The following is a 115,343-nucleotide window of genomic DNA, read 5'->3' as shown; positions in this document are numbered from 1 at the left end:
GGAGAAGATCACCCTGACGGCCACACCACCGACCGGGCACGCCAGCCGGGTGCGGGGCACCGTCGAGGAGGTGGTCTACCTCGGCACCTCCAGCAGCTACACGGTGCGTACCGCGGCCGGTGCGGAGATGACCGTGTTCCAGCCCAATGACGGCACCGCGACCGTCACACCAGGGCGGGGCGACACGGTGTGGCTCTCCTGGGCCACCGCCCACTCCTACCCGCTGGCCCCGGCCCCCTCGGCCGCCCCGCTCCCCGCACCCGGCCCGGACTCCGACGCCGCCCTCATCCCGCGCTGACGACAGGTCGACCGCCATGCCCCTGCCTCTCTCCCCCGGTGCCGGCACTCCCCCGCCGCGCGGCCCGGTCCTCCCCGACACTCCCCGGTGGCGCGGGCCGACCCCCGGCCGCCCTTCCCGGCGCGGGCTGTTGCGCGCCGCGGTCGGTGCCGCCGCGCTGGCCCCGCTCGCCGCCTGTTCCGTCCCCGGGGCCCGCAAGCACGTCCCCACCGGAGCTGCTGAAGTCGCCGCCGCCGTACGGGACTTCTGGGACGGCAAGCGGAAGACCGGGAAGCTCGACTTCGCCAACTACACCCAGTACATCGACGCCGATCCCGCCGACCAGAGCCGCCATCCCACCCTGGAGGCGTTCACCCGGTCCACCGGCATCCGGATCACCTACAACGAGCTGATCGACGACGACGCCTCCTGGTTCGGCAAGACCCAGCCGGAGTTCGCCTCCGGCCAGGGCATCGGCTACGACCTGATGGTCGTCGGCAGCGACAGCTATCTCACCAAGTACATCGAGCTGGGCTGTCTCGCGCCGCTGGACCACTCCCGGCTGCCGAACTTCGCCCGGTACGGCGGGGCCGCCTTCAAGAACAGTTCCTTCGACCGGGGCAATGTCCACACCGTGCCGTGGCAGTCCGGGATGACCGGGATCGGCTACGACCCGGCCAAGGTCGGGCGGAAGATCACCAGTTGGCAGGACCTGCTCGACCCCGGGCTGCGCGGCAAGGTCGGGATGTGGAACGACGCGGTACAGATGGGCAATGTCGCCCTGCTGGCCGTGGGCGCCGATCCGGAGACCTCCACGCCCGACGACTGGCGGCGGGCCGCCGGCTGGCTGCGCAAACAGCGCGACGCGGGCATGGTCCGCTCGTACTCCACCGCCACCTATCAGTCCGCGCTCCAGCGCGGTGACCTCTGGGCCTCGCTGGTCTACTCCGGCGATGTGTTCCAGGCCAACCAGAGCGGTTCGAAACTGGAGTTCGTCATCCCGGAGGAGGGCGGACTGCTCTGGACCGACAATCTCTGCATCCCGGCCACCGCCGCCCACCCCGTGGACGCCCTCGCCTATATGGACTACGCCTACCGGCCCGAGGTCGCCGCGAAGATCACCGAGACGGTGCAGTTCATCTGCCCCGTCCCCGCCGCCCGGGACGTCATCGCCCGGGACGCGGCCGCCGCCACCGGGGAGCGGCGGGCGGTGCTGAGGTCGCTGAGCACCAGCCCGCTGGTCTTCCCGAGCGAGGCCGACGAATCCAAGCTGCGCCGCCTGCGGGTGCTCGACCAAGCGGAGGAGAAGCAGTGGAACGCACTGTTCGAACCGATCTACCAGGCGTGAGGCGGCTGTCTCCCGTGAAGGACCCGGACCGGCCGGAGGGACCGCAGGGATCAGAGGGGCCGCGGGGAGTGAGGGGGGTGAAGGAAGCGAAGGGGGCGGGCGCGCCGGGGCGGCGGCGCCGTCCGGTGGCCGCACTCGCGCCGTATCTGATGGTGCTGCCGGGGTGGTTGTGGCTGGCCGCCTTCTTCATCACCCCGGTGCTGGTGATGCTGTCGCTCTCGCTCCAGACCGGTGACTTCATCGACGGCTTCCGGCAGACCTTCCACTTCCGTACCTACGCGGACGCGGTCGGGACCTACCATGTGCAGCTGCTCAGGTCGCTGCTGTACGGCGCCGCCGCCACCGTCTGCTGCCTGCTGATCGGCTATCCGGTAGCCTACTGGATCGCGTTCCGCGCCGGGCGGCACAAGTCGGTGTTCCTCTTTCTGCTTCTGCTGCCGTTCTTCGTCTCCTTCGTCATCCGCACCCAGTCCTGGAACGTGGTCCTCGCCGACAACGGCGTGGTGCTGGGGCCGCTGAAGCACCTGGGCCTGCTGCCGGACGACTTCCATGTGCTGGCCACGGCGTACGCGGTGATCGGCGGACTCACGTACAACTTCCTGCCGTTCATGGTGCTGCCCGTGTACGTGGCCCTGGAACGGGTGGACCCCAAGCTGATCGAGGCGGCCACCGATCTGTACGCCGGCCGGCTCGCGGCGTTCGTACGGGTGGTGCTGCCACTGTCGCTGCCCGGGGTCTTCGCCGGGGTGCTGCTCACCTTCGTTCCCGCCTCCGCCGACTATGTGAACGCGGGCATCCTGGGCGGCCCCTCCACCACCATGATCGGCAACATCATCCAGACCGAGTACTTCACCAATCTCGACTACCCGGGTGCCGCCGCGCTGTCGTTCGCGCTCATGGGCACCCTGCTGATCGCCGTCTTCGTCTACGCCCGGGCGCTCGGCACCGAGGACGTGCTGGAGGTGACCGCGCGATGACCACCCCCGCCACCCCGGCGACCGCCCCGCCGGTCCCGGTCGCCGGGCAGCGGCGCCGGAAAGCGCGCCGCCGGCCCGGACTGCGGCTCTACACCTGGCTGGTGATGGCCTGGCTGCTGCTGCCGATCGCGGTGATGATCCTGTTCGGCTTCAACGACATCAAGGGCAAGGTGAACTTTACCTGGCAGGGCTTCACCCTGACCTGGTACGAGCATCTCTTCGCCATCCCCAATCTCACCGACGCGCTGGTCAACAGCCTCACCATCGCGCTGGTGGTGGCGGTGGCGGCCACCCTGCTGGGCACCCCGATCGGTCTCGCCCTGGGGCGCTACCGGTTCCGGGGCCGGGGCTCGGTGGACCTGCTGCTCTTCGCGGCCATCGCGGCGCCGGAGATCGCCCTGGGCGCGGCGCTGCTGTCGCTCTTCATCGTCCTCGGCGTGCCGCGTGGTTACGGCACGGTGGTCGTCGCCCATGTGGCCTTCTGCGTCCCGTACGTCGCCATCACCGTACGGGCCCGGATGGCGGGGTACGACCCCACACTGGAGGAGGCGGCCCGGGATCTGGGCGCCGGGCCGTGGACGGCGTTCCGGCTGGTCACCCTGCCGATGCTGTTGCCCGGTGTGGCCTCGGGCGCCCTGCTCTGCTTCGCGCTCTCGGTGGACGACTACGTGATCACCAGCTTCAACGCGGGTCGCACCGTCACCTTTCCGCTCTGGGTCTACAGCGCCAGCCGTACCGGAGTGCCCCCTCAGGTCAATGTGATGGGCACGCTCATCTTCCTGGGCGGCCTGCTCATCGCCGGCGCCAATGTGCTGCTGGCCCGGCACCGTGCCGTGTGAACCCCCGCGCCGCTCACCGCCGGATCCATGACTTCGTGCGTTCCCGGAATCCCGGACGCCTGAACACCTCAACCACCGACCGCCGAACCGCCGAACCACCGAACCACCGACCGCTGAACCGCTGAACCGCTGAACCGCTGAAGGAAGACATCACTGTGCTCTCGTTCGATGAAACCGAGTTCGTCACCCAGACGGAAAGCCTGATCGCCCTGCGCCCCGGGATCGAGGAGCTGGTCGACCGCCTGGTGGACGAGGGGTACGACAACGTCCTGCTCGTCGGCGCCGGTGGGACGTACGCCCAGATGTGGCCGTACGAACACCTGGCCCGCCGCACCTCCCGGCTGCCCGTGCGGGCGGCCGTCGCCGCCGAACTGGTCGTCTCCGGCGACGCCCTGCTCGGGGAGCACACCGCCGCCGTCTTCACCTCCGTCTCCGGCACCACCGAGGACAGCCTCCGCGCCATCGAGTACTGCGCGTCCCGGGGTGCCCACACCGTCGGCTTCACCGGTCACCCGGACTCGCCGGTGGCGCGAGGGGTGGACACCGCGCTGATCTCGGCGCCCAAGGCCTGGCCGTTCGACGTCCAGTTGCTGCTGTTCCTGGGCCGGTGGCTGGCCCGGCGCGGTGAGTTCACCGGCTATGAGCGGCTGGCGGACGAACTGGCCGTGCTGCCCCGGGTGCTGGTGGAGGTGGCCCAGCAGGCCGAGCCGGTGGCGGCGGCCTTCGCGGAGGCGCACAAGGACACCGACTACCACTTCCTCATCGGCGGCGGGAACCTGTGGGGATTCACCTACCTCTACTCCATGTGCATCCTGGAGGAGATGCAGTGGCTGCGCACCACCCGGGTGCACAGCGCGGAGTTCTTCCACGGTTCGCTGGAGCTGGTGGAGGAGGGCACCAGTGTCATCGTCTTCCAGGGCGAGGACGAGACCCGGCCGCTCACGGACCGCGCCGAGGCGTTCGCCAAGCGGATCTCCAAGGACGTCTCGGTCTTCGACACCCGCGCCTACCCGCTGACCGGTATCAGCCCCGAGTTCCGGGGGCTGCTCTCGCCGCTGGTGCTCGACACCGTGATGGACCGGGTGAGCAAGCATCTGGAGCGCGTGCGGGACCACTCCCTCGACCTGCGCCGCTACTACCGCGTCATGGACTACTGACCCGGGCACGGCCCCCGTGCGGGCGCCTCGTGTGTTCCCGGCCCCCGAAGGGCCGGGGGCACGCGGGGCCATCGGCTCCCCACCCCCCCCTCCGTCCGCGCCGGTGCTCCCACCGGCACCGGCACGGACGCGCGCTCCCAGGAGATTCCCCGAAATGAGAGTCCTCGGCTTCGGTGACAATGTGGTCGACCGGTTCCTCGACCGCGGCACCGACTACCCCGGCGGCAACTGTGTCAATGTCGCCGTCCACGCCCGGCGCCTCGGCGCGGACGCCGCCTATCTGGGGGTGTTCGGCGACGACGGCCTCGGCTCCTTTCTGCGTTCGGCCGTGGCGGCCCAGGGCGTCGCCCTGGAACGCAGCGTGGTGCGGCACGGCGAGAGCGGGGTCTCCACCCTGGAGGTGCGGGACGGCGACCGGGTCTTCCTCGACTACAACGGCGGCGGGGTCACCGTACGCGAACCGCTGGAGCTGGACGCCGGGCTGCTGGCGTACGCGGCCTCCTTCTCGCTCGTCCACTCCAGCGTCTACTCCCGCACCGAGAGCCAGTTGCCCCGGCTCGCCGGGGCGGGGCCGCTGGTGAGCTTCGACCTCTCCGACGAGGACGAGTACCGGACCCCGGAGTACCTGGACCGGATCTGCCCGCACGCCGATCTGGTGCTGCTCTCCTGCTCCCGGCTGGACGAGCCCGCCACCCGGGCGCTGCTGGCGGAGGCCGTGCGCCGGGGCGCGGGCCTGGCGCTGGCCACCCGGGGACTCGCCGGGGCCGTGGCGTACGACGGGCTGAGCACCGTCGCCGCCCCGGCCCGCCCGGTGGTCGGTCCGCGAGCGGTGGCCGACACCATGGGCTGCGGCGACGCCTTCCTGGCCGGGTTCGTCGTCTCGCTGCTGCGGGACGGCTGGTCCCGGGCGGCCCCGCCGTCCCCGGAGGCGCTGGACCGCGCGCTGCGCCAGGGTGCGGAAGCGGCGTACCAGCAGTGTTTCGTGGAGGCGGCGTTCGGCGGCGGCCGTCCGGCCCCGGCCGGGGAGGGCGGCGGGCCCGGGCGCTCCGCCGGGTGACCGCCGAGGGGCCGCGGCGCGCCCTGCCGAGGGGGGATGCTCTCGTCCTATCGGTCCTTGGGATTATCCATGGCCGCGGCGAGCCCTCAACACTCTCCAACCGAACGGCCTTCCCCAGCCGTTCCGGATGAAGGAGATCCCCCCATGAAACACCCCAAGTCCGCCCTGGCCGCAGCTCTCGCCGCGGCCGCTCTGGTGGCCGTCCCCACCGCCACCGCGACCGCGACCACCGGTCCCGTCACCGCCCGGGCCGCGCACGCCGGTCACACCGGGTACGCCGGGTCCAGCGGGTACAGCGGGTACGCCGGTTCGCCGCAAGAGGCCAAGGACAGCAAGGCGTTCTTCGACGCGGTGATGAGGTCGGTCGCCGCGAAGCGCGCCGCCAACCCGGGCGCCGCCGCCGTCACCGTCACCTACTCGCTGACGAGCGCGCCCAACTTCCGCTCGCAGATCGCTCGTTCCACGCAGATCTGGAACAGCTCGGTGAGCAATGTGAAGCTCCAGGAGGGCCGCACGTCGGACTTCACCTACCGCCAGGGCAACGATTCGCGCGGTTCGTACGCCAGCACCGACGGCCACGGCCGCGGTTACATCTTCCTCGACCTCAAGCAGACCCAGGAGTACGACGCGACCCGGGTGGTCGCCCATGAGACCGGCCATGTCCTCGGGCTGCCGGACCACTACACGGGGCCGTGCAGTGAGCTGATGTCCGGCCACGGGCCGGGCACTTCGTGCACCAACGCCCAGCCCGACTCCCGGGAGCGGGCCAGGGTCGACCAGCTGTGGCGGAACGGTTTCGCCCCGGCGGCGGCCCGCGCCGCCTCCTGACACCCGGCCGACACCCCGCCCGTCCCAGGAACGCGCCCGGCCGCTCACCGGGCGCGTTCCGGCGTGTCCGGACACATGCCGGCGGCCCCCTCCGGCCGTACGGCCGGAGTACCGGGGCCGGTCCGCCGCCCCTCTTGCCCACGCCTCGGAAACGGCCGCCTCAGTCGGCGCCGGTTCGATTCCAGAGGTGGTGTGTGAGGCCGCTGGCCGAGGTCACCGACTCGATACTGAAGCCCTCTTGGACATCGGTGAGCCCCTCCCACATCGAGACCCCGGTGCCGAGGGTGATGGGCACGGTGACCAGGTGCATGAAGTCGATGAGGCCGGCTGCCAGAAACTGGCGGACGGTGGAGGGGCCGCCGCCGATCCGAATGTCCCCGCCATCGGTGAGGCCCCGGGCGTATGCGAGGGCGTCCTCGGGTGTGGCGTCGAGAAAGTGGAAGCTCGTCCCGTTGCCGAAGGAGATCGGGTCACGTGGGTGGTGGGTGAGCACCACCACGGGCGTACGGAAGGGGGGCGCGTCACCCCACCAGCCCCGCCAGTCGTCGTCGGCCCAGTCGCCGGTCTGCGGACCGAACTTGCCCCGGCCCATGATCTCGGCCCCGATGCCCTGGCCCCAGATGCTCGTGAGCGCGCGATCGAGGGTGATCGGGTCATCCACGGCGTCCACGCCGTGGATGACCCGTCCGTCGAAGCGCGCGAACAGCCTCTCGGCGCCCCCGATGGGTGCGTCGAGCGTGATCGTTTCTCCCGCGCCGTATCCGTCGAGGGAGATATTGAAGTTGTGCACGCGGACCCTGGTCATGCAATCCACCTCCGAAAGGTGCTTGCCACCTGCGATTGGCCGGCGGAAGCCTATGGCGCAGGAGTTGTATACCGCAATCACTCGGGAATCCCGTGTCGCGCGAGAGCCGCGTTCGGGTTGCGCGATCCCCACCGCGCCGGAGGTGCCGGGGACTCGTGAACACTGATCGTGCCGCGTACGGGGTTCCCGGCGCCCCACAGCCCCGGCCTCGGCTCACGGATCCGGTCTGATCCAAGAGCGCGAGAGGATGTTCAGCAGCCGTGCGGGCGAGCAGAAGCAGCTCTATGAGGAATCAAGAGAAAGCTTCTGAACTCATGACGCCGGTTGTTCCGGAGCCGCGCGCTCCGCGCCCCCGGCGGAACCGGCTGCCGCGCGCGGGGCTGGTCCCGGTCTGCGTCGGCGTGCTGGCGCTCACGGCGGCGGGCTGCGCTGATCCGGCCTCCGGCCAGGGCGCGCCGGCGGCAGCGGCCTCCTCTCCCGGCAGCCCCCACTCCCCCGGCCTGCCCGGGACGGACGCCGGGGCGCCCACCGCCGCGGCCCCGGACTCGTCGGCGACCGGTCCGGCGCCGGCTTCGAAGGGCGCGGGGGCGGGCCGGGGACCGGGCGGGACGGCGAGTGGCCTGTGCCGCGCCGCCGACCTGGGCATCTCCCTCAGCGACGCCGACCCGGGGGCCGGGCAGATCCACTACACGGTGCGACTCACCAACAAGGGTGCCTCCTCCTGCACGCTCGGCGGCTTCCCGGGCGTCTCGCTGCTGCGCAAGGACGGCAGCGTCATCGGCAAACCCGCCGACCGGGAGGGAGCCTCGCACGGCACACGGACCCTGGCGCCCGGCAAGAGCACCGGATTCACTCTGCACACCCACAACAAGGGGATGGACGACGGCGGTTGCTGGGAGAAGCCGGCGCTGCTCAAGGTCTACCCGCCCGGCCTGAAGGACGCTCTCACCCTGCGGACCGACGCCCCGGAGGTGTGCGGCGACACCTTCCGCACCAGCGCCGTGGGCGGCTGACCACCCGGCCCGGCCCGCCGGCGCCGTCCCCGGGTGCGCGGCACCCGGGGACGGCACGACCTTCCCGGGCATCCCGGCGCGCTCCAGGGTGGGGGACACGAACGCACAGGAGAACACCCGGGAACACATCCGCGAGACCCCCCGGGGCGACCCCGGATGAGCGCCTCACCGTCCGAAGCGGGGCCCGGCGGCGGCCGGAAGGTCGTACGGGGCACCGGGGCGAGCAGCGGAATCGGGGCGGCCGTCGCCACCCGGCCGGCCGGCGAGGGCCATCAGGTGGTCGCCGGGGCCCGGCGCACCGACCGGCTGCGGGAGCTGGCGGAACGCACCGCCGGGGCCGCCGGCCGCTCCGGCGGCGGTGTGGAGCCGGTGCGGCTGGACGTGATCGACCCCGCCGGCGTCCGGGCCTTCGTCGACGGCGCGCGGGAGCGGTACGGGCGGGTCGATGTGCTGGTCGCCAACGCCGGTGTCATGCCGCTCTCCCGGCTGGGCTCCCTGCTGGTGGACGAGTGGGACCTGATGATCGACGTCAATGTACGCGGACTGCTGTACGCCGTCGCCGCCGTCCTCCCCTACTTCCGGGCGCGGGGCTCCGGTCACTTCGTCACGGTCGCGAGCATCGGCGCGCATCAGGTGGTGCCCACCCGCGCCGTCTACCCGGGCACCAAGTACGCCGCCTGGGCCCGCCCGGAAGGCCTGCGGCAGGAGGCGGACCCGTCGGTCCGGGTGACCACCGTCTCCCCCGGCGTGGTCACCTCGGAGCCGGCCGACACCCTCACCGAGCCGGGCGCCCGTGCGGCCATGCGCGCCTACCGGGCCCACGCCATCGAGCCGGACGCCGTCGCCGCCGCGGCCTCCCACGCCCTGTCGCAGCCCGCCGACGTGGATGTCAACGAGATCGTCGTACGTTCCTCCCCGCAGCGCTGACCGCCGCCTCGGCCCCGGCGCACGGCCTGCCCGGTACGCGCCGCCCGGGCGCCGGGCGGTGCTCCCGTGCGCCCTCGGAGCCGTACGCCCGCCCCGGAGCCGTACGCGTGGCGCGGGAGGAGAATCCACCGGGTCGTGCCACCATCCTCATCCTCAACCACGGTTCCCCACTGGAGGGTTCGGGCGGATGGCAACAGACGCGCGCACGATCCGGCCGCTGCCGGAGTCGCTCCGGGAGCACGCCCGGACCCTCGGGGACAAGGTCGCCTTCCAGGACCACCGCACCCGGCTCACCTATCGGGAGCTGGAGTCGCGGACCCGGCGGCTGGCCGGTCAGCTGGTGGCGCGAGGTCTGGGGCGGGGCGACCGGGTGGCCCTGCTGCTGGGCAACCGGGTCGAGGCGGTCGAGAGCCTGCTCGCCGTCGTCCGGGCGAGCGGGGTGGGCGTACCGCTGGACGCCGGGAGTCCCGGGGCCGAGCTGTTCCGGCTGCTGGACGACTGCGGGGCGCGGGTGCTCGTCACCGACCGGGCCGGTCTGGCGCGGCTGAGTGCGCTGCCGGCCCGCCCGGGGCGTCTCACCGTACTGGTGGCGGACGAGACCGGGGGCGGGGCGGACACCACGGGGGCCGGCCGGACCGACGGGGGCGGGACAGACCCAGACCGGGACGGGACCGGCGGGGCCGACGGACCCGAGGGGGACGGGGCGGACGCCGACGGACCCGGGGGAGCCGACGGGCCCGAGGGAGCCGACGGACTCGGAGGGGCCGAGGAGCCCGACGGGGCCGACAGATGCCACGGGGCTCTGGCGTACGAGGAGTTGGTGGGTACGGAGCCGGGGGTGCCGGCGCGTGACGACCTCGGTCTGGACGAGGTGGCCTGGCTGCTCTACACCTCCGGGTCCTCCGGCGTCCCCAAGGGCGTACGGTCCACCCAGCGCAACCGGCTCTCGAACGTCGTGGCCGGGCTGGTCGGCGTGCTCGGCATGTCCGAACGGGACCGGCTGCTCTGGCCGTTGCCGCTCCACCACGCCATGAGCCAGGTGGTCTGCGTGCTCGGGGTGACCGTGACCGGGGCGAGCGCGCGGCTCCTGCCCCGGTTCTCGGTGGCCGGGACGCTGGCGGAACTCCGGCGCCCGGAGGACCCGTTCACCCTGCTGGGCGGGGTGCCGACCACCTGCTCCGCGCTGCTCGCGGCGGTCCGGGAGGAGCCGGGCGACCGGGGCCTGGGTACGGTCGCGCTGCGCGGGTGCGTCAGCGGTGGGGCCTCGGCGGGGCCCGGCTTCCGGGCGGCCTTCGAGGCGAGCTGCCGCGTCCCCTATCTGGAGCACTACGGCAGCACCGAGTTGGGCCCGGTCACCATGCCGGCGCCCGACAGCGGACCGTCGGCCGGTTCCTGCGGCCGGGTACTGCCCGGCACCCGGGTCCGGGTCGGCGGCGGCGCGGACGGACGGGCCACCGGCGAGGGCGAGTTGTGGGTCAGCGGGCCCGGGGTGACGCCCGGCTACCACGGCAGACCGGAGGCCACCGCCGAAGTGCTGCGCGACGGCTGGTTCCGGACCGGAGACCTGGCCAGGATCGACGCCTCCGGGGAGGTGACGATCACCGGTCGGGTGAGTGAACTGATCGTCCGGGGTGGGACGAACGTCCATCCCTCGGAGGTGGAGGAGGTACTGCGGCGGCTGCCCGGGGTGGCGGACGCCGCCGTGGCCGGACGGCCCCATCCCGTCTTCGGGGAGGTGCCGGTCGGCTATGTGGTGGCCGCGCCGGGCGAGGCGCTCGACCGGGGGCGGCTGCTCGCCGGCTGCCGGGCGGAGCTGTCCGCGTTCAAGGTGCCCGCCGAGCTGTACCGGGTGGCGGGCATCCCCCGTACCGCCTCCGGGAAGATCCGGCGGCCCGCGCTCGCCGGGCTGCCCGCGCACCCCCTGGCGGAGGCACACCCCCGGCGGGAGACATACCCCCGGCGGGAGGCGGGCACGGGCACGGGCACGGCCGGCGAACCACCGGGAGAACTGCTGGACCTGGTCCGGCGCGAGGCGGCGGCGGTGCTGGGCCGCGCGGCGGAAGAGGTGGAGCCCGGGACCGCGCTCCGGGACCTCGGGATGGACTCGCTGGCCGCCACCGCCCTGCGGGAGCGGCTGGCGGCGGCGACCGGGCTGCCGCTCTCCGAGGCCGTCGCCTTCGACTTCCCCACCGCCGCCGCGCTCGCCGCGCATCTGCGCTCACGGGGCGGCACCGACCCGGCCGGTGCCGGGCCCGCGCACCGGGACGCGGCCCGGCCCGGGGACGACCCGGTGGTGATCGTGGGGATGGCCTGCCGCTATCCCGGGGGCGTGACCTCGCCCGAGGAACTGTGGCGGCTGGTGGCGGACGGCACCGACGCCATCGGCCCGTTCCCCGCCGACCGGGGGTGGGACACCGAGGCGCTGTACGACCCGGACCCCGGGCGACCGGGCCGCACCTATGTCCGCGAGGGCGGCTTCCTCACCGGGGTGGACCGCTTCGACCCGGGCTTCTTCGGCATCTCGCACCGGGAGGCCCCGGCCATGGACCCGCAGCACCGGCTGCTGCTCGAAGTGGCCTGGGAGGCCGTGGAGCGCGCCGGTCTCGACCCCCGCGCCCTACGGGGCTCCGCGACCGGCGTGTACGCCGGGCTGATGTACAGCGACTACGCGAGCCGGCTGAAGGAGACGCCCGGCCATGTGGAGGGGTACCTCGGCATCGGCAACGCGGGCAGTGTCGCCTCGGGCCGCATCTCGTACACCTTCGGTCTTGAGGGCCCGGCGCTCACGGTGGACACGGCGTGTTCCTCCTCCCTGGTGGCATTGCATCTGGCGGTCCAGGCGCTGCGCCGGGGCGAGTGCTCCCTCGCGCTGGCCGGCGGGGTGACGGTGATGTCCGCGCCCGCGTCGTTCGTGGAGTTCAGCAGGCAGCGGGCGCTGGCCCCGGACGGCCGCTGCAAGGCGTTCGGCGCCGCCGCCGACGGTACGGGCTGGTCCGAGGGCGCCGGAATGCTGCTGCTGGGCCGGCTCTCGGAGGCGCGCCGGGCCGGGCTTCCGGTGCTGGCCGTGGTGCGCGGCTCGGCGGTGAACCAGGACGGCGCGAGCAATGGGCTGACCGCGCCGCACGGGCCGGCGCAGCGGCGGGTGATCCGGGCGGCGCTGGCCGACGCGGGGCTGGCGCCCGGGGACATCGACGCGGTGGAGGCACACGGTACCGGCACCCGGCTGGGCGATGTCATCGAGGCGGAGGCGTTTCTGGCGACCTATGGGCGGGAGGCGCGGGAGCGTCCGCTCTGGCTGGGCTCGGTCAAGTCGAACATCGGTCACACCCAGGCCGCCGCGGGAGTGGCGGGCGTGATCAAGACGGTGCAGGCGCTGGCCCACGGGATGCTGCCACGCACGCTGCACGCCGATGAGCCGACGCCCCGGGTCGACTGGTCGTCGGGCCGCGTGGCGCTGTTGCACCGGGCGGTGGAGTGGCCGGGGGCGGGGCGGACGGGCCGTCCGCGCCGGGCGGGAGTCTCCTCCTTCGGCATCAGCGGCACCAATGCCCATGTGGTGCTCGAAGAGGCCCCGGCGGAGGCGTCTCCGGCCCCCGGGGACGCACCGGGGGCGGGGGCGGAGCCGGTGGCCTCGGAGTCTCCGGGGCCGATGCCGGTGCCGGCGCCGGCGTCCGTGTCGACGTCGCAGCCCGCGCCCGTGGATTCTCCCGGGCCGGTGGCCTTTCCGGTGTCGGGGCGCACCGGGGCGGCGCTGCGGGCCCAGGCCCGGCGGCTGTACGACCAGGTGGCCGCCCGTCCGGACGTGGCACCGGTGGACATCGGCTGGTCCCTCGCCACCACCCGAGCGGCCTTCGAGCACCGGGCCGTGCTGGTGGCCCGGGACCGTACACGGCTGCTCGACTCGCTGCGGGCGGTGGCGGAGGGCGGGGAGGGGCCCGGTGTGGGGACGGGCACGACCCGCCGACGCGGGCCGCTGGCCCTCCTCTTCACCGGTCAGGGCAGCCAGTGTCCCGGCATGGGAAGCGAGTTGTACGAGTCACGGGCTCAGCACCCGGCGTTCGCCACGTCGTTGGACGAGACCTGCGCGCTGCTCGACCCGCTGCTGCCGGTGCCTCTGCGGGAGGTGATGTTCGCCCGCGGGGACGGGGCCGATGCGGTGGCGGGCGCGTCGCTGACCGCCACCCGGTACGCGCAGCCGGCGCTCTTCGCCCTGGAGACGGCTCTCTTCCGGCAGTTCGAAGCCTGGGGTCTGCGGCCGGAGCTGGTGGCGGGGAACTCGCTGGGCGAGGTGACCGCGGCGCATGCGGCCGGAGTGCTGACTCTCGCGGACGCCTGCACCCTGGTGGCCGCCCGGAGCCGGCTGATGGACGCGCTGCCGCCGGGCGGCGCCATGGCCGCCGTCGAGGCCACCGCGGAGGAGGTGTCCGCCCGGCTCGCCGCCGCGGAGGGGATGGACGGGATGGTGGAGATCGCCGCCGTCAACGGGCCGGCCGTGGTGGTGGTTTCGGGGGACGAGACGGCGGTGCGGCAGGTCGTCGCGCACTTCCGGGAGCAGGGTCGGTCCACGGTGCCGCTGCGGGTCAGCCATGCCTTCCACTCCGCCCGGATGGAACCCATGCTCTCCGCGTTCTCCGAGGTGGTGCGCGGGCTCTCCTTCTCCGCGCCCCGCGTCCCTCTGGTGTCCGCCGTGTCCGGCCGGGTGGCCACCGACGAGGAGCTGTGCGCACCGGGGTTCTGGGTGGACCAGGTACGCCGACCGGTGCGTTTCGCGGACACGGTCGCCCACCTCCGCGAGCGGGGCGCGGGACACTTCGTGGAGCTGGGTCCGGACGCGGTGCTCACCGGGCTCGCCCGGAGCTGTCTCGCCGCGCCCCGGCCGGCTCCCACGGCCCCTGACCCGGACGGGACTTCCGACGGCGCCCGGCCCGAACCGCTGGTCCTGCCGACCCTGCGCGGCAGCGGGCCGGAGCCGGAGGCCCTGCTCGGCACGGTGGCCGCGCTGTACGCGAACGGCGCGCCCGTCGACTGGCCGGCCGTCTTCGCCGGGCGCGGCGGCCGGCGTGTGCCGCTGCCCACGTACGCCTTCCAGCGCCGCCGGTACTGGCTGGACGCCCCCCAGGGGCCCCGGGTGGCGGCCCCGCCGGAGGCCCCGGGCCATCCGTTCCTGTGGTCCGCCACCCCGACGGCCGACGACGGGGGGCTGTTGCTGACCGGGCGGGTCTCGGTGCGCGAGCAACCCTGGCTGGCCGACCACGAGGTGGCGGGGGCGGTGCTGCTGCCCGCGACCGCGTTGGTCGAGATGGCCCTGTACGCCGGCGAGCGGGCGGGCAGCCCGGTACTGGACGAACTCACCCTCACCGCCCCGCTCGTGCTGCCGCCGGACGGCACGGTCGAGGTGCAGCTGAAGGTGGCGGGTCCGGACGACACGGGCCGGCGGGCCCTGCTCTGCCACGCCCGGCCGTACCCGCCGGAGGGGCAGGGGCCCTGGCGCCCGCACGCCTCCGGGACCCTCGCGCCGGAGGCGGCACCGGACCGGGGGGCGGCCGCGCTCGGCGGCGGGGGCGCGCCCTGGCCGCCGCCGGACGCGGTGCCGGTGGCCGCCGGGGAGCCCGGCGGCGGCCCGTACGAGCGGCTGGCCGGGGGCGGGTTGCGCTACGGCCCCGCCTTCCGGGGGTTGCGTGCCGCCTGGCGGCTCGGGGAGGAGCTGTACGCCGAGGTCGCGCTGCCGGAGGCCGCCGGGGCGCCGCTCGGCGGGACCGCGGGGGCGCCCGCCGGTCCGGGAGGGCCGGGGTTCGGTCTGCATCCCGCGCTGCTGGACGCGGCGTTGCAGGTGCTGGCGCTCGACGGGCTCAGCGCGGCGGGAGGGCGGGCGGGCGGCGGCGCGGCGGTGTCCCTGCCGTTCGCCTTCGGCGGGGTGCGCCGGCACGCCGTCGGCGCACGGCGGTTGCGGGTGCGGATCGCTCCCGGACCGGACGGGCGCGCCGGGGTGGAGCTGGCCGACGAGACGGGCGCGCCGGTGGCCACGGTCCGTTCGCTGGCGCTCCGGTCGCTGTCCCGTACCGCGTTCGGGTCCGGGTCCGGTACGGCGGACCCGGTCGCGGGGAGCCTGCACCGGGTGGAGTGGGTGGCGCTGCCGGCACCGCCCGCGCCCAGGGCCCCGACCGGCTGGGCGGTTGTGGGTGCCAGGGGTGGCCGACTGGTGGATGTGCTGGCGCCCGGGGGCTCCGGTGTCCCGGTCCACGCCGATCCGGCGGGCGCGGCCGGCGCGGCCACGGCGGGCGGCGGAGGGCCGGCCCTGGTGGTCGCCCCGCTTCCGGTCGCCCCGCGTTCGCCGTCGTCCGGCGCGGCCGGGGCCACCGAGGACGCCTCGGAGGTGCGGCGGGCGGCGGGCTGGGCGCTGGAGCTGGTGCGGGAGTGGCTCGACGAGCCGCGCCTCGCGGGCTCCCGGCTGGTCCTGGTCACCTCCGGCGCCGTTCCCCCGGACGACGACGGGGGCAGGGAGGGCGAGGTGAACGGCGTCGGTACGGGGCCGGGTCCGGTACCGGCTCATGCCCCGGTGTGGGGGCTGGTCCGGTCGGCGCTGCGGGAGAATCCGGGCCGTTTCGCCCTGATCGACCTGGACGACCACCCCGACTCCCTTCGGGCCCTGCCCGCGCTGCTGGCGGCGGACCCGGGGCCGGAGACGGCCGTACGGCGGGGGACGGCGTACGCACCGAGGCTGGTCCGGGTGGCCGGGGCACCGGCGGAGGCCCGGCCACGGCGGCGGCTCGACCCCGAAGGCACCGTCCTGGTCACCGGCGGCACCGGTTCGCTGGGCGCGCTGGTGGCGCGGCACCTGGTCACGGCCCACGGGGTACGGCACCTGCTGCTCGCCGGGCGGCGCGGGCCGGACGCCCCGGGCGCGGCCGGACTCGTCGCCGCACTGGAGGCGTCGGGCGCCGAGGTGACCGTACGTGCCTGTGACGTCGGGGACCCGGCGGCGCTCGGCGCGCTGCTCGACACGGTGCCGGCGGCCCATCCACTGACCGGAGTGGTGCACGCGGCGGGCGTGCTGGACGACGGGATCGTCCCGGCGCTCACCGCCGGCCGGCTGGACCGGGTGCTGCGGCCCAAGGCGGACGCCGCACTCGCCCTGCACCACCTCACCCAGGAGCGTGGCGAGCCGGCGATGTTCGTCCTGTTCTCCTCGGTGGCCGGGGTCCTCGGCTCCGCTGGCCAGGCGGGTTACGCGGCGGCCAACTGCGTGCTGGACGCCCTGGCCCGGCACCGGAGCCGTCTCGGACTGCCCGGTACGTCGATCGCCTGGGGCCCCTGGCGGCAGGAGGGCGGCATGACGGCGCACCTCGACCGGGCGGACCTGCGGCGGATGGCCCGCTCCGGGTTCGTCCCGCTCGGCGCGGACGAGGGCCTGGCCCTCTTCGACGCCGCCGTGGCCGCCGGCGATCCGGTGCTGGTGGCCGCCCGCTTCGACCCGGAGGCGTCGGCGAGTGCCGACCCGGCGACGGCACCGCCCCGGACTGCCGCCGCCGGCCGGGGCGATGGCGCCGCGCTCGGGAGCCGGCTGGCGGCCGCCTCCCCGGGCGAGCGCGACGGGTTGCTGCTCACCGAGGTCCGGGCGCTGGCGGCCCTGGTGCTCGGTCACCCGGAGGGGGCCGACGCGAGGGACACGATCGACGCCGACGATCCGCTGGCGGATCTGGGGCTCGACTCACTGGCCGCGGTCGAGCTGCGCAACCGGCTGTCGGCGGCGACCGGGCTGGCGCTGCCCGCCACGCTGCTGTTCGACTTCCCGACGCCCCGCGCGGTCGCCACCGAGCTGGCGGAGCGGTACACCCGGGAGGCGGCAGGGCCCCCCGCCCCCGGCCGGACGGGCCCCGGCGTCCCCGACCGGACGGATCCCGGCCCCGGCCCCGGTCCCGGCCGTACGGACACCGGCGACCGTACGGCTGCGGCCCCCGACCGGACGGGCACTCCCCCGGGCCCGCCGGTCGCCTCCCCGGCCGTTCCGGCGGCGGCCCCGGGCGGGCCGGGAGCGGGGAACGCCCAAGACGCCGGGGGCGCCGGAGCCGCCGGGGGTGCTCCGGACTCCCTGGGCGCCCTCTTCCGTACCGCCTGTGCCCGGGGAAGGATCTGGGACGGCATGGTGCTGCTCACCGTCGCCGCGCGCCTCCGGGCGGTCTTCGACGGTGCCGGACCGGTCGGCGGGACGCCCGCCCCGGTCGCCCTCGCGACGGGCGGCGCGGGGCCCCGGGTGATCTGCTTCCCCGCGCTCAGCGCGCTCTCCGGGCCCCAGGAGTACGCGCGTCTGGGCGCCGGGCTGCGCGGTCTTCGGCCGGTCCTGGCGGTACGGCACCCGGGGTTCGGGCCCGGTGAGGCGCTGCCGGCCACCCTGGACGCCCTGGTCACCGCGCAGGCGGCGGCCGTCCGGGCGATCGCGGACGGCGGGCCGCCGGTGCTGCTGGGGCGCTCGGCCGGTGGCTGGGTGGCGCAGGCGGTGGCCGAGCGGCTGGCGGCCGAGGGCCCGGCGCCGGTGGCGGTGGTGCTGGTGGACACCTATCCGAGCGACGACGGCGAGCGTGCCGGGGCGCTCTCCGCGATGACCTCGGACATGCTGCGCCGGGCGGCCGGACACGCCCCGGCGGACACCGGCCGGCTCACCGCCATGGCCGGGTACTTCCAGCTGTTCGCCGGCTGGACACCCGCGCGGCCCGGCTTCCCGACCCTGTTCGTGCGGGCCCGGGACCTGCTGCCCGGCACCGGACCGGCCCCGGCCTGGGCCCTGCCGCACGCCGAAGTCACCGTGCCCGGCGACCACTTCACCGTACTGGAGGAGCACGCCCGCACCACCGCGCTCGCCGTCCACGACTGGCTGACCGGCCTCGGCTGACCGACCGGGGCCGGTGGCAGGGCATCTATCGGACGCCGCTCCGGATGCCCGCGCCGAGCGGCCGTCCGGGCGCCGGGCAAGGCTCGGCCGCCGACAGCGTGCCGGTGGCTCCCGGGGGCGTACCGGTGACCACCGGAGGCGTACCCGTGGCCACGGGAGGCGTACCGGTACGTCCGAGCGGCGGCGGCTCGGTTCCGGTGTGCCCGGGCGGCGGCGCGGTGCCGTGCACCGGTCGCCGGGCCCGGACCGCCAGGGCGCGCCGGTCCGTACCGGTGGCGGGGAGCGGGGGGTGGACGGTCACCCGTACGGCCAGGCCCCGGGCACCGGCGATCCGGCGCAGACAGGCGGTGAAGTCCTCGTCGCCGAGGAAGGCGGCGACCGCGCTGGGCCGGCCGTCCTGGAGATGGTCCAGGGAGACCGGCCGGACCGGGGCCCCCGCGTCGATCGCCGCCTGGAAGGTGGCGGGCCGGAAGGCTCCCCCGGCCGGGGCGCACCAGGTGGTCGCCTGCGGGAACACCACCACGGACCGGCCGGAGCGCAGGGTCTCCGCCAGCGCGGCGACCGCGCCGGGCAACCGGTGGGGCCGGTCGCGGTCGATGAACGGGACGCCGAGGCGCCGGGCGAGCGCGCCGATCAGGGGCCAGCCGCCGACCTCGCGCTTGGCGAGCGGGGCCAGCCCCGGTTCCACCGCCAGCAGGGCGATCACGTCGAGCCAGGAGACATGGTTGGCCACCACCAGGGTGCCCACCGGTCCGGGCAGGCTCAGCCGGGCCCCGTCGGGCGACCGCCGGTGTGTCGCACGCGCCTGCGGGGGTGTCGCCGTCACCGGCATTTCCGGGTGTGTTCCCGGCACTTCCGGGGGTGTCGCCGGCTGTGTCTCCGTACGCGTCTCCAGCCGGACGCCGAGGCCGTCGAGAACCTCGCGGGCCAGCCGCCCCAGGACCGCCGGCTCGGCCAGCCGGTCCCCCGCCGCCAGCGCGCGCAGCAGGGTCTTGAGGAGGGCGGCGCGGCGGCGAGCGGCGAGGGTGCCCGGCACCCGAGCGCCGGTGTCCGTGGCGCAGCGCGGGGTGCAGGGGCCCTCGACGGCCCAGAGGCTCACCGGGCCTCGCCCAGGAAGAAGCGGCGGTGGCGGTCGCTGAGCCGCTCCAGGTCGAGCAGGACGAAGAAGTCGGCCACATCGAACTCCGGGTCGTGCGCGGGCGCACCGCACATCCAGGCGCCCAGACGCAGATAGCCCCGGAGCAGCGGGGGCAGCAGCGCCTGGCTCGGTGGCCCGTCGCTCGGCCCGGACGGGTTCCAGGGTTGGCGCGGATGGACCCGGAAGCCCTCCGGGGCGGCGTGCTTGCCGGTGCCGAGCAGCCAGGCATGGGCGGCGGCGCGTCCCCCGTCGTCCAGCGGTACGGAGGCGCAACCGCCCAGGTAGCGGTGGCCGGAGAGCAGGGCGTACCGCGCCAGGCCGGACCACATCATGGCGATGACGGCGCCGTCCCGGTGGTCGGGGTGCACACAGGCGCGGCCCACCTCGATGAGGTCGGAGCGGATGCCCGCCAGCTCCTGGAGGTCGAACTCGCCTCCGGCGTAGGACGCCTCGGTCCGTCCGGGCGGCAACATCCGGTACGTGCCGACCACTTCGCCCGTCGCCTGCTCGGTGACGATCAGATGGTCGGCCAGGGCGTCGAAGGCGTCGATGTCGTGTCCGGCCAGCGGGGTGTCGATCCGCGCGCCCAGTTCCCGGGTGAACACCTGGTGGCGCAACCGCTGGGCAGCCCTGACCTGTTCCTCGCTCGCCGCGACGGACGTGGCATAGCCGGTGCCGGTGGCGGTTCCGGTCGCGATGGCGGGCTGAGTGGTGGTCGCGGGGCCGGCGGCAGGCGCGGTGCCGGTGGTGGTCGTCGTCAGCATGGGGCCGCTCTCTCTCGGTGAGGCGGGACGGGGCCGAGCCACAGGAGCGGGCGCGGGCGCCGTGCCCCCGCCGATCGGTGCTCCTCCCGCATGAAAGGGGAGCGACGAGAACGGGGCGTGAGGCGGCCGTGAACGGGGCGGTGGAGGGCGGTTGCCCGAGGGGGAACACCCCGGAGGCGAGAGAGAGTGGAGGGAGCGGGAAGGGAGACCGCCGGCCGGTCAGCCGGGAAGGTGGCTGGTGTCACCGAGGCGGACGACCTGGCGGTTGTGGAAGAAGTCGTCCTCGCGGAGGTGGGTGATGCTGCCCGAGGGGGCCCGCAGGTTGATGTAGCCGAGGTTCTCGACCGGCATCCTGATCCAGGCCGCCACCACGAAGGTGAGGGCGAAGCCATGGGTGACGATGATCTGGTGAGTACGGGGGCGGGCCAGGATCTCGTCCATCGCCAAGTAGACCCGTTCGGCGAAATCCGCCTTGGTCTCGGCGCCCTCCACCCCCTCGTGGTGGCCCATCCGGTCCCCGGTGGCCGGGGGCGGGACGAAGCGCTTGTCCAGCCACTCCTGCGGCCGGCCCTCCGCCTCCCCGTACGACTTCTCCCGCAGCCTCGGGTCGAGGAGCGGCCGTACGCCGAACGCCGCGCCCACCTCCTCGGCGGTGCGCCGGGTGCGCTGCAGGTCGGAGGAGATCAGCTCCACCTCGGCGTCCTCGGGGATCTCGGCGCGGAGCGCCCGGGCGATGGCCGCCGCGCCGAGCAGACCGGCCGGGGTCAACGGCGAGTCGTGCCAGCCGCCGACCAGGCCCTTGACATGGTGGCTGGCCTCGGGGTGGGCGACGACATGGATGCTGCGCACCGGTGAACGCCTTTCGTGTGGTGTCCCTGACGATCCGACGACTGACGGGACGACTGACCGGGTGATGACCTGACTACCCGGCTATCTGAGGACCTGGGGAGTCGACGAGCTGACGAGCCCGGCGAGGGGGAGGGCGCGCGGGCTCCGTTCCGGGGCCCGCCCGCTGCCGGACCGTACCGCAGAACGACTCAGGGGAGGGACAGTTCCAGGACCATCAGTCCCCAGAGCAGCCGGGCGTGGTCCCGGCCGTCCGCGTGTTCGGTGAGCACGGCCCGTACCGCCTCCGCGTCCAGGATCCCGGCGGCACAGAGGCGGGGGCGGGCCAGCACGTCCATGACGAAGTCCCAGAGCTTGCCGCCCGGCCGCAGAAAGGCGCCGACCGGGAAGGTGAAGGGCTGCTTCGGCCGGTCCCGTACGGCCCTCGGGATCAGCGGCGCCCCGGCGTCCCACAGGATCCCCTTGCGCCGGGAGCCGGCCACCTTGAGGGCGTCCGGGGTGCCCCGGGCGAACCGGGTGACGGACGGCTGGCAGTAGGGCACCCGGCCCTCGACCGCGTGGGCCATCGCCAGCTGGTCGAGCTTGCGGAGATTGAGTCCGGGCAGCTTGTACGAGCGGTCGAACTCCAGCAGCTGTTCGAGCCGGGACGGGGCGGGACGGGCCAGCAGCCGGCGGGCCCGCTCGCGGCTGTTGGCACCGGAGTCGGCCAGGGCACGGAAACCGGGCGTGCAGAGCCGCCGGTACGCGTCGTACGGGAGCAGGGAGAGCCGGTCGAGATAGCGGTCCGCCCACGCGGTCCACGCCCTCCGGTCCGTCCGGCCGGCCGGGTCGGCCCTGTCCGTCCGGTCGGTCGGGTCAGTCGGGTCGGTCCGGTCGGGGTCGGGTGCCGCGAGGGCCGTGCTGTAGCGGCGGTAGCCGCCGAACTGTTCGTCGGCGCCGTCTCCGGTGAAGCAGACCCGGAACCCGGACCGGTGGATCTCCCGGAACAGGACGTACGCGCTGAGCGCGTGCGGGGTGGCGTTCGGGGTGCCGAGGGCCGCGACCATGGCCGGGATCAGCTCGGGCAGCTCGGCCTCCCGGATCTCGACCACTTCGAGCGGGATACCGGCGTGTGCGGCGGCCTCGCGCGCGTAGCTCTCCTCGTCGGTGGCGTGGCTGCCCTCGTGGGTGACGTGGAAGCCGGTGACATCGGGGCGGCGCCGGGCAAGCAGGGTGGCGAGGACCGCCGAGTCGAGGCCGCCGGACACCTGGACGGCCACCGGGGCGGTCTGGAGGGACATCTGCTCCACCTCCCGGGTGAGCAGCGCCCGGAGCCCCTCCGGGGTGTGCTCGGCGTCCGGCGGTCCGCCCGGCACTCCGCCCACCGACCCGGCCGGCTCCGCTCGCGGTGCCACGGGCGGGAGCGGCACCGGGGGGCGCCGTACGGTGAGCCGTTCGCCGTCGTGGACCAGCCCCTCCCCCGGGCCGAGGGTGGAGACTCCGGCGAGCCAGGACGAACCGGGCGGCAGGCACTGCCAGTTCAGATAGTGGTCGACGGCGAGCGGGTCCAGAGCGGACGGGGTGGAGCGGAGGGCGGTGAGCCCGGCCGGCTCGGAGGCGAAGACGACACCGGGCCCGTCGGCCGCGTAGTACAGGCTCTTGACGGCGAGCGGGTCGCACCAGAGCTTCAGCCGGGGCGCGCCGCGCAGATCCACCAGGGCGATCGCGTACATGCCGTCGAGCCGGTCGGTGAACCGGTCGCCGTGGAGTTCGTAGTACGGCACCAGGACCGACCCGTCCGAGTCGCCCGCCACCCGCACGCCGTGGGCGGCGAGTTCCTCCCGGATCGCCCGGAAGTTGTAGATCTCGCCGTTGAAGACCGCGTGGACGGAGCCGTCGGTGTTGGTGAACGGCTGCCGGCCGTGGGCCGGGTCCTGGATCGCCAGCCGGTTGCAGCCCAGGCCCCACCGGTCGCCGCGGACGGAGTGCTGCTGGTCCGGGCCGCCGGCGAGCTGGGCGTCCCTGGCGGCGTCCAGGGCGGTGGGGGCGAGATCGGCGCCGAAGTAGCCGTGGATCCGGCACACGGGAGTCCCTTCCTGGCTCAGGCGGACTTGTTGTTCTCCCCGGCGGGCGCCTCCCGGCCGGCGGCCCACTCCCGGAGCGGCAGGCGGTGCGGGGCCGGGCGCCGGGCGGTCAGGGCGGCGAGCAGTTCCCGCAGCGCCGGGACGTCCTCCTCGGCCTCCCGGGCCCGGAAGCAGTACTCGTTGGAGATCTCGGCGTTCCAGCTCATGGACTCGTGCAGCTCGGCCCTGAGCAGGCCCAGGAACTCCTGGCGGCCGACGAACGCCTCGGCCTCGTCGCGCACCCGGCGGATCTCCGCGAAGGCGAGGTCGATGAGGTCCAGCCATTCGAGGACGGCGTCCGCCGCGTGTTCCGGGCCCGCCACCCCGTAGGCGTTCAACCGGCGGAACGAGCCGGTCAGTTCGGAGAGCGGTTCGGGGAGCCGGGCGAGGAACCGGGCCAGGTATTTGGGATTGCGGTTGGTGTTGCCATGGGCGTGGGTCAGTCCCCGGAAGGTGTCGACTCCGAGCTTGCGGGCGGCGATCAGCGCGGACTCGTGATCACCTTGGGCCCACATGCCCGCCAGATCACGGAAGTCGGGGTAGCTGCCGATGGCGGTGCGGAAGGCGGTGTAGGCGATCTCCCCGGGCCGGATGTCGCTCGCGAGCTTCTCGAATCCGGCGGCGTTGGCCAGCGGAACGCCGTAGGTGAGCCGGGACAGCAGCCGGAAGTCCACGGCGGAGGCGGCGAAGCTGGAGGACTTCCGCGCCCGGCTTCGCATATGGGCGTAGAGCCGGCCGTGGGCCGCGAGCATGTCGGAGATCTCCCGGACCGTCCAGTACTCGACATCCACGCCGAGCAGGCTGTCCGGCAGATAGTCGAAGCTCGCCCGCACCCGGTCGCCGCTGGTGTAGTACCGCATGTGGTCGGCGCGCGGGAAGGTGTCGCGGTGGAACCGCTCGTCCTTCTCCGGTGCGATGACGGCGAAGTCGAAGTCCGACGAGGGGGTGCCGGATCCGTCCACCAGCGAGCCGGAGAGCAGAAGGATGTCACCGTCGGCGAGATGGATCCTGGCGAGCACCTCCGCCTCGTCGAACTCGTCCAGGCCGTTGACCGCCGCGAGGTGTGCGCGGAAGGACTGCATGCCGGTTCCGGTCCTCTCTCTCATCGATCGTCACCGATCATCGACCATCGGTCTTGCGGGTCTTACGGGTGTGCCGAACGCGGGAGGTACGGGGGCGTTCCGGTGGGCCGGAGTTCGGTCACGCCGCCGGGTAGCGTGACCGGATGACCTCGCTGAGACTCCGGTATTCCGTACGCGCGCTCGTCCTGGACGGGGCGGACCACCGCCTGCTGCTCTGCCGCTTCGTACTGCGCCAGGAGACGGGGACACGGGCGCTGTGGGCCGCGCCGGGCGGTGGGGTGGAGCCGGGTGAGACCCCGCTCGCCGCGCTCCGGCGGGAGTTGCGCGAGGAGGTGGGGCTGACCGTCGCGGGCGAGCCGCCGCACGTCTGGCACCAGGAGGTGGCCGATGCCACCATCGCCCCGGGGCACGACGGGGTGGTCAACGACTACTACCTGGTCCGCACCGCCTCCTTCACCCCGTGCGCGGAGCTCTCGGCGGCGGAGCTGGCCGCCGAGAACATCGCCGGAACCCGCTGGTGGCCGGCCCGGGAGATCGCGGACTACCGGGGACCCGACCTCTTCTCGCCGCGTGACCTCGGTACGCCGCTGCTGGCGCTGCTCGCCGGGGGGACGCCGGACCGGCCGGTGACGCTCGGCCGGTGAGGCGGCGGCCCGGGGATCGGAGCCCGGTGCCACCGGGGCCGCCAGGGCCGGCGCTGCCGCCGGGACCGTCATGAAGCCGGGATCCCGGCCGCGCGGAGGTGGGCGGCGAGGCGGCCCGCCTGGCGGCGCGCGTCGTGGAACTCGTACCGGAAGCGGAAGGTGGGCAGCGCGGTCAGGGCGGCCCGGGTGCGCCGGAGGCCGGCGGGCTCGGGCCGGTGGCCGAAGATGTTGAGGTGCTTGTTGGGCAGGTCCAGCACATGCCGGTCGAGCAGCCCGGCCCGCTCGTCCGGTGGTACGGCGGCCACCCCGGCCTCCTCGGGGCGGTCCGCGAGGCTCAGGTGCACCAGGGCGTCGACCCCGGTGGCGCGGCCCACCTTGGTGTGCAGCAACTCGGCGTACTCCCAGGGATAGATGAGCGCCGTGCCGTGCTTCTCCACGCCCGACTCCCGGAGGCTGGGCAGCGTCTCGTTGGCCGGGTGGGACAGCGAGGCGAGCACCTCCCCGGCACGCTCCCGGCCGAACAGCAGGTCCAGGGTGTCGAGCCGTACCGAGATGGAGCGCGGCCAGCCGGTGCCCAGCACCCCGCTCCCGTCGGGCCCGGCCGTGAGACTCACATCGTCGTTGCACACCATGACGCCCGAACCGCTCAGCACTCCGGCCATGATGAGCGAGGTCTTGCCCGCCCGGCTGCCGCCGACCAGGGCCACTCCGAGGCCGTCGAGCTGGATCAGACCGGCGTGCAGGAACAGCACCCCCTGCCGGGCCGCCGCCGAGCGGTGCACCGCCCGGGTGGCCCGCAGCAGGGACTGGGCGGCCCACGCCTCGCCCTCGGGCGCGAGGTGGAAGAGGTGCCGGCGGGCGTGGTCGACCGCGTACTCCACCGCCGTCTCGCCCTGGGCGGTGACCGTCTCCGGTACGGTTCCGTCCGGCGGCGCGGTACCGGCGTAGACCTGCCAGTCCCCGGGGTCCGGGGGGCCGCCGGGAGCCACCGTGAGGTACGGGCTCGCGAGCCGTTCGATGTGCTCCGCCACGGACGGCGCGCACACCAGTCCGGTCTCCGCGAAGTGTGAGCGTACGGTGTACCGGCGCGTCGGGCCGCTCGGTGCCATGGCGGTCTCACCCCCGTGTCCAAGTCCGGTACGGAAAAGGGCCCCTGTACGGCTCCGCCGCAGGCGCCGCCCCCGGTCGAGCGGGGCCCCGGGTCCCGGGCCGGCCGGGCGGCGGCGCGGTGTGGAACGCGGGCTGCCGGGCCGCCCGGCTCAGCATGGCAAGGCGAACGTCCGCTGTCCGGGCCGATTCCGCACCACGGAACGGCGATCGGCGGTGGGACGTCCCCGAAGCCGACGCCTCTCCCCGGACGGCGGCCCCGGGACCTCCGTTCAGTGGTCGCCGGGCCGCGCGCGGCCGGCGGCGGGGGGCTCGTCGGTGACCAGTGGGCCCCGGGTGTCCCAGCCCAGTTCGGCGGTGCCCCGGAAGAACCTGCCGTTGGTCCGCGTGGCGGGCAGGGCGAGCAGCCGCACCAGGTCGTCGGCGGCGGGCCCCGGTGGATGCGGGGCGGCCCCGGTGCCCATGCCGGTCCTGATCCAGCCGGGGCAGTACGAGAAGGCGGACAGCTCGCCCGCTCCGGCGGCGAAGTGCCGGGAGACCGACAACACCAGGGAGTTGACCGCCAGCTTGGACGACCGGTAGGCGAACGAGGCCCCGTCGGCGTCCTGGAGCCGGCCCATCCCGGACGAGACGCAGACCACCCGGCCGGTGCCCCGCGCGAGCATGCGCGGCACCCACTCCAGCACCACCCGTGCGGTGCCGAAGAAGTTGACCTCGAAGGTCTGGCGCAGATCGTCCATGGTGAGGGCGAGCAGGTCGCCGTAACCGGCCCGGGGGTCGTCGAGATAGACCCCGGCGTTGGCGATCAGTACGTCGACTTCAGTGGACTCCCCGGGCTCCCCGGCGTCCCCGGACTCTCCGAGTTCCCCGGACTCTCCGGTCTTCCCGGCCTTCCCGGCGTCCCGGGCGGTGAACAGCCCGTCCGGGAGCGGCAGCCGCAGATCGGCCGTACGGTAGACGTCCACCGCGTCGTGTCCCGGCGCGGCGGCCAGTCCCACTCCCAGCACGCGATAGCCTGCGGCCTTGAGGGCGCGGCACAGCTCCGCGCCCAGACCACGGGAGACACCGGTCACCAGGGCGGTCGGCATGCCGGGAAGCGTATCCGGCCCCCAGGGATCTGTCTGCGGTGCGCGGCCGCGCCTGACCGTGGGTTCCTTGGAGCAACCCGGCCTCGTTGTAGGGTGATTGGCCACGGAACATCGATCGTCGGTCGGCCGGTCGTCGGTTCGCCGGTGGCCGGTCGTCGGTTCGTCGGTGGCCGGACGTCGGTCGTCGGTTCGTCGGTCGTCAGGAGAGGGAGGCTGTGGGATGCGCGGGCACCGGCTGCTGGTCACCGGGGCGAGCGGGGCGGGCAGTACGACGCTGGGGCGCGCCCTCGCCACTCTCCGCGCGGTGCCGCACGCGGACGTGGACGACTACCTCTGGCTGCCCACCTCGCCGCCGTACACCCACAAGCGCCCGGTACCGGACCGCCTGGCACTGATGCGCGCGCTGTTCGTGCCGCGCGACGCCTGGGTGCTCTCCGGCACGCTGCGCGGCTGGGGCGACAGTGTCATCGCGGAGACCGACGCGGTGGTCTTCCTCACCGTGGACACCACCACCCGGATGGAGCGGCTGCTGCGCCGGGAGGTGGTCCGGTACGGCGAGACCATCGAGCACGGCGGGAGCCACGCGGAAGCCCACCGGGACTTCATGGAGTGGGCACACGGCTACGAGGACACCGAGGTGCCGGGCCGCCGGGCCAAGGACGAACGCTGGCTCGCCGGGCTCGGCCACCCGGTGCTGCGGCTGGACAGCGGCCGGCCGCTGGAGGAGCTGGTCACCGAAGTGACCGGCTGGCTCGACGGGGTGGCGGCGCGGGGCGGCCGGCCGTCATGAGCGACGGCCCGCGGATATCCGTGCGGCAGGCGGTGGAGCCGGTCGCGGCGGGCGCGGCCGAGGAGTTGGCGGGCCGGGGGCTCAACTCCTCCTATCGGGTGGTCCGGGGCGGCCTGTCGTACGCCGTGAAGGTGCACTGCGCCGAACACTCCTCGGAGACCGAGGCCCGTCGCATCCGGTCGGTGGACGTGGCACTGCGCGGGGCGCCCTGGTATCCGCCGGTGCTGGATCTGGGGACGGTCCGGATGGCGGGGCGGCCCCGGCTGGTGGTGGTGCGGCCCTATGTCCCGGGCGTGCCCGCGCAGGACGCCCGGACCCATATACCGGAGGTCGTGGCGGTCCTCGGGGAGCTGGCGGCGCGGGCGGGCGGCCCGGCGGCCGGGGCGGTGGCGGAGGAGCTGGTCGGGGACTACGCCACACCGTGGACGGACGACGCGGGGCGGGAGCGCGCCGCCACCGCACGGCTGCTGACCGGCGAGTGGCGGGAGCTCGGCCGGACCGTGGACCGGCGCCTCGACGAGCTGTCGGCGAGCGCCGTGCGACTGACCCGGGCGGACGCCACGGTGCTCCACCACGGCGATCTGCACGGCCGGAACCTCATCGCGGACGGCCCCGGCCGGCTGACCGTCATCGACTGGGACGAGGCGGGCCTCTCGCGCCGGCCGGCCGACGCGGGGAAGGCGCTCTGGCTCTCCTGCCGCCTCGGCCGGGGCGACTTCGTCCTGGACCCCGGGGCGGTCCGGTCCTACCTCGGGCTGCTGCACTCGCGGCTGGGGATCCCGTACGCGACCGCCCCGGAGCTGGCCCGGCTCGGCGCCCTGTGGTTCCTGCCCCGGCACCGGCATGTGGAGCTGCTGGCCGGGCGCGACCCCGCCCTGGCCCCCTGGTATCTCGGCTGGGTCGGGCGGTTCTGGGCGCGGTTCGGGCGGAATCTGGAGCTGATCGCCGGGGTGGCGGCGGAGGGTCCGGAGCCGGGTTCGGGTTCCGCCGAGTATCCGGTGGCGGGCGGGCCGGAAAGCGGTTGACCGGACGGGCACCACCCGGGCACCGCTCGCCGGGAGGGACCGGCACCGCGGTCACCTCCGGACGGCGGCCCGGAAGTCGTCGGCCAGCGCGGTCACATCGGCCGCGCCGCCGAGGACACAGCGCAGCACCGGGAGCTTGGCCAGGTGCTCCAGGAAGCCGTCGACCGAGGGCGGCTCGGCCCGGTGACGGACCGGGACGTCCAGCCAGTCCTCGCCGTACAGGTTGTCGTCCAGCGAGAAACAGTTGCGCCGGATCACCTCGGCGGCGTGACCGGGGGTAGCGGGGCCGAAGGAGTACCCGGCCGTACGGTCCACCCGGGGCAGGATCACCCCGGCGAGCGGGGCACGCGGCACGACCCGCACCCCGAGATGGCGGCTGACCTCCTGGGAGCTGAGCTTCAGTTTGTCCTCGCCCTGGAACTGGTCCCAGTCCGAGCCCGGCGCCGGGAAGCCGGCCCGTACCGACCAGGAGGCGTAGTCCGTGACGCCCATGACGTCGAGCGAGCCCTTGTTGATGGCGAGCGGCAGCGGGCAGGCCGTCACCTCGTACCCTTCGGGCAGCGGATCGAGATGCATCCGGTCGTTGCCCATCCACCCGCCGCCGGACAGCAGCCGGGCCAGGGCGATGGCCGTGGTGGACTTGCCCGCCCCGGAGTCCCCGACGACCAGGTGGGCACCGCCGTCGTGGACGAACGCGGAGGAGTGCAGCACCAGGGAACCTGCCGCCTTGGCGACCCTGGTGGCCACGTCCCGGACGATCCGGGTCAGCCACCGGTCGCCCAGGCCCGTCGGGGGCCGGACCAGGGTGAGCCGGCCCTCGGTACGGACGGCGGCGGCGACCTCCTCGGAGTTCACGTCCCGCAGGACGAAGACGCTCCGGGCGCCGGTGTCGTAGCGGGGCAGCCGATAGCCCCGGGTCAGCTCGTAGTCACCCCGTTCGGCGCCGGTGGCGGCCTCCTGGAGCAGGGCCTCGACGGCGGCCGGCTCCTGGACCAGATCGACCACGGTGAGGGCCGGATCAGGCGCCGGGAGTGTCTCGGTCACGCCGAGCATGCCCGGCGGGCAGAAGGTCTCCCGCACCAGTTCGTCGGCACCGGCGGAGACGGTCACGGTGCGCACCCGCTGGTCCCGCACCCGGAGGTGCCGGATGTGGGCGCCGGCGGGGTCACCGGTGGTGAGATCGCTGACACGCATGAGGGCTCCAGGGTGGGAGGTCGTGAAGTCGCTTGCGGGGAGAAGGGGTTCGGGACTCGGCCTTCGAGGTGCGGGGTGCGCGGTTCCGGGCGGGTCAGGCGAACGGGACGGTCCTGGCCTCTCCCCGGCGGAACACCGTCCAGCCGCGGAAGCCGATCCCGTCGAGCACCTTGACCACCTCCGGGTACTGGTCGCAGACGCGCTCGGGGACATGGGCGTCGGAGGCGAAGGTGATCGGGACGCCGAAGTGGTGGGCACGTTCGAGGAGTTCGGGCTCCGGGTACCAGCCACCGCACATCTTGGTCGAGCCCGAGGTGTTGATCTCCAGGACGGCCCCGGAGTCCCGGATGGCCACCAGCATCTCGTCGGCGGCGGCCGGTGCGGGCACGGCGGCCAGCCGGGGGAAGTTGCCCTTGAGGGCGTCCACATGGCCCATGACATGGAAGAGCCCGGTCCGGGCGCACTCCGCGACCGACCGGAAGAACCGTGCCTTGACGGCCGGCAGTTCGTCCTCGGTGACGGCCTCCCAGCGGGTGACGTCGAAGATGTCCTTACCCTCGAACATATGGACGGAGCCGATCACATAGTCCAGCGGATAGCGGCTCAGCTCCCGGGCGTAGGGCTCCGTCCTGCCGGGGAGGAAGTCGGCCTCGGTGGAGACCAGGATCTCGATGGCCCCGGCGAACTCCTCCTTGAGCGCGAGCGCTTCGGAGATGTAGGCGGGGAACTCGGACTTGGGCATCGCCACCCGGGGCAGCGCGTGGTCCTCCTCGGCGGCGAACATCGGCGTGTGGTCGGAGAGCCCGAGCACCCGGACCCCCTTGTCCATCGCGGCCGTCACATAGTCGCGCAGCGAGCCGGTCGCGTGGCCGCAGCGTTCGTGCTGGGTATGCAGGTCGATCATAGGGTCACACCGCCAGATAGCCGCCGTCGATGGGAAGATCGGTGCCGGTGATGAAACTGGCCTCGGACGACAGCAGAAACGCGATCGGCGCCGCGATCTCGGCCGGGTCCGCGAACCGTTTGAGCAGGAACTTACCGCCGTGCTCGGGGGCGGCCTCGGCGGCTGCCCGGTCGAGGCCGAGGGCCTCCCGGTGGTACCGCTCGTTGTTGGCGTTCCACACCGTCCCGGGGCTCACCGAGTTCACCCGGACGCCCCGGGGGGCCAGTTCCTCGGCGGTGCAGCGGGTGAAGCCGAGGACGGCCGCCTTGCCGGTGTTGTAGGTCAGATAGCCGCGCTGGGCGATGTGCGCGGAGATCGAGGCCATGTTGACGATCGCCGCCCCGGCGCCGTCTTCCGGCAGACCGGCGGTGAACTCCCGGATGACCAGCGAGAGTCCGACGATGGTGGGGTCGAGCGCGGCGTGCCACTCCGCCGGGGTCGCCTCCAGCCCCCGGAAGACGAAACCGGCGGCCAGGTTCACCAGCAGGGTGGGCGCCGGCCAGTCGGCCGGAAGCTCCGCGAAGGCCGCCGCCACCGCCCGCTCGTCGGTCACATCGCCGAGCGCCAGCCGTACGTCGTGTCCCCGCCGCCGCCAGGCCGCGACGGCGGCCCGGCCGTGCTCGGCGCTGCGGTCGTAGACCAGCACCCGGCAGCCCTCGGCGCACAGCCGCTCGGTGACCGCCGCCCCGATGCCCTGGGCCCCGCCGGTGACCACGGCGGTCCGGCCGGCCAGTCCGCGCAGGCCGTACGGCCCGTGCGGCCACCGCGACGGGCGCACGTCATCTGTCTCCCGCGATCCCTGCGGCTCGGGCGAACCCTGCGGCAGTCCCAGCGCTTCCGGCACTTCGGTCACGAGCGGTACGTCCGGCTCCTCCGGGGCCCCGGTCATGCCGTCACCGTCCGCGCTCCGGTGGTCCACCGCACCACCCGCTCCAGCACCGCGTCCCGGGCCAGGTGCTCGGTGGCGCCGTGCGGGGAGACCGTCTCCCCCGGGTCCGCCGACTCCCCCGGATCGGCCGGCAGGCCGGGGTCGGTGGCCAGCGGGGCCGCCGTCGCCGGGGGTACCCCGCGCGCGGCCAGCGACCGGCCGAAGGGGGTGGCCCCGGTGTCCCGCCCGTCCTGGGCGGCGAAGTACCGCCACACCTGGAACATCGCCTCCAGATGGCCGGCCGACAGATGGACGCCGTTACGGCCCTCGGAGAGCGGGATGCCCTGGGCGCGGGCCAGGGTGCCGAGGGAGCCGCGCAGCGAGTCCGGGTGGGCGGAGTCCGGGTGCAGCGCGCCCAGGACCTCGGTGCGCAGCCCGGCGATCTCGCGGTCGGCGTGGCACTCCAGCAGCCCGACGAGGCCCTCCGGCGCGGTGTAGCCGGCGGCCAGGGCCGGCAGAAAGCCGTTCAGGACCACGACCGGCCGCCCGTTCACCTCGGTCGGGGAGGCGTACGACCCCGAGCCCAGCTTGTGGATGCCCGCCTCCCGGCAGCGCTCCTCCAGCGTCCGGGGCGTCAGCTCCGGCTCATGGGCCATCGCCTCGTACGCGCCGAGCACGCTGTCGCCGTACCCGCCGTACCCGCCGTACCCGCCGTATCCGCCGAACGGACCGTTGTCGCCGTACCCGCCGGACGGACCGTTGTCGCCGTACCCGCCGGACGGACCGTCGCCGTCGCCCGAACCGCCGGACGGGCGCGGGGCGCCGTCCCCCCAGGGGTGCGGCAGCCCGCGCAGGGACCGGCGGGCGCGGGTGTCCAGCGCCGGGACGCCGTCGGCCGCGACCCGGTGCAGCCGCGGGTAGTGCAGCAGCAGCCGGCCCCGCCCGGCGAACTCGGGCGCCGGCAGCACCGCGCCCCGCAGCACCCGCACCCCGTGCCGGCCGAGCGCCGTCACCACGGCCGCGAGCGCCTCGGCGGCGCCGGGTCCGGTCATCACCTCGGGCTTGACCAGGACGGCGACGTGGCTGCCGTGCTCCGGCACCGGCTCCGGCTCCGGCCCGCTGTCCTGCCGCCGGCCGGTGGCCCGGGCCCCGGTGACCAGGGACCGTACCCGCTCGGCGGTCACCCCGGAACCGGTCACCACAGCGTGATGCCCTGCTCGATCAGCTCCGCCGTCAGCTCGCCCGAGCCGGCGACGGCGGCCTCCACCAGCGCGCGTACCGCTGTCTCGTCGGCGTCCGGGGAGGTCACCACCACCTCGTCGGGGCGCTCCAGCGGCGCCTCCTTGGAGGTGAAGATGTGCACCTGGGCCGGTCCGCCGGAGGTCTCGTGCACCTGGCGGGCCAGCCGCATGGCCATGACGTTGTAGATCTTGCCGGTGTGGTCGAGCGGATTCTTGCCGGCCGGGGCCTCGATGCTCATCGGCCGCATGGGGGTGATGAGGCCGTTGACCCGGTTGCCCCGGCCTACCACCCCCACGTCCCCGGTGTCCGCCACCGAGCCGAGCGCGGTGAGATAGGGGCGGCCGTTGCGGTCGGTGGCGTTCATCAGCATCCGCAGATCCCGCAGCCCCGACGAGGCGGCGAACTCCTCCAGTTCCTTCTGGATCTCCGCCTTGCGGGAGAGATAGTGGTCCATGGAGTCGATGCGGGCGGCGAGGAAGGGCATGTTGACGACCAGGCTGAAGGCGTCGTCCCGCCGGCTGCCGAACACCTTGACGTCCCAGCCGGTGTCCGGGTGGCGCGCCTTGAAATCCGGGCCGTTGATCAGGTTCTCCAGGCCCAGTACGGCACTCTCCAGCCGGGACAGCGGGGCGTAACCGTGCAGCAGATTGGTGTCGTTGGAGACCAAGCCGCCCGAGCGTGGCGCGACCAGGTCGGCGGCGGACGCCGGCTGGTAGCGCGACACCCCGCGCCCGGAGCCCTGGTGGTCCACCACGGCCGGCTCCACCACCAGATGCCGGTCGGCGTCGAAGCCGGTGGTCACCTCCGCCAGCACATCGGCGGCGGCGCGGAACATCAGCTCGCGCACCGGGATCTCGGTGGCGCCCACCCGGAAGGCGGCCTTGCCGAACACCATCACCCGGTAGGGCGCGGTGAGTTCGCCGCGCCCGTAGTCGGTGTCCGCGCCCCCGCCGTACAGCGTCACCTTGTCGAACCAGTGGTGGGCCACCCCGCCGAACTCCCGGAGACAGTGCAGCGCGTAGTAGCGGGACATGCGCTCCGCGATGGCGTCGCACATGGTGTCCGGATGGCCCACCCCCTTGCGCTCGACCAGTTCGTAGGGCAGGTCCTCGACCGACCGGAACTCCCGTTGTATCGACAGCATCGACCGTCTCTCTCGTTGGTGGACCGGCTGGGTCAGGAGGCGAAGGCCAGGAAGGCGGCCCGCGCCTCGGACTCGGGCAGACCGCGCGGGGGGCTCTTGAAGAGCAGCGGCGAGGGGCCGTCCACCCGTCCCGCGAGCCCCCGGTCGGCGGCCGTCTTCGCTGCCCGGACGGCGTTGGCGATGACCCCGGCGGCGTTGGGGCTGTCCTCCACCGTGAGCTTGATGTCGATCTCCACCTCGGAGCCGAGGACCGAGGTGGCTCTGATGCTGGCGAAGCACAGCTTGGTGTCCCCGAGGTGCCCGATGAAGCCGGTGGGGCCGGCCACTCCCTCGACGTCGGTGGCACCCGCCGCGCGGAGCGCGTTGGCCTTGGAGGCGAACTTGGTGGCCGAGCGGGAGGCGTCCGCCAGATTGAGGAAGTCCGTGTTGCCGCCGACATTGAGCTGGTAGGTCCGGGAGAGCTCCAGACCCCGGCTGAGCAGCAGCTCGATCAGGGCGGTGTGCAGGGTGGTGGCACCGAGGTGGCTGCGCAGGTCGTCCCCGAGCAGCGGCACCCGGGCCTGGGTGAAGCGGCGGGCCAGCTCCTCGTCCCGGGCGATCTCCTCCGGGGTGCAGTTGACCACGGCGGTCCCGGCGGTGAGGGCCGCCTCCGCGAACATCCGGATGGCCCGGGAGGCTCCCGTGGGCAGCGCGATCACCAGCACGTCCGCGTCGTGCTCGACCAGCGCCTTGGCGACCTCCTCCGGGGTGGCCTCGCGCGCCGCCGCCGCGGGGGTCACCACCGAGCCCAGCGGCCCGGCGAGACCGTCGAGCAGCGGCGCCGGGAGGACCGGGGCGTCGCGGTCGGTGCCCAGTGCGGTGAAGCCGGTCGCGGCGATGGCGGGGGCGGTGAACGCCTCCGCGAGCGACCGCCCGACCTTGGCCTCGTCCACGTCGAACGCCGCCACCACCCGTACGTCCGCGAGCCGGTAGCCGCCGACCGTGTGGCACATCAGCCCCGGCAGCCGGGTGTCCGGTTCGGCCTGTGCCTGGGCGACGAACTGGCTGAAGCTCCAGGCGCAGTTCCCGGCGCCGGCGAGCGCCACTCGTATCGGCTTCATGAGGGTTGGTCCTTTCTCGGCGGACACTCGGCGGGCACTCGGTGGCCATGCGGCGGAGACGCGGCGGACGGACGGAGGGCGGATGTACGGGGCTGTGCGGACCGGGCGTACGGACTGTGGCGCGGGCGGATGCACGGGCTGCGCGAACGGGCGGACGGGCTGCGCGGGCGGGCTGTACGGGCTGTGGCGCGGGCGGACCAGGGACGTACACGCGGGCCGCACGGGCGGTGAAAGGGCGAACGGCCGGGCGGAGCCCTCCGGAAACCGGCGGCCGGGAATTTCCGGCGCCGCGACTCCGGCGAGGCGTCGGGGGCCGGGTCGCGCGGCGGCCGGTGCCCCCGCACCCCCCGCCCGGGGGGCGTACATGCCAGGGCACCCATCGGGGCGGCCGGCGGCCCCGGCGGCGTCCGGCCCGGCACTGCGCCGGCGCCCGATCGAGGCCCGCCCGGCACCGGCCCCACGCCCGACCGGCGCCCGCCGCACGGGCCGCGGTCCCGGCGGGCGCGGGTCAGGGCACCGCCGTGATCCGCCGCTCGATGGCGCCCAGCATGTGCTCGGAGTTCTCCCGGAGCGCCTTGGTGGCGACCGGGTTGAGCATGTCGGCCAGCAGCGGGATGCCGATCTCGAAGTCGACCGAGAAGGTGACCACCGAGCTTCCGTCCCCGGCGTCCTCGACCCGCCAGTAACCGGCGAACTCGTCCAGGTCGCCGGAGACCTGGGTGAAGGTCATGACCCGGTTCTCCTCGTCCAGCTCGTCCTCCTCCACCCACTCCAGCACCGAGCCCTTGAGCAGCACCGACCACTCGCTGGTGCGGACGCCGGTCGCGGACTCCCCGATCACGGTGACCGATTCGACGTTCTCCATGTAGGCGGCGTAGTCCTCAAGCCGGGTGACGGCCTGCCAGGCGTCCGCCGCCGGTGCCTTGATCGGCAGATTGACCTCGACATGGGGCATGGCTGGGTCTCTCCTTCGGAAGGGCGCGGGTGGCCGGGTTCAGCCGGCCGGGTCGAAGCTGATCTCGCGCCCCGTACAGAAGGCGCCGACCGCCTCGTCGCAGGTCAGCAGCGACGGCGGATGGTGATGGACAGCGGCCGAGTCCACCAGCAGGGCGGCGGCCCGCTGTCCGCGCCCGTACAGCCGGCTTCCGACGACCGGGGTGACGGCCGACAGCACCCGGTCGCGGGTGTCGCTGAGCGAGGCGCGCAGTCCCACCGAGGCGGCCAGCGCCGCCCGGCCGGCGAGCGCGCCGGACGCCACGTCGGCGCCGAGCTGGCGGCAGGCACCGCCGAGCGCCAGCAGTTCGCGGGTGGCCCGGCCGAGCAGCGCCGTCCTCGGACCGTACGCGCGCGCCGTGGCGACCTGGGCGTACGCCTCGTCCAGCAGCGCGCTGAGCACACCGTGGTACGTGGCGGTCAGCAGCACCGCGAACCACGCCATCCCGGAGATGACGTTCTCGTCGATGACATCGGCGGGGCCCCGGTGGAAGACCAGCCGGTCGTCCAGCTCCACATCGCGGAGGACCAGCCGGGCCGTGTCCGAGTCCGTCATGCCGAGGGAGGGCCACTCCCCCTCCACCGACAGTCCCGGGGAGGCGCGGGGGCAGAGCGCGAGTATGGTCTCGTCGGTGCCGGTGACCCGGGCCGTCAGACAGACCAGGGTCGCCGTGGTGGCGAGCGAGCAGGGGTACTTGACCCCGGTCACCCGGTAGCCCTTGGCCGTCTCCACGGCCTCGGACCGGCTGCTCATGAAGTTGGGGCTGCCGCCCGGTTCGGCGAACGCGGAGGCGACCAGCGCCCCGGAGCCGGCGATGCCCTCCAGCAGCATCCAGCTGGTGTCCCGGTGGCGCTGCCAGTAGTCGGCCATCAGGCCCACCGTGAAGGCGTGCATATTGAGGGCGACGGCCGCCGAGGGGTCGACCAGGCCGAGCGCGCGCTGGGCGCCCGCCATCTCGACCAGCCCCGCTCCGCCGCCGCCGAACTCCTCGGGGATGGGCAGCGCGGCGTAGCCGCCCGCCGCGAGGGACCGGATGCGTTCCGCCCCGGTGGCGCCCGCGCGGGGTGGCTCGGGGCGCAGGACCGTGCTCCACCCGGCGTCCAGCAGCTCCCGGTGGGGGCCGGGGCCCGGGCCGGGCTTGGGGCTCGGGCCGGGGCCGGGGCGCGGGGGCGGTTCGGGAGCGGGGTGTCCGGGGCCGCCCGGGACCGCCGGGGTCATGCCGCCGCCTGCCCGGCAAGGCGCCGGCCGGCCGGGCGGATGGCGGCGCGGAGGCCGTACGGGGATTCCGCCGCGACGGGACGGAGAGCGGGCGGCGGGGGGCCGGCGGCAGCGGAACGCACGTATCGACTCCTTCCGCACAGGGCGGAGCGGTGGCGGCCCTGCGATGGCGGTGGACCCGCGGTCCGTTCGGAACGGCGGGCGGTGCCGGGCAGAACCCTAGGCGAACGCACAGCCGGATTCAGGGCGCGTTTCTTTCTGCGGAACACCGGATGAAGTCCGTGGAACACCCGGATGAGGCGGCGGCTTTCGGAGCGCGGCATTCCCCTCGCGCGGCGGCCCGCCCGGGCCGGCGGCCCCGGTCCGCCGGCCGGCTGCCCAGGGCCGGACCCGTTCCCGCCGACCGGTCGGGGCCGGTGGGCCGCCAAGCCGAACTGCCGTCCTTGGCCCGCGAAGTGGAGCCGGAGCGGCCGTGCTCACCCGACCCGTCGGAGCAGTGTGTGGAGGGCGCTGAGATCGGGTGCGCCGGGATCCACCCGTACGGTGTCCCAGCCGAGCGCCGCGGCGGGCGCGAGGTCGAGTTCCCCGGAGTCGCCGACCATCACCCGCCGGGCGAAGTCGCCCTCCCCGATGAGCCGGAAGGCGCGCGGGTCGGGCTTCTTGGGGCCGCCGTCGGCGGTGAACAGGGCCCGGTCGTACACCTCGGGCACCCCCAGCCCGGCGAGCAGCCGGCGCATCAGCCGGCCCGGCAGGAAGCAGTTGGACATCAGCCGGACGGTGTGGCCGGCTTCGGCGGTACGGCGCATGGCCTCGGCCGCCGGCTCGCAGAGCGCGTACTGGCCCGGGTCCGCGCAGCCGAGCGCGTGCCAGAGCGCCCGCTCCAGATCGGCCCGCTGCCGGGAGAGCCCGCGTTCGCGGAGGGCCGCGTCCAGCAGTTCCAGGGTCGGCGGCTGGAGTGCCAACGGATCGGCCAGGGCGGTGAGTACGGCGGTGAACACCGCGCCCACGACCTCGTCCGCGCACCGCCGGTCCAGCTCCAGCGCTCCGGCCAGTGCCAGGGCGCACTCCCCGGGGCCCGGCAGGGGCCGGGCGGTGACGACCGTGTCGAAGCAGTCGAAGACCACGACGGCGGGCATGGCTGATCCTCTCCGGGCCCTTCCGGGCCTCTCCGGGCTCTCGGGGGCCTCCGGGGCCCTTCCCAGCCTCTCCGGGCCTCTCCGGGCCTCTCCGGTGGCACGTCCGTCGCGTCTCCGGCCGACCGCCCGACCGCCCGCTCCCGGGGCCGGCCGGGCCGCACGGCCCGGCCCCCGGGGCCCCGGGCCCGCCGGTGGTCGTCGCGGCCCGCCGGTGGTCAGTCGGCGCGGCGCTTCCAGGCGTCGGGCAGCAGGTCGGGGAGGCCGGCGCGGCGGAGCAACGGCTCCCAGGTGCGGGCGAATTTGAAGCCCTTCATCAGTCCGCTGCCGGAGCGCACATCGGGCAGCGGTTCGCCGTACCCCAACAGCGCCTCGGTGTCCCGCAGATGGCCGCGCAGCCGCTCCAGCCACTCCTCGCCGCGCTCCCCGGTGGCCTCGCGGCCGGCCGCGGCGAGCAGCATCCCCGCCTCGGTCTCCTCCGCCGGGACGCCCGCGAACGGGTCGAAGGCGGCCTCGTCACGGGCGTAGACGAGTTCGCCCTCGGAGCGCAAGCCGCGTACCGACAGGGAGAGTTGCACCAGGTCGTACGCCATGAGCACGGCGACCTCGGTCTGGCCGGCGGCGACGGCGCCCTCGATGTCCTCCAGGCGGGCCCGGCAGCCGAGCAGCAGCCGGGCCGCGCCATGGGCGCGGAAGACGAGCAGCCGGCGCAGGTCGGAGGGGGCGGGAGCGGCGGTGGTGGGGACTTCGGACGGGGTCACACGGTCACCTCGGGGTCGGGGTGGGCCAGCCCCAGCCACACCAGGTTGTGGGCGAACAGCCGCAGCGGCTCCGCCGGGGGCGGGGTGCCGGCCGGGCCGGACCAGACGATGCCGTCGCCGTCCCCGGGCGGCAGGTCGCGGCCCGGCACCTCCAGGGCGCGCAGCTGCCAGCGGTCCACCACCGTGCGGTCGTCCAGCGGAGCCGTACCCACCCCGGTGGACCAGCGCAGCACCGCGTGCAGCGGTGCGGGGTCACCGGCCAGCCTCTCCACCGCCGCGAGGCCGCGCCGGACGCTCCCGGCGGGGTCGGCCGGCGGGGCGAGTGCCGCGCGGAGCAGCGCCAACCCCTCGGTGTCTCCCAGGTTCTTGAGCTTCTCCCCCACCCACTTGGCCGCGAAGTAGAGTTCACCGCCCGCCGCCGCACGGGCGCTGAGCGCGGCGACCACCGCCTCCCGGGCCCGGACCGCCGCCGCCATGGGCCGGGTGGAGAGCAGCCAGCGGGCGGCCTCCGCCAGCCGGTGCGCCTCCACCGTCCACCACTCCTCCATCACGCCGGCGAGCCAGGGCCGGCGCAGCTCCTGGTGCCAGTCGTCCCAGGGCGGGGTGGCGATCAGCGGCAGCCCCAGTGCCAGTCGGTTGGCGGTGTTGAGGGCGCGGCGGCGGTGGTTCCAGGCGCTCTCGGTGACGGTGGCGAACCGGGGCCAGGGCTCGGCGGTCAGCCCGGCGGTGGCGTCCCGGACCGCGCCGGCCGAGCGGATGTTGACGTCGATGAGCGTGCCGTGCTCATGGGACTGGATGGGGAAGCGGGTGAGCCGGTCGTTCTCCACGAGCACCAGCAGATCGAGGTCGCTGCGGTCGTTGCCGAAGCCGGCGAGGACCGAGCCGGCGGCGACCGCGAGCGCCGGGGCGCCCACTCCCTGGTCGGCCTCGCCGCGTACCGCGTCCACGCTCATCCCGCGCCGGGCCAGGAAGGAGCCGAGACGCCTCTCCAGGAGGTCGGGGCCGGGGAACGCGACGGCACCGGCAGATGTGGTCTCCATGCGGTCGGTGCACCTTTCGGCTGCGGACGGCGGGCGTACCGGTGCCGGCGCGCCGGGGGCTGGCCCGGACCTCGCCGTGGCCATCGCGGTACCGGTGCCGGCGCGCCGGGGCCTGGCCCGGCGGCCGCGCCCTCGCACCCTCCCGCGCGTCAGGTCCCGGATCAACTGCCGTTCCGGCAGCCGGAACACCGCTTCTCAGCGGCGCGGAGGGAGCACTACAACAGCGGAGGAGCACCACGCGGGAGAGCACCGTGCGGGGTGAGCGCAGGGAGCACCGTGCGGGGTCGGCGCCGCGACGGCGTACGACGCCACGGTACGGACGCCCGCGTCCACCCGCCGCGCCGCCGGACCAGGAGAGGACGGCTCCGATGAGCAGGACCGCCGGCCACGGGGCCGCCCGGCGCACACTCGACGCGATCCGCCGGCATCTCTCGCCCCAACTGGCCCTGGTCTTCGGCATGAACGGCATCGGCGCGATCGAGGAGAGCGGCTCGGGGGCCCGGGTGCGGCTCTCCGACGGCCGCAGCGCCCTCGACTTCGGGAGCTATGCGGTGACCCTGCTCGGCCAGCGGCACCCGGCCGTCGTGGCGGCGGTGCGCCGGGAGCTGGACACGCTGCCGGTCTCCACCCGGGTGCTGGGCAATCGCTCGACCGCCGGTCTGGCGGCAGCGCTCGTGGGCTGGGCCGATCCGGAGCGGCTGACCAAGGTCTGGCTGGGGCTGAACGGCTCCGACGCCGTGGAGGCCGCGCTGAAACTGGCCCGCCTCGCCACCGGCCGCACCCGGGTCCTCGCGGTGGAGGGCGCCTATCACGGGAAGTCCCTCGGGGCTCTGGCCGCGACCTGGAACCCCCGCTACCGCCGCTCCCTCACCCCGTTGCTGGGCGGGGTGACCCATCTGCCGCCCGATCCCGCCGCGATCCCCGGGGCCTTCGCGGGCGAGGAGGTGGCCGCCGTCATCGTCGAACCCGTGCAGGGCGAGGGGGGCGTACGGCCGCTGCCGCCGGCCTTTCTGCGGGCCCTCGCCGACGCCGCGCACGCGCACGGGGCCTTTCTGATCGCCGACGAGGTGCAGACCGGGCTGCGCCGCTGCGGGCCCCGGCTGGTCAGCGTCGAGGCCGGGATCCGGCCCGACGCGGTCCTGCTCGGCAAGGCCCTGGGCGGCGGGGTGCAGCCGCTGTCCGCGGTGGTGGCCACTCCGGAGCTGTACGCTCCGGTGGCCGCCGATCCGTTCGTGCACACCACCACGTTCTCCGGACATCCGCTCAGCGCGGCGGCCGGGATCGCGGCGCTGGCGGCGGTGGAGGAACTCGCCCCGCGCGGTGAGCGTCTCGCCAAGCTGCTGGCGGCCGGTCTGGCGGACCTGGCCCGCCGTCATCCGGACCTGATCACGGAGGTGCGCGGACAAGGGCTGCTGTGGGGGCTGGAGTTCGCCGCCCCCGCCGTGGCCGGGCATGTGCTGATGGAGCTCGGCCGCAACGGACTGGTGGTCTCCCCCTGCCTGGGCCGGCCGGAGGCGCTCCGGCTGCTCCCGCCACTGGTGGCCGGCGACGAGGAGGCCGAGGAGGCGCTCGCCGTCCTGGACGCCGTCTGCGCCGCGATGCCCGACGAGTTCCGTCCGCAGGCTCCTCCGGCCTCTCCCGCACCGACTCCCCCGTCCGCTTCCCCCGCCCCTCCCGCACCGGCTCCCCCGCCCGCTTCCCCGCCGGCTCCCTGACCGGGGCCGGCCGGGGCCGTACCGAAACCCGTCCCTACCGATGCCGGGCCGGCCGGGCGCCTGCCGAGACCGGCCCGTACCGAACCCGGTCCGTACCGAAGCCGGGGCCGCGCTGGGCGGAGCCCGTACCGAAACCGGGGCCGCGCCGGGGCGGTCGCCGGAGCCCACTCGACCAGGAGCGTCGCCGTGCCCGCTGCCGACAGCCCCCGCCCTCCCGCACCGGAGGGCACCGAGCCGGAACCGGTGGCCTCCGGGCCCGAGGACCAGCCGGGCGCCCAGTACCGTTACCACCGGGAGTTGTTCCCCGCCCTGCACGACTGGGAGCGCACCGAGCGGTCCATCGTGGCGTTCACCGGTGAGCGGGGGCCCCGGGGGCTGCTCGGTCTCGATCAGATGGGCCATTTCGGGCCGCAGGGCTGCGATCTGGTGGCCGACGCCGTGGTGGCCTGGGCCTCCGGGAGGGACCGCGGTGCCGGGGGTGACGGCGGCGGGGACCCGGTCGACCTGTGCGAGCTGGGCAGTGGGTTCGGCGGTGCGCTGCGGTACACACTGGACCGGCTCACGGATCTCGCGGTGCGGGTACGTCGGGCCTACGGCGTCGAACTCGTCGCCGAGCACTGCGCGGTGAGCCGCCGGATCAGCCGGGCTCAGGGGCGTACCGGCACGCTGGCCGAAATCTGCGCCTCGGCCGCCGCCGTCCCGCTTCCGGACGCCTCCCTGGACGTGGTGGTGGTGACGGGCTCGATGCCGCACTTCCCGGAGCCGGGCGAGGTGCTGCGCGAGGCCGGGCGGCTGCTCCGGCCCGGGGGGCTGCTCGTCCTCACCGAGGAGGTGAGCATGACGCCCGACGGCCGGACCGCCTCCCCGTCCTTCCGCGCGACCCATCCGTACGGGGTCTTCTTCACCACACCGCTCACCGAACGCGAGCGGCAGCTCGCCCTGGCCGGCTTCCAGGACGTGGCCCGCCTCGATCTGACGGAGTGGGCCACCGCGTTGCTCGCGGAGCGCCTGAAGGTGGTGCGGATCTTCCACGGCAGTGTGGCCGGGATCTACGGGACGGCCTCGGCGGACCTCATCCGGGACACCCTCACCGCGGCTCGCGCGGAATACCTGGCCGGGCGGCTGCTGCCCGCCCTGTTCACCGCCCGGCGGAGCGATGGGCACGCGTGAGTCCTGGTGGCGGCTCGGAACACACGGTCCGGGACGGTACGGAACACACGGTCCGCCGGGGGCACCGGCCGGCGCTCAGCGCACGGACGCCAATTCGGGTGTCCGCTGGAGTGCCCGGGAGACGGCGGCGCAGGCGGCACGCAGATGTGAGGCGGCCTTGACCGCCTGAAGGCGCCCCTGCGGGCCGGCGACGGCGAGGGCCCCGGCCGCCGTGTGCGACGCGGTCAGCACGGGGGCCGCTATCCCGACCGTGCCGCCGGGGCTGCGGACGATCGCGAACCCCTGGTGCCGCACCCGGGCCGGGTCACCGGGCCCCGGGCGCCCGGTGGTCGCGGGGAGTACCGGCCGCCCGCTGTAGGCGTGCAGGATCCTGGTCGCGGCCTGGGCCGAGGCGAGGCCCTCCTCCCGGGCGCCCGGTTCGGTACCGGAGCCGTACACCCGGCGTACCGCGTCGACCAGGGCGGCGTCGGGGCCCAGGGCGTCGGAGATGTAGACGAACGCGCTGCCCCGGGTGAGATGGTGCAGTTGTTCCGCGTAGGGGAAGGCCAGGTCACGAAGTTTGAGCTGACGGGGAACACGGGCGCCGAGCATGAATAACGCGACGCCGAGCCGCAGCCCCTTCTCACCCCGTTCCAGGACGCCTTCGCGGACGAGTTCCGTGACGATCCGGTGGGCGGTCGCCTTCGGCATGTCGGCTCTGCGCGCCAATTCGGAGAGCGGCAGCTCCAGCTCGCCGGGACGGAAACAGCGCAGAATGCTGAGGCCACGGGCGAGCATGGAGCGAGAGCTTTTCTGGACGGACAAGCACATCACCTCCGAGGGGCTCGGGGCCCCAGGGGTCAGAGGAAGCGCGGACCGTGCGGTACCGGTCGTCAGCGGCCGGCCGTGCCGATGGCCGGGCCGTGCCGCGCCGGGCGTGCGGCGGTGCTCTCCCGGCACCCCCGTGGGACATCGCCCGCGCATGCGCCGACCCGCCGGGCGGGCCCGGACGTGAGTGCTGCCGTCCCCGTCGGGTCCCCCGTCCACCACCGGCACAGTCGGCACCGGACGACCCGTGGACAAATGAGTGAGTCGCGGCGGCAACTGGCAATGCAACAGAGGGAGAACTGTAACAGCAGAATTATTTGACCATGGAAGACGGCCACAGAAATCCGGCCATCCCCGACTCCCGGCCGGGTAAATGTTTGGAACGACGAGCGCCCTCTCCATCCGGTAATGAATGGAGAGGGCGCTCTCTGGTCGGATCCGGGGCGGGTCCTGTTCGGGTCCCGGGCGGGCCGGGGGCCGGCGGGGTCAGGGGATCATGAATAACCAGCCACATTCCGGAGGGGACGTCTCCGCCCCGTCCGCCGTCCGTCTCAGCACTCGCCGCGCCAGACCACCTTGGTGAAGGTGACCCCCGGGGCGAAGTCCAGCTTGTAGTCCCCGGGACCGGGGTTGTAGTGCAGGCACTGCTCCCAGGTTCCGCCGTTGTACGTCCAGGTGAGCTGGATGTGGTCCGCGTTCGGATACGGGATGCCGTTGTTGAAGACCGACTGGCCGGAAACGCCGCCGGTCCAGTTGTCGGTGACCTTGAGGACGACCGCGCCGGTCTGGCCCTCGCCCGCGTAGACGCAGAAGTTCTCCTTGGGGCAGCCGGAGGGGTCGGGCTCGGCTGAGGCGGTGGGGGCCAGGACGGTGCCGACCGCGACGAGGGCGGAGACGGTGGCGGCGGCAAGTGTGGTGGTGCGCACGGGGTGCTCCTTGAGGCGAGTGCGGGAAGGCGGCGGACGAACAGCGGCGCGGGGCACGCGGGACGGAAGGGACGCGGGAGAGGCAAGGCAACGGACGGCACGGACGGCACGGGCCGCGCGACCCGGGGCTGTCGGGGACCGTTCTACCGGCGGGTCTCGAACGGAGGCGAGACTTCCGGAGTGCGGATCTCGCCAAGTTGGCTCAGGACCGCCTGTCCTTCCGCCGCAGCCCGCCCCGGGAACCGGACCGCGGCGGCGGCCCAACCTCCCGTCGAGGGTTGGCCACTTCCCGCCCGCGTAAAAGCGCCACTTCGGGGCTCACCCCCCTCGGTGCGCATCGACACCACCGGCACCCGGCGCCACCAGTTCGACGCGCTGCGCCGGTCGCCGTCCTCGCCGGGGGGCGGCGACCGGCGGAGCCATGTCCGGGCACACGTGCGGGGGCACGCGGGCGGGGCCCGCGCACGCGCTCCGGGCGGGGGTTTGCGAGGCTGGGTCCGCACGGTGAACCGGTTCGGCGGAGCAGGAAGGTGCGGATGGTGGAGTCCGAGGTGGATGTACTGGTGGTCGGCGGCGCCCTGGGGGGCCTGTCCACCGCGATGTTTCTCGCCCAGCGGGGCGTACGGGTGCTGCTGGCCGAACGGCACGGGACGACCTCCCTTCACCGGAAGGCGGCCGGGCTGAACCCGCGCACCATGGAGCTGCTGCGGATCGGCGGCGTGCTCGGACGAATACGCGAGGCGGCCGACGACCGGGGTGACCGGGGCTCCCGGGGAGACTTCGGCATCAAGGTGGCGGAGACGGTCGGCGGCCCGGTCCTGCGCAGCGTCGCGGAGGGGCTCGACGACATCGTGCGGGAGACCGAGCAGTGCAGCCCCCAGCGCTGGACGCCGGCCGGCCAGGACCGGATCGAGCCCGTGCTGCGGAAACAGGCGGAGGCGTACGGCGCGACGATCCGGTTCGGGACCGAGCTGGTCTCCTTCGAACATTCGGACGACGCCGGCGTGACCGCCCGGCTGCGCGACCTCGAGGACGGCGCCGAGCACACCGTACGGGCCCGCTATCTGGTGGCCGCCGACGGGCCGCGCAGCACGATCCGGGAGAGCCTCGGTGTCACCCGGCACGGCCATGGCTCCCTGGCCCACTTCATGACGATCGTCTTCGACGCGGATCTGTCAACCGTGCTGCCGCCCGGGGCCGCGGGCTGGTACTACCTGCGGAACCCGGCCTTCAGCGGCACCTTCGGTCCGGCCGGCCGGCCCGGCAGGTACAGCCTCTACGTCCGGTACGCACCCGAACAGGGAGAGTCGGCCGAGGACTTCACCCCCCAGCGGTGCCTGGAGCTGATCCGGCTGGCGGTGAACGCGCCGGACCTCCGGGCCGAGTTGGTCGAGACCCAGCCGTGGGAGATGGCCGCGCGCATCGCGGACCGCTGGCGGGTGGGCCGGGTACTGCTGGTCGGCGACGCGGCCAAGGTGATGCCGCCGACCGGCGGGATGGGCGGCAACACCGCGATCGGGGACGGGTTCGACGTGGCCTGGAAGCTGGCCGCGGTGCTCAGGGGCGAGGCGGGCGAGGCCCTGCTGGACAGCTACGCCGAGGAACGGTCGGGGATCGCCCGTCTGGTCAGCGGCGAGGCGCTGAGCCTCTACGCCGACCGCATGGCCCCCCAACTGGCCGACAGCGTCCCGGAGAAGCTCGGCAACGCCCGGGTGCTCCTGGGCTTCCGCTACCGCTCCGGGGCCGTGGCCGAGCCGGACGACATCGCCGCCGCTTCCGATACGGGCTCCGGCGCCGGCGTGGGCTCCGGCGACGAGCTCACCGAGGACCCGCTGCGTCCCAGCGGTCGCGCCGGCTTCCGCGCGCCGCACGGCTGGGTGGAGCGGGACGGTGGTGAACGGCGGTCCGTGCTCGACCTGTTCGGCGACGGCTGGGTCCTTCTCGCCGCGCCCGGCGGCGCACGGTGGTCCGCCGCCGCGACCCGGGCGGCCCGGGAACTCGGCGTACCGCTCGACGCCCACACCCTCGGGGACGGCCTGGTGGACACCGACGCCGTCCTGGCCTCCCGCTACGGCATCGGCGCGGCGGGGGCGAGCCTGGTCCGCCCGGACGGAGTCGTGGCCTGGCGGACCGCCGACGCACCGTCCGACGGGGCCGCCGGCACCCTGCGTTCCGTGCTGACCCGGGTGCTCGCCCGCTGAACCACGGGCGGCCGGTGCGGACATTCCAAATCGCGGGCATTTCACCGGAACCGGCCACCCGGCTGACCAAAAAGGCGGGTTGACGACCCGAATGGAACAAGGCCACTCTTCCACCGGGAGTGGCCGTCCCGCGACTCCTGGATCACCCACATTCCATGACCCGGGAGGGCATATGTCCGAGGAATCTGCCAAGGTCGCGCTGAAACTGAGCGGGCACGTCACCGGAACGCGCGTACTGGAACAGCGCAACGGCCACGACATCGTTGAAATATCCTATGCCGCGGACGGCACGTTCGACGGGCACCAAGTCGAGGCCTTATTCACCTATGAGGCGGAAGCGATTTCCGCCGACTCCTTCGTCGGCACGGGGAAGGGCATCCTGCGGGCGACCGGGGGCGAGGGGACGGCCTCCGTCAAGGCCACCGGGGCCGCGCGGCGCGAGGCCGGCGCGACCAAGCTGGTGTGGCGCGTCCATGGCGCCGTCCAGAGCACCTCGCCCGCGTTCGCCGACTGGCACGGCCGCCTGATCGACCTGACCATCCAGGTCGACGACGATCAGAAGATCACCCTGCGCGGGGTGAAGTGGGCGTAGGGGGGCGGAAACCTCCCGGCCGGTGCGGGGGCCACAGGGGCCCGCACCGGCCGGGAGGCCCTCGCTCGCCCCGAGGGGCAGCGGAATTGCGGCAACGGCGCCGCGTCATGCCCGGGGCCCGGGAAACCCGGTGTGATTCAGGCACCCGAGGAGAGAGGATGCGGCACGACCGGGAGGCTCGTAAAACCATTGATGACCATGGAGGGAATCAATGGAGGTTCACTCTCCGGGTCGGCCAGTGTCATGTCGGGCAGGGCCGTCATAACGGCCCGCAATACCGTGACCGCCTCCAGCCGCCCGAGCGAGGAGCCGGGGCAGTGATGGACACCGTGACCGAATGCCACATGACTTTTGACCGGGCGACTCGGCTGGAATTCATTCGGGCCCTCCGCGTGTACGGCGGGGTCGCGGCCGGCCACGGCGTACATGAAACTGATGACTTCCCCCTTGCGGATGACCGCCCCGGTGTCCAGCCGGATGTCCTCCCGCGCGTACCGGAAGGGGAGCTGGGACAGCGGCCCCTGGAGGCGCAGGGTCTCCTCGACGACGTCCTCATAGTCGACGCGGCCGGCCAGCAGGTCCCGGACGGCCGCGCGGTCCCGCAGCAGATGGAAGAAGGCGGCCGTGATCAGATTGACCGTGGTCTCGTAGCCCGCGCCGATGACCCCGAAGAGGGTGTCCCGCTGGGCGTCTTCCGGAAGGGGCGGCCGGCCGTCGGGGGGCCGTACCACGGCCGTGGAGAGATCATCGGCCGGATTGGCCAGCTTGTAGGCGCGCAGCTCGTCCATGCGGACGCGCAACCGGGCGATGTCCTCGGCCACTTGGGCGGGCGGGCGCTCGGTGAGGTCGACCATGGCGTCGATGGCTTCGAGCAGCGGCCCCCGGAGATGATCCGGGACGCCCAGCAGGTCGCAGATCACCGCGGCGGGCAGCGGACGAGCGATCTTCTGCCGCAGATCGGCCACCTCCCCGGGGGCGGTGGCGGCCAGTTCCCCGGTGAGCCGGTCGGCCTCCCGCCGGACGGCGGACTCCATCGCCTGGACCCGGCGGTGGGTGAAGGGGCCGGAGAGCCGGGCTCGTTCGGCCCGGTGCTCCTCCCCGTACAGATTGCTCACATCGTTGATCCGGGCGAGCGCGACCATGGGGTTGGTGCTGGTGCGGAGTTCCTCGGGCCCGTGATTGCGCAAGTCGCGGGAGACCCGCGGATCGACGGCCAGCTCCTTGATCAGGTCATGGGAGAGGATCAGCCAGCCGAGCACACCGCCCGCCTCGGCCTTGACGACCGGGCTCTGCCTGCGGAGCCGGTCGATCTGGTCCCGGATCTCCTCCGCCGTCCCGGTCAGGACGGGGTGCCCATGTGCACCTGTTGTGATCATCTGTCGGTCCTCCTGGAGTGTGTCGGGCCGGTGGCCACGGCCCACGGCCCTCGCTCAGGGTGTTCCCTCCGGGCCCGGCTCGGCGGTGGCCGTGGCGGTGGCGGTGGCGGTGGCGGTGGCGGTGGCGGTGGCGGTGGCGGTGGGGATGACGGTGGGAGTGGCACCGGACGGGGACGGAGCGGTGGGGGGCGGGGCGGACGGCGACGGAGCACAGCAGCCCTCCACCGGTGCGACGGGGCACGGAGAGGCGGTGGCGGTGGCGGTGGGGAGTGTGGTCGGCGGCGGTGTGCCCGGCGGCGTACTGACCGGTGGAGTGGTGGCCGGGGGGACGATGGTCGGGAGGGGTGAGGGTGACGCCCCGGAGGGAGCCGTCTCCCGTCTCTCGCCCGGCGCCGGTGCGGGGCAGTCGGTGGGACGGGGGCGCGGGGTGGGGACGGGCGCGGAGGCCGGCGGTGTGGAAGGGGTGGCGGACACCGTGACGCGTACCACCGTGGTGGGGGTGGGCGGCGGCCCGGGCACGGCGGTGAGCGGCGGTGGCTGCGGAGTCGGCCCCGGGACGGTCACGGTGGTGAGCGGTGGCCCGGGTGGCAGGGTGATGGAGAGGGTCGTACCGGGGGCGGGGTGCTGAAGACGGAACGTCAGGGCCCCCAGCAGGCCGACCGCCGCGGTGGCCAGGGCGGCGAGGAGTTGACCGGGACTCATGGCTCCCCTTTCCGGGAGAGGGCGGCGCCCGGTGGGCGGCGATGGCCGGGCCGGGCGGTCGGCGTGGCACGGTGCCGGGGTGGGTTCCGGACCCGCCGGAACCCACCGCGGCGACCGGTCAGCGCCCGGGGCGCATGATCATCGGCAGCGACCGGTGGCCGTTGAAGATCAGTGACGGCAGCAGCGTCAGTTCCTCCACGGGGACCGCGAGCCGCGCGTCCGGGAAGGCCTCGAAGAACTGGGCGAGCGTACTGGCCGTCTGGAGGCGGCCGAGGGCGGAGCCGAGGCAGAAGTGGACGCCGTGTCCGAAGGCCACATGCTCCTTGACGGGCCGGGTGATGTCGAAGGTGTCGGCGTCCTGGTGCCACACCGGGTGGCGGTTGGCGGCGGCGTAGGAGGCGAGGATGGCCTCGCCCTGGGCGATCACCTGCCCGTCGGGCAGGGGGATGTCGTGGACGGCGTACCGCATCGGCATGTGCCGGAAGGGCGGCTCGCAGCGCAGTGCCTCCTCCACCAGGTCGCTGATGGTGGCGCGGCCGGACCTGAGGTGGTCGAGCTGTTCGGGGTGGGTGAGACAGAGGACGATGGTCTGCTCGATGAGGTTGACGGTGGTCTCGGTGCCCGCGGCGATCACCAGCATCAGGGTGTCCCGCAGTTCTGTCTCGGTGAGCGCGCTGCCGTCGCCCTCGGTGTCCCGGGCGGCGATGAGCTGGGAGGTGAGGTCGTCGCCGGGGGTGACGCGTTTGACCGCGATGAGCTCTTCGAGCATGGCGATGAGATGCGCGCCGTCGGCCATCACCTGCTCGAGGGTGTCGGTGCTGCCGAAGGCGCTGTAGATGGCCTGGCCGAAGGCGTGGCCCTGGTCGGGGGGAACGCCCATGAGGTGGCTGATCACGGAGACCGGCAGCGGGGAGGCCAGTTCGGTGCGCACATCGACCACTTCGCCGGCCGGCCTTTCGGCGAGGCGGGCGATGAGTCCGGCGGCGAGGCCGTCCACCGTGGGTTTGAGGGCCTGGATACGACGGGCCGTGAAGGCGGGGGCGACCAGGCGGCGCAGCCGGGCGCGGGTCTCGCCGTAGGTGGTGAACATGTTCTCCACCGCGACCCAGAGGATCAGCGGCCAGGTCTTGAGGGCCTCGTCGTACTCGGACCAGTGCAGCCGGGCGTCCCGGGACACATCCGGGTTGGCCAGTAACTCCTTGAGCAGATAGGGGTGGTTGACCGACCAGACGGTGACGCCGAGCATGTCCACCTTGACGGCGGGGCCGATGGCGCGCAGTTGCTTGTGCTCGGCGTCCGGGTCGGTGGCGTTCGGGTCCAGGACGAAAACGTCGGGGGCGGGCACGGGCGGACTCCTTCGGGCGGAGGGCGGAGGGCGGAGGGTGGAAAGCGGATACGGGAGAGAGAGCCGGGCACCGGGCTTCGCCGGGTCAGGCCGGCCGGTCGAGCAGCTCCCACCACCAGGCGAGCGGGGCGGGAAGGCCGGCGCCCGGGTGTCTCCGGTCCGGTGCGATGTCATGGAGGGCGTGGGCCGGGCGGCGGGCGGGGTCTGCCGGACGGAGGGCGGGGTCCTCGGCCCCTCCGTGCCGGGGGACGTCGAGAACCGTGGTGTAGCGGGGCAGGAAGCGCTGCCACTCGTAGGTGCCCCGGACGAGATGGGCCAGTTGGTCGGTGTAGCGGAGCATGCTCTCCGAGCCGTGCTCACGGAGGCGGTCGCGCATGGTGACGAAGAAGGTCATGACGCACTCCAGCAGGGCGCACGCCTGGTCCACGGCGTCCTGGGCCGGGCAGCCGCGCCGGGCGGCGACGAGATGGACGAGGTTGGACTCCAGACACCCCTGGTGGTGCTCATGGGCGTACGAGGCGAGATCGGTGGGGACGGTCAGCAGGATTCCGGCGGCCTGGGTGACGGCCCGGACCTCGGGCCGGATCCGGTCCCGGGCGGGAAGCACGGTCCCCTCCGCCACCTCGATCATATGGACGGAGAGGATGTCCGCTCCGTCCCCGGGGCGGATGAGCACATGATCCTCCACGCTCCGCAGCGAGCCGGCGGCCCGGTCGCTGACCCCGCACATGGCGCCGACCGCCCACTGGTAGTGGGCCAGCGCGCACAACTGGGCCAGCTGGGGGTCGGCCAGCGCGTCGATCCTGCGGATCATGTCGGCGAGCGCGGAGGCGAAGGCGTCGAACGCCGGGTCGCCGGTCCTGGCGGTGGCGGGGTAGAGGGCGCGGGCCATCATCCGGGCGGTCAGCGGGTTGAAGGTGCCGGGCCGGACGGAGTGCGGACCGGTGTCACAGTAGTAGTCGTCGAAGAGCAGCGCCCACACCAGCCAGTCGGCGAGCAGCTGGACGCCCTCCTCGGATCCGTCCGGCGCCCAGACGCACGCGAGGAAACCGGTGTCGGTGGCGGCGGCCCGCCGGAGGGACCGCTCGTCCAGGCCGTGGCGCTCCAGCCAGGCGCGCGAGCGTTCCTGGAAGACCTTCTCGCCCTCCCTGACCCGCAGTTCGAGGGGGCACCAGAGAGGCGGTAGGGCGATGTGGTCGTCGGTCTGCATGTGTGTGCTCCCGTCGCTTCGTCACTCGAACATCGCGAGTGCCTCGTCCAGCAGGGTCTCGACGATGCGGCTCTCCGGCACCGTGCGCAGCACCTCTCCCTTGCGGAAGATCTGCCCCTTGCCGTTGCCGCAGGAGACGCCCAGGTCGGCGTCCCGGGACTCCCCCGGGCCATTGACGACGCAGCCCATGACGGCGATGCGCAGCGGATGGGGGAACCCGTCGAAGGCGGCCTCGACCCGGGTGGCGAGGCGGTGGATGTCGACCTGGAGGCGACCGCAGCCGGGGCAGGAGACGATCTCCAGTTTGCGGGGGCGCAGACCGAGCGACTGGAGGATGTGGCACCCGGCCTTGACCTGTTCGGCGGGCGGACCGGAGAGCGAGACCCGGATGGTGTCGCCGATGCCCTCGGACAGCAGGATGCCGAAGGCGACGGCGGACTTGATGGAGCCCTGCAGCGGGGTGCCGGCCTCGGTGACGCCCAGATGGAGGGGGTAGTCGCACCGGGCGGCGAGCAGCCGGTAGGCGTCCACCACGGTACGCGGATCGTGGTGCTTCACGGCGATCTTGAGGTCGGTGAAACCGTGCTCCTCGAACAGGGAGCACTCCCACAGCGCGGATTCGACCAGGGCCTGGGCGGTGGCGGCACCGTGTTTCGCCATGAGCCGGGGGTCGAGGGAGCCCGCGTTGACGCCGATGCGGATGGGGACGTTCGCCGCCCGGGCGGCGCCGGCGATCTCCTTGACCTTGTCGTCGAACCGTCTGATGTTGCCAGGGTTGACCCGGACGGCCGCGCAGCCCGCGTCGATGGCCTGGAAGACGTAACGCGGCTGGAAGTGGACGTCCGCGACGACCGGGATGGGCGACTTGGCGGTGAGGACCGGCAGGGCGTCCGCGTCGTCCTGGGAGGGGACCGCGACCCGGATGATGTCACAGCCGGCGGCGGTCGCCTCCGCGATCTGGCGGAGGGTGGCGTCGGTGTCGGTGGTCGGTGTGGTGGTCATGGTCTGTACGGAGACGGGGGCGTCACCGCCCACGGGTACGGTGCCGACGTGGATCTGCCGGGAGCGGCGCCGGGGTGCGCGGCCGGGCGGCGCCGGCGCGGGTAAGTCGGAGACGGCCATGGATCACCTCGGGGCGCGGAGGGCGGGGTGGGCGAGGACGGAGCGGATGATGCCGCCGGTGTCGAGGCCGGCCTCCGCCAGGATGCCGGCCCGGGTGCCATGGGCCAGGAACCGTCCGGGCAGGGCGAGGGCGAGCGCGGGGGTGCGGCGGTGGGTGGCGGCGAGCCGCTGGGTGACGGCGGCGCCGAATCCCCCGCTGCGGGTGTTGTCCTCGATCGTGACGACCAGGCGGTGCCGGTCCGCCAGTTCGAGCAGCTCGTCCGGTACCGGCAGCAGCCAGCGGGGGTCGGCCACCGTCACACCGATGCCCCGGGCGGTCAGGGCGCGGGCGGCGCCGAGCGCCTGACGGGCCAGCGGTCCGGTGGGGACGAGCAGGACCCGGGGGGTGGCGGCGGTGTGCAGCAGGTCCAGCGTCCCGTGGCGCCGGCGACGGGGCAGCGGGGCGCCGGGGTTCCCCTTGGGGAAGCGGAGAACGGTGGGGCCGCTGTCGTCGGCGGTGGCCTCGGCCAGCAGCAGGCGCAGCTGCTCGGCGTCCCGGGGGGCGGCCAGCCGCAGGCCGGGTACGGCGCCCAGCAGGCTGAGGTCCCACATGCCGTGATGGGACGGTCCGTCCGGGCCGGTGACACCGGCGCGGTCCAGCACGAAGGTGACGGGCAGGCCGTGGAGCGCCACGTCCATCAGGAGCTGGTCGAAGGCGCGGCCGAGGAAGGTCGCGTACACGGCGACGACCGGATGGAGCCCGGCCAGGGCCAGCCCGGCGGCGGAGGCCACGGCATGCTGCTCGGCGATGCCCACGTCGAAGCAGCGCTGGGGGAAGCGGCGGGCGAAGGCGGTGAGACCGGTGGGTCCGGGCATGGCCGCCGTGATGGCGACGAGCCTTTCGCGCCGGGCGGCCAGCGCGCACAGGGCGGTGGAGAACTCCTCGGTCCACGTCGGTTCCGGCACGGCGGCGGGCGGCGCGTCGGGGTCCGGCAGCACCCCCACGGCGTGCATGCACTCGGCCAGATCCCGCTCGGCCGGCGGATACCCCTTTCCCTTCACGGTGACCACGTGCACCACCACCGGACGGCGGGTGGCGCGGGCGGCCCGCAGGGCGTCCTCGACGGCCAGGGTGTCGTGCCCGTCGACGGGGCCGAGATAGGTCAGCCCGAGCAGTTCGAACAGATTCCTCGGGGACGCGGGCGGAGACATGGCCGGACAAGGAGGGGGAGAGGGGGGCGGAGACGCGGCCGGAGAAGGAGGGGGAGAGGGGGGCGGTGAGGCGGACTGAGACGAAGAGGAGGGGGACTGCGGCGGAGACGGGGATGGAGAGGGAGGAGAGGCGGACGGGCCCGGAGCCAGGGACGGGTCCGGGGCCGGCTCCTGGTCCGGAGACGGGGCGGGCCACCGGGGGCCGTCGCGGCGCAGCCGGCTCAGATGACCGGCCAGCGCTCCGACGGTCGGCGCGTAGGAACGGGAGTTGTCGTTGAGCACGATGACGACCGGGCGCTCGGGGGCGGCGGCGATGTTGTTGAGAGCCTCGAACGCCAGGCCGCCGGTGAGCGCCCCGTCGCCGATGACGGCGACGACGGCCCGGTCGCCGTGGCCGGTGAGCCGGCGCGCCTTGGCGAGGCCGTCGGCGTAGGAGAGGGCGGTGGAGGCGTGCGAGTTCTCGATGACGTCATGGGCGGACTCCGCGCGCCGGGGGTATCCGGAGAGCCCGCCGGGCCGGCGAAGCCCGTCGAAGTCCCGGGCCCGGCCGGTGAGGATCTTGTGGACGTACGTTTGGTGGCCGGTGTCGAACAGCAGGGTGTCATGGGGGCCGGCGAAGACCCGGTGCAGGGCCAGGGTCAGTTCCACCATGCCCAGGTTGGGGCCCAGATGCCCACCGACCGCTCCCACCTTGTCGATCAGGAAGGCACGGATGCGGCCGGCGAGCCGCTCCAGTTCCGCGCTGTCCAGGTCCGCGAGGCCGCCGGTGCCCAAAGCGTCGAGAGTGTCGAGCAGCGGCTGATGGCAGTCGGCCCGCACGGGGGCACTCATAGGGACCCTCGCAGCGGCGGGCAGGGCGGAGAAGCCGTCCTCGGGGGCGGCGGGCGCGCCGGCGAGCCCCGGGGCGGCGGCTGTCGGAGGGGGCGGAGGGGGCAGCGGACGCGACGGGGGCAGCGGGGTACGGGCACACGGCCGGCGTACGGATGACATACCGGGCTCCGTTTCAGTGGGACCGGTCGGTCATCATCAGGGCCAGCCCGGCCAGGTCGCGGCGCGGCCCGGGCAGCGGTTCGGCCGCGTCCAGGTGGCCGAACGCCTGCTCCAGCGCGTCCCGGGCCGCCTCGCGGGCGAGGTCCCGGCCACCGGCGCGCTCCACCAGCCGGGCGCCATGGGCGACCTGGTCCCCGGTCAGCGGCTCCGGCCGGGCGTAGAGCTCCGCCAGCTCCGCCGCCGCCGGGCCACCGGCGGTGAGGGCGGCGAGCACGGGGTACGTCTTCTTCCGCCGGGCGAGGTCCGCGCCGACCGGCTTGCCGGTGACTCTGGCGTCGCCGAACAGCCCCAGCAGATCGTCGGTGATCTGGAAGGCCAGCCCCAGGGCCCGGCCGAACCGGTCCAGGTGGTCGGCGCGCGGCCGCTCGCTCCCGGCGGCCAGCGCGCCGAGGGCGCAGGCGGCGCCCATCAGTGACCCGGTCTTGCCGAGGGCCATCGCCGTGTACTCCTCCGGCGACACCTCGTCGCGCGCCTCGAAGGCGAGGTCCATGGCCTGTCCCTCGATCAGTTCCTGCACCGTTCCGCACAGCCGCCGCACCAGCGGCATCCCGCGTTCCGGCAGCGCCCGCGCGAGCACCGCGCAGGCGTGGACGAGCAGGGCGTCGCCGCCCAGCAGTGCCGCGGGGACACCGAAGATCGACCAGACGGTGGGCCGGTCGCGCCGGGTCCGGTCGCCGTCGATCACATCGTCGTGGATGAGGGAGAAGTTGTGCACCAGCTCCACGGCGGCCCCCACCGGCACGATGTCCGGGGCGGCGCCCCCGACCGACTCGCCGCAGCCCAGGGCGAGCGCCGGGCGCAGGGCCTTGCCCGGGCGGGCCGAGTCGGGCCGGCCCCGCTCGTCCCACCAGCCGAAGTGGAAGCCGCTCCACAGCTTGGCGCCGGGTGGCAGGTCCCCGGTGAACTCCCGTAACGCCTCGTCGACGCTTCTCCTGGCGCGGGACAGTAATCGCTCCCCGGGCCTTTGTACCCGGGGGTCCGTACCCCCGAGATCCAGTGTCTCCATCGGGCTTCCTCCCGACCTCGGTCGTGGCTCATGAGGTGGTCGCCGTGCGCGCGGTCGCACCGGCGGAGTACGGAGCGGCCGCAGTCCCCCGGCTGCCACAGCCGTGCCGCGCCGGCGCTCGTGTCCGGCGGGCCGTCGGCGTACGTGCCCAGCGGACCGTCGGCGTCGGCGTACGTGCCCAGCGGGCCGTCGGCGCGGCGTCCGGGGCCCGCGGGCCGTCGGCGCCGCCTTGTCGTGCTCCGGCAGGGCCGGCTTGTCGCGGGGTCGCCGCGCGCAGGACCCTCCCGGGATCCGTCTCCGTGGAAGAGCTGTCATGGGCGGCGCGTCCGGGCCGGGCCCGGGTACGCCGCTCCGGCAGAAGTGGTGGGCCCCGGCCGTGCGGCGGTCCGAAGGGTGAGGGCCGCGCGCGGAAGGTACCGGGGCTGGGGGTTCACCGAACTCGTGCCGCCGGCCCCGGAGCCATGCGTATGCACGGGGAACGGCCGATCAGACGTTCGACTTGTTCAGCATGACGCACTCTCGGCTGTGCGCAAGGGGGTGAGCCCCCCGGGCTCACAAGTGCCGGAACTGTACGCTCCGGGCGCCGGGGCACCTCGTCCCCCGACCGGGCGGGGCCGGTGCCGGCCCCCGGCGCACCTCCGACGCGCTGCCGTCACACCGGCGGCCCTCCGCCCTCCCGCATCACAGCACCTGCCACGCACTCATGGCGACCCGGATCCCCCTGCCACACCGGAGTCCCACCACCGGATTGACACCTACGCCGTGGACGACAAGCGATGTCACATCCCGGCCGCCCTGGCCGGGACAGTGGGTTGACGCGGAGCCGGTTCGGCGCTGCCATGGCAGAGTCGCGCCCGGCGAGCACACCGCGCACGGGGCGCCCCGCGCACGCGCCGACCCCCGGAGACGGTTTCCGGTCCGGACGCGCGCCGGCCCGCACCCCGCCTCGCGCTCCTCCCCTGGCGCGCCACCGGACCAGCGACCCGAAAGGGGGCGGCAACGTGAGCAGACGTCGGGATTCGGCGGGCGACCGGCTCGCCGACATGGTCGGAGGCTTCGACAAGGGCCTTCGGCGGGGACTCCGCGGCAAGAAGAGGAAGCGCAGCAAGACCAAGAAGCGCCAGCGGCGCAATGAGCGGCAGATCGCCGCGCTCAGTGACCAGGTCTCGGCACTGACCGGTGCGGTGGCCTCACTCACCAACCATGTCGGCGGCCGGCCCGCGGCACGCGCGGGCGACCACTAGGTGGCCGCGCTCCTGACCGTACGACCGGACCACGATGGCTGAGGGACGGGGGCGGCGAGCGGTACGCATCGCCGCCCGTGCGGCCTCCCAGGAGGCCGGGCGCTCCCTGTCCCGGGCGGTCCGGCGTACGTCCCCGGAGCCCGGGGCGGACCACGCGGCGGAACGTGCCCGTCAGTTCCGCCGCACCCTGGAGGAACTCGGCCCTTTCTACATCAAGATCGGCCAGATCCTCGCCACCCGTCCGGACTTCGTGCCCGACCATGTGCGGGAGGAGCTCAGCCTGCTCAACGACCAGGCGGTGGCACGGCCGTTCGCCGCCTTCGCTCCGGTGCTGGAACGGGAACTGGGGCCCGGCTGGCGGGACCGGTTCGCCTCCGTACGCACCGAAGAGCCGCTGGGTTCGGCCTCCCTGGCGCAGGTGTACCGGGCCACCCTCCGCGACGGCACCGACTGTGTGATCAAGGTGCAGCGCCCGGACGCGGACCGGGCCGTCCTCGGCGACATGCGTGCCCTGGGCAGGGTGGCCCGGCTGACGGCCCGGTTCACCCCGCGCTTCAACGCGGTCATCGACATGGGCGGCATGCTGGAGGTGCTGTTCGACGCCATGCGGGACGAACTGGACTTCACCCGCGAGGCGTCCCACATGAAGGCCGGCCGCAAACTGGCCCGCGACTACAAGTACATCAGTGTGCCCAAGGTGCTGCACGCCACCCCGAAGGTCCTCATCCAGTCCCTGGCCGACGGAGTGGCCATCAACCGGGTGAAGGAGGACGCCTTCACCGAGAAGCAGCGCAAGAAGACCGCCAATCAGCTCATCGAGTTCATGTTCCGCTCCTACTTCACCACCGGCCGGTTCCACGCCGATCCGCATCCCGGGAACGTTCTCATCGGCTCCGACGGCACCGCCCACATCATCGACTGGGGCATGGTCGGCCGGCTCGACCGCGGTGCCCGGCTCGCCGTGCTCGGTCTTTTCGTCGCACTGGCCCGCAACGACGGCGAGAGCTTCGCGCGCCAGTGGATCAGGCTGGGCTCGCTGACTCCCTGGAGTGATGTGCCCGGATTCATCCAGGACCTCTCCCGGAAGATCCCCCGGTGGTCCAATGCCACGCTGGCCGAACTCAACTACGGTGTGGCCCTGATGTCCGTGCTGCGGTACTCCACACACCGCGGCATCCATGTGGCTCCCATCGTCTCCGTCATCGGCAAGTCGGTGGCGAACATGGAGGGTTCCGTACGCTGCCTCTACTCGAAGGCCAAACTCCGGGACACCCTGCGCGGCACCCTCGACACCATCGTGCGCGATCAGCTGCGCAGCGAACTGGACGCCGAGCAGCTCGGCGCCCACTTGCTGAACCTGCTGACGCTGACCGACAAGTCGGCAGCCCAGGTGCACACGATCCTCAGCGAGCTCGCCTCCCGGCAGTTCACCATCCAGACCCGCACCAATCTCGGCGATCCGATCGCCTACGGGCGCAAGCACCGCCGGTGACCCGACGCCTCACCGGGACACCACCCCCGTCCCCTTTCCCTGTCCGCACCGGCTCACCCGCCGGCTGTGGCACCGGCCCGGGAGCGTGACCCATGTTCCTCCGCGGCAGAAGCCTGGCCTTCTGGGCCGTGCTCGTCATCGTGCTCTATCTGCTCGTCACCCGGCCGGTGGAGTTCGCGGACTTCCTCGCGAACGCCGTCATCGGCGCCGTCGGCGTACTGCGAGCCGTCGGCACCTTCTTCGACCGCCTCCTCCACTGATCCGCACCCGGCCCCTCCCCCCTCCTCGCGCCGGGCGGTCCGCCGCGTCCCCGGATGGTCTTCCGCGCCCCGAACGGGTTGGATGGCGCGGAACGGATCGGTGAGCGGGAGGTACGAGGGTGGCGGCTGGGGCGAAGAAGCGGCGCGGGCCGACAGTGGGAGTGGTGGCGGCACTCGTCCTCGCGGGGCTCGGTGGGCTGTTCTGGTTCCAGCCGTGGAAGTTGTGGCAGGACGACAGCGTCCACGAGGCGCTGCCCGCGGCGGCGCCGGCCGGTGGCGGCGACACCGGCCGGCCCAGGACCCTCAGCCGGGGCGAGTTCATCAGCCATGAGCACAGCACCACCGGCACGGCGCGGATCCTCCGCCTCGGGGACGGCTCGCACGTCCTGCGGCTGGAGGGCCTCGCCACCAGCAACGGTCCTGACCTGCGGGTGTGGCTCACGGACGCACCGGTCAAGGAAGGGGTGGGCGGCTGGCGGGTCTTCGACGACGGCAGGCATCTGAGCCTCGGCGAGCTCAAGGGGAACAAGGGCGACCAGAACTACGCCCTGCCGGCGGGGGTCGACCCGGCCGACTACACCAGCGTCGCCATCTGGTGCGACCGCTTCGACGTGTCCTTCGGCGCGGCGGAGCTGAGCCGCGCCGGCTGACTCCTGTCGGTTGCCGCCGCCGGCTGAGCACGGCGGCCCGTACGGCGCGCCCGGGGCGGGCGCCGGGACGGGGCGGCGGACCATGCGTGTACCGTGCAGCCGGTCGGGCGTACGCTGCCCGGCACCTCACCAGCACCCGCCGTCTCGCGGAGGTTTCCTTGCACACCGCTCCCTCGCGATCACCGCGCCGAGTCCTCGCGGCCCTGCTCGCCGCCGGTGCCGTCGCCGCCCTGGCCGCCACCCCCGCGGCCGCGGCGTCCGCCGAACCGCGTCCGGCGCCGCGCGCCTGCCCCCAGTTGTCGACCGAGCTGCCCTGGTACGGGGAGAACCGCGCCCGGCTCCAGCGCGTCATCGACGAGCGGGGCACCTGCTCCGGGGCAGCGGCGGCGCACCGTGGACAGCGGCCCGTCGCCGCCTTCGACTGGGACAACACCCTCACCAAGAACGATGTCACCGACGCCACCATCGCCTGGGCGCTGCGCCACGACAAGATACTGCGGCCCGCCAGCTGGAAGCACACCAGCGCCTGGATGACGGACGCCGCCGACCGGGCCCTCACCGCGGCGTGCGGCACCCGGGTACCCGTCGGGCGCCCACTGCCGACCGCCACCAACACCCGGTGTGCCGACGAGATCTACGAGATCCGCGAGGACGGCAGGACGATGAGCGGCGCCGCCGCCTTCGCGGGCCGCTGGGACCACCGGCGGACCGTCCCGCAGTACGCCTGGGTGCCGCAGCTGTTCGCCGGACACACCGTGCGGGAGCTGGAGTCGTACGCGACGAAGGCCCGCGCCGAGGCGCTCGCCGCACCGGTGGGCGCCACCCAGCGGGTCGGCACACACACCGTGCCCGGCTATGTCCGCTACTACGAGCAGCAGCGCGACCTCGTCCGCACCCTCCAGCGGGCCGGCTTCGACGTGTACGTGGTGTCCGCCGGGTCGGAGCCGGTGGCCGAGGTGTGGTCGCGCGGCCTGGGTATCGACCGGAAGCACACCGTCGCCATCCGTTCCGTCCTCGACCGCCACGGCCGCATCACCACCTGGACCCGGGGCTGCGGCGGCACCGGTGTGACCCGGGGCGGCGCCATCCCGTACATCGACGGCAAGCGCTGCTGGATCAACCAGGAGATCTACGGGATCAAGGGCCGCGCCGCCTGGCAGCGGCAGGACGCCGGGCACCGCATCGCCATCGGCGGTGGCGACGCCGACACCGATGTGACCTTCGTCGGCGACGCGACCGGCGCACACCTGGTGCTCAACCGGAACAAGAACGAGGTCACGTGCCGCGCCTACGAGAACGCGGACGGGCGCTGGCTGGTGAACCCGATGTTCATCGATCCGCTGCCGCGCAAGCAGACCCCGTACCCGTGCTCCACCGCCGCCTACAACAAGCCCGGCGGCGGCTTCGGCCCGCTGCACCGGCCCGACGGCAGTGTGGTGCCGGACCAGTCGGACCGGGCGGCCTGAGCCGCCGCCGCCGCGGCCCGGGGGCGTGCCCCTCGCCCCCGGGCCGCGGCGGCTCACGGCGGGGGCGAGGTCAGCGCCCGTGGCGTGCGGGCCGGCGGCGGCGCAGGACGAAGACCGTCACACCGCCCGCGACGACCAGGGCGAGACCGGCCAGGGCGGGCCCGGCGACCGCCGCCCCGGTGGAGGCCAGGTCGTCATCGGCGGCCGCCGTCCGGGCCGCCGTGGGGGCGGAACCGTCCGGGGCACCGCCCGGGCCGGGCGCGGTGGTGCCGATGGCGGCGTGCTCATCGGCGCCCGGGGCGCTCCCGGCCGAGGCCCGAGCCGTCGGGGCCGGGGACGGGGCCGCCGGGGCCGCGGCGGTGGGGCGTGCGGTGGTGGGCGCGGGACCGGCGGAGGACGTCGCCGGACCGGCGCCGGTGCCCGTCCCGACACGCACCTCGGCCCCTTCGGCGTCCGCCGTGACGACACTGAGGGAGAGTCCGGCGGAGGTGTCGGTGAAGGTGCCGCCGAACGAGCCGGTGGGGGTGTCGGCGTCGTGCCCGACGTTACTGATCAGGGTGGCCTTGTTGTACTGGCCGCCGGGGACCCGGTAGACATTCACACCCCGGGCGATGCCGGCGTCCGGGGTCGCCGGATCCGGGGTGCGGTACTCCACCACGACGCGGTCGCCGCCCGTGCCCAGCGGCAGGTCCAGCGCCCGGGTCCCGCCGTCGCCGGAGGCGTGCAGCGGGCGGAGGCGGACGGTGCCGGCCGAGTCCGGGGTGGCGGTCCGCCGCGCGGTCAGCCAGTGCCGGGAGAGCAGTTCGGGCGCGGAGAGCCCCTTCTTGTCACCGCCGGCGCCCATGGGCGTGCGCTTGCTGTAGTCGTCGTCCTCGCACGAGGTGTAACTGCCCGGTGCGCACTTCTGGCGCGGCTGGTGGGCGAAGCCGAGGTTGTGGCCGATCTCGTGGTAAATGGCGGCCTTGTCGTCGACGGCGCCCTCGTGGAACCAGCTCACCTTGCCGGGCTGGTGCGCCAGACCCCACCAGTTCCCGCAGTAACGCGACGTGAGGACGAGGGAGATGTGGTCGTACGCGACCCCGGCCATCGCCTCGCGCGCGAGCTCGGCCATCCTGCCGGTGTCGCAGGCGGCGGTGTCGTCCATGTCGAGTGTGAAGGGTCCGAAGACCCCGTCGCCCCGGGCGGGCACCACGGACATCCGGCCCCCCGAGTTCCGCGCGTAGTAGGAGGCGAGGGAGTCGGTCGCGCCGAAGAAGTTCCGCGCGGCCCGCTCATGGGCGAGTCCGGCATCGTCCAGCGAGAGATTGCGGAAGTTGACGAGGACGACGGCGTGCCGGTCGACCAGCGTCTCCGGCTGATCGGCCGGCCCCGGCGCCGTGGGGGCCGCCGACGCGGTGCCGGGCCAGACGGCCGAGAGCACCAGCGCCGCGACGGCGAGCAGCGATGCCGTGCCGCGGCGCCCGGCGCGCGGCCGGCGCACGGCCGTCGCCGGCCTGAACTCGCCGGACTCGCGGGAGACGGCGGGGAGACGGGGATGGTTCCGGGGGGTACGAGGCTTCATGGCGGTTCTTCCCTGCTCGGCCGGCGAGCGCGGACACCCGTCCCGGGGGCGAGGTGCGGTGGGGAGGCCACCGCACCCCGCGTGGGGGTCCCGGAGCGAGGTGTCCGGCGCTCTGCCGGGGGACGGCGTTCGCCCCTTGCCCTGGGAGACCGCCGGGCGCGACCCGGATAACGAAAACTTCCGGCCGGTACGCCACGGGCCCGGAGTCCCGGCCGGGCCGGCCCTCGCGCCCGGGCCGGGGACGCCGTCAGGACCGTCACCCAGGCGGCCACCGGCGGGGGACGCCCCGTCGTGGAGGCCGGCCTTCGCGGACACGGCTCCTGGCCCGCCCGGCGCGCTCAGAGGAGCCGGGCCGTACGGCAGTGCTCGCCGAGGCTCCGCCGGCCGCTCGCTGTTCCCGGAGCGCGCTCCGCGGCTCGCCCACGCGCCGAGCGCGGCACGGCGGCCGGGCGGCCGGTACACCCGGGCCCAGGAATCCCGGTCAGGCCGGCGCTCGCGCCCGGGGGCCGGGGCCCCGGCCTGGACCACGGAGGCACGCCAGCACGGCGGCACGGCGGACGGGTGGTTCTGCCGGGGGGTGGCCGGCGCCGCCCCGGATCGGCGCCGCCCCGGACCACGGCGACTCCCTGGCCCGGGGGGTCGTACGCCGCCGTGCGCGGCGCCTCGCGGCCCGGACGGGCCCGGCGAAGCCGTGCCGCCGGAGCACCGTGCCCGGGGGCTTGACGCGGTCCGTCGCGGCTGCCACCTTCTGACCCGTGTTGAGCGCGGAAAGCGCTTTTCCCACCGTGTCGCTCAGCCGTCCGCACACCTGAACCCGCTCTCCCCCATTCCGGCGGAAGGTGTTCGCCACCGGTTTCCGCCCGGTCGGCCCGCCGGCCACCCGGCGGGCTAATCGTTCGGCCCGCCCGCTCACGCCGGCCCGCCGCCCGGCCGGCCCGAACAGGAAGCGACCTCGCGATGGATGACTCGACCCACGGCCCGACGCCCCATCCGGCACCCCGCCCGGCGCAAGGGCCCGCGCACCACCCGGCGCCCGGCCCGGCGAGCGACTCGGCGCACGGCCCGGGGAAGGCCCGGGCCGGCGGACGGGGCAACCAGCTGGCACGCCGGGCGTTCCTGGCCTCCGCCACCGCCGTGGCGGCGGCCGCCGTGGTCGGACCCCGGACGGCCGGTCCTGAGGAGCACCCGCCGCTGGAGCCGCTGGCCGGGGAAGCCGCCCCGGATCCCCGGCTCGCCCCGGTCCGGCATGTGGTGATCCTGATGCAGGAGAACCGCAGTTTCGACCACTACTTCGGCGCGCTCAAGGGCGTGCGCGGCTTCGGTGACCACGCCGTCGTCGATGTGCCCGGGACTACCTCGGGGCTGTCCGGCCGGACGGTCTTCCAGCAGCCCAGGGGCAGCGGCTGGCTCTACCCCTGGCGGCTCAGCGCCGGCAGCGGCGGCTGGAAGAGCGCCCAGTGCAAGGTGGACGGGGGCGGGCACAGCTGGACCGACCAGCACAGCGCCTGGAACGGCGGTCGGATGGACAACTGGTACCGGGCCAAGGGCAGTACCGGTATGACCCTGGGCCATCTGACCCGGGCCGACATCCCCTACAACTACGCCCTCGCCGACGCCTACACCATCTGCGACGCCTACCACTGCTCGTCCCTGACCGGCACCGGCCCCAACCGCGACTACCTCTGGTCCGGCTCGATCGGCGCCGGCCTGCCCGGAGCCAACCGGGTCAGCCACAACGGCGGCGACTTCCGCCGCAAGGAACAGAACTGGGTGACGTACGCCGAGCAGCTCCGGTCCGCCGGGATCAGCTGGAAGGTCTACCAGGTCTACGACCGCGACGCGGACAAGAACTACGGCGACAACGCCCTGGAGTACTTCGCGCCCTTCATGACCGCCGACCCGGCCAAGGACGGCAAGGGCGATCCGGTGCTCTGGCGGCAGGGGGTGGCCGGGGTGCCCTACAGCGGCGGCGATGTCGCGGACGCGATCATCGCGGCCCTGCGCGCCGATGTGACCGGCGGGACGCTGCCCCGGGTCTCCTGGATCGTCACCGACTACGCCAACTCCGAGCATCCCAACGCCAGTCCCGGCGTCGGTGCCACGGTGACCAAGCGTGTTCTGGAGGCCCTCGCGGCCGATCAGGCCGTCCTGGACTCCACCGTCTTCATTCTCACCTACGACGAGAACGACGGCTTCTTCGACCATGTCCCGCCGCCCGTCCCCGCCGACACCGCCGATGCCACCGAGTACGTCTCCGGCGCGCCCATCGGGCTGGGCTTCCGGGTGCCGATGATCATCGCCTCGCCCTGGACCCGGGGCGGCCGGGTCAACTCCCAGGTCTTCGACCACACCTCGGTGCTGCGCTTCCTGGAGCAGTGGACCGGGGTGCGCTGCCCGAACATCAGCGCCTGGCGGCGCGCGGTCTGCGGCGACCTCACGTCCGCCTTCGACTTCGCCAACCCGGTGTACGGGCCGCTGCCCGCGCTGCCGGGCGCGGTCCCGGCGGGCCAGCCGGTGATGACCGGAGCGGCCTGTGACGCCACCGCCGCGCCCACCACCCCCGCCGGCAGCGGGTCGCGGCCCGCCCAGGAGCCCGGCAACAAGGCAGCCTGCGCCCTGCCGTACCAGGTCAACGCCTACCTCGACCGCTACGAGGGCAGCGATCCGAAGGGCACCCAGAAGGTCTGGATCGCCCTGGAGAACCGGGGCCCGCAGGCGACCGGCGCCGCCCATCTCGCCGCGTACGCCAACGCCTACCGGGGTGGCGGGCCCTGGCAGTACACGGTCGGCCCGGACGGCGCCACCAGCGACTTCTTCAACATCGGCGGCGGCTACGGGAACGGCCGTTACGACCTCACCGTGGTCGGCCCCAACCGCTTTCTGCGCCGCTTCACCGGAGACACCAGTGGCGGCACCGGCCGGTACGCCCGGGTCAGGAGCTACTTCGCGGACCGGGAGGGGGCGACCGCCCTGTGGTTCGGTCTCGCCAACGACCACCCCACCCAGACGGCCACCTTCACCGTGACATCCAACAACTACCGTTCAGGTACCTGGACTTACCAGGTGCCCGCCGGCCGCTCCACCGACGACTACTTCAACCAGCTCACCCACGCCTACGGCTGGTACGACTTCACCATCACCGTGAGCAACGACCCCGCCTGGTCCCAGCGTTTCATCGGCCACATCGAGAACGGCCGTACCAGCAGGACCGGTTCCGTGATCTGACCCGGGCGCGCCGTCCGCACGGGCACAGAGATTCGCCCCGCGCCCGGCCGCCGTTCCGGGTGCCCGGAAAACGAAGGTGTGGCAGCCTCGGTCCGGGGTCCGGGGTCCGGAGTCCGGTGCGGACGGCCGGTGCGGACGGCCGGTGCGAACGGCGGAAGTGGACGGCCGGGCGGCCGGCGGGCCGGGTACCGCCCCAAGTCAAGGCTTCAACCGCTCGCGACCTGGGTATCTACCGCCGTCCCCGGCTCCGCAATCGTGTCGATCGTCATGCTGTGGCGCATGTGCGCCTGGGCTATTTTGCCTGCGTGATGGACTCAGCCCTCCCCGGAACCGATCAACTGGCCGCGCTCACCGGCGTTCTCTTCGGCGCTCAGGCCGAGCGCGTCCACCGGCCGTGGCGAAGCCTCTTCAGCACCGCTCCCTTCGCCTTCCGGGAGGGGCTGACGCACCGGGAGCGGGCCGAACTCTCCTACCAACGGCTGCGGTTGCTCAATGAGAACATCGCCAGTCCCGGGGCCCTGGCGGTCGACGCCCCGGCCCTGACGGCCCTGCACGAGTGGGCGGGGGTCGCCGACCCCGGCGCGGCGACGATCGCCAGCATCCACTACAACCTCTTTCTCGGCAGCCTGCTTGACCACGACCACGCGGAACGTGACCTGTCCCCCTACTACCGGATGGAGCGGACAGGGACGTTTCTCTGCACCGAGCAGGCGCACGGAAACGACGCCGCGCAGCTGGAGACGACCGCCACCTTCGACCGGGCGACGGGCGGCTTCGTCCTGCACACCCCCACCGCCGGCGCCTGCAAGTTCATGCCCAACACCAGTTCGCTGGGCGGCGCCAAGGACGCCCTGGTCGCCGCCCGGCTGCTGGTCGACGGGGACGACAAGGGGGTCTTCCTCTTTCTGACCCCGCTCAGCGACGGGGCGGGGCGGCATCTGCCGGGCGTCGGGGTGCGGCCCCTGCCCCAGACCTCGGGTGCTCCCGTGGACCACTGCGCCACCCGGTTCCACCGGGTCGCCCTGCCCTACTCCGCGCTGCTCCAGGGGGAGCACGGCCGGCTCGCCCCGGACGGCCGGTTCACCAGCTCGCTGGGCAACAGCAGGAAACGCTTCCTCCGTTCCATCGGCCGGGTGACCATGGGCAAGCTCTGCATGAGCGCGTACAGCCTGGGGGGCATGCGCCAGGCGGTGTCCATCGCCGTGCGGCATGCGCACACCCGCCGGACCTCCGGGATGACCAAGGGCGCCCGGGTGCCCCTGATGGCTCACCGCAGCCATCACGCACCCCTGCTCGACGCGCTGGCCACGACCTACGCGGCCACGCTGGTCCACCGTTCCGCCGTGCGGCGGTGGGCCGGGGCCACGGAGGCCGACCGCGAGGACTGCGAGCGGCTGACGGCCGTGGTCAAGGGGTGGATCACCTGGCGGGCCCGGGCGGTCATGACCGAGTGCCGGGAGAGGTGCGGCGCCCAGGGGCTCGCCCTGGCCCACGGCATCACCGGCCAACTGGCCGCGAACGAGGGCACGATCACGGCCGAGGGTGACAACCTTGTCATCTGGGTCAAGGCGGCCGGCGAGATGCTCCTCGGGGGTCTCACCCCCGGGCAGGTCACCGGGACACCGCCGGCCGGCCGTTCGCTGCGGGATCCCCGGCACCTTCAGGATCTGCTGGCCGATGTGGAGCGGATCTGGCACCAGCGGGCCCGGAACCGGTTGCGCACCGGCCGGGCCGGCTCGCCCCTGAAGCGGTGGAACGCCGCCGTCGGGCCGGGCCTGGAGCTCGTCGACGCCCACGCCCACCGGCTGGCGGGCGACGCCCTGCTGGACGCGGCCGGGCAGGTGGCCTCCCCGGAGGCACGACAGCGGCTGCGGGACCTGCACGCGCTGTTCGCCCTGCGCCGGGTGGCCGCCCACAGCGGCGACCTGCTGGCGCTGGGCCGTCTCACCGCCGACCAGGTCCTGGGGCTCACCGATGTCGTCGAGGAGGTCATCGCGGACCTCGAACCGCACGCGCTCGAACTCTCCGAGGCCTTCTGGGTCCCCGGGGACGTCACCGTGCCCGCCGGCGGTTCCGGCCGGCGCGCCGAGAATCCCGCCCTGGTGGTACCGGTCTGACCCGGGACACCCGGCGGCCACTCCCCCGTCGCACGGCGGCCCCGGCCCCGCCGGGCCGCCGCCGGACGGCGACCCGGCGGCGGTCGCAGCCCTCGGCACCCGGCCGGCCACCGGGGACGGCCCAGTCTTAAGCTGGCCTCCCATGGAGTCGCGTTTTCACCAGGGGCAGGTCGTCGTCCGGCGGGAGATGCTGGACGGCCGGGAGTGGCTGGTATATCCGGTGCGGGTGGCCGGCGACGACGAGCGGGAGCTCGCCGTGTATCTGGCGCGGGGCACCCCGCTCACCTTCGGCGGGGGAGACTTCCGGTGGGGCCCGCACCCCTGGATCGGGTTCGCGCACACCTGGCAGTCCGGCGGCGTCCTCCAGTTGCAGCGGCCGGGCGAGAACTACGCGGTGTGGGGCCGGTGGGAGAACGGCACCCTGCGGGAGTGGTACGTGAACTTCCAGGCGCCGTTCAGCCGTACGGACCGCGGCTTCGACACCCTGGACCATGAACTCGATCTGGTCATTCCCGGCGACGGCGCCCCGTACCGGTGGAAGGACGTCGACCACTTCGAGGAGCGGGTGCGCGCGGGCGGCTTCACCCCCGGGGAGGAGCGCGGCGTACGGGAGGCCGCCGAGCGGGTCGTGGGGCTCCTGGAGCGCGGTGAGTGCTGGTGGGAGCGGTGGCGGGACTGGCGGGCGCCCGTCGGCTGGGACGTCCCCGGGCCCGTGCCGCTCCAGGCGGACGCCGCCCGGTAGCCACTGGTCTCCGTACCGGCCGGGGCGCGGCCGACGGGCCCCTGGAGCCGCCTTGCTGACAAATTTTCTACTGAGGGGTAGGCGCGGGCGGCGGCTTACTATACGGTGCGTCTAATAACGGTGGGGGTCCGCTCTCGGCCCGTTCGACGGCAGCGGCTCCCGCGGAACGGCACACCAGGGAAGGAGCCGCAGATGGCAGGCAGTACGACCCGGCCGGACACCCGCGCCGCCCGGGAGGACCAGGACCAGGGCATCACCCGCCGGTTGCTGGACTCGTCCGCGACGCTCTCGTACGACCCGGCCGTGGAGGTCGACTGGGACACCCCGCTCGACAAGGACTTCCACGGCGCCAGCCCGGAGTGGAGCACCCTCTACGGCACGGCGTACTGGCAGGAGCTGACGGAGGAGCAGCGCAAGGAGCTGACCCGGCACGAAGCCGCGTCCGTGGCGAGCACCGGCATCTGGTTCGAGATGATCCTCCAGCAGATGGTGCTCCGCGACATCTACGCCAAGGACCCGACCGGCCCGGACTTCCAGTGGGCGCTGACCGAGATAGCCGAGGAGTGCCGGCACTCCATCATGTTCGCGCGCGGCGCGAAGAAGCTCGGCGCCCCCGCGTACCGCCCGCGCCGGGTGGTGCTCGAACTGGGCCGCGCCTTCAAGACCCTGGCGGTCGGTGAGGCCGCGTACGCGGCGATCCTGGTCGCCGAGGAGGTCCTCGACGTCATGCAGCGCGACTGGATGCGCGACGAGCGGGTGGTGCCCTTCGTCCGCACCATCAACAACATCCATGTCGTGGAGGAGTCCCGGCACATGAAGTTCGCCCGGGACGAGACCCGCAAGCGGCTGGCGGGTGCCGGCTGGGCACGCCGCCAGCTCAACGCCTTCGTGGTCGCGGTGGCCTCGTACGTCATCGTCAGCAGCATGGTGAACCGGAACGTCTACGCCAACGCCGGGCTCGACGGCGAGCGCGCGCTCGCGGAGGCCCGCGCCAATGAGCACCACAAGGCGATGATGCGGTCCAGCTGCGCCGGGCTGATGAACTTCCTGGCCTCGGTGGGTCTGCTCACCCGCCCCGCGGTCGTGTTCTACCGGCGCGCCCATCTGATCTGAGCCGGCCCCCGGCCCGAACCGTCCCTTCCCAGCCACTGAACCGAACCGGGACCCGGTAGATGACCTTCGCGATCACCCAGACCTGCTGCAACGACGCCGCCTGTGTGGCGGTGTGCCCGGTCAACTGCATCCATCCCACGCCGGAGGAGCGGGCCTTCGGCTCCACCGAGATGCTGTACATCGACCCCCGGGCGTGCATCGACTGCGGTGCCTGCGCGGACGCCTGCCCGGTGGACGCGATCCACGCGGTGGACGATCTCGCGTCTCAGCGACCGGAGTTGCTGGAGTACGCGGAAATCAACGCCGCCTACTTCGCGGGCACTCCGGAGCCGGACCCGGCCGCCGGGCGGACCGGCCCCAACTTCCACACCTGGGGCGGTCCGGCGTTCGAGCGCACACTGCCGGCGGACTTCGCGCCGATCCGGGTGGCGGTCGTCGGCACCGGCCCGGCCGGGATGTACACGGTGGAGGACCTGCTGCTGCACACCAACGCCGAGGTGACGCTGATCGACCGGCTGCCGGCGGCCGGCGGGCTGCTGCGGTACGGGGTGGCCCCCGACCACCCGGCCACGAAGAAGGCGGGTGACACCTTCGCCCGCCTCCTCCACCACCCCCGGGTGCGGATGTACCTCGGCCTGGAGGTCGGGCGGGACGTGACGGCCGGGGAGCTGGCCGCCCACCACGACGCCGTGGTGTACGCGGTGGGGGCCTCCTCCGACCGGCGGCTCGGCGTCCCCGGCGAGGAGCTGCCCGGTGTGGTGTCCGCGACCTCGCTGGTCGCCTGGTACAACGCCCATCCGGAGGTCGCCCCGGACGCGGTGGACCTCTCGGCCGAGCGGGTGGTCGTGGTCGGCAACGGCAATGTCGCCCTCGACGTGGCCCGTGTCCTGGTCGCGGACCCGGCCGCGCTGGCCGCCACCGACATCGCCGACCATGCCCTCGCCCGGCTGCGGGCCGGTGCCGTCCGCGAGGTGGTGGTGCTCGGCCGGCGCGGCCCCGAGGACGCCGCCTACACCCGCCCGGAGGTGCTGGCCCTGCGTCATCTGACCGGTGTGGACCTGGTGGTGGACGACCACGACGAGCGGATCGGGGCCGCCGTCGACGGCGCGGCGCCCGGCTCGAAGGCGGCCGCCCTCCGGGATGTCGCCCGGGAGCGGGTGGACTGGTCGCGCCCGCCGGGCGAGGGACGGCGGATCGTCCTCCGCTTCCACTCGGCCCCGGTCCGGGTGCTGGGCGAGCGGGCCGTGCGGGCGGTGGTGGCCGGCGACGGCGACCACGCGGCCGGCGGCGTCCGCGACATCCCGGCCGGCCTGCTGATACGCGCCGCCGGTTACCGGGGCGAGCCGGTCGCCGGCCTGCCCTTCGACGAACGGCCCGGAACCGTACCGCACCTGGGCGGCCGGGTGGCCGGGATGCCGGGCACCTATGTCGTCGGCTGGATCAAGCGCGGCCCGTCCGGCGGCATCGGCGCCAATCGCACCTGCGCCGCCGAGACGGTCGGCACCCTGCTCGCCGACGCGGTGGCCGGTACGCTGCCACCACCCACCGGCACCGCGAAGCACTTCCACCGCCTGGTGCGCCGGCGCAACCGCCAGGTGGTGGACGCGCGGGGGATGGCGGCGATCGACCGCGCCGAGACCGACCGAGGCCGCCGCGACGGCCGCCCCCGGGTCAAGCTGGCCACCGTCGAAGAACTCCTCGCCACCGCCAGACGCCCCCTGCGCCTCCCCCGCTGACCGCCCCTCCCGGCCCGCGTTCGTACGGCACAGCCCGCACAGCACGCCCGCACGGCGCCGCGCGGGGGCGGTTTCCGCGGGCTTCACTCGATCGTGGCAGGCCGAACCCGCCCCGTGCGGTGTGGTGTTCGTCACTGCACCGTCACCCTTCGCCGCAGACATGACACGAAGAGTCAGCCGTACACCCCGGTCAGGCGGCGTTTCAGGGGCCACTCATTTTCACCCTTCGCAACGTCTTCACACCTGTGCGTGAGATCTGCCGGTGCGCGCATGCGTGTTCGGCGGGCTGGGCCGATTGAGTAGGGCGCGCCGGGAGCACCTCGCACCCGGCGCCACCGAGCCCGCAACGAAGAGGTCCGATGTTCGAAGAAGTCGTCGGCGGGGAGGACGGTCGCAGTCCCGTGACCGAGGCACCACTGCCGCTCCCGCTGGATTTCGAGGCGTACTACATCACCCACCAGGAGGCGTTCCACGAGTTCGCCCTGGCCGTCCTCGGCACGAACGACGCCGCGGAGGAAGCCGTGCACCGGGCGTTCCTGGAGATCCTGCGGCACTGGCCGACCCTGCTGGCGGAGAGCGATCTGGAACAGCAGGTGTGGATGATCGTACGCCGCACGGTGATCGCCCAGGCCCTGGTGGGCCTGCGCGAGCAGATGGCCGCCATGGACGACGGCCTCGGGCTCTACCAGGCCCTGGGGCGCCTGGCGCCCCGCCAGTTCGACGTCCTGGTCCTGCGGTACATCGGCAACTACGACGCCCAGCGCATCGGTTGGTACCTGGGGGTCACGGCCAGCACCGTGGACTACCACTGCCGCAGGGCGCGCGAGCGGCTGGAGCCCAGGCTCCGCCGGGCCATGCTGCTCAGGAAGGCGAAGAAGGAGAAGGGGACGGACCAGTGAGCATCTGGGAGAAACTGCTGGCCGAGGCGGCCGTGCGCGAGCCCCGGCGCCCCTTCGACGTGGCGGCCGGCCTGCGACGGCTGGCCGTGGACGCCGGGTACGTCCGGCCGGCGGGCGGCGAGTGCCGCACCGCCCCGGCCCGCCGCAAGCTGGAGGTGATGGCCGGCTGGGGGCTGAGCCAGGCGGGTGCGGCCGCGCATGTGATGGACCTGACCGAGACCCTCCAGGTTCCCGGTGAGTCCCCCGCCCGGTTCACCGGCTGGACCGACCCGCTCGACATCGACGGCTTCCATGTCTTCGCCTGCTCCCTGTATCTGGCGCACCACCCCGACAGCGCCAGATTCTGGTGGCAGCTGGCCGCCGGTGCCGGACATCTGGGCGCCGCCTACTGCCTGCACCTGCACCACCTCAGCTGCGGCGAGACCAGCGAGGCGGCGCTGTGGCGCGACCAGGTGGCCGGCCTCCTGGAGGAGGACCAGGACGACACCCTGCCGGAGGGCTTCATCGCGGTGCTGGAGAACTTCACCGCCTACCGGGCGCGCACCCGGACGCGTACCCCGGTGCCCACCGGCGGCCTGGAGGCGGAGTTCGCGCGGATGACCGAGGACGACCACGGCGGCATCGTCGGCCCTCCCGACCGCCGGCTCGCCCAGCGCCTCCAGGAGCTGGCCGGCCGCGGCTGAGGACCGGCCGGGGCGCAGCTCGGCCGCGCCGACCGGGGCTCCGCCGGCGCGGCCGGAGCCCGGGGCGCCCCCGGGTGCCCCGGGCGCGGGAGGAGCCGTGCCGCCGGTCTCGTGCCGGGCACGGCTCGTCCGGATGTCCTGTCAGGCGGCGGCCGCTCCCGGTGTCAACTCTGGTGACCGCTGGGACGGGGGTGGGGATGTGCCTGGCAGACGCCGCCCTCGACCATGTCCAGATGCATGGCCACGACGGGGCGGGCCGAGCGGGCGGCCGCCGTCGCGGCGCTGTTCTTCCCCTGCCGGAGTTCCTGGTCGATGAGGGCCAGCGTCTGGCGGTGCGCCTTCTCCTGGGCCTTCAGCCAGGCCGTGTCGTAGGCCGGGCCGCCGGCCTTGGCCCGTACCGCCTCCAGCTGTTTCCGCTGGGCCGCCGAGGGCGTGCCGGGCAGCCGGGTGCTCGTCTCCCGCGCCACCTTGCGGACGGCGGCGTCCAGCTTGGTGTGGTCGCGCACCAGGGTCCGCCCGACCTCCTTCACACAGGCCGTCGTGGCGTGCCGTCCGGCGTCCTTGCCGGCGGCGATCTCGGCCAGGTTGCCCTGATGGGACTGCGCCAGGAAGGTCCGGTCCTGTTGCGGGTCGGGGGTCGCCGCCGGGGCGGCGGGCGCGCAGAGGCCCAGCAGGACCGCTGCCGCGCCCAGCGGAGCGAGGGGGTACCGGCGCATGCGACATCAACTCCTTCGGTCTCGCCGGGTCGGGTCGGGGCCCGGCGGGTGGTCGCGTGAGGACGCCGCTCGGCGTCCCGGGGACGAGTGCCACATCCCGGGCATCTCTCACACCGGAGTCGTGGATTTCGGGTGCCCGGGTACCGCTGCCCCGGGATGGTGGTCCGGGCGGTCCCACGATGGCCCCGCGCGGCCCGGGCAGCCGATGCCCCGGGAGGCGTTTCCGGGAGCCGTGCGCGGTGACCCGGGGAGGGCCGTGCCGCGGACCGGCGGCGCGCGGCGCGGCCCGTACCGGCCACGGCATGGCCCGTACCGGCCCGTGCCGGTCCTGGGAGAAACGGAGTGGCGATGGCCAGCGAGAAGGTGTCGGACTACATCCTGCGGCGGCTGCGCGACTGGGGGATCGACCACGTCTTCGCCTACGCGGGCGACGGCATCAACGGTCTGCTCGCGGCCTGGGGGCGCGCCGGCGACAGCCCGAAGTTCGTCCAGGCCCGCCACGAGGAGATGGCCGCCTTCCAGGCCGTCGGGTACGCCAAGTTCTCCGGCAGGGTCGGGGTGTGCGCGGCCACGTCGGGGCCGGGTGCCATCCATCTGCTCAACGGCCTCTACGACGCCAAGCTCGACCACGTCCCGGTGGTCGCGATCGTCGGGCAGACCAACCGCAGCGCCATGGGCGGCTCCTATCAGCAGGAAGTCGACCTGGCCAGTCTGTACAAGGACGTGGCCTCCGACTTCTGCGAGGTGCTGAACGTCCCCGAGCAGTTGCCGAACCTGATCGACCGGGCCATCCGCACCGCCTACGCCCGGCGGAGCGTGACCGCGGTGATCGTCCCCGCCGACGTCCAGGAGCTGGACTACACGCCGCCGGAGCACGCCTTCAAGATGGTGCCCTCCAGCATCGGGGTGGGGCAGTACGCGCCGGTCCCGGCCGACGCCGACCTGGAGCGTGCCGCCGAGGTCCTCAACGCCGGTGAGAAGGTAGCCGTGCTGGTCGGGCAGGGGGCGCGGGGCGCCCGCGCCGAGGTGGAGCGGCTGGCCGACGTGCTCGGGGCGGGCGTCGCCAAGGCGCTGCTGGGCAAGGATGTCCTCCCCGACGACCTGCCCTGGGTCACCGGGGCGATCGGCCTGCTGGGCACCCGGCCGTCCTACGAACTGATGCGGGGGTGCGACACCCTTTTGATGATCGGCTCCAGCTTCCCGTACACCCAGTTCATGCCGGAGCTGGACCAGGCCCGCGCCGTCCAGATCGACATCGACCCGCACATGATCGGGCTTCGCTATCCCTTCGAGGTCAATCTGGTGGGCGACGCCCGGGAGACGCTCCAGCGGCTGCTGCCGCGGCTGCACCGCAAGGAGAGCCGCGGCTGGCGGGAGAAGGTGGAGAAGGACGTCGCCCGCTGGTGGGAGGTGATGCGGCGGCGGGCCGCCGTGGACGCCGATCCGCTCAACCCCGAGTACGTGGTGCACGCCCTGGACGGCAGGCTGCCCGAGAACGCGATCGTGACCGCCGACTCGGGCTCCGCTGCCAACTGGTATGCCCGCCACCTGCGGCTGCGGGGCCGGATGCGCGGCTCGTTGTCGGGCACCCTGGCGACGATGGGCCCCGGCGTCCCGTACGCCATCGGCGCGAAGTTCGCGCACCCGGACCGGCCGGCGATCGCCCTGGTCGGTGACGGCGCGATGCAGATGAACGGCATGATGGAGCTGGTCACCGCCGCCAAGTACCGGCACGAGTGGTCCGATCCCCGGCTCGTCGTGGCGGTGCTCAACAACGGCGACCTCAACCAGGTCACCTGGGAGATGCGGGCCATGTCCGGCGCGCCGCAGTTCGAGGAGTCGCAGGCCATCCCGGACCTGCCCTACGCCGACATCGCGCGGAACATCGGGCTCGACGGCGTCCGGGTGGAGAAGCCCGAGCACGTGGAGCAGGCGTGGGACCGGGCACTCGCCGCGGACGGCCCGTTCGTCATCGACTTCCGTACCGACCCGGCCGTCCCGCCGATCCCGCCGCACGCCGAGCTGGACCAGATCGAGGCCGCCGCGTCCGCCGTACTCCGGGGCGACAGCGACACCCCCGCCATCCTGAAGCAGGGCATCAAGGCCAAGGTGCAGGAGTTCCTGCCCGGCACCCGGCACCGCCGCGACCGCTCGGGCGCCGGACCGGACGACAGCGCGGGGCGCTGACCCCGGGTCACCGGACGGGGTGCCCCGCGACGACCGGCCCCGCGGTCCGGTGAACGGCTCCGGTCCGCCCGCCGGCCGGGTCGGACGCGGGCCTCCGGGGCCCGACCGGGTCGGACGCGGGCAGGGGCGCCGGGTGGCGGCCCGGAAAGCGGTGCCCGGCGGGCACGAGGCGCCCCCGGGCCCCGGCACACGCGCCGGGACCCGGGGGCGGGTGCGGGAGGGTCAGACGGCGAACCAGACGCGTTCGATGCGCTCCGGACCCACGTCGTACAGCGCGACCGCCGCGCGTTCCTCGCCGCCCTGGAAGCCGGTCACCCGCTCCTGGTCGATCACCAGCCGGCCGTGGACGACCCGCGAGACCAGCTCGGCGTGGAGGTCCGGGCTGGAGCGGAACAGGTTGTCGTACCGCTCCCGGAAGGCGGGGCCGGACCGGTCGGCGAGCTCCTCGCCGGACGGGAACGCGTACACCGGCACGTTCTCGGCGTAGAAGCTCAGGAAGGCCTCCAGGTCACGCGCGTTGTAGGCGGCCAGCTGGCCGTCGACGATCTCCTCCGGGGTCATGCCCGGACCTCCTTCTCCTGCCCGGCCGGTAGCCGCCGGGCTCGTTGGCGGATGACGAGCAGGGCGCCCGCCAGCAGGATGCCGCCGGCCACGTGCAGCAGGTCGAGCAGCAGCATGCCGGAGCCGGACTCCAGCAGCACGCCGACGGCCTGCTCACCGAGACCGAACACCACCCCGAGATAGAAGATCATGCTCGCCCGGATCTGGCCCAGCCGTTCGGCGGGGGCCGGTTCGAGGATCCGGGCGTTGGTGTAGTGGATCCAGTACGCGTTGACGAAGGTCAGCACCACATAGAGGGCCATGTGCACACCGAACGCGGTGCTGCCGGCCACCGCGCTGACGACGCCGCAGGCGGTCAGGACGCCCGCGAACACCAGCGCCCAGCGGTGGTCCCAGCCGGGCTTCCGCAGCAGCGGGGCCGTCAGCCAGAACGCCAGGCCGTAGAAGAACCAGGCGCTGGAGAAGGCGATCGGGACCGGCACCAGGTGCTGGCCCTCCGCGAGCACACTGGCGTACACCAGCATCCCGGACAGGCTGATCAGGAAGCCGATCTGGAGCAGGTTCCACGGCCGCAGCTGCGGCAGCCAGTAGCTCCGGACGGCCTCGGCGCCACGCCCGATCACGTTCCGCCAGCCGAAGGACATGTCGTCGGAGCCCGGTTCGGGCCGCTCCAGCCGGGAGGACAGCAGCCACAGCACCAGCAGCGAGGCGGCGATGTCGAAGGCGAGCGCCACCGCGAGGGTGTGCGCGGTCCAGGCGGGCACCACCGCGCAGATCACGGCGGCGAACACCATCGCGCCCTGCGGCGAGGTCACCATCTGGAGCACCGCGCCCTGGGAGCTCGACCCGGACGCGGCGGCGAGCAGCCGGTAGGCCAGCACCGAGCCGGCGCCCACCAGCGCGAACCGCAGCGCCGTCCACACCAGGATGAACCCGGGGCCTGCCACCCCCAGCCAGTCGCTCAGCAGGAACGCCGCAGCCAGCACCAGCTGCATCCCCTGGAGCAGCGCGAACTTCCGGTGGATCAGGCCCCGGTCGGCCCAGACGCCGACCAGCAGCGCGCCGACCACACCGAGCACCTGCCGCTCCATTCCGAGCAGGCCCACCAGGGTGCCGGAGTGGGTCTGCAGGGTGAAGTGGGGCACCAGCAGCAGCCACAGCACGGTCGAGCCGAGCGAGCTGAGCAGGATGGTGGAAAACGTCGAATGTACTGACCGTATGGCGCGCATGGTCCGCCTCACCGCCCCAGGACGGCCAGGCCGCCGGTCAGCAGCCGCGCCAGCGGGACGTGTACGCCGAAGGTGTCCCGGAGGGCGGCGGCGAGCCGCAGCGAGGTGAGCGAGTCCGGGTGCGGGTTCCCGGCCTCCTCCCCGCAGATCCGCTCGATGAGCCGGTCCAGCTCCGCCGGGTCCACACCGTCGAGGCCGGCGATCCGGCCCGGTGCCGGCGCGCCGGCGCGGTCGTAGTCGTCCGGCCGGCCGTCGGCGGGCCGGGGCAGCCGGGCCAGCAGCGGCGCGATCCGGTCGCCGGCCGCCGGGTCGCCCAGCAGCCCGTCGATCACGGCCTCGTAGACCTCGGCCACGGTGCGTACCGCCGTCTCCCCCAGCACCGACGCGGCGGCGTTGAAGTTGAGCCGCATCCGGCGGGTGAACAGATCGGCGTTGAAGGTCACCAGCAGGGCGAAGTCCGCGTGCTCGAACCACTTGAGCTCACCGATGACGCCCGCTCCGTCGGATCCCAACTGCTCCGCGTAGGCGCTGAAGTTGACGAAGTTGAACGCCGTCTCCACCAGGCGCCGGCCGCCGGTGGCCCGCTGGATGGAGGCGTAAGGGAAGCGCCGGTGCGGCAGGTGCTCGTGGCCGATCCGGTTGACCGAGGCCAGCAGCGCGGGCCAGTCGCCGCCGGAACGGACGCGCAGCGGCACGATGTTGAGGAACAGGCCCACCATCCGGTCGGCGTCCAGGTGTTCGGGGCGGCCGTGGCCGAAGACGCCGGTGGTGACGTCCTCCTCCCCGGTGATCAGCGACAGCGCCCGGAAGTGCGCCGCCAGGCAGACGTCCTTGACCGACACCCGGTGCCGCTCGGCCAGCCGGGCGAGGCCCGCGTAGCGCTCCTCGTCGAGCAGCAGCCCGGCCTCGGCCCAGCGGGCCCCGGCCTCGGGCGAGCGCGGGAGCTTGGTGTACGGGGCGCCGTCCAGCAGACCGGTCCAGTACGCCTCGGCCGCCGTGTCCTGCCGCGCCTGGAGCTCCAGGCGCACATAGTCGCGGTAGGCGAGCGGCGCCGGCGCGGCGGCGGTGCGCTCCTCCCCCGCCACCAGCCGCCGGTAGTCCTCCAGGAGCCGGGCCATCAGTCCGGAGAAGCTCCAGCCGTCGATGATCGCGTGGTGGAAGCTGACCGACAGATGGAACGAGTCCGCCGTGGCGCGGTGGACGAAGAACCGCATCTGGGTGGGCGCCTCCCAGAGGAAGCCGGTACTCTTCTCCGCCTCGAACCAGGCGTCGATCGCCGCCCGCCGCGCGGCCGGGGCGAGGTGCTCCAGGTCGTGCACGGTCAGATGCGTCTGCCCGTGGGCGTGCACCAGTTGGAGAGGCTCGCTGTATCCGGTGAGGGCGAAGGAGGTCCGCAGGATCTCGTGCGCGTCGACCAGGCCGGTCAGCAGGCCGGTGAGGATCTCGCGGTCGAAGGGGAGGTCGACGCGGTAGCGGATCAGGTCGTGGAAGACGCCCTGCGCCGGGTCCGTGTCGGTGTGCAGGATCATCCCCAGTTGCAGCAGGGTGGCCGGGTAGGCGTCCACCACCCCGGCCGGCAGCGCGGCCCGGTCCTCGGCCGGCAGCAGGTCGAACGGCCGGCTCGCGTCCGCCGGGTCCTGCTCCGCCGGGTCCCGTTCCACCGCGCGGACGAGCCCCTGGTCGGTCAGCTCCCGGATGCTCTGGACGCGGAACAGGTCGTGCAGCGCCACTTCCAGACCGGCCCGCCGCACCGCGCCGACCAGCCGGATGCCCTGGAGCGAATCGCCGCCGAGCCCGTGGTACGAGTCGTCGATGCCGACCCGGGGCGCGCCCAGCACCTGCTGCCAGACGGCGGCCAGCCGGGCCTCGGTGGCGTCGCGCGGGGCGGTGTACGGGGCCGCGGCGGCGGCCAGGTGGTCCTCCGGGTCGGGCAGCGCCCGCCGGTCGGTCTTGCCGTTGATGGTCAGCGGCCAGCGCTCCAGCCCGATCAGGAACCCGGGCACCATGTAGCCGGGCAGCAGCCCGCCGAGGTGCTCGCGCAGTTCCGCCGGGTCGACCACCCGGCCGGGCAGGGGCACGTGGTAGCCCGCCAGCGCCTTGCCCCCGGAGCGCCGGGAGAAGGCCACCACCAGGGAGGAGTCGATGTCCGGGTGGGCGGAGAGCGCCGCCTCGATGTCGCCGGTCTCGATCCGGTAGCCCTGGATCTTCACCTGGGCGTCGCCCCGGCCGAGATACTCCACCTCGCCGCCGGGCATCCGCCGGGCCAGGTCGCCCGACCGGTAGGCGCGGACGGGCCCGTGCCCGAGGTCCAGTTCGACGAAGCGGCGGGCGCTCTCCTCGGGCCGGCCGAGATAGCCCCGGGCGACCCCGGCGCCGGTGACGACGAGTTCACCGGTGGTGCCCACCGGCACCGGGTGGCCGGAGACGTCCAGCAGATGGAGACCCAGGTCGGGGATGGGCTCACCGATCAGGCTGCCGGGCGCCCGGGTGTCCGCCGCCGTCACCCGGCGGTAGGTGACATGCACGGTGGTCTCGGTGATGCCGTACATGTTGACCAGCCGCGGCCGTTCGTCGCCGAAGTGCGCGAACCAGTCCGCCAGGGAGGCGAAGTCCAGCGCCTCCCCGCCGAACACCACGTGGCGCAGCGGGATGTCGTCCCGTCCGGCCCGCGCCATCAGGGCCTGCTTGACCTGACCGAACGCGGACGGCGTCTGGCTGAGTACGGTCACCCCGGCGTCGATCAGCAGAGCGGCGAAGTCCTCCACCGAGCGGCTCACCCAGTACGGGACGACCACGAGCCGGCCGCCGTACAGCAGCGCGCCCCACAGCTCCCACACGGAGAAGTCGAAGGCGAACGAGTGGAACAGCGACCAGGTGTCGTCCGCGCCGAAGCCGAACCAGTGCTCGGTGGATCCGAAGAGGCGCAGGACGTTCCCGTGGGTGACCAGCACGCCCTTCGGCCGGCCCGTCGAGCCCGAGGTGTAGATGACGTACGCGGCGGACTCGGCGGTCAGTCCGTGGTCCGGGCCCCGGTCGGCGCCGTCCCCGAGCACGGCGTCCAGCGCCGCGGCCGTGCCGTCCATGGTGGCGCGGTCCGGGAAGAGCGCGCACACCTCCGGCGTGCCGACGACCAGGCGCACCCCGGCGTCCTCGACCGTGGTCCGGATGCGGTCCTCCGGATAGCCGGGGTCGATGGGGACGTAGACCGCGCCCGCCTTGAGGGTGGCCAGCACGGCGACCACCATCTCCAGGTCCCGGTCGAGGGCGAGGGCCACCAGGTCGCCGGTGGCCACGCCGCGTTCCGCGAACCGGTGGGCGAGCGCGTTGGCGCGCCGGTCCAGCTCCCGGTAGGTCAGGCTCCGGTCCCCGCAGTCGACGGCCGTGTTGTCCGCGTACCGGGCGGCCATCGCCTCGAAGCGGTCCACCAGCGTGGTGTGGCCGCCCAGTCGCGGGTCGGCCGGCCGGACGGGCGGGGCCAGCAGCTCGGCCCGCTCGGAGGCCGGCAGCGGTACGGACTCCGCCCAGCGGCTCTCGCCGCCGTCCGCCAGCGCGTGGAAGCAGCCCAGGTAGTAGCCGAGGTAGCGGTCGATCTGCTCGGCGGAGAACTGTCCGGGGTCGTAGCCGATCCGGTACTCCCAGCCGCCCTCGTAGGCGTTGGCGCCGACGTACACCACCAGTGGGGCGTTGGTCTGCTCGAAGTAGTCCACCGACACCACGGAGGGAGCCCCGGCGTCCGAGCCCTGGTGCACATGGAAGTTGGTGAAGTTGAACAGCACGTCGAAGACGGGTCCGCCGTGCAGCCGCTGGACGGACGGCAGCGGGAACCAGCGGTGCGGCTGGAGGCGCTGTTCCAGGCCGAAGCAGCGCTCGGCCAGCCGGCGCCAGCTCTCCTCCCGGTCCAGCGGCAGCCGGTAGGGCAGGGTGTTGAGGAACATGCCCAGGGCGTGTTCGGCGTTCTCCACCTCGGGCCGCCCGTTGGCCACCAGGCCGGTGGTCACGTCGTCCTGGCCGGTGATGAGGGCCTGGACGCGCAGATGCGCGGCGAGGAAGACGCTCTTGAGCGGCACCGACCAGGCGGTGGCGCGCTCGCGCAGGGTGGCCAGCAGCTCGTCCGGCAGCGGCCGGGCCGCGACGACCACCTCGGCCGCGCCCTGCCGGCCCCGGGCGCCGGGCGCCAGCCGGGGGACCTCGGCGAGCTGCGCCCCGTCGAGTTCGGCGGCCCAGAAGTCCCGCTCGGCCGGGTCCTGTTCGGCGGCCAGCTCCAGGGCCGCGTACCGGCTCTGCAGCGGCGGCGCGGAGACCCGGGCGGTCTCCCGGCCGGCGAGCCGGTCGCCGTAGCCGCGTACCCACTCCTCGACCAGCGAGGCGGCGCTCCAGCCGTCCAGCAGGGCGTGGTGGAAGCTCAGTCCGAGCACCACCCGGTCGTCCGAGAGCACGAAGAACCGCACCCGGTACGCCGGTTCCGGTCCCGCCGGGTCGACGGGACGGTGCTTCTCCGCCTCGGCCCAGGCGGCGACGGCCGCGCGCGGGTCGGGCTCGGTCCGCAGGTCCAGCACCTCGGCCGGCGGCTCGGGCACCTCCCGGACGACCATCCTCGGGCGGTCGGCCGCCTCCATGTCGAAGGAGGCCCGCAGCACCGGGTGGCGGCCGGTCATGTCGAGCCAGGCGGCGGTCAGTTCCGCCGTCACGACCCGGGGCACCTCGACGTGGTAGCGGAAGATGTCGTGGTAGACCGGGATGTCCGGGGTGAGGCTGGAGTGGTAGATCATGCCCTGCTGGAGGGCGGAGGCCGGCCACGATCCGGTGTCGTCCCCGGCGGGCTCGTCGGGACCGGCCGGTGCGGCGGCACGGACCACGGTGGCCAGATCGGCCAGCTCCTGGTGGGCGAAGACCTCGCCGACCGACACCTCGTATCCGCTCTGGCGCAGCGCCGCCACCACCCGGATGGCGAGGATGGAGTCGCCGCCGAGCGCGAAGAAGCTGTCCCGGGCGCCGACCCGGTCCACCCCGAGGGCGTCGGACCAGACCCGGGCGAGCAGCCGCTCGAGGTCCGTGGACGGCTCGGTGAACTCCCGCGCGGAGACCCCGGAACGGGGTGCCGGAAGGGCCGACAGGTCGCGCTTGCCGTTGTGGTTGGTGGGGATGGCGGGCACCGTGACGACGAACTGCGGGACCATGTACGAGGGGAGCTCGGCGGCGAGCGTGTCCCGCAGCACGGACTCCTCGAAGCCCTCCTTGGCGACCACATAGGCGCACAGCGCCTTCTCGGCCCCCTCACCGGCCACGGCCGCCACCGCGCACTCGGCCACGCCCGGCGCGCCGGCGGCCAGGTGCTCGATCTCCCCCAGCTCGATCCGGTAGCCGCGGATCTTCACCTGGGTGTCGAGCCGGCCCAGGTACTCCAGGACGCCGCCGGGCAGCCAGCGGGCCAGGTCGCCGGTGCGGTAGATCCGGCCGTAGCCCTCGGGTCCTTCGGTGAACCGCTGGGCGGTCAGCTCCGGGGCGTGCAGATAGCCGCGGGCCAGGCCGGTACCCGCGATGCACAGCTCGCCGGGCACCCCGGGCGGCGCGATCCGGCCGTCCCGGGTGCGGACCACCAGGCGGATGTTGTCGATGGGGCGGCCGATCGGCACCGAGCGGGTCGCGTCCAGGGTGTCGCAGTCGTACCAACTCACGTCCACGGCCGCCTCGGTGGGGCCGTAGAGGTTGGTCAGCGAGGTGTCCGGGAGGGTCTCGTGGAAGAGCTGGACCTGGGTGGCGGCCAGCGCCTCGCCGCTGGCGAAGACCCGGCGCAGCGAGCCGAGACGGCCGGTGGTGCCGGCGGCGCGGGTGTAGGTGAGGAAGGCGTGCAGCATGCTCGGCACGAAGTGCAGGGTGGTGGCGCGGCTCTCCGCGATCCGCTCCGCGATGCGCGCCGGGTCGCGCTCGTCGCCGTTGGGGAGGGTGGCGACCGCCGCTCCGGCCAGGGACCACCAGAAGATCTCCCACACCGACACGTCGAAGGTGAACGGTGTCTTGTGCAGGATGACGTCGTCGGCGCCGAGCGGATAGCCGCGCTGCATCCACCAGAGCCGGTTGACGATGGCGCGGTGCTCGACGACCACGCCCTTGGGCCGGCCGGTGGAGCCCGAGGTGTAGATGACGTAGCAGGGGTCGCCGGGCCCGGCGACCGGTTCGAGGTCGCCGCCGTCCGCCGCCGGGACCGCCGGGTCGGTGACGTCGAGCACCGGCCGGTCGCCCAGCACGGCCGCCGTCTCCGGGGTGGCGAGCACCAGGGTGGTGCCACTGTGCTCCAGCAGGTACTGGATGCGGTTGTCGGGCAGGGTGGGGTCGATCGGCAGATAGGCGCCGCCGGCCTTGAGGATCGCGTAGATCGCGGTGAGCATGGCGGCCGAGCGCGGCACGCAGACGCCGACGATGCTCCCCGGGGCCACCCCGCGCTCGCGCAGGGTCCGGGCCAGCCGGTTGGCGTCGGTGTTGAGCTGGGCGTAGGTGGTGCCGGAGCCGTCCGTGACGGCGATCCGGTCGCCGTGCTCCCGGGCCCCCTGCTCCAGGAAGGAGTGCAGCGGCCGGTCCCCGGGGAAGGGCGCGTCGGTCTCGTTGAAGCCGGCGATCGTGCCGCGTTCGTCCGGGGTGGCCGCCAGCAGGCCGGCGAGCGGGGTGCCGGGGGCGGTGGTGACCTCGTGGAGCAGCCGCCGGTAGGTCTCCAGGAGCCGTCCTGCGGTGTCCTCGGTGAAGAGCACCGGGTCGTAGCGCAGTTCCACGGCGGCGCCGGCCCCGGTGGTGAGGGTGAACAGCAGCGGGGTGCCGGCCTGTTCGGCGTCCCCGGGACCGAGGTCCCCGTCGACCGAGACCATGAAGTCGGTGGGGCGGCTGTCGGTCCGGCCGAGGAGCCGGGCGACCTCGATGTCGAGGTGTCCGGAGGCCTCCAGGTACGCGGCTCGTACGGTGCCCAGCAGGGCCTTCGCCGGGTCGTCCGGGCGCACCGGGAACGCCAGCGGCAGCGCCCGGTTGGGGCGGCCGAAGCGGTCCGGCGGCGCGGGGAGGAAGACCACCACGTCCTCGCGGTCGGTGGTGCGGGCGGCCAGCAGGGCGAGGACCGCGGCGGCGACGGTGCGCAGCAGCACCGGGTCGCCGGAGGTGATCCCGGCCAGGGCGCCGGCGGCCGCGGGGTCGAGCGGGGCGCCGGTCGAGCGGGGGTCGCCCGCGCCGGGCCGGAGGTGGTCGCGGATCACCTGGACGGGATCGGTCCAGGTCCCCCGGAGGGTCTCCCAGTACTCCCGCTGGGCGGGGTGGGCGAGCAGGGCCTGCTGTGCGTGAAGTGCGCTGGACATGCGGGTCCTTCGGGCCTTTCTAGAAGGTGAAGTCGGCGGCTTCGGCGGGGGTGACCGCGGACGGCCGTGCCACGGGACCGGACAGGGGGGTGTGCGGCGAGCGGTCGAGATCGTCGACCGCCGCGACCACACGGTCGAGCAGATAGCGGGCGGAGGCGGCGTCGAACAGGGCGGTGCTGTACTCCAGTTCCAGATCGATGCCGCCGGAGCGCTCGTACGCCTGGAGGTTGAGGTCGAACCGGCAGGTACCGGTGTGCAGCAGGTGCGCGTCGGCGGTGAGGTTCCCCGAGGCGACCTGGTGGAAGCCGGCGTTCTGCAGCGCGAAGAACGCGTCGATCAGGGGGAGCCGGGACGGATCCCGGGGCAGTCCCAGCCCGGCGACGACCCGGTCGTGCGGGAACGACTGGTGCTCCAGGGCCTCTTCCCGGCGGGCGCCGGCCACGGTCAGCAGCTCGGCCGGGGAGGCGTCGGCGTCCACGGTCAGCCGGAGCGCCGCGGTGCCGACGAACATCCCGACGACCTGGTCGAAGTCCGGGTGCACCCGCCCGCTCAGCGGGCTGCCCACGACGATGTCGCGCTGCCCCGACAGCCGCATGAGGGCGGCGGCGTAGGCGGTCAGCAGCACCGTGTAGGGCGTGGTGGCGGCGCCGGCGGCGATCCGGGCGACGGCCTCGGCGTGGCCGGCGGAGAGCGTCAGCCGCTCCACCGCGCCCGCCTCCGAGCGCACCGGCGGACGGGGCCGGTCGGTGGGCAGTTCCAGCCGGGGCGGGTTCGCCAGCAGCTCGCGCCAGTAGCGCTCGTGGGCGGCGTCGCCGCCGTCGGCCAGCCGGTCGCTGTACCAGCGGGAGGCGTCGGCGTACCCCCACTTGGCCTCCGGGACGGCGCCGCTGGCGAGCAGCTCCACGAGTTCCTCGGCGAGGATGCGCAGCGAGACGCCGTCGAAGACCAGGTGGTGCACATCGAGGTAGAGCCGGTGGATGTCCGCGCCGGCCGGGACCAGCAGGGCGCGCAGCAGCGGCGCGGTGCCGAGGTCGAAGGGGCGGAGCAGGGCGGCGAGGGCGGCGGTGTCGTCCGGGTGGGTCCGGAGGTCGGAGACGGTGAACTCCGGTGCCGCCGTGGGCGACACCTCCTGGCGGGGTCCTTCGCCGGTGGTGAGGAACCGGGTGCGCAGGGCGTCGTGGCGGCGTACCAGCTCGCCGAGCGCGGCCCGGATCCGGTCCGGGGTGAGATCCGGCCCGCGCAGTTCGAGCCGCAGCGGTATGTGGTAGGCGAGCGACTCCGGCGCGACCTCGGCATGGGTGCGCAGGCCGTGCTGCTGCGGGTGCAGCACGGTGGGTACGCCCTCCGGTACGGCGGTGACCGGCCCGTCCGGTACGGCGGCGGCGGCGGACGGATCGGCGGCGCGGCGGCGGACCGCGTGCGCCATGGCCCGCAGGGTGCGGTGCTCGAAGATGTCGCGGAAGGTGAGCCGGACGCGCTGCCGGGCGGCCAGCCGGCCGATGAGCGCGCCGACGGACAGCGAGTTGCCGCCGAGTGCGAAGAAGTCGTCCCCGGGGGCGAGCGGCCGTCCGTCCAGGCGCAGTACGGCGTCCCACAGCGCCGCGAGGGGCCGCAGCTCCGGGTCGAGCGGCGCGGCCGCCGCGCCGGCGGAGGCGGAACCGCCACCGCTCCCGCCGGCCGGCAGCGCGGCGCGGTCCACCTTGCCGTTGGCGTTCAGCGGGAGCCGGTCCATGACCACGAGGCGCTCCGGCCGCAGGTACTCCGGGAGCCGGGCCGCGAGGGCGGCGGTGATCCCGGCCGCCGTGCCGTCCGGGGTGGTGACGACATGGGCGACGAGCTGCTTGCCGTGCGCGCCGGCGACCGCGGTGACGCAGCCGTCCTGGACGCCGGGGCAGGCCAGCAGCACCGCCTCGACCTCCTTGACCTCCACCCGGTGGCCCCGGATCTTGACCTGGTCGTCGATCCGGCCGTGGAAGCGCAGCAGCCCGTCGGCGTCCGCGCTGACCCGGTCCCCGGTGCGGTAGTAGCGCTCGCCGCCCACCGTGATGAAACGTTCCGCCGTCAGTGCCGGGTTGCCGAGGTATCCCCGGGCCAGGCCGGTGCCGCCGGTGAGGAGTTCGCCCTGCTCGCCGGTGGGCACCGGGGCGCCGTCCTCGTCCGCCACGAGGACGGTGGTGCCCGCGACGGGCCGGCCGATCGGGAAGGGGCCGGGCTCACCGGCCCCGATCTCGTGGGTGGTGGTGAACGTGGTGTTCTCGGTCGGGCCGTAACCGTTGATGATCCGCAGCCCGGGACGCGCCTCCTGGAGGGCGCGCACATGCCGTACCGACAGCACGTCACCGCCGGCCACCACCGTCCCGAGGCCGGCGAAGACCTCCGGGTCGGTGTCGACGGTCTGGTGGAACAGTGGCGCGGTCATCCACATCACGGTGATGCCGTGCTCGCGGACGGCCGCCTTGAGCGCGTCCGCGACGAGCAGGGTCTCGGTGCCGGTGACGCAGAGCGTGGCGCCGTTCAGCAGGCAGCCCCAGATCTCGAAGGTCGACGCGTCGAACTCCAGGGCGCCGGTGAGCAGCAGCCGGTCCGCCGGGGAGAATCGGTAGAAGTCGCTGTCCCGCACCAGCCGGACGATGCCGGACTGCTCCACCATCACCCCCTTGGGGCGGCCGGTGGAACCGGAGGTGAACATGAGGTACGCCAGCGGGGAGCGGTCCGCGGACCGGGGCGCGGCGACCGGAGCGGAACCGGCCCGCCGGCCCGCCTCGATCAGCTCCTCCGGGGTGGTGATCCGGGTCCCCGGGGGAACCGCGGGGGCGAGCCGGTCCACCGCCTCGGGGGCGCACACGAGCAGCCCGGCGCCGCCGTCCGCCAGCATCAGCCGCAGCCGCTCGCCGGGGAAGTCCGGGTTGACCGGCAGATAGGCACCGCCGGCGAGCACCACGGCCAGGGTGCACACCACGGCATCCGCCGAACGGGGAAAGGCCGTGGCCACCACGGTCTCGCGCTCCACACCGTGGGCGGCGAGACCGGCCGCGAGCAGTTCCGCGCGCTCGCGCAGCCCGGCGTAGGTCAGCCGGACCGGTCCGTCGATCACGGCGAGGGCGTCGGGGCGGGCCTCGGCCTGCTCCCTGAAGAGGTCCTCCAGGAGTGGATGCCGGAGGTGCGGCGGGAGTGCTGTGTTCGTGCCCGTGTTCATGCCGGGGAACCTTTCCGTTCGTGGCCGCGCGCGCGGGCGCCTGCCTCCGGCGCGGGTGGCGGCCGGGGCGGGCCAGGGCAGGGGTGGGGCGGCTTCGGAGTACGTGCGGACACCCCCATCCGCGCGCGTCGCCGGTCGGGCGCGCGCGTCGGGCGGGGGCCGGGGGACGGCCGGGGCGCCGGAACGGAACCCCGGTCCGGGCAGCGGGAAGAGGACCGGCCGGAAAGAGCCGACCGGGGCGGCGACTACCCCTGGAATTCCGATGAGGTCATACAGAAATGAAGAGAAGATGGCGCGAGTATTTCATTCATGTGAGCGCCGGCAGATCGCATGAGATTTCCCCCCGAGTGGTCTTATTCAACGTAGCAGCGGCGCCCGTGCGCCATCTGTGGCCCGGGTCACAGGTGGCGCATAATGATCGCTTGAGGCGTCCGCACGGACCGCCGGCCACCTCCCGGCCACCCCTCCGCACCCGGCCCCGGGGGCGACTTCCGGCCTGCCCGAGCCGTGCGTGAACTCCCCTGCGGTGGAGTGAGTTTGACGCTCCTACCGGCAGGAAGCACCAGTTCGACGGCTCCACCGGACGGTTCGGCGCACCCCGCCCGGTGGGCCGGATCGAGCCGCCCGGGACCGGTCGATCCGGACCCTTCGGTAGGTGTCGGACGGTTCCTTGATGCGACTCACCTCTCCGCCAAGGTGGCGGAAACCGAACGGCGATTTCCGGTCCTGGCGCGCCACGGGACCAGGGGCCCGCTTCCCGCTCCCCGGGTTACTCGCGAGTTGTTTCAATGACTCTTTGCGCATTACATGGAGTCACGTCGGGGGCCGCTCCGCCGGTGCTCCGAAATTCCCCGTACGGGTGGGGCGTCCCGGGGGCGTCCGCCACGGCCCGCGGGCTCAGTCCGGGGAGTCGGGCCGGGCCCGCCGGGCGGCGCGCGGGCCGCGTCCCTGACGGCGGACCGGTGCGGGGTCTCCGTCCCGTCGGTGGCGTACGGCGGAGCCGGTTGTCCAACAGAGAACAAGATTGTCGAACACGGAGCCGTCCGCGTCAGCATAATGGCCCCCACGATGACCTTGGTCGGACCCCTTGGCGCGGGAGACCGGCGTGCCCGTGGCGGCGCGCGGTCCGGCCTGTGGCGCACGGACGCTCGTGAGGTGCTTGTGGAGTTACGTCGGCTGAAGTACTTCCTGGCCGTGGCCGAGACGCGCAACTTCTCCCAGGCGGCGGCGAGATGCCACATAGCCCAGTCCGCGATCAGCCAGCAGATCGCCCGCCTGGAGCGGGACGTCGGCGCCCGGTTGTTCAGCCGGACCACTCGCTCGGTACGGCTGACCGAGGCCGGCAAACTGCTCCAGCTCCACGCCCGGCGCGTGCTCGCGGACGTCGACGACGCCCGGACCGCGCTGGACGCCCTGTCCGGGCTGCGGCGCGGGCGGTTGCGCCTGGGGCTCCTCCAGCTCAGCGCCTCGCCGGTCGATCTCGCGGAGACCATGGCCGAGTACCAGACGCGGCACCCCGGCATCGAGCTCCAGGTGACCCATGCCCCCGGCGGGGAGATGGCCGGCGCCGTCCTGGCCGGGGACCTCGATGTGGCCGTCGTCGCGCTCGAACCGCGGCAGGTGCCGGACGGGCTCGACCACCGGGTGCTGGCCCGCGACCCGCTGGTCCTGGTCGTGCCGCCCGGCCATGTCCTGGCCAGGCGGCCCGTGGTCGGTCTCGACGACCTGCCGAGGGGGCACCGGTTGATCCAGTTCACCGAGGGGTCCGGGCTGCGCCATCAGGTGGAGGCCGCCTTCACCCGGGCGGGAGTGGAGCCCGGCCGGACCCTCCAGGTGGGGCAGATCCAGGACATGATCCGGCTGGCCGCGCGGGGCATCGGTGTGACGGTGGTCCCCCGCTCCTCCGTCTTCGGGGCCGACTCACCCGGGACGCGGTCCGGCACCGCCCTGCCGTACGGCGCGCACGCGCTGCGGCTGGCGGACCACCGGGCGGTGCGGCACATCCGCGCGCTGCACGACAGCAGGCGGCCGACCCCGGCCGCCACCGCGTTTCTCGAAGTGCTGTACCGGTACGCCCCGTGAGCCCCATGGGGGTTGTCGGGCCGCCGGCCGTGAACCGGGGGTACCGGCCGCGCCGTCAGGGCGTGTTCCGGTCCGGTCCGCCGCCCGGCGCGCCGCTCGCCGTCGGTGACGGGGAGCCGGTGGGGGTGGCGTCCGGGCTGCCCGGCGGGGTGGTGGAGGGGGTGCCCGGGTCCGTGGGTCCGGTGGAGTCGGTGGGGCTCGGAGTGCCCGGGGTCGTGGACGGGCCGGGACTGCCGGGCGCGGAGGGTGACTCCGTGGGACGGGGACTGGTCGTGGGACGGGGGCCGGTGGACGGGCGGGGACTGGTGGAGGGCCGGGAACCGGTGGGCGGCCGGGGGCTGTTGGTGGGGTGCGGCCGGCTGGTGGGGCGGGGGCCTGCCGGTTTTCCGGGGCGTCCGGGGTGGCTCGGACGGCCGCCGCCGGGAGCCGGGCCGATGACGACGCCGCCCGGGTCGGCGGGCCGGGTGGCGGGAGTGTCCCCGCCGGCGCCGGGGCTGTGCGGGACGGGGCCGTGTCCGTCGGGCACGCCGTGCACTCCGGTGCGGTAGAACGCCAGCCAGTGGCGGACGGTCCTCAGATACTCGGCGGAGTGGTTGTAGCTGAGCACGGCCTGGTCCAGCGGGCCCGCCAGCCCCAGATCACGGCCGCCGGCGCACAGATAGCGGCCGGCCGCCAGGGCGGCGTCGAACACATTGTCCGGGTCCGCGCGACCGTCGCCGTTGCCGTCCGCTCCCCAACTCGCCCAGGTCGACGGGATGAACTGCATCGGGCCCACGGCTCGGTCGTACCGGGCGTCGCCGTCGAACACGCCGTGGTCGGTGTCCGTGATGACGGCGAAGCCGCCGCCGTTCAGGACCGGGCCGAGGATCCGGCCCCGGGTGGTGCCGTCGGCCGTCACCGCCCCGCCACCCGCGTGGCCGGACTCCACCTTGCCGATGGCGGCGAGCAGTTGCCAGGGCAGCCGGCAGCCGGGGTCGGTGCGGCGCACGGACGCCTCGGCCCTCCGGTAGGCGGCGAGCACCGTGGCGGGCAGACCGGACTGGAGGCGTACCTCGGCGGCGTACCTCGGTGCGGCCGGACCGGCGGCGGCCGTCAGCGGCGGAAGTTCGGTGTGGTAGGAACCGTCGCTCTGGCCCGGCGCCCGGGAGCCGGGTGCCGGCCGCCGCCCGAGTGCCCCGGCGGCCCCGGGGTCACCGGAGCCGTCCGTGGCGAGACCGGGGGCCCGGTCCGTCCCGTCCTGGTCCCGGGGGCGCACCTCGCCGGGCGCCTGCGAGGCCGTGAGCAGGGTGACGGCGGCGGCCGCCACGGCGGCCCGGCGGATCCGGCGGCACACCCGGGGCCGGAGCCGCCGGGGCTTCGCCGGGGCCGCGTGCCGGGGCGAGCGGCGGGGTACGGGCGCGGCGGGACCGTCGTCGGACGGTGAGGCCGGGTCCGGGTGCCGGTCCTGGGTGGGCTTCGCGGTGGGTTTCACGGTGCACTCCTGGGCCGGCCTCGGTGGGGCGCGGAGGCCGGCGGGTGGGGGATGTGTGGGTTTCGGGGGCCGGACGCCGGTGGCCCCGGTGCCGTGGACCGGGGCCAGGGCCCCGGAGCGGTGGGACCGCCGCCGGGGTGTCCGTGGGTGTCAGTGGGTGTCGCGGCGGGCGATGACCCGGTAGGCGTTGGAGAAGCGGCTGCGCCGCAGCAGGGGGTTCAGCAGCAGGTCGGCGCCGTACGCGGCGAGCAGGAAGGGGACCGCCGCCCACACCAGGGCCCAGCGGGCGGCGCGTGCCGCCCGGCCGGGGCGGTTCGCCCAGGGCACGTCGTCGGGCGGCAGGACGCGGCCGAGCAGGAACCACGTGGCGCAGACCAGGTCGACGGGGATGTGGGCGTCGGTGCGTTCGGCGGCCACGACGGTGAAGCCGAGGCCGGTGAGCCGGTCACAGAGGTTGGACAGCGGGATGAAGTTGAGGTGCTGGGGCTGGAACCACGGCATCCAGAGGTTGCCCAGGAGCCGACCGGAGAGGGACTCGGGATCCGGCACCTCGATGAGGAGATGCCCGCCGGGGCGCAGCGCCGTGCGGGCGGCGGCGAGTTCGCTGTGCGGGTCGAGGGTGTGCTCCAGGTAGTGGAACATGCTGACCGTGTCGTACCGGTCCGCCATGGTGTCGGCCAGTTCGGTGAGCTGGCCCTGGTGGGCCTCGGTGATACGGCCCTGCCGCTCGGCCAGCAGCACGCTCTCGCCCATGTCCAGGCCGTCGAAGCGGGTCTGGGGCAGCAACTTCTTCGCGCTGGCCGGAAAGTGGCCGTGTGCGGTGCCGACGTCGAGCCAGCGGTGCGGCCGGATATGCGGCAGCAGGGCGCGCACACTGTGCTGGAACCGCCGTACGCTGCCCCGGCCTTCGAACATCCTGGCCGTGGTCTCGGCACCGAGGCCGTCGTAGAAGTCACGGTAGTAGAAGTCCAGGCCCTCCTGGCTGAGCCGCGGGTTCTGGAAGACATGGCCGCAGGACACGCACTCGTCCAGGACGAACCGGCCGGGCTTGCGCTGCACCTGGTCGACCGTGCGCAGCTTCACCCGCAGCTCGGGGCCGAGGCACCAGGGGCAGCCGGTGCGGCGGGGCAGGAAGAACCGGTCGGTGCCGTCGGCCAGTTCCTCCTGGTAGCTGGTGCGGAGTCTGGCGATCTGTTCGCTATGGGCTGCCATGGGCTGTTCCCTCTCCCTGGTCCCGCTGTGCCGTCGGGTGTCCGGCCAGCTCTTCGAGGTGGGTGGCGGCGGCGCCGGCTCCTCCGGCGCGGTGGAAGGACGTCCCGATGCGGCGGGCGGCCTCGTGGTAACGCGGTTCGGTGAGGACGGTGTCGAGCGCGGCGCCGATGTGGGCCCGGTCGGCGCGGCCGAAGCGCAGCCGTACGCCGGCGCCCGCGTCGACCACCTGCTGGGCGACGACGGGCTGGTCGTCCCGGATGGGCGCGACGACCAGCGGGATGCCGTGCCAGAGCGACTCGGTGACGGTGTTGTGGCCGGCGTGGCAGATCACCGCGGAGACGTGCTGGAGCAGGGCGCGCTGCGGGACGAAGGACCGTATGAGCACGGTGGGGCCGGTGTCGGTGCCGGCCAGCGCTCCGCCCGGGTCCGCGACGACGGCGCGCAGCCGGTCGGAGCGTTCGCGCAGCGCGGCGGCGGTCTCGGCCAGGAAGCGGGCCCCGGCGTCCCGGTTGACGGTGCCGAGGGTCACCAGGACCAGGGCCGCGCCCGGGCGGCGGCCGAGCCACTCCCAGGGGAAGTCACCGTACGCGGGCCGGCCCGGCAGCGCGGGGCCGACGAACCGGACGCCCTCCGGCGGGCGCTGTACGGGCCCGAGGAATTCGGGCGTGGTGAAGGCCAGCGTCAGACGCGGGGAGAAGCGCGGGTCCCCCGTGGCGGCGGGGTCTCCGATGCGGGCGCGCAGCGCGGCGAGCAGACCGGTGAGCCAGGCCGCCACGGAGGGCATCCCGGCGAGGCTGCCGGTGAGTTCGGCGGAGGTGGTGGCCGAGGTGGCGTACGGGACGCCGAGCCGCTCGGCGACGAGGGCGCCGGCCAGGGTCTGCTGGTCGCTGACGACCACATCGGGCCGGAAGTGGTCGATGGCGGCGGCGACACCCGGCGCCATGGCGTCGGCCAGTGGGACGAAGAACTCCTGCCACAGGAACTGCAGGGCGGCGACCCCGCGCAGGCCCGGGGGCCGGCCCTCCAGGCCGTCGGGGCCCGCGCACACATAGACCTCCGCCTCCTCCCCGACGAGGCGGCCGATGATGCCGGGGCGGCCCGCCCAGGCCACGGTGTGGCCCCGGGCGGCGAGTTCGGCGGCGACCTCGGCGGCGGGGTTGATGTGGCCGCTGAGCGGCGGCACCACGAACAGACAACGGCTCATCGGCCGCTCCCCGTCGCCGGGCGGGCCGGCCGCACACCGGACGCCCCCGGCGCGAGCCGGGCGAGGGCCGCGTCCGGTGCTCCGGCCGCAGGCCGGGCCGGGGCGTGCTCGTCCAACCAGGCCAGCGTCACCCGGCTCACCTCGGCGGGCGCCTCCACGAGGACCGAGTGCTTGTGGCCGGGGACGACGACCCGGCGGCAGCGCGGCAGCGCGGTGGTGAGATACGCGGCCTCGGCGGCCACCAGCCCGTGTTCGCCGTTGATGAGCAGCACCGGGCAGGCGAGCGAGGCGAGCCGGTGGGCCGGCGGCCGGCGGCTGCGGGGAAGGTCCCGGGCGATGGTGGTCGCCTTGATGAGACGGCCCGCGTTGCGGCCGAGGCGGGCGATGCGGGCGTCGTGGGCCGGATCGCCGGTGCGGGTCGACGACACCGTGCCGTACTGCTCGGTGAACCAGGCGAGCGCCTGGTCCTCGGGCAGGGTCTCGGTGGCCCGGTGCAGCGCCCCGGCCATGGCGTCGGCCCAGCCGGGATTCACCGGGCAGGCTTCGACGGCCGTCACACTGGCCACCCGGTCCGGGTGGTGGACGGCGAAGTCGAAGGCGAGAGTGCCGCCGAACGAGTTGCCCACCAGATGGACGGGTTCGGTGAGGCCGAGGGCGTCGAGCAGGGCGACCAGGTCGGTGGTGAAGTCCTCGACGCGGTAGCCGGACCCGGGGCGTTCGGTGCGGCCGTGGCCGCGCAGGTCGTACATCACCGTCGCGCGGCCGTGGGCGGCGAACGCCGGGGCGAGCGTGAAGTAGAAGCTGGCCAGGGTGTCGATGAAGGCGCCGTGCAGAAACACGACGACGGGCGGCCGGCGCGACACGCCCTCGGGGGCGAGGCGCTCGACGTGGTGCCGGAGGCCGCCGGCGCGGACCATCGCCATCGCTCACTCCCCCGCGACGGAGGTGCGGGCGGCCACGATGTGGTCCACCAGGTCGCCCACGGTCAGGGCGATGATCGCGTCGGGGTCCAGACCGGCCACGAACTGCGCGAGGTTGGCACGTTCGCCGTACCGCTCCGCGAGGTGCCCGGAGAGGGTGACCAGGTCGATGCTCTCCAGCTCCAGGTCCTCACCGAGGCGGGTCTCCCGGGTGATCTCGGGAAGGCCGGCCGCGTACTCCTCGAGGATGAGCGCGATCATCGAGCCGATCTCGGCCAGGACGGCGTCCGGGTCCGGCGGCCCGGCCGCGCCCGTCCTGGCGAGGCCCGCGGGTACGGGGTCGGTGCTGGTCACAGGAGGTTCTCCTCGGGGGGTGTCACCGTCCAGGCCACGACATGGGCCCGGTCGGAGTGGGTGATGAGGGTGCAGCGCACACGGTGGCGGCGTCCGCCCACCGTGACGGTGAGGGCGTCGGGAGCCGCGTCGGTCACCTCGAACTCCCAGGGCCTGCCGCCCAGTCCGGTCCCCTCGGCCTTCGCGACGGCCTCCTTGGCCGCCCAGAAGCGGGTGAACCACAGCGCGGGGTCGCCGTCGGCGCGTCCGGCGAGCAGGGCCAGTTCCCGCGCCCCCAGGGCCGTCCGCACGGCCCCCAGGGGGTGGTCGGTGACCTCCTCGATGTCGATGCCGACGGCGCTCGCGGTCCCGGCGGGCCGCACCAGGGCGGCGGCGGTGCGGCCCTGGTGGGCCAGCGACAGGCGCAGCGGCGGCACCTCGCGGCCGTGCACCCCTTCGGCGTACGGGCGGCCCGCCGCGTCGTTGCGGATCCGCAGCTCGGCCGGGTACACGTCGCCCGCGCCGTGCCGCCACAGCCAGTGGCGGACCGCGTCCTTGGCGGCGATGCGCCCGAGCAGCCAGGGGCCGCGGGCGCGCGGGGAGCGGCGCGCGTACGCCTCGCGTTCGTCGTGGCCCAGGTGGGTGCGCATGACGAGGTCGCGGGAGGCGAGGTCGGGCCAGGTGTCCCGGACCAGGCACCAGCCCTCGGGGACGGCCTCGGAGAGGGTGCGGCGTTCCGGGTAGCCGTGGTCGCGGCGGGTGTCGGGGGCCGCGAAGCGGCGGTCGCGCCAGCCGGTGATCTCGGCCCACACCGTGGCGTCGTCCAGGGTGAGCCGGGCGTCGCAGGTGACCGTGGACTCGGTGACGGCGGTGACGGTGATCCGGCAGTGCACGCGGGTGCCGGGCGCGGGCTCGGGGCCGTACAGGCGCAGTTCGCGGAGGGCGACCGGGAAGAGCACGGTACGGGTGCGGTGGGTGGCCATGAGCCAGTAGCCGAGGAGCTGGCCGACGTTGTCGAGGAGCGCGCCGGGGGCGCCGGGCACGGTCACGGTGCCGCGCACACCGCGCGGGCCGAGGGCGGTCAGTTCGGTGATGCCCTGGAAGGCGGGGCCGTGGAACATCCAGCGATCCGTGTACAGCCGGTGCGCGGGCAGGGCGCAGGGTTCCTCCGTTTCGTCTTCCCGAGCGGGGTCCCCTCGCCCCGGCGGGGCCGGGAAGCCGGGGGCCGTCTCGACGACCGCGCGGGCGTAGGCGCCGAAGCCGACGTCGTACTGTCCGTCGGGGCGGCGGCGCGCGGTGACGGTCACGTCCTCCGGGGGCAGGGCGGTCACCCACTTCTCCAGGCGCAGGTCGCGCACGGCGATCACCTGGTGGCCCGGTGCGGCGCGGCGCGCGGCGGCGGCGGCGAGATGGTGCACCACCGTGGTGGCGGGCACCACCGGGTGCCGGTCGGCCGGTTCGGGCCAGCCGGGGCGCTGCGGGAAGAAGCAGTGGTCGAGCAGATAGGGCATGGTCTCCACGGAGACCCGCAGAGTGCTGCGGTGCTCCCCCGGGCCGGCCGCGTCGAGCACGGCGCCGACGGCGTGGGCGGTGTCGCTGAGGAGGGCGTCGACCTCGGCGGCCAGCGGATGGCGGTCGTGGAAGCGGGCGAGCGGGGCGGAGGCGGCCGGCTGCGGGGCCGCGCCGGCGGTGGCGGTGGCCAGTTCGGTGCGGAGTGTGTCGCGCAGGCCCCGGTCGAGGGAGAGCAGGGCGCCGCCCAACTGGAGCCGGACCGGGGCGGACCTGCGGGGCACCGGTGCGGCCGGCTCCTCGGGCCCGGTCCCCGCCGGTGCCGTACGGGGGCCGCGCCCCGGTGGCTCCGTCGACTCGGCCGGAGCCGCTTCCGGTGCCCGTACGGTCGGTGCGGCGGCCGGGCGCGTACGGGCGCGCGGGGCCGGCTCGTACCCCTCGGTCCACAACGCGGTGCGGACGCGCAGCAGTTGGCCGAGCCCGCCGTTGCGGGGGTGGTCAGCGACGACGGAGAGGTGGTCGCGGCCGCGCAAGGTGTCGTCCACCAGGGAGGTGAGACCGCCGGCGCCGACCTGTACGAAGGCGCGGAATCCGGCCCCGTACAGCGACTCCGTCAGCTGCCTGAACCGTACGGGCTCCAGCAGGTGCCGCACGAACAGGGCCCGGACCTCGGCGGGCTCCCCCGGGAAGGGTCCGGCGGTGGTACCCGACCACACGGGGGTCCGCGCGGGGTGGATGCCGGTCTCCCGGACGCCCGCGGCCAGGGGTTCCAGGTAGGGCGCGAGCATCGGGGTGTGGAAGCCCGAACGGAACGGCAGCACCTGGCAGATGACGCCGTCGGCGCGCACCTCGGAGAGCAGGGCGAGGATCGCCGGTTCGGGACCGCAGACCATCGACTGGCCGGGCGAGTTGTCGTGGGACAGGACGACACCCCGGTGTGACGCGAGCGCCTGCCGCGCGTACGCGGCGGAGGCGCCGAGCGCGGCGAAGACGACGCCGGGCACCCGGAACGCGTCCGGGTCGAAGGCGGAGAGGACGGCGTCCGCCGCGTCGGCGGCGAAGATCCCGCCGGAGATCATGGCCGCCCACTCCCCGACACTGTGCCCGGCCAGGCCGTCGGGGTGGATGCCCTCGGCCCGCAGGGCCGTGTCGAGGACGCGCGCGACCCGGAGCACGCCCAGGCCGTGGCGGGCGACATCGCCGGCGGGCGCGGGGCCGGGCGGGCGCAGGCCGTAGTGGGCGGCGACCTCGTCGGCGCCGGAGGCCGTCTCGGCGTCGAGCCCGGGGAAGAGGAACGCCAGCCTGCCGCCGCCGGCCCGCCCGAGGAGCGGGCTCGGGGCGAACCACACATCGCTCCGCCCGCGCCAGGGGCGTCCCTGGGGGACGACGCGGCGGGCCAGCGCGATCCGCCGCGCGTCGGGAGCGACGACGGCGAGCCGCACCGGGCCGGGGGCGGAGCCCGCCGTGCCGCCGGCTCCTCCGGCGCCCGGCGTCCCGGATGCGCTGTCCGCGCTCGCCCTGGCCCGCAACGCGCTGTCGTCCGCGTCGAGGAGCCGGGCCAGCGCGGCGGGGGTGGCGGCGGTCAGCCGCAGGACCCGCTCCGGTTCGCGCACGGACGTCGCGGTGCCGGTGTTCCGGGCCGGGACCGCCGCTGCCGGGGCGATGGCCTCCCCGGCGGCGGGGACCGGCGTGTCGGCGGCGGGAACGGGCGCCCGGCCGGCGGGCGTGGCGACGGCGACGACCGGGGCGGGGACGGGTGCCATGTGGAGCCCGGGGCGGGGCGCCGCGTGGTGCTTGGAGCGGCGCGCCGGCGCCTCTTCGAGGACGACATGGGCGTTGATGCCGCCGAACCCGAAGGCGTTTACGGCGGCGCGGCGCAGCGGGGCGTCCCAGGGCACGGAGGCGGCCAGCGGGCTGAAGCGGGTGCGGTCCAGGTCGGGGTGCGGGGTGTCGCAGTGGAGTGTGGGCAGCAGGGTGGCGTGGTGCGTGGCCAGGGCCGCCTTGACGAGGGATGCGACACCGGCGGCGGGCATGCAGTGGCCGATCATCGACTTGACGCTGCCGATGACGGCCCGGTCGGCACCGCCACGCCGGGGCCCGAACACCTCGGCCAATGTGGCCAGTTCGGCCGCGTCCCCGGCGGGGGTGGCGGTGCCGTGAGCCTCCAGGAGACCTACGGAGCCCGTGGCGCGCGGGTCGATCCCGGCGGCGTCCCAGGCCTGGCGGACGGCGCGGGCCTGGCCCCCGGAGTCGGGGTGCATCAGGCCGGAGGACCGGCCGTCGCCGGCGACACCGGTGCCCCGGATCACCGCGTACACCCGGTCGCCGTCGCGTTCGGCGTCCGTGAGGCGTTTGAGCACCACCACACCGGTGCCCTCGCCGACGAGGATGCCGTCGGCCTCCGCGTGGAAGGGGCGGATGCGGTCGGTCGGTGAGAGGGCGCGCAGCTGGGCGAAGACCGACCAGAGGGTGATGTCATGGCAGTGGTGCACTCCCCCGGCGAGCACCATGTCGCAGCGCCCCTGCGTGAGTTGGGCCACCGCGTGGTCGACCGCGACCAGCGAGGAGGCGCAGGCGGCGTCGACCGTGTACGCGGGGCCGCGCAGGTCGAGCCGGTTGGCGATGCGGGAGGCGGCCAGGTTCGGGACCAGGCCGATGGCCGCCTCCGGCCGCTCGGGCCCGAGGGCCGAGGTGAACGCCTCCCGGACCCGGGCGAGCCAGTCGGCGCCCAGGCCGGGCAGGATCTCCCCGAGGGTACGGGTCAACTGATGTGCGGTGCGTACGCGTTGGTCGAGCCGAACCAGGCCCGGGGTGAGGTAGCCGCCCCGGCCGAGGACGACGCCGACCCGGTCGCGGGGCGGCAGCCGGTCCTCGCCGCCCGCGTCGGCCAGGGCGCGGGCGGCGACGGTGAGCGCGAGCAGCTGGTCGGGTTCGGTGTCCGGGACGGCCGCCGGCATGATGCCGAGCCCGGCGGCGTCCACCTCGGTGAAGCCGTCCACGAATCCGCCGCGGCGGCAGTAGATGTGGTCGGCGGAGCGGTCGGCCGCCTCGTAGGGCCGGTAGTAGGCGGCGTCCCAGCGGTCCGGTGGCACCTCGGTGACGGCGTCCACGCCGTCCCGCAGATTCGTCCAGTAGGTGTCCAGGTCGGGGGCGCCGGGCAGCAGGACCGCCATGCCGACGATCGCGACCGGCACCGCCGCGCCGTGCGCGGGTGAAGAGGACGAGGTGGGCGGGGTGAGTGAGGTGGACGGGGAGGACGGGGCGGAGAAGGCGGATGAGGCGGGGAAGGTGGGGGAGGTCATCTCACCAGCCCGACGCGGTGTGGACGACGGTCGAGGCGCCGCGCCCGCCGCGGGCGATCTCCCGGAGCAGCGCCAGCGCGCCGCTCTCCCGGTCGATGAGGGCGATGCCGCGCCGGGCGTAGTCCCGGGCGAGTTCCGGGGTGACCATCCCGTGGTGTGTTCCCGCCGGCGCCCAGGGGCCCCAGTGGACCGTGAGCGCGCGCTGCCCGGTGACCCGCGCCCACCGCTCCCCCAGGGCGGCGAGGGCGTCGTTGGCGGCGGCGTAGTCGCTCTGGCCGCGGTTGCCGAGCACGGCGGCGATGCTGCCGAAGAGGACGGCGAGGCGCGGAGCGGCCGGCAGTTGGGCGACGGCGTCGAGCAGTGAACGGGCGCCGTCCACCTTGGTGTCGTACACCCGGCGGAAGGACGCGGCGTCCTTGTCGGCGATCAGCCGGTCCTCGATGACCCCGGCCGCGCAGAACACGGCGTCGATCCTGCCGTGCTCGATCTGGATCTCCTTGACCGCCCGGTTGACGGCGGTGGAGTCGCGCAGATCGAGGGACCGGTAGCCGACCCGGCTGCCCAGCCGCGTCAACTCGGCCACGGTCTGCCGCACTTCCCGGGCCGCCAGGACGGCCCGTGCCTCGGCGTCGACCCGCGCCAGCGGAGTGCCACGGGTGGCGAGGGCGGCGCGCAGCGCGGTGAGGCCCGTGGCCGCCGCGAGGCCCGAGGGCTCGGGGCCGGTGAACGGCTGCGTGCGGCCCAGCAGTTCGATACGGCACCGGGTGGTGGCCGCGAGCGCCGTCGCGATGTCGGCGGTGATGCCACGGGCGCCGCCCGCCAGAACGACCACGGCGTCCTGGTCGAGCCCCAGGTCGTCGGCGCCGACGGTGCCGTCCGCCGCCCGGGTACCGCTGTCGGCGGCGGTCTCGGCCAGCTCCAGCCCGTGCCGCCCGGCCCGGCCGCGCAGTACGACGGGTACGCGGTCGCCCGCGCACGCCTCCTCCAGCAGCGCGTCGGCCTGCTCCGCCACCGGTACCGACGGGTCGAGTTCGACGACCCGGGCGTCGAGACGGGGGTACTCACGGGCGATGGACCGGAACAGTCCGCGCAGCCCCGCCCCGGGGTCCTCGTCGTCACCGGGGGTGCGTTTCGCGCACAGCAGCCGCGCGGGAGCGAGGTCGAGGGCCGCCCGCAGGACCTCGAACGCGCCCGGCAGCACCGGTGCCGCGTCGGGGGCCATCGCGCCGAGGTGGACCACACCGTGGAACGGGCCGTCGCCGGGCCTGAGCCGTCGTGCGGGGTCGAAGATCACCGCCTCGGCCCCCGCCTCGATCAGCCGGTCGGCGAGCAGCGCGCCCACCTCGTGCGCGCCGAGCAGCGCGAACCGGGTGCCGCGCAGGGCACCGGGCGCGGGCCGCCGCGCCGCCTCCAGGGGCCGCTCGCGCAGGACGAAGCGGCGGGGGGCGACCGCGAGGACCTGGTCGCCGTCGTCCGCCGGCGCGGGCTCGGGTACGGCGGCCGTGGCGGGCGGGGCGGTGGCGAGAGCGGGAGCGGGAGCGGTCGGGGCGAGGGCGGGAGCGGCGACGGTCGGGGCGAGGGCGGGAGCGGCGGCCCCGGCGGAGCCGGCGGCCGAGGCGGAGCCGGCGGCGGGAGCGGCGGCCGTGGCGGCGCCGGTGGTCTCCTCCGTGCGGTCCGGGCCGGAGCCGTACACCGGCGAGGAGCCGGTACGGACTCCGGCGGCCCCCTCGGCGCGCTCCGCGCCCTGGTCGCCGGTGAGCCAGGCGGTGATGGCGGCGACCGTACGGGCCCGGGAGAGCTCCTCCGTCCAGTCGTCGTCCGCCGCGCGCCCGGCGGCCAGCCGGCGCGCCAGCTCACCGGCTATCTCCGTGCGCTTGATGGAGTCGATGCCGAGGTCGGCCTCCAGCTCCAGGTCGTCCCCGATCATGTCGACGGGATAGCCGGTGCGTTCGCTGATGACGGCCAGGACGGTGCCCCGCACATCGGGGGCCGCCGGCCGGGGCCCCGAAGCGGGTGAGGCCGCCGTGAGGTCGCCCGCCGGGGGCTCCGGTACGGGTTCGGCGGACCCGGGTTCGGGAGCCCGGGGCAGGGGCGGCGCGACGACGGCCGGGACCGGACGCGCGGCTGGGCTCGGCGGCGGGGCGGGGAGTCGCCCGCTCACCCCGCCGCCGAGGTAGGTGAGCAGGACGTCGCGCTGGGCGGCGACCAGTTCGCGGGTGGTCCTGAGGAAGTCGGAGATCAGTGCGTCGGCGCGGCCGGCCGCCGTGCCGGGGTCCTGGCTCGTCGGGTCGGGTGTCACGGTGGGGGCCTCCAGGCTGATGCGTCGGGCGGGGGCGAGGCCGCCGGGGAGCGGGGCGCCGGCCGCGGTCCGCACCTGGCGGCCGTCGACCAGCCAGCCGGGCCCGGCCGGCCGGACGCCCGAACCGCTCGTCCCCGCCGGGGTGTTCGGGGCGTCGGGCACCCGGCCCTCGAAGAGCCGTCCCACGCGTACGGGGACGCCCGCGACGGCGAGCCTGGCCAGGGTCTCCAGAAAGCCGCGCAGCCCGGCGTCCGGGCGGGGCTCGCAGGCGACCGCCAGATGCGGGCGGTCGCCGAGAATCCGGCCGACCAGGGTGGTGAGCACCGAGCCGGGGCCGGCCTCCACGAAGATCCGCGCGCCCGCCTCGTACATCGCCTCGATCTCCTCGCTGAACCGCACCGGGGCGGCGAGTTGCGCGGCGAGTTCGGTGCGCACGGCATCCGGGTCCGGGGCGTGGACGGTCGCGGTGCGGTTGCTCCAGACGTCGAACTCGGGTGCTCGGAGCCGGTGTCGGGCGAGCACCTCCGCGAAGCGCGGGGCGGCGTCCGCGACGACGGGGCTGTGGAAGGCGCATGCCACCGGGAGGTTCCTGGCCGGGTGGCCGGCGTCGGCCAGGTGCCCGACCGCCCGTGCGACCAGGGCACGGGGGCCCGAGATCACCGACTGGCGGGGCGCGTTGCGGTTGGCGACGACCACGTCGCCGTCCAGGCCGGCCGCCGCCAGTACCGCCGCCACCTCGTCGGGGGCGGCGGCGACGGCGGCCATGGTGCCGGGGTCGTCTCCCGTCACGACCAGGATCGAGGCGGCCCGCTCGGCGCTGAGGTCGAGCAGGGTGCGGGCGTCCAGGGTCCCCGCGGCGGCGAACGCCACCAGCTCGCCGTACGAGTGGCCGGCGGCCATGTCGGGCCGTACGCCGCACCGTTCCAGCAGCTGGTGCGCCGTCAGCGCGGCGATGCCAAGCGCGGGCTGCGCGATCCGGGTGTCGGTGAGCGTGGCGCGCTGCCGGGCGGCACCGGCCGGGTCGAACGCGGCGGGTGGGTACAGCGCGTCGGCGTATGCGTGCCCCGCCAGGAGGAGGCCGCGTTCGGCCGGGAAGGCCGTCATCAGGGGGGCGAGCATGCCGGGGCGCTGGCTGCCCTGGCCGGGGAAGAGAAAGGCGACCTTGCCGGGGCCAGCCGCCCCGGGCCCCCGTGCCCCCGCCGCGTTCCCTCCTGCCGGGTCCCGTCCCTCGGCCTCCCGGTCCGCCGCGTCCGGCCCTGCCGGGTCCCGCCCCTCGGCCTCCCGATGCGCCGCGTCCGGCCCTGCCGGGTCCCGCCCCTCGGCCTCCCGATCCGCCGCGTCCCCTCCTGCCGGGTCCCGTCCCTCGGCCTCCCGGTCCGCCGCGTCCCGCGATGCCGTTCCCCGTGATACCGGGTCCGGCTCCGCCGCGTCCCGCGACACTCCGCCCTGCCCCGCCGTGTCCGGCGCCGCGACGAAGACGCCCTCGGCGGGGGCGGGTACGCCTTCCAAAGCTCGTTTGAGCTGTCCGGGGAGCTCGTCGGCGTCTGTCGCCACCACGGCGATCCGGACGGGCCCGTGGCGGTTCTCGGTCCGCCGCCACGTCTTCCGGGCGATGTCCCGCAGGCTCGCCCCGATGTCCGCCTCCAGCTCCTCGAACAGCCGCCGTATCTCCCGGCGGGCGGCCTCGTGGTCCTCGCCGCGGAAGGTGAGCAGTTCGGCGGGCCAGACGGGCAGACCGTGCTCCGGGGGCGCGCCGTTCTCATAACCGCTGAGCACCACGTGGAAGTTGGTGCCGCCGAAGCCGAACGCGCTGACACCCGCGACCCGCCGCCCCGTCGGCACGGGCCACGGGCAGGACTCGGAGCGGAACACGAACGGGCTCGTCCCCTCGTCCCACACCGGGTTGGGGGTGCGCAGGTGCAGGGTCGGCGGGAGGACGCCCGTGTGCAGGGCCATCACCGCCTTGATCAGCCCGGCCAGGCCCGCGGCGCACTTGGTGTGGCCGATCTGCGACTTCACCGACCCCAGGGTGCAGCGTCCCGGTTCCGCGCCCGACTCGGTGAACAGAGCGGTGAGCACGCCCAGTTCGGTGCGGTCTCCGACGACCGTGCCGGTGCCGTGCGCCTCCACCAGACCGACCTCGGCCGGGGAGATCCCGGCCGACGCGTAGGCACGGTCCAGGGCGGAGCGCTGGCCCTCGGCCCTGGGGGCGGTCAGGCCCAGGGAGCGGCCGTCGCTGGCGCTGCCGACGCCCTTGACGACGCCGTAGATCCGGTCGCCGTCGCGCTCGGCGTCCGCGAGGCGCTTGAGCACGACACAGGCGACGCCCTCCCCGAGCACGGTGCCGTCGGCGTCCGCGTCGAAGGAGCGGGACCGGCCCGTCGGGGAGAGCGCCCGCACCGACGAGAAGAGCAGATAGTCGTTGATGTCGTTGTGCAGGTCGGCCCCGCCGCACAGCATCATGTCGGCGGACCCGGAGGCCAGCTCCTTGCACGCCGCGTCGAGCGCCGCGAGTGAGGAGGCGCAGGCCGCGTCCACGGTGTAGTTGGCGCCGCCGAGGTCGAGACGGTTGGCGACGCGCCCGGAGATGACGTTGGCGAGCATGCCGGGGAAGGAGTCCTCGGTGAGCCGGGGCAGTTGCTCCTCCAGGGCGGCCGGTACGGTCTCCAGGTACGAGGGCAGGACGGCGCGCAGCGTGGTGGCGTGGGCCAGGTCGCTGCCGGACTCGGCGCCGAAGACGACCCCGGTGCGCTCGCGCGGGAAGTCCCGCCTGTCGTACCCGGCGTCGGCCAGGGCGCGGGCCGCCGTCTCCAGGGCGAGGAGCTGTACGGGTTCGATGGCGGCGAGCGAGGCGGGCGGGATGCCGTAGGCCAGCGGGTCGAAGGGTATCCGGGGCAGGAAGCCGCCCCAGCGGGACGGGGTGGTGTCCGGGCGCTCGCCGGACGGGTCGTGGTAGGTGGCCGGGTCCCACCGTTCGGCGGGAACCTCGGTGACGGCGTCGTACCCGGTGACCACATGGGACCAGTAGGTGCCGAGGTCGGGCGCCTGGGGGAACACGCAGGCCATGCCGACGACGGCGATGTCGAGCGGCGCGGCGGGGCGTGCTGCTTCTCCGGCCGGAGTCTCCCGTGGTACCCGGAGTTCGGCGGCGCGGCGGCGGGCGTGCGCGGTCGCCCCCTCGGTGACCGCGCGGTGCAGGTCGGCGACGGTGGTGGTCCGGGTGCGCAGCGCGGCCACCTCGCCCGCCATGAACATCCCGGCTTCGCGCCGGCGCCGGTCGTCGACGGGCCGCAGCCGGCCGTCCTGCCGTTCCAGGCCCTTGCTGGCGATGCGCAGCCGCCCCAGGTTGAGGCGTTCGAGGCGGTCCCACGCCTCCCGGTCGGGGACGCCGTCGGCGGCCAGCCGGGCGCGCACCGCCGCGTACTCGTCCGTGTAGGGGCTGGGGACGCACCGGGTGACATGGCCGGGAGCGCTCTCCAGCAGGACGGTGCCGGTCGCGTCAAGGATCTGCCGCTGGAAGCTCTCGCCCACGGCGCCGCAGGAGACGGCCTCCGCGGTGGTGAGGTACGCGGTGCCCATGAGCAGGCCGACGGCGGCTCCGCGCCCGGCCAGCGGGGCGGCGAGCGCGGCGGCCATGGCGGCGGAGCGCTCGTCGTGGATGCCGCCGGCCAGCAGGACCTGGAACTCCGGTGCCTCGGGGCGCTGTTCGAGGACGGCCAGCTGGGCCTCCCACAGCGGGAAGCTGTTGCGCGGGCCGATGTGGCCTCCGCATTCGGCGCCCTCGAAGACGAACTTGCGCGCGCCCGCGTCGATGTACTGGCGCAGCAGGGCCGGTGACGGCACATGCAGAAAGGTGCTGATGCCGGCCGCCTCCAGCTCGGCGGCCTGGCCGGGCCTGCCGCCCGCGACGACGGCGTGGGTGGGGCGCGCGGCGCGGACGGCGGCGAGCTGGGCGGCGCGCAGCGCGCTGTCGGCGAACCCGAGAATGCCCACGCCCCAGGGCCGGCCGTCGAGCGCGGCGCCGGTCCGGCCGAGGAGTTCGGCGGTCGCGTCACCGTCCAGGAGGGCGAGGGCGAGGAAGGGCAGGGCTCCGTCGCGGGCGACGGCCGCCGCGAACGCGGGCTGGTCGCTGACCCGGGTCATCGGCCCCTGGGCCAGGGGCAGTCGGGTGCCGAGGGCCTGGCTCATCGGGGAGCCGGGCGCCAGTGCGCGGGCGTCGCCGGCACCGCGGAGCGCGGCGTCGCGGACGGCAGCGACGGCGCGGGGCACGGTCCCGTACTCCTCCGCGAACCGGGCGGCGAGGAAGGCGTCCTGCCCGGCCGGCAGTCCCGCGCCGGGGCGGCCGGGCCGCAGGGACCGTATGCCGTCGACGACGGCGGTCTCGGAGCCGTCCACCGTCCGCAGCACGGCCGCCGTCTCCTCGGGCAGCCGGGACTCGGCCAGCAGGGCCAGTTGGATGTCGAGCACCACGCCGGCCGCTCCCCCGGCCACCGCGGCGGCGGCCGTGCGCGGACCGATGCCGCCCCAGGCCCAGACCGGGCACTCGGCCAGATCGGCATCGGCCAGGAGCGCCTGGAGCAGCACGAAGGTGCTCGTCCCGCCGGCCCGGCCCCCGCACTCGCCACCCCGTGCGAGGAAGCCGTCCGCGCCGTCGGCGGCGAGCCGCAGCGCCTCGTCCGGGTGGCCCACCTCCGCCAGCACCATGCAGTGTTCGGGCAGTTGGGAGGGCTGCCAGGGCGATCCGGCGGCCAGCACCACCACGGCGGGCATGCGGCCGTCCAGTTCGTCAGGCCGGAGCGCGCAGTGCGGCCCGACCCGGATGCCGTACGTGCCTTCGGCCGCCAGCTCCCGCAGCCGCGCCAGGGCCGCGCGGGCCGTCCGGTCGCCGGCACCGAGGTCGAGCACACCGAGCCCGCCGCAGCGGCTGACACTGGCGGCGAGTCCGGCGTCGGGCAGGCCGAACGGAGTGATTCCGATGACGAGTTCACTCGACACTACGCGGGTCATGACACCTCGAATCCGACGGGGCACAAGGCCGGGTCTGCTCGGCAGCCCGGAGTACGGGACGTGGGGGGCGTACCGGAGGGCTGGAACACGTGGGGGGAGGGAGCGGAGTCGGCCGGGCGGCGGCCCGGTCAGCAGTTCGAGGTGGCCGGCTTGTCCGCGAGGCGATCGGCGACGAAGGCCGCCGCCTCGGCGTTGCCGGCCTGGATGGGCCACAGGTGGTTCTTGACCGGGGCGAGGGCATCGGTGTCGTACGCCTTCCAGGTCACCTCGGCGCCGAGCCGGCACAGACTGCCGCGCAGCCGGCCGGCCTGGCCGGCGTCGACCAGGCTGTCCCGGGTGGCGTGGTACAGGTAGACCGGCACCTTGAGCTGGGTCGAGCCGCCCAGGGTGTTCTCGGTGTACCGCTTCTGCCACGCCGGGTCGGCCAGCGGGCTGCGCGTGGTGAGGTCGGACAGCGACTTGTTGGCGTACGTGGTGAGGAGGTCCAGGGCACAGGCGTCCTTCTCCAGGTCCGCCACGGCGGCGCGTCCCGCGTCGTTGAGGGCGTCGTCGAGCCTCAACTCGGGGTAGGCGTGGTCGAGACCGATGAGGGCGTCGAGCAGGAAGCCCGAGCCGGGGCCGCCGTTGAGGGGCAGCGCCACATCGACGAGGCTGGCGGGGACACCGCCGGCGACGACACCCTTGACGTTCAGCTCGGGCGCGTAGCCGGGTTGGGTCTCCCCCGCCCACAGGGCGGCGCCGCCGCCCTGCGAGTAGCCGCGGAAGACCACCTTGGCGGCCGGGGACAGACCGGTCGCGGGCAGCCGCTGCGCGGCCCGTACGGCGTCGATGAGCGCGGGCCCCATGGACTTGCCGACGACATAGGTGGTTTCCGGGTCCGGCCGGTAGCCCTCGTAGTCGGTGATGGCGACCGCGTAGCCCGAGGCGAGCATGGAGTTGACGACCCACTGCTCGTACAGCGCGCCCCTGGCGATCATGCGGGAGGCGGTGCAGCGGAAGGCCGGGCCCTGGGTGCCGGGCGCCCAGCCGATGACGGGGAGGGTCGCGGGGTCCGCGCCCCGGGGGACGAGGACGGTGCCGGTCACCGCGTCGGGACGGCCGAGGGCGTCCGTCGACAGGTACATCACCTGCCAGGTGTCGGCGAGCCGGTTCGGAGTGGGCTGCGGCAGATCGACCTTGCGGGAGCGGATGACGTCACCGGGCCGGCCGGCGGGCAGCGGACCGGGCGGTACGTAGAAGTCGTCGCTCGGCGGGGACACGGCGGTCGCGGGTCCTCGTTCCGGCGCGACCGCCGGGGTTTCGGAGGCGGCCCGGGCGACGGGCGGGGTGAGCGCGCCGACGAGACCGAGCGCCCCGGTGACGGACAGGGCAAGGACCGTCACGGCGCGGGGGCGCCTGAGAGATGCGGGCATGGATCGGCCTCCTCGGATCGGCCGGACGCGGTGCGGCGGCTCGGGGGGAACGGCGGCTCACGGACGGGGCACGTCACTCGCCGGCAGCGCGCGAGCGGATGACGAATCGACAGGGCAGGGGAAAGCACCTGGCAACCGGATACCGGCCTGAAAAGTTACTCCGCCGTACAGCGCGGGGTCAATGAATAAGTGACGAATGCAGGGCTTTTACGAAGGGAGTGAGCAATCGGGGAGACCACTTTGTCACTCGGCCGCAACCCCCGCCCGCGACCGTCCGCGAGTGAGGAAGAAAGGGTCCCGAATACTCACGCCGGTGACAGCACGAAAGGGCTTTCCCCATAACCGGACCCCATTATTTCCCGGCGCCTTGACCCGCAGCTTACCCGCCAGTACGTTACGCAGCCGAAACACGGACTTCTCCGCGTTTCCCGTCCTTCACCCGCTCCTGTCCCCCGGGAAATCCTGGGCCTTCGGCCTTTCCGGGGGTCGGCGGCGGAGTGACTCACGAGAGGCATCTCATGAGTACTCACCGAAAGCGCGCGGCGAACTCCGCTCTCGCCGCGCTCGCCACCGGCGGCCTGTTCGCGGGCATGGTCGGCCTCGTCACCGCGAGCCCGGCCGCCGCGGACCCGGTCAAACTGGTGCAGAAGTACGACTGCGTCTTCCCGCTGATCAACAACGACCCGATCACCGCGACCATCACGGCGGACATCCCCAAGTCCCTTGAGGCCGGCAAGCCCTCGCCCGCGTTCGAGGTCACCACGGACACCCTGGTGAGCTCGCGCGCCGCGCAGGGCATGGGCCTGGTCGGCGGCAAGAGCATCGAGGGCCAGGCGACCGCCGATGTCACCGTCGTCACCCCGGACGGGCCGCTCACCGGCATCAAGGTCGAGAACTCCGTGACGAAGACGCCGGTGCCGAACCCGCCCGCCGACTTCCACGTACCGGCCAAGGGCAAGGCGCCGTCCCTCACCTTCAACACGCCGGGCAACGGTCGCATCGAGGTCAACTCGATCCGGCTGCACGACATGATCGTGCGGGACGCCAACGGCAAGCCCATCCAGCTCGTCACGGGACAGGACTCGTTCGACGTGACGTGCAAGCTGACGTCGACGGACAAGACCCTCGCCTCGTTCACCATCACCAAGGGCACCACCACCGACCCGGCCAACCCCACCAATCCCACGAACCCGACCAACCCGACCAACCCCGTCAACCCCACTAACCCGACCAACCCCACCAGTCCGACCAACCCCACCAACCCGGTCAGTCCCACCAATCCCAACCCCACGGGGTCGTCCGCCGACCAGAACCTCACCACCACGGTCAAGCCCGGCAGCGGCACCGGCAGCCTGTCGATGACGCAGGCCGGTGACTCCGTGGCGCTCTCCCCGGTGGACCAGGGCAAGGGCGGTGTCTCCTCCGGCAAGCTCCAGACCGTGACCGTCAGCGACCAGCGCAATGGCACCAAGGGCTGGTCCCTGACCGGCAAGGTCACCGACTTCACCACCGCCGGTGGCGGCAAGATCGCCGCCGGCAAGCTCAGCTGGAAGCCGTCCTGCACTCCGGCGCCCGGCTCCGCCAGCAACTGCGCCCCGGGCACGGCGGGGCCGGTCGGCAGCACCGGCGCCACCCTCGCGAGCGCTCCGGACGGGGCGGCCACCGGCGGCAAGTTCACCGTCGACAGCGGCCTCGACCTGAACGTCCCGGCCGACGCGGCGGCGGGCGACTACAAGGCCGTGCTCACCCTCACCCTGACCTGAGCCGTCCGGTCCCGGAGCCACCCGGGACACACTTGCGGGCCGGCCGCCCCGTGCGGCCGGCCCCTTCCCGTCCCCTCCCCCTTCCCCGAGGTGAACCGCCGTGCACTTCCCATCCGTTCCGGCCCGCGCCCGGTGGCGCCGGCCGGCGTCCGCCGCCCTCGCCCTGCTCACGCTCCTGTGCGCGGCCGCCCTGCCCGTGCTCGCCGCGCCCGCCGCCCACGCCGCCGACAACGGCCAGTGGTCCGTCTTCCCCGCCGGGACACCCGGGGGGCGCGCCTACTTCCGGCTCGCCGCCGCCCCCGGCGCGACCCTCCGCGACAAGGTGACGCTCCGCAATCTGCGAGCCACGCCCGTCACCTTCCTGCTGTACGCGGCCGACGGCTACAACACCCCGCGCGACGGCGGGTTCGCGGTACGCGACCAGGGCGAGCGGATGACGGGCGTGGGCCGTTGGACGCGCCTGGACCACACCACGGTGCGGGTCGCCGGGCACGGTCAGGTCACCGTGCCCTTCACGCTGCGGGTGCCCCGCGACGCGCAGCCGGGCGACCATCCCGGCGCGGTCGTCGCCGTCGACCAGCGGCTGTCCCGGAGCGCCCGCGAGGGTGTGGCCGTGCGGCAGGCGGTCGGCTCGCGCGTCTACCTGCGCGTCAGCGGGAAGCGGCAGCCCGGCCTCGAGGTGCGCGGCGCCCGCTTCTCGTACGCCGCCCCGTGGTTCCCGGGCGGCGAGCGGACGGCCACCGTCTCGTACGAGCTGGTCAACAGCGGCAACGTCATGCTGTCGCCGCGGGTCGGTCTCCGGGCCACCGGGCTGTTCGGGCGGGCCTCGTTCACACCCGAGCCGCACCGGCTGCCCGCCGAGCTGATGCCGGGACAACGCGTCCATGTCTCGGAGCGCTGGAGCGGGCCGCCGTTCCTCGACTGGGGCCGCGTCGAGGTGACCGCGAGCGACAGCGAGGGCCTGCTCGCGCAGAGCACCGGCGTCGGCTACCGGACGGTCAGCTGGGGTGTGCTCCTGCTGATCGCCGTCCTCCTGGCGGCGGTCGCGGGGACCTGGCTGGTACGGCGGCGGAGCCGGCGGAGCGCGGCCACGCGGGCGCCGGCCTCGTAGGCACCGGGCGGGGCCGGGCACCGGGCCGGCGCGCCCGGGCCGGGTGGGCGCAGGCACGGGCGCGCGCGTCGTCGGGGTGACGTGGTGACGTGGTGGGCCCGCCGGGTGAGGTGGCCGCCGGCCCGACCCCGCCGCTACGGCTCACGCCCGTGCCCGGTGCTCGGCGCCCGGAGGGCCTTACACCCGCGCCCGGAGGGCCTTACGCCCGCGCCCGACGGCCCGCGTCCCCGTTCGCGCGGCGCAGCGACACCGGGCGGAGCCGGCTGTAACCGCGTACCGGCACCGGGCGGAGCGCCCGCAGCTCGTAACCGCTCCGGCCCGCCAGCTCCCCGGCGAACACCGTGTCGACCAGGACGGTGTCGGGCCGGGCCAGCGCGGTGAGCCGGGCCGCGACATTGACCGCCGGCCCGAACAGATCACCGAAACGGCTGAGGACGGGCCCGTGGGCCAGGCCGGTCCGCAGCTGCGGCAGGCCCGCCTCCCGGCCGGCCCGCGCGATGATCTCCAGCGCGATGTCGGCGGCGTCGGACGCCGCGTCGCACACGAAGAAGATCTCGTCACCGATGGTCTTCACCACCCGGCCGCGCCCGTCCGCGACCACGCCCCCGGTCAGGCTCTCGAACCGGTCGATGACCCGGCCGAGTTCGGCGCCGTCGAGCCCCCGGCTCAGCCGGGTGTAGCCGACCATGTCGGTGAACCCCACGGCCCGGTCGCGGACGTCGCCCCACTCGGGCGACGGAGCCGGCGCGCCGGCCGACGGCGCGGCGCCCTCGTCCGCCGTGGCCGCGGAGCGGGAGCCGTACGCCACGGACGGCGGGGCCTCGTTACCCGGCCCCGCCGCCTGTTCCCCCGCCGCCTCGGTGAGCGCCCGTCCCGCGTACGCCGCGAGATGCCGGCGCCACACATGCTGCTGCATCAGCTCCATCTCGGGCAGCAGCCCGGCGGCCCGGACGATCAGCTCGTCCCCGTCCGCCAGGGTGCCCGCGTCGCGCCTCAGCCAGGCCCAGAGGGTGTCCACCTGCCATTCGGCGAGCCGGGACAGATGATGACCGAGCGCACGCGCCATCATCGTCTCGCTCTCCTCGGTGATCAGCCCGGCCTCGATGAGCCGCTCGCCCGCGCGCAGGGCCTCCACGTCGGCGTCGGTGAACACCCGGTCGCCGTCCTCGGCCTCCGGGAACCCGAGGGCGCGCCAGATCTGCACGGTCCGGTCGAGCGCCACCCCGGACCGCTCGGCGATCTCCCGCCGCGTCCAGGCACGGCCGCCACCGAGCAGCACCTCCTCGATCGCCCGGCGCAGCGCGTCGGCGCCGAGCGGGTCCGCCGCTTCCGCCGCGCTCATGTGGTGTGGACGATCAGCACGTCGAGACCCGCCTTGCGGGCGACATCCGCCGGTACGGAGCCGAGGAGGCGCCCGGCGAGGGAGCGCAGGCCCCGGTTGCCGACGACCAGCAGGTCGGCCGAGCACTCCCGCGCCGTCCGCACGAGGGCGGTGACGGGTTCACCGGGCACCGCGACCGTCCGCACCTTCGTCGCGCCCTGGGCGCGGGCCCGGTCCCGGGCGGTGCGCAGGGTGTCCTCGGCGGGCGCCGAGCCCATCACCTGGTGGGCCTCGTCGCGCAGCTGCTCCCGCGCCCGCTCCAGCTCCGGCCCGCGCATCGGCAGATACGCGCAGGTGACGACGAGGTCGGCCGCGAAGGCGGCGGCGAGCCGGGCCGCCCCCTCGACCGCCGCGAACGACGAGTCGGAGCCGTCCGTGCCGACCATGACAGTCCGATAGGGGGTCATCTCACCTCTCGATTCAGACGTTCTTCCTTCGGCGGGGACGGTTCCTCCCGCGGGTTCCGTCACCTCGCCGCACCGGGGGCCCGGCCGGAACGGAGCGGCGGCCGCGCACAGCACCCGGCGCGCCGAAGCCGCCCGCTCCGGGCCCCCGGCCCCGTCCGGGAAAGTACGCACCGCGCGGCAGGGGGTCAATATGCGTCCGCCCCGAGTGCGGTATCACACGCGCCCGGCCGGCGAACCACAACACCGGGTGATGAAGAAAAGCCGGGATTTCATCATCACCCGTCAATGATGAATTGCCGGGCGTCCGGCCTTGTCTTTTCTCTTGCCGAGGACCTTACCCCTCAGTAGTTTCCCTTCGGGTAACACCCCCGAAGCATTCCCGAAGCAGCAACCACCGCTGCCCGCCCCGGATTTCACGAGAGGCAGATCATGAGCGCAAGCAGTACCCGGAGTCGCCGGACGGTCTCCGCCCTCGCCCTCACCAGCGCCACCGGCGTGGTCGCCGCGATGGTGACCCTGACGGTGGCGGGTCCGGCATCGGCCGACCCGGTCACGCTCAGGCAGGACTACACCTGCGCCTTCCCGCTGATCAACGAGGACCCGATCCACGTCACGATCAAGGCGGACATCCCCGGCTCCATCGGTGTGGGCCAGCCCGTGCCGTCGTTCCGGATCGACTCGCCGACCGAGGTCAGCGCGCGGGCGGCCCAGGGGCTCGGCCTGGTGGGGGCCAAGACGCTGGAGGGCGCGGCCACCGCCGACGTCACG

At 74.3% G+C, this 115,343-nt stretch carries 78 protein-coding genes (2 of these 78 cut by a window edge); 35 read left to right on the top strand and 43 right to left on the bottom strand.

Annotation, left to right across the window (positions count from 1 at the left end):
• The 7 genes from NX801_RS09085 to snpA all read left to right on the top strand — a co-directional run.
• Window positions 1-298, top strand: the end of a protein-coding gene (locus NX801_RS09085; protein WP_258786711.1) for an ABC transporter ATP-binding protein. The gene continues 914 nt to the left of window position 1, outside the view; 298 of the gene's 1,212 nt are visible here — the last part of the coding sequence; its start codon lies beyond the left edge, outside the window; its stop codon occupies window positions 296-298.
• Between the two features lie 130 nt (window positions 299-428).
• Window positions 429-1,625 (top strand): polyamine ABC transporter substrate-binding protein, encoded by a 1,197-nt coding sequence (locus NX801_RS09080; RefSeq protein ID WP_258786710.1) that lies wholly within the window; start codon window positions 429-431, stop codon window positions 1,623-1,625.
• Between the two features lie 149 nt (window positions 1,626-1,774).
• Window positions 1,775-2,602: an ABC transporter permease gene (locus NX801_RS09075; protein WP_428986107.1), complete on the top strand. Its 828-nt coding sequence runs from the start codon at window positions 1,775-1,777 to the stop codon at window positions 2,600-2,602.
• Window positions 2,599-3,441, top strand: a complete 843-nt coding sequence (locus NX801_RS09070; RefSeq protein ID WP_258786706.1) for an ABC transporter permease — start codon at window positions 2,599-2,601, stop codon at window positions 3,439-3,441. Before NX801_RS09075 ends, NX801_RS09070 begins: the two co-directional genes overlap by 4 nt.
• 155 nt (window positions 3,442-3,596) lie before the next feature.
• Entirely contained in the window at window positions 3,597-4,598 is a 1,002-nt protein-coding gene (locus NX801_RS09065; RefSeq protein WP_258786705.1) for an SIS domain-containing protein, read from the top strand.
• A gap of 154 nt (window positions 4,599-4,752) precedes the next feature.
• A complete protein-coding gene (locus NX801_RS09060; RefSeq protein ID WP_258786704.1) occupies window positions 4,753-5,655 on the top strand; it encodes a PfkB family carbohydrate kinase in 903 nt (300 codons plus the stop codon).
• Window positions 5,656-5,799: 144 nt separating this feature from the next.
• Entirely contained in the window at window positions 5,800-6,483 is a 684-nt protein-coding gene (gene snpA, locus NX801_RS09055; RefSeq protein ID WP_258786703.1) for a snapalysin, read from the top strand.
• 160 nt (window positions 6,484-6,643) lie between these two features.
• Here the strand turns inward: snpA and NX801_RS09050 are convergent, their stop codons facing one another.
• Window positions 6,644-7,288: a dihydrofolate reductase family protein gene (locus NX801_RS09050; protein WP_258786702.1), complete on the bottom strand. Its 645-nt coding sequence runs from the start codon at window positions 7,286-7,288 to the stop codon at window positions 6,644-6,646.
• A 314-nt stretch (window positions 7,289-7,602) separates the two neighbouring features.
• Here NX801_RS09050 and NX801_RS09045 point away from each other — a divergent pair, with 314 nt between their 5' ends.
• The 3 genes from NX801_RS09045 (at window position 7,603) to NX801_RS09035 (ending at window position 18,115) form a co-directional block, all read left to right on the top strand.
• Window positions 7,603-8,301, top strand: a complete 699-nt coding sequence (locus NX801_RS09045; protein WP_258786699.1) for a DUF4232 domain-containing protein — start codon at window positions 7,603-7,605, stop codon at window positions 8,299-8,301.
• Between the two features lie 156 nt (window positions 8,302-8,457).
• Complete coding sequence (locus NX801_RS09040) at window positions 8,458-9,228, top strand: SDR family oxidoreductase (RefSeq protein ID WP_258786697.1); 771 nt, start codon at window positions 8,458-8,460, stop codon at window positions 9,226-9,228.
• A 187-nt stretch (window positions 9,229-9,415) separates the two neighbouring features.
• Window positions 9,416-18,115, top strand: a complete 8,700-nt coding sequence (locus tag NX801_RS09035; RefSeq protein WP_258786696.1) for a type I polyketide synthase — start codon at window positions 9,416-9,418, stop codon at window positions 18,113-18,115.
• Between the two features lie 25 nt (window positions 18,116-18,140).
• On the opposite strand, the gene NX801_RS09030 is transcribed toward NX801_RS09035, so the two are convergent.
• From NX801_RS09030 to NX801_RS09010, 5 genes are all read right to left on the bottom strand, one after another.
• Entirely contained in the window at window positions 18,141-19,214 is a 1,074-nt protein-coding gene (locus tag NX801_RS09030; protein WP_258786695.1) for a lysophospholipid acyltransferase family protein, read from the bottom strand.
• Complete coding sequence (locus tag NX801_RS09025; protein ID WP_258786694.1) at window positions 19,211-20,017, bottom strand: GNAT family N-acetyltransferase; 807 nt, start codon at window positions 20,015-20,017, stop codon at window positions 19,211-19,213. Before NX801_RS09025 ends, NX801_RS09030 begins: the two co-directional genes overlap by 4 nt.
• Before the next feature lie 219 nt (window positions 20,018-20,236).
• Complete coding sequence (locus NX801_RS09020) at window positions 20,237-20,866, bottom strand: histidine phosphatase family protein (protein WP_258786693.1); 630 nt, start codon at window positions 20,864-20,866, stop codon at window positions 20,237-20,239.
• 188 nt (window positions 20,867-21,054) lie between these two features.
• On the bottom strand, window positions 21,055-22,926 hold the full coding sequence (gene asnB / locus NX801_RS09015; protein ID WP_258786692.1) for an asparagine synthase (glutamine-hydrolyzing): 1,872 nt from the start codon (window positions 22,924-22,926) through the stop codon (window positions 21,055-21,057).
• 17 nt (window positions 22,927-22,943) lie between these two features.
• Window positions 22,944-24,047 carry a hypothetical protein gene (locus NX801_RS09010; RefSeq protein WP_258786691.1) on the bottom strand — a complete coding sequence of 368 codons (1,104 nt, stop codon included), beginning with the start codon at window positions 24,045-24,047 and terminating at the stop codon, window positions 22,944-22,946.
• A 143-nt stretch (window positions 24,048-24,190) separates the two neighbouring features.
• On the opposite strand from NX801_RS09010, the gene NX801_RS09005 reads away from it, so the two are divergent.
• A complete protein-coding gene (locus NX801_RS09005; RefSeq protein ID WP_258786690.1) occupies window positions 24,191-24,691 on the top strand; it encodes an NUDIX domain-containing protein in 501 nt (166 codons plus the stop codon).
• A gap of 68 nt (window positions 24,692-24,759) precedes the next feature.
• On the opposite strand, the gene NX801_RS09000 is transcribed toward NX801_RS09005, so the two are convergent.
• Together NX801_RS09000 and NX801_RS08995 are read right to left on the bottom strand one after the other, a co-directional pair.
• A complete protein-coding gene (locus tag NX801_RS09000) occupies window positions 24,760-25,800 on the bottom strand; it encodes a hypothetical protein (RefSeq protein ID WP_258786689.1) in 1,041 nt (346 codons plus the stop codon).
• A gap of 270 nt (window positions 25,801-26,070) precedes the next feature.
• Window positions 26,071-26,886: an SDR family NAD(P)-dependent oxidoreductase gene (locus NX801_RS08995; protein WP_258786687.1), complete on the bottom strand. Its 816-nt coding sequence runs from the start codon at window positions 26,884-26,886 to the stop codon at window positions 26,071-26,073.
• A 220-nt stretch (window positions 26,887-27,106) separates the two neighbouring features.
• On the opposite strand from NX801_RS08995, the gene NX801_RS08990 reads away from it, so the two are divergent.
• The gene (locus NX801_RS08990) at window positions 27,107-27,676 is read left to right on the top strand and encodes a P-loop NTPase family protein (protein WP_258786685.1); all 570 of its coding nucleotides are present in this window, start codon (window positions 27,107-27,109) and stop codon (window positions 27,674-27,676) included.
• Window positions 27,673-28,701 carry an aminoglycoside phosphotransferase family protein gene (locus tag NX801_RS08985; protein WP_258786684.1) on the top strand — a complete coding sequence of 343 codons (1,029 nt, stop codon included), beginning with the start codon at window positions 27,673-27,675 and terminating at the stop codon, window positions 28,699-28,701. The genes NX801_RS08990 and NX801_RS08985 overlap by 4 nt, the downstream gene beginning before the upstream one ends.
• A gap of 51 nt (window positions 28,702-28,752) precedes the next feature.
• On the opposite strand, the gene NX801_RS08980 is transcribed toward NX801_RS08985, so the two are convergent.
• From NX801_RS08980 to NX801_RS08930, 11 genes are all read right to left on the bottom strand, one after another.
• Window positions 28,753-29,895: a P-loop NTPase family protein gene (locus tag NX801_RS08980; RefSeq protein WP_258786683.1), complete on the bottom strand. Its 1,143-nt coding sequence runs from the start codon at window positions 29,893-29,895 to the stop codon at window positions 28,753-28,755.
• A gap of 94 nt (window positions 29,896-29,989) precedes the next feature.
• Window positions 29,990-30,799, bottom strand: a complete 810-nt coding sequence (locus NX801_RS08975; RefSeq protein ID WP_258786682.1) for a histidinol-phosphatase — start codon at window positions 30,797-30,799, stop codon at window positions 29,990-29,992.
• Window positions 30,800-30,803: 4 nt separating this feature from the next.
• Window positions 30,804-31,727, bottom strand: coding sequence for an SDR family NAD(P)-dependent oxidoreductase (locus NX801_RS08970; protein ID WP_258786681.1), 924 nt, complete (start codon window positions 31,725-31,727; stop codon window positions 30,804-30,806).
• Entirely contained in the window at window positions 31,724-32,905 is a 1,182-nt protein-coding gene (locus NX801_RS08965; protein ID WP_258786680.1) for a hypothetical protein, read from the bottom strand. The genes NX801_RS08970 and NX801_RS08965 overlap by 4 nt, the downstream gene beginning before the upstream one ends.
• Window positions 32,902-34,092, bottom strand: coding sequence for a methionine adenosyltransferase (locus NX801_RS08960; RefSeq protein WP_258786679.1), 1,191 nt, complete (start codon window positions 34,090-34,092; stop codon window positions 32,902-32,904). The genes NX801_RS08965 and NX801_RS08960 overlap by 4 nt, the downstream gene beginning before the upstream one ends.
• 32 nt (window positions 34,093-34,124) lie before the next feature.
• A complete protein-coding gene (locus tag NX801_RS08955) occupies window positions 34,125-35,192 on the bottom strand; it encodes an inositol-3-phosphate synthase (protein ID WP_258786678.1) in 1,068 nt (355 codons plus the stop codon).
• Between the two features lie 508 nt (window positions 35,193-35,700).
• Window positions 35,701-36,147, bottom strand: a complete 447-nt coding sequence (locus NX801_RS08950; RefSeq protein ID WP_258786677.1) for a type II toxin-antitoxin system RatA family toxin — start codon at window positions 36,145-36,147, stop codon at window positions 35,701-35,703.
• 39 nt (window positions 36,148-36,186) lie between these two features.
• Window positions 36,187-37,404: an acyl-CoA dehydrogenase family protein gene (locus tag NX801_RS08945; protein WP_258786676.1), complete on the bottom strand. Its 1,218-nt coding sequence runs from the start codon at window positions 37,402-37,404 to the stop codon at window positions 36,187-36,189.
• 476 nt (window positions 37,405-37,880) lie between these two features.
• Window positions 37,881-38,540 (bottom strand): HAD family hydrolase, encoded by a 660-nt coding sequence (locus NX801_RS08940; RefSeq protein WP_258786675.1) that lies wholly within the window; start codon window positions 38,538-38,540, stop codon window positions 37,881-37,883.
• 215 nt (window positions 38,541-38,755) lie between these two features.
• Window positions 38,756-39,298 carry a hypothetical protein gene (locus tag NX801_RS08935; RefSeq protein ID WP_258786674.1) on the bottom strand — a complete coding sequence of 181 codons (543 nt, stop codon included), beginning with the start codon at window positions 39,296-39,298 and terminating at the stop codon, window positions 38,756-38,758.
• Complete coding sequence (locus NX801_RS08930; RefSeq protein ID WP_258786673.1) at window positions 39,295-40,338, bottom strand: hypothetical protein; 1,044 nt, start codon at window positions 40,336-40,338, stop codon at window positions 39,295-39,297. The genes NX801_RS08935 and NX801_RS08930 overlap by 4 nt, the downstream gene beginning before the upstream one ends.
• Before the next feature lie 368 nt (window positions 40,339-40,706).
• Between NX801_RS08930 and NX801_RS08925 the strand changes: the two genes are divergently transcribed.
• Window positions 40,707-42,053: an aspartate aminotransferase family protein gene (locus NX801_RS08925; protein ID WP_258786672.1), complete on the top strand. Its 1,347-nt coding sequence runs from the start codon at window positions 40,707-40,709 to the stop codon at window positions 42,051-42,053.
• A gap of 186 nt (window positions 42,054-42,239) precedes the next feature.
• Window positions 42,240-43,223, top strand: a complete 984-nt coding sequence (locus NX801_RS08920) for a class I SAM-dependent methyltransferase (protein WP_258786671.1) — start codon at window positions 42,240-42,242, stop codon at window positions 43,221-43,223.
• A gap of 75 nt (window positions 43,224-43,298) precedes the next feature.
• On the opposite strand, the gene NX801_RS08915 is transcribed toward NX801_RS08920, so the two are convergent.
• Both NX801_RS08915 and NX801_RS08910 read right to left on the bottom strand, forming a co-directional pair.
• Window positions 43,299-44,027: an IclR family transcriptional regulator gene (locus NX801_RS08915; RefSeq protein WP_258786670.1), complete on the bottom strand. Its 729-nt coding sequence runs from the start codon at window positions 44,025-44,027 to the stop codon at window positions 43,299-43,301.
• A gap of 554 nt (window positions 44,028-44,581) precedes the next feature.
• Complete coding sequence (locus tag NX801_RS08910; protein WP_258786668.1) at window positions 44,582-44,956, bottom strand: hypothetical protein; 375 nt, start codon at window positions 44,954-44,956, stop codon at window positions 44,582-44,584.
• A 536-nt stretch (window positions 44,957-45,492) separates the two neighbouring features.
• Here NX801_RS08910 and rdmE point away from each other — a divergent pair.
• Window positions 45,493-47,157 carry an aklavinone 12-hydroxylase RdmE gene (gene rdmE, locus NX801_RS08905; RefSeq protein WP_258786667.1) on the top strand — a complete coding sequence of 555 codons (1,665 nt, stop codon included), beginning with the start codon at window positions 45,493-45,495 and terminating at the stop codon, window positions 47,155-47,157.
• A 172-nt stretch (window positions 47,158-47,329) separates the two neighbouring features.
• Window positions 47,330-47,749, top strand: a complete 420-nt coding sequence (locus NX801_RS08900; RefSeq protein ID WP_258786666.1) for a hypothetical protein — start codon at window positions 47,330-47,332, stop codon at window positions 47,747-47,749.
• Window positions 47,750-47,886: 137 nt separating this feature from the next.
• On the opposite strand, the gene NX801_RS08895 is transcribed toward NX801_RS08900, so the two are convergent.
• Entirely contained in the window at window positions 47,887-49,125 is a 1,239-nt protein-coding gene (locus NX801_RS08895) for a cytochrome P450 (RefSeq protein WP_258786665.1), read from the bottom strand.
• Between the two features lie 85 nt (window positions 49,126-49,210).
• On the opposite strand from NX801_RS08895, the gene NX801_RS08890 reads away from it, so the two are divergent.
• A complete protein-coding gene (locus tag NX801_RS08890; protein ID WP_258786745.1) occupies window positions 49,211-49,753 on the top strand; it encodes a hypothetical protein in 543 nt (180 codons plus the stop codon).
• A gap of 192 nt (window positions 49,754-49,945) precedes the next feature.
• Here NX801_RS08890 and NX801_RS08885 read toward each other — a convergent pair whose 3' ends face one another.
• The 5 genes from NX801_RS08885 to NX801_RS08865 all read right to left on the bottom strand — a co-directional run bounded on the left by NX801_RS08885 (window position 49,946) and on the right by NX801_RS08865 (window position 56,751).
• Window positions 49,946-51,172 (bottom strand): cytochrome P450 family protein, encoded by a 1,227-nt coding sequence (locus NX801_RS08885; RefSeq protein WP_258786664.1) that lies wholly within the window; start codon window positions 51,170-51,172, stop codon window positions 49,946-49,948.
• An 85-nt stretch (window positions 51,173-51,257) separates the two neighbouring features.
• Complete coding sequence (locus NX801_RS08880) at window positions 51,258-52,382, bottom strand: terpene synthase family protein (RefSeq protein WP_258786663.1); 1,125 nt, start codon at window positions 52,380-52,382, stop codon at window positions 51,258-51,260.
• 21 nt (window positions 52,383-52,403) lie between these two features.
• Window positions 52,404-53,504, bottom strand: a complete 1,101-nt coding sequence (ispG, locus tag NX801_RS08875) for a flavodoxin-dependent (E)-4-hydroxy-3-methylbut-2-enyl-diphosphate synthase (protein ID WP_258786662.1) — start codon at window positions 53,502-53,504, stop codon at window positions 52,404-52,406.
• Window positions 53,505-53,507: 3 nt separating this feature from the next.
• Window positions 53,508-55,526 carry a 1-deoxy-D-xylulose-5-phosphate synthase gene (locus tag NX801_RS08870; protein ID WP_258786661.1) on the bottom strand — a complete coding sequence of 673 codons (2,019 nt, stop codon included), beginning with the start codon at window positions 55,524-55,526 and terminating at the stop codon, window positions 53,508-53,510.
• Between the two features lie 172 nt (window positions 55,527-55,698).
• Window positions 55,699-56,751 carry a polyprenyl synthetase family protein gene (locus tag NX801_RS08865; RefSeq protein ID WP_258786660.1) on the bottom strand — a complete coding sequence of 351 codons (1,053 nt, stop codon included), beginning with the start codon at window positions 56,749-56,751 and terminating at the stop codon, window positions 55,699-55,701.
• A 1,001-nt stretch (window positions 56,752-57,752) separates the two neighbouring features.
• On the opposite strand from NX801_RS08865, the gene NX801_RS08860 reads away from it, so the two are divergent.
• From NX801_RS08860 to NX801_RS08840, 5 genes are all read left to right on the top strand, one after another.
• On the top strand, window positions 57,753-57,995 hold the full coding sequence (locus NX801_RS08860) for a hypothetical protein (protein WP_258786658.1): 243 nt from the start codon (window positions 57,753-57,755) through the stop codon (window positions 57,993-57,995).
• 34 nt (window positions 57,996-58,029) lie between these two features.
• On the top strand, window positions 58,030-59,487 hold the full coding sequence (locus tag NX801_RS08855) for an ABC1 kinase family protein (protein WP_258786657.1): 1,458 nt from the start codon (window positions 58,030-58,032) through the stop codon (window positions 59,485-59,487).
• Between the two features lie 92 nt (window positions 59,488-59,579).
• A complete protein-coding gene (locus tag NX801_RS08850; RefSeq protein WP_258786655.1) occupies window positions 59,580-59,747 on the top strand; it encodes a hypothetical protein in 168 nt (55 codons plus the stop codon).
• Window positions 59,748-59,908: 161 nt separating this feature from the next.
• A complete protein-coding gene (locus NX801_RS08845; protein WP_258786743.1) occupies window positions 59,909-60,397 on the top strand; it encodes a DM13 domain-containing protein in 489 nt (162 codons plus the stop codon).
• A 230-nt stretch (window positions 60,398-60,627) separates the two neighbouring features.
• The gene (locus NX801_RS08840; RefSeq protein ID WP_258786742.1) at window positions 60,628-61,863 is read left to right on the top strand and encodes an HAD family hydrolase; all 1,236 of its coding nucleotides are present in this window, start codon (window positions 60,628-60,630) and stop codon (window positions 61,861-61,863) included.
• Between the two features lie 70 nt (window positions 61,864-61,933).
• On the opposite strand, the gene NX801_RS08835 is transcribed toward NX801_RS08840, so the two are convergent.
• On the bottom strand, window positions 61,934-63,424 hold the full coding sequence (locus NX801_RS08835) for a hypothetical protein (RefSeq protein ID WP_258786653.1): 1,491 nt from the start codon (window positions 63,422-63,424) through the stop codon (window positions 61,934-61,936).
• A 957-nt stretch (window positions 63,425-64,381) separates the two neighbouring features.
• Here NX801_RS08835 and NX801_RS08830 point away from each other — a divergent pair.
• The 7 genes from NX801_RS08830 (at window position 64,382) to NX801_RS08800 (ending at window position 73,939) form a co-directional block, all read left to right on the top strand.
• Window positions 64,382-66,649, top strand: coding sequence for a phosphocholine-specific phospholipase C (locus NX801_RS08830; RefSeq protein ID WP_258786652.1), 2,268 nt, complete (start codon window positions 64,382-64,384; stop codon window positions 66,647-66,649).
• Window positions 66,650-66,957: 308 nt separating this feature from the next.
• On the top strand, window positions 66,958-68,766 hold the full coding sequence (locus NX801_RS08825) for an acyl-CoA dehydrogenase family protein (RefSeq protein ID WP_258786741.1): 1,809 nt from the start codon (window positions 66,958-66,960) through the stop codon (window positions 68,764-68,766).
• A gap of 142 nt (window positions 68,767-68,908) precedes the next feature.
• On the top strand, window positions 68,909-69,508 hold the full coding sequence (locus tag NX801_RS08820; RefSeq protein WP_258786651.1) for a ribonuclease FAU-1 family protein: 600 nt from the start codon (window positions 68,909-68,911) through the stop codon (window positions 69,506-69,508).
• Between the two features lie 192 nt (window positions 69,509-69,700).
• A complete protein-coding gene (locus tag NX801_RS08815; protein ID WP_258786649.1) occupies window positions 69,701-70,621 on the top strand; it encodes an AurF N-oxygenase family protein in 921 nt (306 codons plus the stop codon).
• A 59-nt stretch (window positions 70,622-70,680) separates the two neighbouring features.
• A complete protein-coding gene (locus tag NX801_RS08810; protein WP_258786648.1) occupies window positions 70,681-72,357 on the top strand; it encodes an FAD-dependent oxidoreductase in 1,677 nt (558 codons plus the stop codon).
• Window positions 72,358-72,758: 401 nt separating this feature from the next.
• Entirely contained in the window at window positions 72,759-73,256 is a 498-nt protein-coding gene (locus NX801_RS08805) for an RNA polymerase sigma factor (protein WP_309505807.1), read from the top strand.
• On the top strand, window positions 73,253-73,939 hold the full coding sequence (locus NX801_RS08800; RefSeq protein WP_258786646.1) for a hypothetical protein: 687 nt from the start codon (window positions 73,253-73,255) through the stop codon (window positions 73,937-73,939). Before NX801_RS08805 ends, NX801_RS08800 begins: the two co-directional genes overlap by 4 nt.
• A 164-nt stretch (window positions 73,940-74,103) precedes the next feature.
• Here the strand turns inward: NX801_RS08800 and NX801_RS08795 are convergent, their stop codons facing one another.
• On the bottom strand, window positions 74,104-74,655 hold the full coding sequence (locus NX801_RS08795; protein WP_258786644.1) for a DUF4142 domain-containing protein: 552 nt from the start codon (window positions 74,653-74,655) through the stop codon (window positions 74,104-74,106).
• A 348-nt stretch (window positions 74,656-75,003) separates the two neighbouring features.
• On the opposite strand from NX801_RS08795, the gene NX801_RS08790 reads away from it, so the two are divergent.
• The gene (locus tag NX801_RS08790; RefSeq protein ID WP_258786642.1) at window positions 75,004-76,842 is read left to right on the top strand and encodes a thiamine pyrophosphate-requiring protein; all 1,839 of its coding nucleotides are present in this window, start codon (window positions 75,004-75,006) and stop codon (window positions 76,840-76,842) included.
• A 222-nt stretch (window positions 76,843-77,064) separates the two neighbouring features.
• On the opposite strand, the gene NX801_RS08785 is transcribed toward NX801_RS08790, so the two are convergent.
• From NX801_RS08785 to NX801_RS08770, 4 genes are read right to left on the bottom strand one after another with little or no spacing between them, the layout of a single operon-like run.
• Complete coding sequence (locus NX801_RS08785) at window positions 77,065-77,403, bottom strand: nuclear transport factor 2 family protein (protein WP_258786640.1); 339 nt, start codon at window positions 77,401-77,403, stop codon at window positions 77,065-77,067.
• On the bottom strand, window positions 77,400-78,632 hold the full coding sequence (locus NX801_RS08780) for an MFS transporter (protein WP_258786639.1): 1,233 nt from the start codon (window positions 78,630-78,632) through the stop codon (window positions 77,400-77,402). Before NX801_RS08780 ends, NX801_RS08785 begins: the two co-directional genes overlap by 4 nt.
• An 8-nt stretch (window positions 78,633-78,640) precedes the next feature.
• Window positions 78,641-85,966, bottom strand: coding sequence for a non-ribosomal peptide synthetase (locus NX801_RS08775; protein WP_258786638.1), 7,326 nt, complete (start codon window positions 85,964-85,966; stop codon window positions 78,641-78,643).
• Window positions 85,967-85,985: 19 nt separating this feature from the next.
• Complete coding sequence (locus NX801_RS08770) at window positions 85,986-89,162, bottom strand: amino acid adenylation domain-containing protein (protein ID WP_258786637.1); 3,177 nt, start codon at window positions 89,160-89,162, stop codon at window positions 85,986-85,988.
• A gap of 1,161 nt (window positions 89,163-90,323) precedes the next feature.
• Here NX801_RS08770 and NX801_RS08765 point away from each other — a divergent pair.
• On the top strand, window positions 90,324-91,244 hold the full coding sequence (locus NX801_RS08765; protein ID WP_258786636.1) for a LysR family transcriptional regulator: 921 nt from the start codon (window positions 90,324-90,326) through the stop codon (window positions 91,242-91,244).
• A gap of 55 nt (window positions 91,245-91,299) precedes the next feature.
• Here NX801_RS08765 and NX801_RS08760 read toward each other — a convergent pair whose 3' ends face one another.
• The 8 genes from NX801_RS08760 to NX801_RS08725 form a co-directional block, all read right to left on the bottom strand.
• Window positions 91,300-92,550 (bottom strand): lytic transglycosylase domain-containing protein, encoded by a 1,251-nt coding sequence (locus tag NX801_RS08760; protein ID WP_428986106.1) that lies wholly within the window; start codon window positions 92,548-92,550, stop codon window positions 91,300-91,302.
• A 315-nt stretch (window positions 92,551-92,865) separates the two neighbouring features.
• Window positions 92,866-93,927, bottom strand: a complete 1,062-nt coding sequence (locus tag NX801_RS08755) for a class I SAM-dependent methyltransferase (RefSeq protein ID WP_258786635.1) — start codon at window positions 93,925-93,927, stop codon at window positions 92,866-92,868.
• A complete protein-coding gene (locus tag NX801_RS08750) occupies window positions 93,914-95,131 on the bottom strand; it encodes a glycosyltransferase (RefSeq protein ID WP_258786634.1) in 1,218 nt (405 codons plus the stop codon). Before NX801_RS08750 ends, NX801_RS08755 begins: the two co-directional genes overlap by 14 nt.
• Window positions 95,128-96,054 carry an alpha/beta fold hydrolase gene (locus tag NX801_RS08745; protein ID WP_258786633.1) on the bottom strand — a complete coding sequence of 309 codons (927 nt, stop codon included), beginning with the start codon at window positions 96,052-96,054 and terminating at the stop codon, window positions 95,128-95,130. Before NX801_RS08745 ends, NX801_RS08750 begins: the two co-directional genes overlap by 4 nt.
• A gap of 3 nt (window positions 96,055-96,057) precedes the next feature.
• The gene (locus NX801_RS08740) at window positions 96,058-96,405 is read right to left on the bottom strand and encodes an acyl carrier protein (protein ID WP_309505806.1); all 348 of its coding nucleotides are present in this window, start codon (window positions 96,403-96,405) and stop codon (window positions 96,058-96,060) included.
• Window positions 96,402-101,195: a type I polyketide synthase gene (locus NX801_RS08735; protein ID WP_258786631.1), complete on the bottom strand. Its 4,794-nt coding sequence runs from the start codon at window positions 101,193-101,195 to the stop codon at window positions 96,402-96,404. The genes NX801_RS08740 and NX801_RS08735 overlap by 4 nt, the downstream gene beginning before the upstream one ends.
• Window position 101,196: 1 nt before the next feature.
• Window positions 101,197-108,501, bottom strand: coding sequence for a type I polyketide synthase (locus NX801_RS08730; RefSeq protein WP_258786630.1), 7,305 nt, complete (start codon window positions 108,499-108,501; stop codon window positions 101,197-101,199).
• Between the two features lie 128 nt (window positions 108,502-108,629).
• Window positions 108,630-109,913 carry a lipase family protein gene (locus NX801_RS08725; protein WP_258786629.1) on the bottom strand — a complete coding sequence of 428 codons (1,284 nt, stop codon included), beginning with the start codon at window positions 109,911-109,913 and terminating at the stop codon, window positions 108,630-108,632.
• Between the two features lie 518 nt (window positions 109,914-110,431).
• On the opposite strand from NX801_RS08725, the gene NX801_RS08720 reads away from it, so the two are divergent.
• Window positions 110,432-111,676, top strand: coding sequence for a DUF6801 domain-containing protein (locus NX801_RS08720; RefSeq protein WP_258786628.1), 1,245 nt, complete (start codon window positions 110,432-110,434; stop codon window positions 111,674-111,676).
• A 100-nt stretch (window positions 111,677-111,776) separates the two neighbouring features.
• On the top strand, window positions 111,777-112,787 hold the full coding sequence (locus NX801_RS08715; RefSeq protein ID WP_258786627.1) for a COG1470 family protein: 1,011 nt from the start codon (window positions 111,777-111,779) through the stop codon (window positions 112,785-112,787).
• A 199-nt stretch (window positions 112,788-112,986) separates the two neighbouring features.
• Here the strand turns inward: NX801_RS08715 and NX801_RS08710 are convergent, their stop codons facing one another.
• Window positions 112,987-114,129, bottom strand: coding sequence for an adenylate/guanylate cyclase domain-containing protein (locus tag NX801_RS08710; protein WP_258786626.1), 1,143 nt, complete (start codon window positions 114,127-114,129; stop codon window positions 112,987-112,989).
• Window positions 114,126-114,575 (bottom strand): universal stress protein, encoded by a 450-nt coding sequence (locus NX801_RS08705; RefSeq protein ID WP_258786625.1) that lies wholly within the window; start codon window positions 114,573-114,575, stop codon window positions 114,126-114,128. The genes NX801_RS08710 and NX801_RS08705 overlap by 4 nt, the downstream gene beginning before the upstream one ends.
• A gap of 429 nt (window positions 114,576-115,004) precedes the next feature.
• On the opposite strand from NX801_RS08705, the gene NX801_RS30730 reads away from it, so the two are divergent.
• A protein-coding gene (locus NX801_RS30730; RefSeq protein WP_309505805.1) for a DUF6801 domain-containing protein crosses the window boundary here: on the top strand, window positions 115,005-115,343 show its 5' portion. 1,065 nt of this gene lie beyond the right edge of the window; the window shows 339 of its 1,404 coding nt (coding positions 1-339); it begins with the start codon at window positions 115,005-115,007; its stop codon lies beyond the right edge, outside the window.

Source organism: Streptomyces pyxinae (assembly GCF_024756275.1).
Lineage (GTDB): Bacteria > Actinomycetota > Actinomycetes > Streptomycetales > Streptomycetaceae > Streptomyces > Streptomyces pyxinae.
This window is presented reverse-complemented; position numbering and strand designations above follow the sequence as displayed.

What these genes read in the sequence shown, in the direction of transcription:
- NX801_RS09075 (WP_428986107.1), top strand. Translation starts at nt 1,775, where the DNA reads ATGGTGCTGCCGGGGTGGTTGTGGCTGGCCGCCTTCTTCATCACCCCG.
- NX801_RS09070 (WP_258786706.1), top strand. Translation starts at nt 2,599, where the DNA reads ATGACCACCCCCGCCACCCCGGCGACCGCCCCGCCGGTCCCGGTCGCC.
- NX801_RS09060 (WP_258786704.1), top strand. Translation starts at nt 4,753, where the DNA reads ATGAGAGTCCTCGGCTTCGGTGACAATGTGGTCGACCGGTTCCTCGAC.
- snpA (WP_258786703.1), top strand. Translation starts at nt 5,800, where the DNA reads ATGAAACACCCCAAGTCCGCCCTGGCCGCAGCTCTCGCCGCGGCCGCT.
- NX801_RS09050 (WP_258786702.1), bottom strand. Translation starts at nt 7,288, where the DNA reads ATGACCAGGGTCCGCGTGCACAACTTCAATATCTCCCTCGACGGATAC.
- NX801_RS09045 (WP_258786699.1), top strand. Translation starts at nt 7,603, where the DNA reads ATGACGCCGGTTGTTCCGGAGCCGCGCGCTCCGCGCCCCCGGCGGAAC.
- NX801_RS09040 (WP_258786697.1), top strand. Translation starts at nt 8,458, where the DNA reads ATGAGCGCCTCACCGTCCGAAGCGGGGCCCGGCGGCGGCCGGAAGGTC.
- NX801_RS09035 (WP_258786696.1), top strand. Translation starts at nt 9,416, where the DNA reads ATGGCAACAGACGCGCGCACGATCCGGCCGCTGCCGGAGTCGCTCCGG.
- NX801_RS09025 (WP_258786694.1), bottom strand. Translation starts at nt 20,017, where the DNA reads ATGCTGACGACGACCACCACCGGCACCGCGCCTGCCGCCGGCCCCGCG.
- NX801_RS09010 (WP_258786691.1), bottom strand. Translation starts at nt 24,047, where the DNA reads ATGCAGTCCTTCCGCGCACACCTCGCGGCGGTCAACGGCCTGGACGAG.
- NX801_RS09005 (WP_258786690.1), top strand. Translation starts at nt 24,191, where the DNA reads ATGACCTCGCTGAGACTCCGGTATTCCGTACGCGCGCTCGTCCTGGAC.
- NX801_RS09000 (WP_258786689.1), bottom strand. Translation starts at nt 25,800, where the DNA reads ATGGCACCGAGCGGCCCGACGCGCCGGTACACCGTACGCTCACACTTC.
- NX801_RS08995 (WP_258786687.1), bottom strand. Translation starts at nt 26,886, where the DNA reads ATGCCGACCGCCCTGGTGACCGGTGTCTCCCGTGGTCTGGGCGCGGAG.
- NX801_RS08990 (WP_258786685.1), top strand. Translation starts at nt 27,107, where the DNA reads ATGCGCGGGCACCGGCTGCTGGTCACCGGGGCGAGCGGGGCGGGCAGT.
- NX801_RS08985 (WP_258786684.1), top strand. Translation starts at nt 27,673, where the DNA reads ATGAGCGACGGCCCGCGGATATCCGTGCGGCAGGCGGTGGAGCCGGTC.
- NX801_RS08980 (WP_258786683.1), bottom strand. Translation starts at nt 29,895, where the DNA reads ATGCGTGTCAGCGATCTCACCACCGGTGACCCCGCCGGCGCCCACATC.
- NX801_RS08975 (WP_258786682.1), bottom strand. Translation starts at nt 30,799, where the DNA reads ATGATCGACCTGCATACCCAGCACGAACGCTGCGGCCACGCGACCGGC.
- NX801_RS08970 (WP_258786681.1), bottom strand. Translation starts at nt 31,727, where the DNA reads ATGACCGGGGCCCCGGAGGAGCCGGACGTACCGCTCGTGACCGAAGTG.
- NX801_RS08960 (WP_258786679.1), bottom strand. Translation starts at nt 34,092, where the DNA reads ATGCTGTCGATACAACGGGAGTTCCGGTCGGTCGAGGACCTGCCCTAC.
- NX801_RS08955 (WP_258786678.1), bottom strand. Translation starts at nt 35,192, where the DNA reads ATGAAGCCGATACGAGTGGCGCTCGCCGGCGCCGGGAACTGCGCCTGG.
- NX801_RS08950 (WP_258786677.1), bottom strand. Translation starts at nt 36,147, where the DNA reads ATGCCCCATGTCGAGGTCAATCTGCCGATCAAGGCACCGGCGGCGGAC.
- NX801_RS08945 (WP_258786676.1), bottom strand. Translation starts at nt 37,404, where the DNA reads ATGACCCCGGCGGTCCCGGGCGGCCCCGGACACCCCGCTCCCGAACCG.
- NX801_RS08940 (WP_258786675.1), bottom strand. Translation starts at nt 38,540, where the DNA reads ATGCCCGCCGTCGTGGTCTTCGACTGCTTCGACACGGTCGTCACCGCC.
- NX801_RS08930 (WP_258786673.1), bottom strand. Translation starts at nt 40,338, where the DNA reads ATGGAGACCACATCTGCCGGTGCCGTCGCGTTCCCCGGCCCCGACCTC.
- NX801_RS08925 (WP_258786672.1), top strand. Translation starts at nt 40,707, where the DNA reads ATGAGCAGGACCGCCGGCCACGGGGCCGCCCGGCGCACACTCGACGCG.
- rdmE (WP_258786667.1), top strand. Translation starts at nt 45,493, where the DNA reads ATGGTGGAGTCCGAGGTGGATGTACTGGTGGTCGGCGGCGCCCTGGGG.
- NX801_RS08900 (WP_258786666.1), top strand. Translation starts at nt 47,330, where the DNA reads ATGTCCGAGGAATCTGCCAAGGTCGCGCTGAAACTGAGCGGGCACGTC.
- NX801_RS08895 (WP_258786665.1), bottom strand. Translation starts at nt 49,125, where the DNA reads ATGATCACAACAGGTGCACATGGGCACCCCGTCCTGACCGGGACGGCG.
- NX801_RS08880 (WP_258786663.1), bottom strand. Translation starts at nt 52,382, where the DNA reads ATGCAGACCGACGACCACATCGCCCTACCGCCTCTCTGGTGCCCCCTC.
- ispG (WP_258786662.1), bottom strand. Translation starts at nt 53,504, where the DNA reads ATGGCCGTCTCCGACTTACCCGCGCCGGCGCCGCCCGGCCGCGCACCC.
- NX801_RS08870 (WP_258786661.1), bottom strand. Translation starts at nt 55,526, where the DNA reads ATGAGTGCCCCCGTGCGGGCCGACTGCCATCAGCCGCTGCTCGACACT.
- NX801_RS08865 (WP_258786660.1), bottom strand. Translation starts at nt 56,751, where the DNA reads ATGGAGACACTGGATCTCGGGGGTACGGACCCCCGGGTACAAAGGCCC.
- NX801_RS08855 (WP_258786657.1), top strand. Translation starts at nt 58,030, where the DNA reads ATGGCTGAGGGACGGGGGCGGCGAGCGGTACGCATCGCCGCCCGTGCG.
- NX801_RS08850 (WP_258786655.1), top strand. Translation starts at nt 59,580, where the DNA reads ATGTTCCTCCGCGGCAGAAGCCTGGCCTTCTGGGCCGTGCTCGTCATC.
- NX801_RS08835 (WP_258786653.1), bottom strand. Translation starts at nt 63,424, where the DNA reads ATGAAGCCTCGTACCCCCCGGAACCATCCCCGTCTCCCCGCCGTCTCC.
- NX801_RS08830 (WP_258786652.1), top strand. Translation starts at nt 64,382, where the DNA reads ATGGATGACTCGACCCACGGCCCGACGCCCCATCCGGCACCCCGCCCG.
- NX801_RS08825 (WP_258786741.1), top strand. Translation starts at nt 66,958, where the DNA reads ATGGACTCAGCCCTCCCCGGAACCGATCAACTGGCCGCGCTCACCGGC.
- NX801_RS08820 (WP_258786651.1), top strand. Translation starts at nt 68,909, where the DNA reads ATGGAGTCGCGTTTTCACCAGGGGCAGGTCGTCGTCCGGCGGGAGATG.
- NX801_RS08815 (WP_258786649.1), top strand. Translation starts at nt 69,701, where the DNA reads ATGGCAGGCAGTACGACCCGGCCGGACACCCGCGCCGCCCGGGAGGAC.
- NX801_RS08810 (WP_258786648.1), top strand. Translation starts at nt 70,681, where the DNA reads ATGACCTTCGCGATCACCCAGACCTGCTGCAACGACGCCGCCTGTGTG.
- NX801_RS08795 (WP_258786644.1), bottom strand. Translation starts at nt 74,655, where the DNA reads ATGCGCCGGTACCCCCTCGCTCCGCTGGGCGCGGCAGCGGTCCTGCTG.
- NX801_RS08790 (WP_258786642.1), top strand. Translation starts at nt 75,004, where the DNA reads ATGGCCAGCGAGAAGGTGTCGGACTACATCCTGCGGCGGCTGCGCGAC.
- NX801_RS08785 (WP_258786640.1), bottom strand. Translation starts at nt 77,403, where the DNA reads ATGACCCCGGAGGAGATCGTCGACGGCCAGCTGGCCGCCTACAACGCG.
- NX801_RS08780 (WP_258786639.1), bottom strand. Translation starts at nt 78,632, where the DNA reads ATGCGCGCCATACGGTCAGTACATTCGACGTTTTCCACCATCCTGCTC.
- NX801_RS08775 (WP_258786638.1), bottom strand. Translation starts at nt 85,966, where the DNA reads ATGTCCAGCGCACTTCACGCACAGCAGGCCCTGCTCGCCCACCCCGCC.
- NX801_RS08770 (WP_258786637.1), bottom strand. Translation starts at nt 89,162, where the DNA reads ATGAACACGGGCACGAACACAGCACTCCCGCCGCACCTCCGGCATCCA.
- NX801_RS08755 (WP_258786635.1), bottom strand. Translation starts at nt 93,927, where the DNA reads ATGGCAGCCCATAGCGAACAGATCGCCAGACTCCGCACCAGCTACCAG.
- NX801_RS08750 (WP_258786634.1), bottom strand. Translation starts at nt 95,131, where the DNA reads ATGAGCCGTTGTCTGTTCGTGGTGCCGCCGCTCAGCGGCCACATCAAC.
- NX801_RS08745 (WP_258786633.1), bottom strand. Translation starts at nt 96,054, where the DNA reads ATGGCGATGGTCCGCGCCGGCGGCCTCCGGCACCACGTCGAGCGCCTC.
- NX801_RS08735 (WP_258786631.1), bottom strand. Translation starts at nt 101,195, where the DNA reads ATGACCTCCCCCACCTTCCCCGCCTCATCCGCCTTCTCCGCCCCGTCC.
- NX801_RS08730 (WP_258786630.1), bottom strand. Translation starts at nt 108,501, where the DNA reads ATGACCCGCGTAGTGTCGAGTGAACTCGTCATCGGAATCACTCCGTTC.
- NX801_RS08725 (WP_258786629.1), bottom strand. Translation starts at nt 109,913, where the DNA reads ATGCCCGCATCTCTCAGGCGCCCCCGCGCCGTGACGGTCCTTGCCCTG.
- NX801_RS08720 (WP_258786628.1), top strand. Translation starts at nt 110,432, where the DNA reads ATGAGTACTCACCGAAAGCGCGCGGCGAACTCCGCTCTCGCCGCGCTC.
- NX801_RS08710 (WP_258786626.1), bottom strand. Translation starts at nt 114,129, where the DNA reads ATGAGCGCGGCGGAAGCGGCGGACCCGCTCGGCGCCGACGCGCTGCGC.
- NX801_RS08705 (WP_258786625.1), bottom strand. Translation starts at nt 114,575, where the DNA reads ATGACCCCCTATCGGACTGTCATGGTCGGCACGGACGGCTCCGACTCG.